This window comes from Halomonas sp. ATBC28 (assembly GCF_005937175.1).
Taxonomy (GTDB): domain Bacteria; phylum Pseudomonadota; class Gammaproteobacteria; order Pseudomonadales; family Halomonadaceae; genus Vreelandella; species Vreelandella titanicae.
The window spans coordinates 1-114,247 of the sequence record NZ_VCQL01000002.1 but is presented as its reverse complement, the minus strand read 5'-3'; the positions used below and the strand labels follow the sequence as shown (position 1 = coordinate 114,247).

At 55.7% G+C, this 114,247-nt stretch carries 109 protein-coding genes, 1 tRNA gene and 3 pseudogenes (1 of these 113 cut by a window edge); 63 read left to right on the top strand and 50 right to left on the bottom strand.

What is annotated here, in order from left to right; all coding sequences use genetic code 11:
* Together E0L35_RS02530 and glnK are read left to right on the top strand one after the other, a co-directional pair.
* Positions 1–53: the 3' end of an ammonium transporter gene (locus E0L35_RS02530; protein WP_009286189.1), read on the top strand. Its footprint begins 1,195 nt before the window's first position; 53 of the gene's 1,248 nt are visible here — the last part of the coding sequence; its start codon lies off the left edge, out of view; its stop codon occupies positions 51–53.
* Between the two features lie 210 nt (positions 54–263).
* Positions 264–602, top strand: coding sequence for a P-II family nitrogen regulator (gene glnK, locus E0L35_RS02525; RefSeq protein ID WP_027957942.1), 339 nt, complete (start codon positions 264–266; stop codon positions 600–602).
* Positions 603–756: 154 nt separating this feature from the next.
* Here the strand turns inward: glnK and E0L35_RS02520 are convergent, their stop codons facing one another.
* Positions 757–1,533 carry a ferredoxin--NADP reductase gene (locus tag E0L35_RS02520; RefSeq protein ID WP_007112363.1) on the bottom strand — a complete coding sequence of 259 codons (777 nt, stop codon included), beginning with the start codon at positions 1,531–1,533 and terminating at the stop codon, positions 757–759.
* A 180-nt stretch (positions 1,534–1,713) separates the two neighbouring features.
* On the opposite strand from E0L35_RS02520, the gene E0L35_RS02515 reads away from it, so the two are divergent.
* Positions 1,714–2,640, top strand: coding sequence for a LysR family transcriptional regulator (locus tag E0L35_RS02515; protein WP_009286188.1), 927 nt, complete (start codon positions 1,714–1,716; stop codon positions 2,638–2,640).
* A 4-nt stretch (positions 2,641–2,644) separates the two neighbouring features.
* Here E0L35_RS02515 and E0L35_RS02510 read toward each other — a convergent pair whose 3' ends face one another.
* From E0L35_RS02510 to phnD, 7 genes are all read right to left on the bottom strand, one after another.
* On the bottom strand, positions 2,645–4,753 hold the full coding sequence (locus tag E0L35_RS02510) for a methyl-accepting chemotaxis protein (protein WP_138799509.1): 2,109 nt from the start codon (positions 4,751–4,753) through the stop codon (positions 2,645–2,647).
* Positions 4,754–4,764: 11 nt separating this feature from the next.
* Positions 4,765–6,636 (bottom strand): methyl-accepting chemotaxis protein, encoded by a 1,872-nt coding sequence (locus E0L35_RS02505; RefSeq protein ID WP_089691181.1) that lies wholly within the window; start codon positions 6,634–6,636, stop codon positions 4,765–4,767.
* A gap of 125 nt (positions 6,637–6,761) precedes the next feature.
* A complete protein-coding gene (locus E0L35_RS02500) occupies positions 6,762–7,190 on the bottom strand; it encodes a host attachment protein (protein WP_022521305.1) in 429 nt (142 codons plus the stop codon).
* A gap of 92 nt (positions 7,191–7,282) precedes the next feature.
* Positions 7,283–8,092: a phosphonate ABC transporter, permease protein PhnE gene (phnE, locus tag E0L35_RS02495; RefSeq protein WP_022521306.1), complete on the bottom strand. Its 810-nt coding sequence runs from the start codon at positions 8,090–8,092 to the stop codon at positions 7,283–7,285.
* A complete protein-coding gene (gene phnE, locus E0L35_RS02490) occupies positions 8,086–8,898 on the bottom strand; it encodes a phosphonate ABC transporter, permease protein PhnE (RefSeq protein ID WP_022521307.1) in 813 nt (270 codons plus the stop codon). Before phnE (E0L35_RS02490) ends, phnE (E0L35_RS02495) begins: the two co-directional genes overlap by 7 nt.
* A complete protein-coding gene (gene phnC, locus E0L35_RS02485; RefSeq protein ID WP_022521308.1) occupies positions 8,885–9,682 on the bottom strand; it encodes a phosphonate ABC transporter ATP-binding protein in 798 nt (265 codons plus the stop codon). The genes phnE (E0L35_RS02490) and phnC overlap by 14 nt, the downstream gene beginning before the upstream one ends.
* A gap of 56 nt (positions 9,683–9,738) precedes the next feature.
* Positions 9,739–10,731 (bottom strand): phosphate/phosphite/phosphonate ABC transporter substrate-binding protein, encoded by a 993-nt coding sequence (gene phnD / locus E0L35_RS02480; RefSeq protein WP_022521309.1) that lies wholly within the window; start codon positions 10,729–10,731, stop codon positions 9,739–9,741.
* Positions 10,732–10,904: 173 nt separating this feature from the next.
* Here phnD and E0L35_RS02475 point away from each other — a divergent pair, with 173 nt between their 5' ends.
* Positions 10,905–11,504, top strand: coding sequence for a histidine phosphatase family protein (locus tag E0L35_RS02475; RefSeq protein ID WP_041157288.1), 600 nt, complete (start codon positions 10,905–10,907; stop codon positions 11,502–11,504).
* Between the two features lie 50 nt (positions 11,505–11,554).
* A complete protein-coding gene (locus E0L35_RS02470) occupies positions 11,555–13,018 on the top strand; it encodes a diguanylate cyclase (protein WP_138799508.1) in 1,464 nt (487 codons plus the stop codon).
* 19 nt (positions 13,019–13,037) lie between these two features.
* Here the strand turns inward: E0L35_RS02470 and E0L35_RS02465 are convergent, their stop codons facing one another.
* The 7 genes from E0L35_RS02465 to hemE form a co-directional block, all read right to left on the bottom strand.
* Positions 13,038–13,430: a Rid family detoxifying hydrolase gene (locus tag E0L35_RS02465; RefSeq protein WP_022521312.1), complete on the bottom strand. Its 393-nt coding sequence runs from the start codon at positions 13,428–13,430 to the stop codon at positions 13,038–13,040.
* 207 nt (positions 13,431–13,637) lie between these two features.
* On the bottom strand, positions 13,638–14,414 hold the full coding sequence (locus E0L35_RS02460; protein ID WP_022521313.1) for an amino acid ABC transporter ATP-binding protein: 777 nt from the start codon (positions 14,412–14,414) through the stop codon (positions 13,638–13,640).
* A gap of 54 nt (positions 14,415–14,468) precedes the next feature.
* Entirely contained in the window at positions 14,469–15,569 is a 1,101-nt protein-coding gene (locus E0L35_RS02455; RefSeq protein ID WP_009286182.1) for an amino acid ABC transporter permease, read from the bottom strand.
* A 15-nt stretch (positions 15,570–15,584) separates the two neighbouring features.
* Positions 15,585–16,775 (bottom strand): amino acid ABC transporter permease, encoded by a 1,191-nt coding sequence (locus E0L35_RS02450; protein WP_022521314.1) that lies wholly within the window; start codon positions 16,773–16,775, stop codon positions 15,585–15,587.
* Positions 16,776–16,889: 114 nt separating this feature from the next.
* Complete coding sequence (locus E0L35_RS02445) at positions 16,890–17,915, bottom strand: amino acid ABC transporter substrate-binding protein (RefSeq protein ID WP_009286180.1); 1,026 nt, start codon at positions 17,913–17,915, stop codon at positions 16,890–16,892.
* Between the two features lie 256 nt (positions 17,916–18,171).
* Positions 18,172–19,038: a polyamine aminopropyltransferase gene (speE, locus tag E0L35_RS02440; RefSeq protein WP_022521315.1), complete on the bottom strand. Its 867-nt coding sequence runs from the start codon at positions 19,036–19,038 to the stop codon at positions 18,172–18,174.
* Positions 19,038–20,150: a uroporphyrinogen decarboxylase gene (gene hemE, locus E0L35_RS02435; RefSeq protein WP_138799507.1), complete on the bottom strand. Its 1,113-nt coding sequence runs from the start codon at positions 20,148–20,150 to the stop codon at positions 19,038–19,040. Before hemE ends, speE begins: the two co-directional genes overlap by 1 nt.
* 276 nt (positions 20,151–20,426) lie before the next feature.
* Here hemE and ribA point away from each other — a divergent pair, with 276 nt between their 5' ends.
* The 3 genes from ribA to cheZ all read left to right on the top strand — a co-directional run bounded on the left by ribA (position 20,427) and on the right by cheZ (position 22,787).
* Positions 20,427–21,062, top strand: coding sequence for a GTP cyclohydrolase II (gene ribA, locus E0L35_RS02430; protein ID WP_009286177.1), 636 nt, complete (start codon positions 20,427–20,429; stop codon positions 21,060–21,062).
* Positions 21,063–21,098: 36 nt separating this feature from the next.
* On the top strand, positions 21,099–21,818 hold the full coding sequence (locus E0L35_RS02425) for a hemolysin III family protein (RefSeq protein ID WP_022521317.1): 720 nt from the start codon (positions 21,099–21,101) through the stop codon (positions 21,816–21,818).
* Positions 21,819–22,100: 282 nt separating this feature from the next.
* Positions 22,101–22,787 (top strand): protein phosphatase CheZ, encoded by a 687-nt coding sequence (gene cheZ / locus E0L35_RS02420; protein WP_022521318.1) that lies wholly within the window; start codon positions 22,101–22,103, stop codon positions 22,785–22,787.
* 72 nt (positions 22,788–22,859) lie between these two features.
* On the opposite strand, the gene E0L35_RS02415 is transcribed toward cheZ, so the two are convergent.
* The 7 genes from E0L35_RS02415 to E0L35_RS02385 all read right to left on the bottom strand — a co-directional run bounded on the left by E0L35_RS02415 (position 22,860) and on the right by E0L35_RS02385 (position 28,504).
* Positions 22,860–23,483, bottom strand: a complete 624-nt coding sequence (locus E0L35_RS02415; RefSeq protein WP_138799506.1) for a glutathione S-transferase family protein — start codon at positions 23,481–23,483, stop codon at positions 22,860–22,862.
* A gap of 106 nt (positions 23,484–23,589) precedes the next feature.
* The gene (locus E0L35_RS02410; protein WP_138799505.1) at positions 23,590–24,066 is read right to left on the bottom strand and encodes an RES family NAD+ phosphorylase; all 477 of its coding nucleotides are present in this window, start codon (positions 24,064–24,066) and stop codon (positions 23,590–23,592) included.
* On the bottom strand, positions 24,066–24,509 hold the full coding sequence (locus tag E0L35_RS02405; RefSeq protein ID WP_022521321.1) for an antitoxin Xre/MbcA/ParS toxin-binding domain-containing protein: 444 nt from the start codon (positions 24,507–24,509) through the stop codon (positions 24,066–24,068). Before E0L35_RS02405 ends, E0L35_RS02410 begins: the two co-directional genes overlap by 1 nt.
* Positions 24,510–24,604: 95 nt before the next feature.
* Positions 24,605–25,366, bottom strand: coding sequence for a co-chaperone DjlA (gene djlA, locus E0L35_RS02400; protein ID WP_138799504.1), 762 nt, complete (start codon positions 25,364–25,366; stop codon positions 24,605–24,607).
* A 32-nt stretch (positions 25,367–25,398) separates the two neighbouring features.
* Positions 25,399–27,324 (bottom strand): 1-deoxy-D-xylulose-5-phosphate synthase, encoded by a 1,926-nt coding sequence (gene dxs, locus E0L35_RS02395; protein ID WP_138799503.1) that lies wholly within the window; start codon positions 27,322–27,324, stop codon positions 25,399–25,401.
* A 2-nt stretch (positions 27,325–27,326) separates the two neighbouring features.
* Positions 27,327–28,220 (bottom strand): (2E,6E)-farnesyl diphosphate synthase, encoded by an 894-nt coding sequence (ispA, locus tag E0L35_RS02390; RefSeq protein ID WP_009286173.1) that lies wholly within the window; start codon positions 28,218–28,220, stop codon positions 27,327–27,329.
* Entirely contained in the window at positions 28,214–28,504 is a 291-nt protein-coding gene (locus E0L35_RS02385) for an exodeoxyribonuclease VII small subunit (RefSeq protein ID WP_022521324.1), read from the bottom strand. Before E0L35_RS02385 ends, ispA begins: the two co-directional genes overlap by 7 nt.
* 248 nt (positions 28,505–28,752) lie before the next feature.
* On the opposite strand from E0L35_RS02385, the gene serA reads away from it, so the two are divergent.
* Complete coding sequence (gene serA, locus E0L35_RS02380) at positions 28,753–29,997, top strand: phosphoglycerate dehydrogenase (RefSeq protein WP_039857612.1); 1,245 nt, start codon at positions 28,753–28,755, stop codon at positions 29,995–29,997.
* A gap of 85 nt (positions 29,998–30,082) precedes the next feature.
* On the opposite strand, the gene E0L35_RS02375 is transcribed toward serA, so the two are convergent.
* A complete protein-coding gene (locus tag E0L35_RS02375; protein ID WP_022521326.1) occupies positions 30,083–30,772 on the bottom strand; it encodes a pirin family protein in 690 nt (229 codons plus the stop codon).
* Between the two features lie 210 nt (positions 30,773–30,982).
* Here E0L35_RS02375 and E0L35_RS02370 point away from each other — a divergent pair, with 210 nt between their 5' ends.
* From E0L35_RS02370 to ybiO, 5 genes are all read left to right on the top strand, one after another.
* A complete protein-coding gene (locus E0L35_RS02370; RefSeq protein ID WP_138799502.1) occupies positions 30,983–31,933 on the top strand; it encodes a rhodanese-related sulfurtransferase in 951 nt (316 codons plus the stop codon).
* A gap of 98 nt (positions 31,934–32,031) precedes the next feature.
* Positions 32,032–32,838, top strand: a complete 807-nt coding sequence (locus E0L35_RS02365) for an enoyl-CoA hydratase (RefSeq protein ID WP_138799501.1) — start codon at positions 32,032–32,034, stop codon at positions 32,836–32,838.
* Positions 32,839–33,001: 163 nt separating this feature from the next.
* Positions 33,002–33,823, top strand: coding sequence for an IclR family transcriptional regulator C-terminal domain-containing protein (locus E0L35_RS02360; RefSeq protein WP_022521329.1), 822 nt, complete (start codon positions 33,002–33,004; stop codon positions 33,821–33,823).
* Positions 33,824–33,840: 17 nt separating this feature from the next.
* A complete protein-coding gene (locus E0L35_RS02355; protein ID WP_022521330.1) occupies positions 33,841–34,272 on the top strand; it encodes a YqaA family protein in 432 nt (143 codons plus the stop codon).
* Between the two features lie 158 nt (positions 34,273–34,430).
* Entirely contained in the window at positions 34,431–36,842 is a 2,412-nt protein-coding gene (ybiO, locus tag E0L35_RS02350) for a mechanosensitive channel protein (protein ID WP_009286170.1), read from the top strand.
* Positions 36,843–36,932: 90 nt separating this feature from the next.
* Here the strand turns inward: ybiO and E0L35_RS02345 are convergent, their stop codons facing one another.
* Positions 36,933–37,679 carry an SDR family NAD(P)-dependent oxidoreductase gene (locus E0L35_RS02345; protein ID WP_039857609.1) on the bottom strand — a complete coding sequence of 249 codons (747 nt, stop codon included), beginning with the start codon at positions 37,677–37,679 and terminating at the stop codon, positions 36,933–36,935.
* 167 nt (positions 37,680–37,846) lie between these two features.
* Between E0L35_RS02345 and folK the strand changes: the two genes are divergently transcribed.
* Positions 37,847–38,293 carry a 2-amino-4-hydroxy-6-hydroxymethyldihydropteridine diphosphokinase gene (folK, locus tag E0L35_RS02340; protein WP_052475467.1) on the top strand — a complete coding sequence of 149 codons (447 nt, stop codon included), beginning with the start codon at positions 37,847–37,849 and terminating at the stop codon, positions 38,291–38,293.
* Between the two features lie 75 nt (positions 38,294–38,368).
* Positions 38,369–39,190: a flagellin gene (locus E0L35_RS02335; protein WP_138799500.1), complete on the top strand. Its 822-nt coding sequence runs from the start codon at positions 38,369–38,371 to the stop codon at positions 39,188–39,190.
* A 24-nt stretch (positions 39,191–39,214) separates the two neighbouring features.
* Here E0L35_RS02335 and E0L35_RS02330 read toward each other — a convergent pair whose 3' ends face one another.
* The gene (locus E0L35_RS02330; protein WP_138799499.1) at positions 39,215–40,768 is read right to left on the bottom strand and encodes a BCCT family transporter; all 1,554 of its coding nucleotides are present in this window, start codon (positions 40,766–40,768) and stop codon (positions 39,215–39,217) included.
* 368 nt (positions 40,769–41,136) lie between these two features.
* On the opposite strand from E0L35_RS02330, the gene E0L35_RS02325 reads away from it, so the two are divergent.
* From E0L35_RS02325 to E0L35_RS02315, 3 genes are read left to right on the top strand one after another with little or no spacing between them, the layout of a single operon-like run.
* Positions 41,137–42,240, top strand: a complete 1,104-nt coding sequence (locus E0L35_RS02325; protein ID WP_249362077.1) for an ABC transporter substrate-binding protein — start codon at positions 41,137–41,139, stop codon at positions 42,238–42,240.
* A 2-nt stretch (positions 42,241–42,242) separates the two neighbouring features.
* Complete coding sequence (locus tag E0L35_RS02320; RefSeq protein WP_138799498.1) at positions 42,243–43,025, top strand: ABC transporter ATP-binding protein; 783 nt, start codon at positions 42,243–42,245, stop codon at positions 43,023–43,025.
* A 34-nt stretch (positions 43,026–43,059) separates the two neighbouring features.
* Positions 43,060–43,830, top strand: coding sequence for an ABC transporter permease (locus tag E0L35_RS02315; protein WP_138799497.1), 771 nt, complete (start codon positions 43,060–43,062; stop codon positions 43,828–43,830).
* A 14-nt stretch (positions 43,831–43,844) separates the two neighbouring features.
* Here the strand turns inward: E0L35_RS02315 and E0L35_RS02310 are convergent, their stop codons facing one another.
* Positions 43,845–44,591: a DUF481 domain-containing protein gene (locus E0L35_RS02310; protein ID WP_022521338.1), complete on the bottom strand. Its 747-nt coding sequence runs from the start codon at positions 44,589–44,591 to the stop codon at positions 43,845–43,847.
* A gap of 125 nt (positions 44,592–44,716) precedes the next feature.
* Here E0L35_RS02310 and E0L35_RS02305 point away from each other — a divergent pair, with 125 nt between their 5' ends.
* From E0L35_RS02305 to urtE, 10 genes are all read left to right on the top strand, one after another.
* Entirely contained in the window at positions 44,717–46,414 is a 1,698-nt protein-coding gene (locus E0L35_RS02305; protein WP_022521339.1) for a sensor histidine kinase, read from the top strand.
* A 57-nt stretch (positions 46,415–46,471) separates the two neighbouring features.
* Complete coding sequence (locus tag E0L35_RS02300) at positions 46,472–47,203, top strand: response regulator (protein WP_027957906.1); 732 nt, start codon at positions 46,472–46,474, stop codon at positions 47,201–47,203.
* Positions 47,204–47,394: 191 nt separating this feature from the next.
* Entirely contained in the window at positions 47,395–48,393 is a 999-nt protein-coding gene (locus tag E0L35_RS02295) for a tripartite tricarboxylate transporter substrate binding protein (RefSeq protein ID WP_022521341.1), read from the top strand.
* A gap of 107 nt (positions 48,394–48,500) precedes the next feature.
* Positions 48,501–48,983, top strand: coding sequence for a tripartite tricarboxylate transporter TctB family protein (locus E0L35_RS02290; protein ID WP_022521342.1), 483 nt, complete (start codon positions 48,501–48,503; stop codon positions 48,981–48,983).
* A 54-nt stretch (positions 48,984–49,037) separates the two neighbouring features.
* Positions 49,038–50,540, top strand: a complete 1,503-nt coding sequence (locus E0L35_RS02285) for a tripartite tricarboxylate transporter permease (protein WP_009286164.1) — start codon at positions 49,038–49,040, stop codon at positions 50,538–50,540.
* Positions 50,541–50,970: 430 nt separating this feature from the next.
* Positions 50,971–52,332 (top strand): urea ABC transporter substrate-binding protein, encoded by a 1,362-nt coding sequence (gene urtA / locus E0L35_RS02280; protein ID WP_009286163.1) that lies wholly within the window; start codon positions 50,971–50,973, stop codon positions 52,330–52,332.
* 244 nt (positions 52,333–52,576) lie between these two features.
* Positions 52,577–54,190 carry an urea ABC transporter permease subunit UrtB gene (urtB, locus tag E0L35_RS02275; protein WP_089691172.1) on the top strand — a complete coding sequence of 538 codons (1,614 nt, stop codon included), beginning with the start codon at positions 52,577–52,579 and terminating at the stop codon, positions 54,188–54,190.
* A 3-nt stretch (positions 54,191–54,193) separates the two neighbouring features.
* On the top strand, positions 54,194–55,363 hold the full coding sequence (gene urtC, locus E0L35_RS02270) for an urea ABC transporter permease subunit UrtC (protein ID WP_138799496.1): 1,170 nt from the start codon (positions 54,194–54,196) through the stop codon (positions 55,361–55,363).
* Complete coding sequence (urtD, locus tag E0L35_RS02265) at positions 55,360–56,196, top strand: urea ABC transporter ATP-binding protein UrtD (protein ID WP_022521345.1); 837 nt, start codon at positions 55,360–55,362, stop codon at positions 56,194–56,196. The genes urtC and urtD overlap by 4 nt, the downstream gene beginning before the upstream one ends.
* Positions 56,196–56,903 (top strand): urea ABC transporter ATP-binding subunit UrtE, encoded by a 708-nt coding sequence (gene urtE, locus E0L35_RS02260; protein WP_138799495.1) that lies wholly within the window; start codon positions 56,196–56,198, stop codon positions 56,901–56,903. Before urtD ends, urtE begins: the two co-directional genes overlap by 1 nt.
* 97 nt (positions 56,904–57,000) lie before the next feature.
* Here urtE and E0L35_RS02255 read toward each other — a convergent pair whose 3' ends face one another.
* Genes E0L35_RS02255 through E0L35_RS02240 form a run of 4 tightly spaced genes read right to left on the bottom strand, consistent with a single transcriptional unit; the run spans position 57,001 to position 60,801 of the window.
* Positions 57,001–57,921, bottom strand: a complete 921-nt coding sequence (locus E0L35_RS02255) for a metal ABC transporter permease (protein WP_009286158.1) — start codon at positions 57,919–57,921, stop codon at positions 57,001–57,003.
* Positions 57,918–59,024 carry an iron chelate uptake ABC transporter family permease subunit gene (locus E0L35_RS02250; RefSeq protein ID WP_138799494.1) on the bottom strand — a complete coding sequence of 369 codons (1,107 nt, stop codon included), beginning with the start codon at positions 59,022–59,024 and terminating at the stop codon, positions 57,918–57,920. The genes E0L35_RS02255 and E0L35_RS02250 overlap by 4 nt, the downstream gene beginning before the upstream one ends.
* A 3-nt stretch (positions 59,025–59,027) precedes the next feature.
* Positions 59,028–59,810 (bottom strand): ABC transporter ATP-binding protein, encoded by a 783-nt coding sequence (locus E0L35_RS02245; RefSeq protein WP_089691170.1) that lies wholly within the window; start codon positions 59,808–59,810, stop codon positions 59,028–59,030.
* Positions 59,811–59,832: 22 nt separating this feature from the next.
* Positions 59,833–60,801: a zinc ABC transporter substrate-binding protein gene (locus tag E0L35_RS02240; protein ID WP_035581816.1), complete on the bottom strand. Its 969-nt coding sequence runs from the start codon at positions 60,799–60,801 to the stop codon at positions 59,833–59,835.
* A gap of 502 nt (positions 60,802–61,303) precedes the next feature.
* Here E0L35_RS02240 and E0L35_RS02235 point away from each other — a divergent pair.
* The 3 genes from E0L35_RS02235 to E0L35_RS02225 are packed head-to-tail and all read left to right on the top strand — an operon-like array spanning position 61,304 to position 62,711.
* Complete coding sequence (locus E0L35_RS02235) at positions 61,304–61,642, top strand: hypothetical protein (RefSeq protein WP_138799493.1); 339 nt, start codon at positions 61,304–61,306, stop codon at positions 61,640–61,642.
* Between the two features lie 24 nt (positions 61,643–61,666).
* Positions 61,667–62,107, top strand: coding sequence for a copper chaperone PCu(A)C (locus E0L35_RS02230; RefSeq protein ID WP_171051096.1), 441 nt, complete (start codon positions 61,667–61,669; stop codon positions 62,105–62,107).
* The gene (locus E0L35_RS02225) at positions 62,097–62,711 is read left to right on the top strand and encodes an SCO family protein (protein ID WP_249362076.1); all 615 of its coding nucleotides are present in this window, start codon (positions 62,097–62,099) and stop codon (positions 62,709–62,711) included. The genes E0L35_RS02230 and E0L35_RS02225 overlap by 11 nt, the downstream gene beginning before the upstream one ends.
* Positions 62,712–62,778: 67 nt before the next feature.
* On the opposite strand, the gene E0L35_RS02220 is transcribed toward E0L35_RS02225, so the two are convergent.
* From E0L35_RS02220 to E0L35_RS02200, 5 genes are all read right to left on the bottom strand, one after another.
* Complete coding sequence (locus tag E0L35_RS02220; protein ID WP_138799491.1) at positions 62,779–64,149, bottom strand: PepSY domain-containing protein; 1,371 nt, start codon at positions 64,147–64,149, stop codon at positions 62,779–62,781.
* A gap of 83 nt (positions 64,150–64,232) precedes the next feature.
* Positions 64,233–66,332 carry a TonB-dependent copper receptor gene (locus E0L35_RS02215; RefSeq protein WP_138799490.1) on the bottom strand — a complete coding sequence of 700 codons (2,100 nt, stop codon included), beginning with the start codon at positions 66,330–66,332 and terminating at the stop codon, positions 64,233–64,235.
* 75 nt (positions 66,333–66,407) lie between these two features.
* Positions 66,408–66,785, bottom strand: coding sequence for a hypothetical protein (locus E0L35_RS02210; protein ID WP_171051095.1), 378 nt, complete (start codon positions 66,783–66,785; stop codon positions 66,408–66,410).
* Between the two features lie 206 nt (positions 66,786–66,991).
* Positions 66,992–67,468, bottom strand: coding sequence for an RES family NAD+ phosphorylase (locus E0L35_RS02205; RefSeq protein WP_138799488.1), 477 nt, complete (start codon positions 67,466–67,468; stop codon positions 66,992–66,994).
* Positions 67,465–67,914: an antitoxin Xre/MbcA/ParS toxin-binding domain-containing protein gene (locus E0L35_RS02200; RefSeq protein ID WP_138799487.1), complete on the bottom strand. Its 450-nt coding sequence runs from the start codon at positions 67,912–67,914 to the stop codon at positions 67,465–67,467. Before E0L35_RS02200 ends, E0L35_RS02205 begins: the two co-directional genes overlap by 4 nt.
* Positions 67,915–68,102: 188 nt before the next feature.
* On the opposite strand from E0L35_RS02200, the gene E0L35_RS02195 reads away from it, so the two are divergent.
* The 8 genes from E0L35_RS02195 (at position 68,103) to ureG (ending at position 75,224) form a co-directional block, all read left to right on the top strand.
* The gene (locus E0L35_RS02195; protein WP_138799486.1) at positions 68,103–69,464 is read left to right on the top strand and encodes a diguanylate cyclase; all 1,362 of its coding nucleotides are present in this window, start codon (positions 68,103–68,105) and stop codon (positions 69,462–69,464) included.
* Positions 69,465–69,691: 227 nt separating this feature from the next.
* Positions 69,692–70,576 (top strand): urease accessory protein UreD, encoded by an 885-nt coding sequence (locus E0L35_RS02190; RefSeq protein ID WP_009286154.1) that lies wholly within the window; start codon positions 69,692–69,694, stop codon positions 70,574–70,576.
* Positions 70,577–70,613: 37 nt separating this feature from the next.
* Entirely contained in the window at positions 70,614–70,916 is a 303-nt protein-coding gene (locus tag E0L35_RS02185) for an urease subunit gamma (protein ID WP_022521353.1), read from the top strand.
* A gap of 118 nt (positions 70,917–71,034) precedes the next feature.
* A complete protein-coding gene (locus E0L35_RS02180) occupies positions 71,035–71,355 on the top strand; it encodes an urease subunit beta (protein WP_027957896.1) in 321 nt (106 codons plus the stop codon).
* A complete protein-coding gene (ureC, locus tag E0L35_RS02175; protein WP_138799485.1) occupies positions 71,352–73,067 on the top strand; it encodes an urease subunit alpha in 1,716 nt (571 codons plus the stop codon). The genes E0L35_RS02180 and ureC overlap by 4 nt, the downstream gene beginning before the upstream one ends.
* A gap of 225 nt (positions 73,068–73,292) precedes the next feature.
* Positions 73,293–73,820, top strand: a complete 528-nt coding sequence (gene ureE / locus E0L35_RS02170; RefSeq protein ID WP_138799484.1) for an urease accessory protein UreE — start codon at positions 73,293–73,295, stop codon at positions 73,818–73,820.
* Positions 73,810–74,565 (top strand): urease accessory UreF family protein, encoded by a 756-nt coding sequence (locus E0L35_RS02165; protein ID WP_171051103.1) that lies wholly within the window; start codon positions 73,810–73,812, stop codon positions 74,563–74,565. Before ureE ends, E0L35_RS02165 begins: the two co-directional genes overlap by 11 nt.
* Positions 74,566–74,594: 29 nt before the next feature.
* Positions 74,595–75,224, top strand: coding sequence for an urease accessory protein UreG (ureG, locus tag E0L35_RS02160; protein WP_138799483.1), 630 nt, complete (start codon positions 74,595–74,597; stop codon positions 75,222–75,224).
* Between the two features lies 1 nt (position 75,225).
* Here the strand turns inward: ureG and E0L35_RS02155 are convergent, their stop codons facing one another.
* Complete coding sequence (locus tag E0L35_RS02155; protein ID WP_138799482.1) at positions 75,226–75,429, bottom strand: hypothetical protein; 204 nt, start codon at positions 75,427–75,429, stop codon at positions 75,226–75,228.
* Positions 75,430–75,700: 271 nt separating this feature from the next.
* Between E0L35_RS02155 and E0L35_RS02150 the strand changes: the two genes are divergently transcribed.
* The 5 genes and pseudogenes from E0L35_RS02150 to E0L35_RS26550 form a co-directional block, all read left to right on the top strand.
* Complete coding sequence (locus E0L35_RS02150; protein ID WP_138799481.1) at positions 75,701–76,693, top strand: LuxR C-terminal-related transcriptional regulator; 993 nt, start codon at positions 75,701–75,703, stop codon at positions 76,691–76,693.
* Between the two features lie 105 nt (positions 76,694–76,798).
* Positions 76,799–77,683, top strand: coding sequence for a transporter (locus E0L35_RS02145; protein ID WP_138799480.1), 885 nt, complete (start codon positions 76,799–76,801; stop codon positions 77,681–77,683).
* A gap of 25 nt (positions 77,684–77,708) precedes the next feature.
* Positions 77,709–77,969 (top strand): hypothetical protein, encoded by a 261-nt coding sequence (locus E0L35_RS02140; protein ID WP_138799479.1) that lies wholly within the window; start codon positions 77,709–77,711, stop codon positions 77,967–77,969.
* Positions 77,966–79,078 carry a class II histone deacetylase gene (locus E0L35_RS02135; protein ID WP_138799478.1) on the top strand — a complete coding sequence of 371 codons (1,113 nt, stop codon included), beginning with the start codon at positions 77,966–77,968 and terminating at the stop codon, positions 79,076–79,078. The genes E0L35_RS02140 and E0L35_RS02135 overlap by 4 nt, the downstream gene beginning before the upstream one ends.
* A gap of 42 nt (positions 79,079–79,120) precedes the next feature.
* A pseudogene (locus E0L35_RS26550) lies at positions 79,121–79,192 on the top strand (urease accessory protein UreG); the annotation flags it as partial.
* 17 nt (positions 79,193–79,209) lie between these two features.
* Here the strand turns inward: E0L35_RS26550 and E0L35_RS02125 are convergent.
* Positions 79,210–80,136, bottom strand: coding sequence for a YihY/virulence factor BrkB family protein (locus E0L35_RS02125; protein WP_022521358.1), 927 nt, complete (start codon positions 80,134–80,136; stop codon positions 79,210–79,212).
* 440 nt (positions 80,137–80,576) lie between these two features.
* On the opposite strand from E0L35_RS02125, the gene E0L35_RS02120 reads away from it, so the two are divergent.
* On the top strand, positions 80,577–82,367 hold the full coding sequence (locus E0L35_RS02120; protein ID WP_138799477.1) for a methyl-accepting chemotaxis protein: 1,791 nt from the start codon (positions 80,577–80,579) through the stop codon (positions 82,365–82,367).
* 101 nt (positions 82,368–82,468) lie between these two features.
* Here the strand turns inward: E0L35_RS02120 and E0L35_RS02115 are convergent, their stop codons facing one another.
* Genes E0L35_RS02115 through E0L35_RS02095 form a run of 5 tightly spaced genes read right to left on the bottom strand, consistent with a single transcriptional unit; the run spans position 82,469 to position 88,485 of the window.
* Positions 82,469–82,714 carry a formate dehydrogenase subunit delta gene (locus E0L35_RS02115; protein WP_022521360.1) on the bottom strand — a complete coding sequence of 82 codons (246 nt, stop codon included), beginning with the start codon at positions 82,712–82,714 and terminating at the stop codon, positions 82,469–82,471.
* An 11-nt stretch (positions 82,715–82,725) separates the two neighbouring features.
* A complete protein-coding gene (fdhD, locus tag E0L35_RS02110; protein ID WP_138799476.1) occupies positions 82,726–83,553 on the bottom strand; it encodes a formate dehydrogenase accessory sulfurtransferase FdhD in 828 nt (275 codons plus the stop codon).
* Positions 83,550–86,441: a formate dehydrogenase subunit alpha gene (gene fdhF, locus E0L35_RS02105; protein ID WP_138799475.1), complete on the bottom strand. Its 2,892-nt coding sequence runs from the start codon at positions 86,439–86,441 to the stop codon at positions 83,550–83,552. The genes fdhD and fdhF overlap by 4 nt, the downstream gene beginning before the upstream one ends.
* Positions 86,438–87,994 carry a formate dehydrogenase beta subunit gene (locus tag E0L35_RS02100; RefSeq protein WP_138799474.1) on the bottom strand — a complete coding sequence of 519 codons (1,557 nt, stop codon included), beginning with the start codon at positions 87,992–87,994 and terminating at the stop codon, positions 86,438–86,440. Before E0L35_RS02100 ends, fdhF begins: the two co-directional genes overlap by 4 nt.
* On the bottom strand, positions 87,991–88,485 hold the full coding sequence (locus E0L35_RS02095) for a formate dehydrogenase subunit gamma (protein WP_138799473.1): 495 nt from the start codon (positions 88,483–88,485) through the stop codon (positions 87,991–87,993). The genes E0L35_RS02100 and E0L35_RS02095 overlap by 4 nt, the downstream gene beginning before the upstream one ends.
* Positions 88,486–88,614: 129 nt before the next feature.
* Here E0L35_RS02095 and E0L35_RS02090 point away from each other — a divergent pair, with 129 nt between their 5' ends.
* On the top strand, positions 88,615–89,682 hold the full coding sequence (locus E0L35_RS02090) for a substrate-binding domain-containing protein (RefSeq protein ID WP_138799472.1): 1,068 nt from the start codon (positions 88,615–88,617) through the stop codon (positions 89,680–89,682).
* A 320-nt stretch (positions 89,683–90,002) separates the two neighbouring features.
* Here E0L35_RS02090 and E0L35_RS02085 read toward each other — a convergent pair whose 3' ends face one another.
* Entirely contained in the window at positions 90,003–90,986 is a 984-nt protein-coding gene (locus E0L35_RS02085; protein WP_138799471.1) for a LysR substrate-binding domain-containing protein, read from the bottom strand.
* Positions 90,987–91,484: 498 nt separating this feature from the next.
* Here E0L35_RS02085 and E0L35_RS02080 point away from each other — a divergent pair, with 498 nt between their 5' ends.
* The 8 genes from E0L35_RS02080 (at position 91,485) to E0L35_RS02045 (ending at position 100,138) form a co-directional block, all read left to right on the top strand.
* Positions 91,485–92,375 carry a dihydrodipicolinate synthase family protein gene (locus E0L35_RS02080; protein ID WP_138799470.1) on the top strand — a complete coding sequence of 297 codons (891 nt, stop codon included), beginning with the start codon at positions 91,485–91,487 and terminating at the stop codon, positions 92,373–92,375.
* A 23-nt stretch (positions 92,376–92,398) separates the two neighbouring features.
* On the top strand, positions 92,399–93,727 hold the full coding sequence (locus E0L35_RS02075; RefSeq protein WP_022521368.1) for an FAD-binding oxidoreductase: 1,329 nt from the start codon (positions 92,399–92,401) through the stop codon (positions 93,725–93,727).
* Between the two features lie 80 nt (positions 93,728–93,807).
* Complete coding sequence (locus E0L35_RS02070; protein ID WP_022521369.1) at positions 93,808–95,313, top strand: aldehyde dehydrogenase; 1,506 nt, start codon at positions 93,808–93,810, stop codon at positions 95,311–95,313.
* A gap of 326 nt (positions 95,314–95,639) precedes the next feature.
* Positions 95,640–96,590 (top strand): TRAP transporter substrate-binding protein DctP, encoded by a 951-nt coding sequence (gene dctP, locus E0L35_RS02065; RefSeq protein ID WP_171051094.1) that lies wholly within the window; start codon positions 95,640–95,642, stop codon positions 96,588–96,590.
* 73 nt (positions 96,591–96,663) lie between these two features.
* Entirely contained in the window at positions 96,664–97,182 is a 519-nt protein-coding gene (locus E0L35_RS02060) for a TRAP transporter small permease subunit (protein WP_022521371.1), read from the top strand.
* Positions 97,183–97,203: 21 nt separating this feature from the next.
* Complete coding sequence (locus tag E0L35_RS02055) at positions 97,204–98,502, top strand: TRAP transporter large permease (RefSeq protein WP_138799468.1); 1,299 nt, start codon at positions 97,204–97,206, stop codon at positions 98,500–98,502.
* 263 nt (positions 98,503–98,765) lie between these two features.
* The gene (locus tag E0L35_RS02050; RefSeq protein WP_022521374.1) at positions 98,766–99,812 is read left to right on the top strand and encodes a GlxA family transcriptional regulator; all 1,047 of its coding nucleotides are present in this window, start codon (positions 98,766–98,768) and stop codon (positions 99,810–99,812) included.
* Positions 99,813–99,916: 104 nt separating this feature from the next.
* Complete coding sequence (locus tag E0L35_RS02045) at positions 99,917–100,138, top strand: hypothetical protein (protein WP_022521375.1); 222 nt, start codon at positions 99,917–99,919, stop codon at positions 100,136–100,138.
* A 104-nt stretch (positions 100,139–100,242) separates the two neighbouring features.
* Here the strand turns inward: E0L35_RS02045 and E0L35_RS02040 are convergent, their stop codons facing one another.
* The 3 genes from E0L35_RS02040 to E0L35_RS02030 are packed head-to-tail and all read right to left on the bottom strand — an operon-like array spanning position 100,243 to position 103,064.
* Complete coding sequence (locus tag E0L35_RS02040; RefSeq protein ID WP_138799467.1) at positions 100,243–101,505, bottom strand: TRAP transporter large permease; 1,263 nt, start codon at positions 101,503–101,505, stop codon at positions 100,243–100,245.
* Complete coding sequence (locus E0L35_RS02035; RefSeq protein WP_138799619.1) at positions 101,502–101,999, bottom strand: TRAP transporter small permease; 498 nt, start codon at positions 101,997–101,999, stop codon at positions 101,502–101,504. Before E0L35_RS02035 ends, E0L35_RS02040 begins: the two co-directional genes overlap by 4 nt.
* 27 nt (positions 102,000–102,026) lie before the next feature.
* On the bottom strand, positions 102,027–103,064 hold the full coding sequence (locus E0L35_RS02030) for a TRAP transporter substrate-binding protein (protein ID WP_138799466.1): 1,038 nt from the start codon (positions 103,062–103,064) through the stop codon (positions 102,027–102,029).
* Positions 103,065–103,354: 290 nt separating this feature from the next.
* Between E0L35_RS02030 and E0L35_RS02025 the strand changes: the two genes are divergently transcribed.
* Positions 103,355–104,746: an FAD-binding oxidoreductase gene (locus E0L35_RS02025; protein WP_138799465.1), complete on the top strand. Its 1,392-nt coding sequence runs from the start codon at positions 103,355–103,357 to the stop codon at positions 104,744–104,746.
* Between the two features lie 14 nt (positions 104,747–104,760).
* On the opposite strand, the gene E0L35_RS02020 is transcribed toward E0L35_RS02025, so the two are convergent.
* Together E0L35_RS02020 and E0L35_RS02015 are read right to left on the bottom strand one after the other, a co-directional pair.
* Complete coding sequence (locus E0L35_RS02020) at positions 104,761–105,726, bottom strand: LysR family transcriptional regulator (RefSeq protein WP_138799464.1); 966 nt, start codon at positions 105,724–105,726, stop codon at positions 104,761–104,763.
* Positions 105,727–105,833: 107 nt separating this feature from the next.
* On the bottom strand, positions 105,834–106,829 hold the full coding sequence (locus E0L35_RS02015; protein ID WP_138799463.1) for a TRAP transporter substrate-binding protein: 996 nt from the start codon (positions 106,827–106,829) through the stop codon (positions 105,834–105,836).
* A 144-nt stretch (positions 106,830–106,973) separates the two neighbouring features.
* Between E0L35_RS02015 and E0L35_RS02010 the strand changes: the two genes are divergently transcribed.
* A tRNA-Arg gene (locus E0L35_RS02010) sits at positions 106,974–107,050 on the top strand.
* A 157-nt stretch (positions 107,051–107,207) separates the two neighbouring features.
* On the opposite strand, the gene E0L35_RS02005 is transcribed toward E0L35_RS02010, so the two are convergent.
* Both E0L35_RS02005 and E0L35_RS02000 read right to left on the bottom strand, forming a co-directional pair.
* Complete coding sequence (locus E0L35_RS02005) at positions 107,208–108,914, bottom strand: class I SAM-dependent methyltransferase (protein ID WP_138799462.1); 1,707 nt, start codon at positions 108,912–108,914, stop codon at positions 107,208–107,210.
* Between the two features lie 298 nt (positions 108,915–109,212).
* Positions 109,213–110,442: pseudogene (locus E0L35_RS02000) on the bottom strand (IS1182 family transposase); the annotation flags it as partial.
* Positions 110,443–110,585: 143 nt separating this feature from the next.
* On the opposite strand from E0L35_RS02000, the gene E0L35_RS01995 reads away from it, so the two are divergent.
* The 6 genes and pseudogenes from E0L35_RS01995 to E0L35_RS01970 all read left to right on the top strand — a co-directional run.
* Positions 110,586–111,854 (top strand): site-specific integrase, encoded by a 1,269-nt coding sequence (locus E0L35_RS01995; protein WP_208797097.1) that lies wholly within the window; start codon positions 110,586–110,588, stop codon positions 111,852–111,854.
* Entirely contained in the window at positions 111,841–112,461 is a 621-nt protein-coding gene (locus E0L35_RS01990; RefSeq protein ID WP_138799461.1) for a hypothetical protein, read from the top strand. The genes E0L35_RS01995 and E0L35_RS01990 overlap by 14 nt, the downstream gene beginning before the upstream one ends.
* A 14-nt stretch (positions 112,462–112,475) precedes the next feature.
* Positions 112,476–112,775, top strand: a pseudogene (locus E0L35_RS01985) (transposase); the annotation flags it as partial.
* Between the two features lie 84 nt (positions 112,776–112,859).
* On the top strand, positions 112,860–113,072 hold the full coding sequence (locus E0L35_RS01980) for a hypothetical protein (protein WP_138799460.1): 213 nt from the start codon (positions 112,860–112,862) through the stop codon (positions 113,070–113,072).
* Complete coding sequence (tnpB, locus tag E0L35_RS01975; RefSeq protein WP_138799459.1) at positions 113,069–113,425, top strand: IS66 family insertion sequence element accessory protein TnpB; 357 nt, start codon at positions 113,069–113,071, stop codon at positions 113,423–113,425. Before E0L35_RS01980 ends, tnpB begins: the two co-directional genes overlap by 4 nt.
* Positions 113,426–113,470: 45 nt before the next feature.
* Positions 113,471–114,247, top strand: a 777-nt coding sequence (locus E0L35_RS01970; RefSeq protein WP_138799458.1) for a transposase, incomplete at its 3' end; no start/stop codon positions are given.

The following is a 114,247-nucleotide window of genomic DNA, read 5'->3' as shown; positions in this document are numbered from 1 at the left end:
ATATCGCTGAGTGCGGTCTCGAAGCCTATCCCGAATTTGGCATTAAGAAATAAACAGCGGTATTAAGAAATAAACAGCGGCATTAAGAAATAACTTAATGCTGACCTAGTGAGCTGGCGTGCTCCTTCTGGCCTCCCCTTAGTGGGAGGCTTTTTTATTCTCTGCCGATAGCGGTGTATGCTGGTAGTTAGCGGTTAACGGCTGCAACATTCGCAGCCGTTCAACCCGACCCCATCATGGCCACCCAGTTAGAGGATATGGTAATGAAATTGATCACAGCGATTATCAAGCCGTTTAAGCTCGACGACGTACGCGAGTCGCTCTCCGATATCGGCGTGCAGGGTATTACGGTGACGGAAGTGAAGGGCTTTGGGCGCCAGAAAGGGCATACCGAGCTGTATCGTGGTGCTGAGTATGTGGTGGACTTCCTGCCCAAGGTGAAGCTGGAAGTCGCCGTGGACGACGACATGGTCGAGCAGGTGATTGATGCCATCACCCAGGTGGCGAACACAGGTAAAATCGGCGACGGCAAAATCTTTGTGATGCCGCTGGAGCAGGTGATTCGTATCCGTACTGGCGAAACGGGCAAAGACGCGGTTTAACGGTGAAGGGTAAGGTGTGAATGGTAAGTAGTGCCGAGTAGACAAAGCCCCTGTGGATGCTCTCCCCAGGGGCTTTGTATGAGTGATGCGATCATTCTGGCGGCTAAACTTTTTTCTATTCACCACTCACTCATTACGATTCACTATTTACGTCTCACTTCTCGACAAACGCACGCTCGATGACGTAGTCGCCCGGCTCGCCCATGCGCGGCGAGATATTCAGACCCAGCTCGTCAAGTAGCGCGCTGGTATCGTCCAGCATGGCGGGGCTGCCGCAGATCATCGCGCGATCCTGGCGCGGATCAATGGGCGGCAGGCCGGTGTCTTCAAACAGCTTGCCCGTACGGATATGGTCGGTTAGGCGCCCCATGGTGTGGAACTCCTCCCGAGTAACGGTGGGGTAGTAGACCAGCTTTTCAGCGATGTCTTCACCCAGGTATTCATGGGCTGGCAGCTCTTTGGTGATAAAGTCGGCGTAGGCCAATTCAGAAACTTCCCGCACACCGTGAACCAGCACTACCTTCTCGAAGCGCTCGTACACTTCAGGATCCTGGATCAGGCTCATAAACGGCGCCAAGCCGGTACCGGTGGAGAGCATGTAGAGGTTGCGGCCCGGCAGTAGGTCATCGCATACCAGCGTGCCGGTGGGCTTGCGGCTAACCATGATCTGATCGCCTACTTTCAGGTGCTGAAGGCGTGAAGTGAGCGGGCCGTCGGGTACTTTAATGCTGAAGAACTCAAGGTGGTCTTCGTAGTTGGGGCTGGCAATGGAGTAAGCGCGCATCAGCGGCTTGCCGTTCACTTCCAAACCAATCATCACGAACTGACCGGTTTTGAAACGCAGGCTGCGCTCGCGGGTGGTGCGGAAGCTGAACAGGGTATCGTTCCAGTGATGGACGCTAAGCACTTCTTCCAGAGCAAACTTACTCATGCCGTTTTCTCCATTAGTCGATGCTGGCGCTAGTCCGCATCGGTCATATTCTTAAAAAGAATAAAAATGATTAAATATGTTGCCAGCAAGTCTAAGCAAAGGGTGGTATATCTGTTAAGCGAATTATATTGATAACGGTTATCTGAAAAATAGATATAGATCAAATAAAGGTCAGACTCTATGCACTACACCCTGCGGCAGTTGGAAGTCTTTGTGGCGGTTGCTCAGCATGAGAGCGTCTCCCATGCGGCGCGGGCGCTGGCCATGTCTCAGTCGGCAACCAGCACGGCGCTTGCGGAGCTTGAGCGGCAGTTCGACTGCCAACTGCTGGATCGGATTGGTAAACGCTTAAAACTTAACGCACTGGGTTTTCAGCTGTTGCCCAAAGCGGTGGCGCTGCTGGATCGCGGCGAAGAGATTGAAGAGCTTCTACGTGGCCAGAAAGGGGTTGGGTCGCTGGATGTAGGGGCTACGCTGACCATTGGCAACTACCTGGCCACGCTGCTGATCAGCGATTTTATGCAGCGCCACCCCGGTAGCCGGGTGCGCTTGGCAGTGCGCAATACGCGCCATATTATCGAAGGCGTGCGCCAGCACTCGCTGGATTTAGGCTTGATCGAGGGGCAGTGCGACGATGACATGATCATCAGCCAACCCTGGGTGGAAGATGAGCTGTGCGTGTTTTGCTCGCCGCGACACCCACTGGCAGGCCGCGAGCACCTTGAACTTGAACAGCTGCTGCGTGAGGACTGGATTATGCGCGAAGAGGGCTCTGGCACCCGCATGACTCTGGAGCATGCCGCGCGCCACCGCCGCAGCCGGTTTAACACCCTGCTAGAGCTAGAGCATACGGAAGGTATTAAGCGTGCCGTGGAGTCAGGGCTGGGGATTGGCTGTGTCTCGCGCCTGGCACTGCGAGATGCCTTCCGGCGCGGCAGCTTGGTGCCGCTGCCTACGCCGGAGTTGGATCTAAAGCGTCAGTTTACGTTTATCTGGCATCGGCACAAATACCTCACCACCGGCGTGCGCGAATTCCTGCGCCTGTGCCGTGAAATGACCGCTGGGGCCAAGCGCAGCGACGATATTGCGCTGCCGCCGATTCCTTAAGCGTTTATCGCTCAGTCAATTCGGGAGCAGGCAACTGATGGTTGCTAGGGGCGTTTTTTGGCTCAAGTGTAAAGCCGCCTACCAGCGCAGCGAGCCTATCCGCCTGATCGTTTAGCTGTTCAGCGGCGGTCGTCGACTCCTCCACAAGCGCGGCGTTTTGCTGGGTCATTTGGTCTAGGTCGGTGACGGCAATGCTCACCTGGCTAATGCCCTCGCTTTGTTCTCGAGCGGCCGTACTGATATCTCCCAACATTTGCGTTACCCGCGTGACGCTTTCTGCTAATTCGTGCATTGCCGACTCCGCATCTCGAACCATTTGGGTACCGCTTTCAACCTTGCCAGCCGAAGTATTAATACGCTGGCGGATATCCTTGGCGGCTTCGCTACTGCGAGAGGCTAATTTGCGAACTTCGTCGGCGACCACGGCAAACCCACGACCGTGTTCGCCAGCCCGGACGGCTTCCACAGAAGCATTCAGGGCAAGCAGGTTAGTCTGAAAGGCGATGCCGTCGATGACGGTCACGATGGCCTGAATTTCATCGGAATTGGAGCGAATATCATCCATCGTTGCCACGACTTGCTCAAACGCGCTGTCGGTACGCGAGGCTAACTGCGAGGCGGTTTGTGAAAGCCCACTGGCTTCTTGCGAGGCGTGAGTGGTATGGCTAACGGTGCTGCTGATTTCTTCCATCGCAGATGAGGTTTGCTGCAGGCTGGCAGCGGCCTGTTCAGTGCGCCGTGAGAGGTCGTGGCCACCTTGAGTAATTTCATTAGCCGCGTGGTTGACGGCTTCACTGCTACGGCGCACATCCAGCAGAATAACCTGAATTTTTTCTGCAAAGGCATTGAACTGCTCAGCTACCGCGGCACTTTCATCTCTCCCATGCACCGGTAGACGTTGGGTAAGGTCACCATGGCCTGAAGCAATCTCTTCCATGCGGCTTGCAAGCCGCTTAAGAGGCCGTGCGATTCGCCCGCCAATCCACCATAGCGCTGCCACCCCCAATGCTGCCAGAAGTAGCCCTACTACCGTCATGCCCAGCGTATTTTGCTGGCGCTGCTCGCTGAGAACTGCTTGCAGCTCGCCTAACTCCGCAAGCGCTACGTCTTCAGGGAGCTGGAGTACCAACACCCAGGGGAGGCGAGTATCGCCAATGGTAATAGGCTGATAGCGCTGCAGTAGACCATCGTTAACGCTGCTTTGCAGGCTACCTTGCTCTGATGCCTCTCGGATGCCCGCGAGAATTGTACTGCTAAGGGAGTCACTGGCAGGCGAGCCCAGACTCTCTACGCCTGTCGTGTCGGCGACTAGCCCCCCACTTCCCGCGATGAGAGCCATGCGCCCAGCGCCTTCGTATAGCGCTTGGTTGGCATCGCTTAGCAGGGTTTGGATAAAGTTAAGGGAGAGGTCTACCCCCGCAACGCCACGAAACTCGCCATCCACCAAAATGGGGGCGTTAAACGAAGTGACCAGTTGCGTCTCGCCGCCATAGTCATAAGCCGCCGGATCGATAATGCAAGGAACTAGGGTTTCACGAGGGCAAAGATAGTATTCTCCTTCCCGAACGCCGCTGGGAAGGCGTTCTTCACTCTCCATGGTATCTCCCAGCGGCAGCACTTCTAGCGTTTCATCCTCGGTGCGGTACCACCAGGGCATAAAGCGACCGCTACCGTCATGGCCATAGCGCTCATCTCCTGCATATCGTGCGTCGTCACCAAACGCATTGGGCTCCCAGCCGATAAATGCATCCAGCAGTGTCGGGTTGTCGGCCACAGTTTGGCGCACTAAGTTAGATAGTTCGCGGCGGTTCAGGTAAAGCGAGCGGCGCCCCTCTTCATCCTCCATACCCATCAAAGCATTAGTAGTCGCCAATTGATTGGCGATAGTCATGGCATTGTTGAGTTCGCGCTGAATACGCCCGCCCTCTGCTTCGGCAATGGCATCTAAGCGCGCATTCAATGCACTTTCCATTAATGCGCCGGTATGCTCATTCACCGTTTGCTGGGTGCGGGCCGCGGCGACCAAGTTATAGATGACTAGCGCAGCCACAATCGCGAGCAAGCAAGGGCCCGCAAGTGCGACGACAAAAGAGCGTAACGAACGAAAATGCATAGCGTTACCCCTTAAGTAATGTGATGGCGGCGGTTGTCATGTGCTTGGTACTGCACTTGCAGGGCAGGTGCCGCGGCGTGAGACAGCTTAAAACTACTGATAGTGCCTGCCAGATGATCGGCCTGTTCTTTTAGTTGCTCGGCGGCGGTCGTGGACTCTTCCACCATGGCCGCGTTTTCCTGAGTCATGCGATCCAGTTCTGCGACGGCAATGTTGACCTGATTGATGCCATCGCTTTGCTCGCTGGTGGCCGCATTGATCTCCTCCAAAACATCGGTAACGCGGGTAATATGCGCGACGATGTCTTGCATGGTAGATCCCGCATTACGCACTAAAGTGGTGCCATTGTTAACCTTGGTTTGAGAGTCCTCAATCAGCTTTTGAATATCGTTGGCGGCATCACTGCTACGCCCAGCCAGCTTGCGTACTTCGTCGGCCACCACGGCAAAACCACGGCCATGCTCGCCAGCGCGGGCAGCTTCCACCGACGCGTTAAGCGCCAGCAGGTTGGTCTGGAAAGAGATGCTGTTCATTAACGTGACGATTTCACCGATTTTATCGGAGGCGTGGGTAATGTCTTCCATGGTGGTAACCACATTCGCCACCACCTTGCCGCCTTCGTTGGCTACTTCTGAGGCAGTTTGAGAGAGCTTGTTGGCTTCCTGAGCCGAGGCAGCAGTGTGCTGCACGGTGCTGGTGATTTCTTCAATCGAAGCGGACGTTTGTTGCAGGCTAGAGGCGGCGTTCTCGGTGCGGCGTGATAAGTCCTGGCCACCCATGGCGATCTCATTGGCCGCGTGGTGAACAGATTCACTGCTGGTGCGTACATCGATTAATACGGCCTCCATTTTACCTACGAAACGGTTGAAGGCCTTGGCAATTTGAGTGACTTCATCATTACCCTCTTCGGGCAAGCGTCGGGTTAAATCGCCCTCTCCCGATGCGATATCATCCATCGCATTACGAACTCCCAGCAAGCGGCGTAGCAGCAGAGAAAGCAGCAAACCGAAGACCACTGCCGTGATTGCGGCCACAATCAGCAGCGTGACTATCGATGTAGTGGCGATGGCGCGCAGGCCCGCTGTTGCCTCGTGTTCGTCCAGTGCCACAATCAACTGCCAGCCACTGCTACCTCCCACGTTATTGCCCATCAGCAACGTATCGCTGTTTTGCAGTGAAAGCGATTGGGGTTCATCGGCTTGGGCGATTTCGCTAAGCCGGGTGTTGGTCAGTTCATCGCTCAAACGTGTGGAAGGTTCGAGCGTCATGTCAGCGTCAGGATGCGCGATCAGGGTGCCGTCTTCAGTGGTTAAAAAGCCGAAACTGGACGGCGTAGGGGCAATGCCGGTAACAATTTCGATCACATCCTCAATAGTAATATCCGCACCAATGACTGCGGCCAGCTGCCCATTACGGTAGAAAGGGCGTGCAAAGGTAACGATTAAGCCCCCCGTTTGGGCATCAGTGTAAGGTGCCGTAATAATGGTCTCTTGCGCTTCGGCTGCGCCTTGGTACCAGGGCCGCTGACGCGGGTCGTAATCGCTGGGGGGCTGCCATCCATCGGAAAAAATAGCGTCTGGTGTGGAAGGATAAGCAATGTAGGCTGTCATAAAGCTGCCTGAGCCAGCCAGTTGTCGAAGTGCGGCAAGTGGCTCATCGCTATTGGCTGCATCATCCATGCTGGAAAGCATGGTATAGCGTGCGTTAAACCACTCGTTGATAGCTTGCGTATTACCGTTAACCACGGCGCTAAGATTGCGCGTTATTTGCTGGCTATTATGGTGCTTTACGGTGGTGTAACTGGCAATGCCGTTAACCACCAGGGCGAGGGTAATCGCCACTAATGCAGCCAATAGGATGCGTGCTCGGAGGGTAGATAGCATGGTCGCTCTCGACGTAGAAGTGCATGTCAGTACTCAGGGGGAGGTACCGTTTATAATGTCTTCTAGGCTATCGGCGAGAGCGACCCTTTCTTTAGTCTTACATGGTCTTTAAGTTTTGGATATTACTAGCGTAAATCACTAACTGCTTGTTGAATATCGGCCATTGAAGCTTTACTTAGATCTTTTGATAGGGAATGAATCACCAGCTTTTGGGTAGGGGCATCGAGTTTATCGCGTAAAAGCCCTAAAAATTTAGGTGGCGCCACCATAATGAGCTTCTTCATACTGTTGCCTACTCGAGCACTATAAAGTCGCTGAGCGACCTCTTTCGCAAACAACTCGTTTTCGTGCTTAGTAGCCGTTCCCTCTTCGCCAGCCGAGCGAGAGGTAGTGGACATCGACTCATGCACATCGCCTCGACCGTCGGTGACCAAGTCACCTTCGTGTAGACGTCCTTCAGCGTGAACCATGCTTTCTTGCTCTGCCAACGTTAAGGCATCTCGGGTAAAAATGCGTGCGCGAGCGGCGTCGGCTACCACGATATAGGTTGTCATCGCTGTGCATACTCCATGTCGTTGATGGTCATCTAACCATGGCAAGCGTTTGGCGTTAGGTCAAACGCTTGCCTCGGCTTAAGCAACGTGGGTTACAGCACCTTGCTACGCAGCAAGCTGGTGACGGCTTCACCAATCAGTACCAGCACAATAATGGCAATCAAAATGGTCGCCACGGTAGGCCAGGCAAAGGTGTCAATTGCGCCCTGGAGGATAACGCCGATACCCCCGGCGCCCACCAACCCAAGTACCGTCGATTCGCGGATATTGATATCCCAGCGGAGGATGACGATGGCAAAAAACGCGGGCATGACCTGAGGCACGATTGCATAGGCGACCACTTTGGCCTTGGAGGCCCCGGTGGCTTCCATGGCCTCTACGGGGCGCCGGTCAATCTCCTCTATTGCTTCGCCCATCAGCTTGCCGATAAAGCCAATCGAGCGAAACATGATGGCGAGTATGCCCGCTAATACCCCAGGGCCAAAAATGGCCACGAACAGCAGCGCCCAGATGATGGTGTTCACCGAACGGCTTGAGACCAGAATGAAGCGACCAAACCACAAACAGGCGCGGTTGGGGGTAGTATTCTGGGCGGCGATGTAGGCCACCGGGAGCGCCAGGAAAATCGTCAGAAAGGTAGCCAGCGTAGCGATATGCACGGTCTCGATCAGCGCTGCGATAATGCCATTGAGCCCCGCCGCACTGGGTGGCCACATGCGTGCGCCAAGCCCGGAGATTTGGTTGGGCGCATCCCACACCCAGGGCCAGAAAATATCAATATCGCGCACCGCCCAAACCACTAACATCAAGGTAGCTAGCAGAACGGCGTAACGAATCAGGCGCTGTTTGCGGTCATAGCGTTGCCAAATACGATCGGCAAGCTGCTGTGCGTGATCTACCATATTTTTTTCCTTACCCAGCCGCTGACACCTTCACTGAGCAAAATGACCGCGATGATAATGAGCAGAATCGCAAAGGCGAAATCGTAGTCGTAACGCCCAAAGGCATTCATCAGGGTGCCGCCAATGCCGCCTGCCCCAACGATTCCGACCACCGCTGATGCGCGCAAGTTACTATCCAATTGGTACATGGATAGCCCTACCTGGCGTGGCAGAATTTGCGGAAAGACCGCATAAAACAGAATGGCCACATAGCCAGCGCCGGCGGCTTTCATCGCCTCTACTTGGCCCCAATCAATCTCCTCGATCTCTTCGGCGAGCAACTTGCCCACAAAGCCGATGGAGTAGAGTGTCAGAGTCAGAATACCTGCGAGTGGGCCAAATCCAACGGCAGCGACAAACAGGATGGCAACAATTACCGGATGAAAGCTGCGCGATACGATAATCACCGACCGGCCAATCACATAGATAGGCATTGGGGCGATATTACGTGCCGCCATCACGGCAAAGGGAATAGAGAGTAAAACCCCCAATAGCGTCGCCAGAATGGCGATTTGAAAGCTCTCTTTAAAGCCTGTCAGCAGCAGCTCGTAGCGCTCTAGGCTGGGTGGGAAGCCGCCGCTAAATATGCGTGCCGCGCGGGGCAACCCTTCAGAGATCCGCGCCCAGTTGAACGGCAGCGAGCCGAACGCCCAGACCAGATAAACCACGGCAACCACGATTAACCCATAGCGTAGCAACGGGTTGGCAATGAACGGCGGCTTTCGCCAGGTGCGGGGCGCCGTTGAAGGGGCCTCAGGCGGAGTCATGTGAGGGTTCCTCCGCTGGCGTATCAGTAATCGCATCGTCCGGCGCTTCAATGCCACCGTAGATGGCGTCTAACGCGTCTTTGTTGAAATCGGCAGGCAACCCATCAAAGATCATCTTGCCGTGGCGTAGGCCCACAATCCGCTCGGTATAGGTTTTGGCCTGTGCGACGTTGTGGATATTGATGAGTACTGGCAGCGAGAGCTCACTGGCCAGGCTTTGCAGCAGTATCATGATTTGCTCGGAGGTGCGTGGATCCAGCGAGGCAGTTGGTTCGTCCGCCAGCAGAACATCAGGCTCCTGCATCAGGGCTCGCACGACGCCTACCCGCTGGCGCTCGCCACCGGATAGCTCATCAGCGCGCTTGTTGGCGTAATGAGCGATTCCCACCCGCTCCATTAGCACAAACGCACGCTCAATATCAGCCTGAGGGTAGCGGCGCGATATCGCTTGATAGAGATTCACATAACCCAACCGCCCGGCCAACACGTTCTCCATCACGGTCAAGCGATCCAGTAGGTTAAAACCTTGGAACACCATGCCGATCTTGCGGCGAGCACGGCGCAGCTCGGCGCCTTTCAGGTTCACCAGCTCATTGCCGTTGAGTTTGATCGAGCCGGAGGTTGGCTCGACCAGGCGATTGATACATCTCAGCATGGTGCTTTTGCCCGCACCCGAGGCGCCTACGATAGAAACAACGCTGTTTCCCTCTACCTTGAGGTCAAGCCCTTTCAGCACGGCTTCATCGTGGCCATAACGTTTGACCAGATTGGTAATTTCCAGCATGTGTCCGCTTCCATCGTCGAGACAATAACCGCACCGCCGGCGGCGGTGCGCTACGTTTACTCTTCCAGGTTTTCTGGCGTATAGCTCACGTTATTGGCCGCTTGGATGGTACGAATTACCTGCCAGTTGTCTTGGTAGTTGATGGGTATGAATTTCTCGACGCCCTCAAACTCTTCACCAAGTTCGGTGCCGACAAAATCAAAGCTAAAAAAGGCTTCCTCTATTTTCTCGACCAGGTCGGGATGCAAGTTGTGCGCGTAGTTATAGGAGGTAGTGGGGAAACGGTCGGATTCGTAGATCAGGCGCACGTCTTCTTCATCGTAAAGACCGCGTGCTGCCATCCGCTCGACGACTTCTGAGGCCACGGGGGCCGCGTCGTAATCCTTGGCCACCACGCCCAGCATGGATTGGTCGTGGCTACCCGAATAGACCACTTCGTAATCCTCATCGGGGGTGATGCCGAGTTCCGGCAGCAGCGCACGAGGGGCTAAATTGCCCGAGTTTGAGGTGGGTGAGGTATGGGCAACGCGTTTGCCTTTGAGATCCTCAACCTCATGGATATCAGAGTCGACATGAGTAAATAACTGCAGGGTGTAACCGAATTGGCCGTCATCAGAGCCCATCAAGGCAAACGGCACGGCACCGGCCAAATTCACCGCAAACGGCGTAGGGCCAGTGGAGAAGCCAGCGATATGCAGCCGACCGCTGCGCATGGCTTCAACTTGGGCAGCGTTTGACTGTACGGCGAAGAAACGCACATCCCGTTCGGTAACCTCGGCCAAGTGATCGATAAACGGCTGCCAGATATCCGAATAGATAGCCGGATCCTCCACGGGGGTATAAGCAAAAATCAGCGTGTCTGGATTGACCCACTCAGCCTCATCGGCAGGGCGATCCGCCACCATATCGCCATCTTCATCACAATAGATGGTATCCAGGGCGCCACGTTCGCACTCCGCGAAGGCATGGGTAGAGAGCAGGGTGAGCGGTAGTAGGGATGTAGCGATAAGTATCGCAAGCGGGCGCTGGCGGAAGAGCGAAGTTGTCATGGTGAGCCTCGTTTGTGCGTTATTGTTGTGTTCTTGCTATGGGTCAGGCTGTATTTCCTTGGCTGCGTTTTGCCACTATTGAAAGCGGAAACTGTTTCGTAAGTGGACATTCCGCGTCAAGGATGGTTATTTTCGAAAGTAGACACCTTCAATCTAGGGTTTGTGACAAACTTATGTCAAATACTTTACAGCCGCTCTCCGACCATTGGCGCAACCGCTATTTATTCATGCGCCACGGCCATAGTCAGGCTAATCAACAGAGGGTGATTGTCAGCTCGCCGGGGCGCGGGGTGGAAAACTTTGGTCTCTCCGAACATGGTGAGCAACAGCTTGCCCAGCTCGTTGCCGACTGGCAGTGGCCTGTGCCGACCCGCGTGGTGCATTCAGACTTTTTGCGTACCACCCAAACCGCTGCCCATGTGGCGGCCAGGTTCGAGTTGGTACCCAACGTGGATACGCGCTTGCGGGAACGAAATTTTGGCGAACTAGAGGGGTTGGGGGACGAGCACTATCCCAGTGTATGGGCGTTAGATGCCGAGGATGCTGAACACCAGCACCATGGAGTAGAAGCGTTGAGCCGGGTGGCGAGCCGTATGCAGGCGGTGATCGGTGATTGGGAACAACAGGTAAGCGGGGAAGTCATTCTGCTCGTCAGTCACGGTGATCCGCTGCAAATTCTGCTGACTGCCCTGGCCGGGAAACCGCTGACGTCCCACCGTGAGCAAACCCCGTTAGCACCCGCTAGCATTACTCTTTATGGGCATGGCGTGTAATCCACTAAAAGCTGTGTGGTAGTCTCTAAGAAAAGTAAAGAGAACCTGCTATGCCTGCTCCTTTTTCGCCGGATGCGCCGAGCCTGCTGAATGCCCTTGCTGTGGGCAGCCGCGCGCTCATCGACGCGCACTTTTGGAGTGAGGGCGTCGATCAGCTATTGGCGGCGCTAGGGGAAGCGTCGGGTGTCAATCGGGTGTGGATATTTCAAACCATAGAGCGCAACCCAAACGGTGTCTTGCAGGATTTTGTTTTTGAGTGGGCATCTTCATCGCACTATCGTGAGCGAACGCAAAAACGCTTTCGCTTTTTTACCACGCTGATCGACGATTCCGAGTATGAGGAAATGGTCAATCGTCGGGAGCGTGGTGACTCGCACACCTGTATTACCTCGCAGGTGGATTTGGGGTCGCTGCGCGACAATTTGGAAAGCCAGTCGATTTTATCGATGGTGACCGTTCCGATTATGGTGGATGGTCAGTGGTGGGGCACTTTGGGCTTCGATGACTGTGAGCGTGAAGTTGACTGGGAGGGAGCGGGGTTGCAGGCGCTAGTGATCGGCGCTGAACTGATCGCTTCGGCTATTTATCGTCAGCAGCTTACCCGCAGGCAGCGGCAGGTTGATCTGCTGCAGCAGGTCGCCGCCTGCGGCACCTGGGAGATTAATACTCGCAGTGGCGCAACCTGGTGCTCTTCGGCGTTGCTGCTTTCGCTGGGTTATCCTGGTGATTATGCAAGGCTCCCATTGCGCCGCTTACTGGCTCATGCCATGCCCACTGACCGCTTACGGGTGTTTGGTTTGATCCGCGAGTGCCAACAGCGGCTGCAAACCCAATGCCGCATTGATGTTCAGCTCAGGGTCGCATCCGGGCAATGGCGTTGGCATGAGCTGGTGATGGAAAGCTACTACTCCGATGATGGCTATTTAGCGCGTATCGGCGGCCTAGTCATCGATATTAGTCAACGTAAAAAAAGCGAAGAGCAGGCCTGGGCGGCGGCGGAGTTTGACGCCTTGACCGGCACACGCAATCGACGTGGCTTGGCTAATCACTTAGCACAACTCAATGAGCAAGCTGAAGCGGCAGCCTATTATTTGCTGATGATTGATATTGATTACTTCAAACATATTAATGATCGCTACGGTCACCCCGCGGGGGATACGCTGCTGGTGGAAATGGCAAAGCGAGTACACGAGGCCCTGCGGCCCGAGGATTGTCTGGCAAGGTTCGGCGGTGAAGAGTTTGCTGTTACGGCGGGTGATTTATCGCACCAACAGGTAGTCCAGCTGGGTGAGCGTATTCGCCAACGAGTAGCCCAGCAGCCGTTTTACCTGACGGTGGGTGATTCGCAAGTGCCGATGATGGTGACACTCACCGTCAGCGTGGGGATTGCACCTCTGGCGCTCACCAGTGATTTAGACCACAGTCAGGCAGTAGCCGTTGCCCAGGCCGACCAAGCGCTCTATGCCGCCAAAGAGGCGGGGCGAAATCGCGTTGTGGCTCACTGGCAGCCGTGATGACGACGACTGATGAGGTTTATTGCTGCGACGGTGGAATCCAGGCAATCATATCGACTTCCACATCAGCGCCGCCAGCCAAGCCGGTTACCCCGATACAGGTGCGGGTGGGTAGAGGCTGGGGAAAGTAACTGGCGTAGACCTTATTCACTTCGTCGAAGTGGCCCATATTGGTAATGAACACCCGAGACTGCACCACATATTCGAAGGCACTTCCGACTTCTTCCAGCACAATCGCCAGGTTCTGCATTACCCGATGAGTCTGTTCGGTGAAGGTGCCCAAAAGCATCTCGTTGGTCTCTGGCACCGTCGGCATCTGGCCAGTGATAAAGACCAGATCACCTACGCGGCAGGCGTGGGAAAAAGGCGCAATCGGTTGCGGGGCGCGGTCGATAAACAGCTTTTCAATCATGCTTTTATCCTTTTTTGAATGATGTCGTTGCGAGGAGCGGAGCGACGAAGCAATCTTGTTTGTAGTGGCAGGAGGATAACTTCAAGATCGCCGCGCTACGCTCGCGATGACATGCTGTTTTTTTAAAGTCTGTTAACTATCATGGGCCTCAAGTGAGGCCCATGATGACGAACTTATCCACAGCTGCTTTGTCGCTGGGGCTGTGTATTAGTGCCCCAGAATCTGGCTTAAGAACAGCTGGGTACGTTCAGACTGGGGGTTATTGAAGAACGGCTCAGGCGCGTTCTCTTCAATGATTTGCCCCTGATCCATAAAGATCACCCGGTCGGCGACGGTTTTGGCGAAGCCCATTTCGTGGGTCACGCAGATCATGGTCATGCCTTCTTCCGCCAGTTCCACCATAACGTCCAGCACCTCTTTGATCATCTCGGGGTCTAGGGCGGAGGTGGGCTCGTCAAACAGCATCACGTCGGGGTGCATGCACAGCGAGCGGGCAATCGCTACGCGCTGCTGCTGGCCGCCCGAGAGTTGCCCCGGGTACTTAGTTGCCTGCTCGGCAATGCGCACCCGTTCTAGGTACTCCATGGCTAGCGCTTCGGCCTCTTTGCGGGGCTTCTTTTGTACCCACATTGGCGCAATACAGCAGTTTTCCAGCACTGATAAATGCGGGAACAGATTGAAGTGCTGAAACACCATGCCGACGCTACGACGAATCTGCTCAATGCGTTTGACGTCTTGGGTCAGCGGTAGACCGCCCACCACAATTTCACCCTTTTGGTGCTCTTCAAGGTGGTTAATGCAGCGAATTAGCGTTGATTTACCCGAACCTGATGGGCCGCAAACCACGATACGTTCGCCGCGTTTTACCTCAAGGTAGATATCCCGCAGTACGTGAAAATCGCCGTACCACTTGTTAACGTTGTGCATCTCGACCATCAGGTCAGAAGCACTGGTGTCAGAGGTGTTGGTGGCTGCTTGTGTCATGTTGAAATCCTACTTAAAACGTAATGAGATGCGGCGCTCGTATTTAAACTCGAACTAGTGCTTATGGCCGGTGTTTAGCTTGCGCTCCAAGTACTGGCTGTAGCGCGACATGCTGAAACAGAATATCCAGAACACGAACGCGGCAAATACATAGCCCTCTACCGAGAAGCCCAGCCAGCGCGAGTCGGAAAGCGCCGCTTGCACAATGCCCAACAGGTCAAACAGCCCGATGATCATGACCAGGGTGGTGTCTTTAAACAGTGAGATAAACGTATTGACGATGCCAGGAATCATCATTTTCAGTGCCTGAGGCATCACGATTAGCCCCATGCGCTTCCAATACGTCATCCCCAGTGCCGCGGCGGCCTCATCTTGCCCTTTGGGAATCGCCTGCAAACCACCGCGAATAACCTCGGCCATATAGGCACTTTGGAACAGCGTCAGGCCGATTAGCGCACGTATAAGGCGATCCACGTTAAGTTCAGACGGCAGGAACAGCGGCAGCATCACCGAGGCCATAAACAGAATGGTGATTAGCGGCACACCGCGCCAAAACTCGATAAAAATCACGCAGAAGGTTTTGACGATGGGCATGTTCGAGCGTCGCCCAAGGGCTAATACAATGCCAATAGGCAGTGCGCCAATCATCCCCACGCTAGCCAGTAGCAGCGTCAGCATCAAACCGCCCCAGCGGTGGGTGGAGACACGCGGTAGATCAAAGTAGCCGCCGTGTAGCAGCACGTAGGCGATCACCGGGAAGATCAGCAGCGCAAACAGTGTCATCCAGCGCTTAAACGGCAGGCGCGGAATGACCATCCAGGCAATAATGCCCGCGAACATGGCAAACACGATATTGGCGCGCCAATACTCCTCACTCGGGTAGAGGCCGTACATAAACTGGGAAAAGCGTGCGTTAACGAATACCCAGCAGGCGCCCACCCGTGTGCAGTCTTCGCGGCTGTCGCCCACCCAGTTGGCATCAATAAATGCCCACTGAACTGTTGGCACCACGAGTAGATAGAGCACGTACAGGCCCAGTAGCGTGAAGATGCTATTGATAGGGCCGTTGAACAGATTGCCTCGTAGCCAGGCAACCGGCCCAATGGTGCCTTTAGGAGCCGGGCGCTGAGGTATGGTTTCTTTATTGTGAATCATGGGGTCGCCTCCGGCCTAGCGTTCGACCAGCGCAACGCGAGCGTTGAACCAGTTCATGAACATGGACACCAGCAAGCTGATGATCAGATAAACCGCCATGGTCATGGCAATGACTTCGATTGCCTGACCGGTCTGGTTGAGCGTGGTGCCGGCAAAAACCGATACCAGGTCGGGGTAGCCGATGGCGGTGGCCAGTGACGAGTTTTTAATCAGGTTGAGGTATTGGCTGGTGAGTGGCGGAATAATGACGCGCATAGCCTGGGGAATGATGATTAGGCGCAGCACTAGCTTGCGCGGCAAGCTCAATGCCTGGGCGGCTTCCGTTTGGCCATGGGGGATGGCTTGGATGCCCGAGCGCACAATCTCCGCAATGAAGGACGCGGTATAGATAGACAGCGCCAGCCACAGGGCCAAAAATTCAGGGATAATGGTAATACCACCGCCGAAGTTAAAGCCGCGCAGTACCGGCATCTCCCAGGTCACCGGTACACCTGTAGCGACCAGTACCAGCAGTGGTAGGCCAAAGATAATCACCAGCGACATCCAGAAAACCGGTAGGCGCTTGCCGGTGGCTTCGTGACGGCGCTTGTTCCACATGACCAGTGCGATGCTGGCAATAATAGCCACCACGAAGGTGGCTGGGATAAGACCAAATCCTGACTCGAACAGAGGCTGAGGCAGGTACAGCCCGCGTACGTTCAGGAAAATGGCTTCACCAAAGGCCATGCTCTCTCTAGCGCTGGGTAACGTCCGCAGTACAGCAAAGTACCAGAAGAAAATTTGCAGCAGCAGGGGGATATTACGAAACGTTTCGATATACGCATTGGCTAGCCGAGCGATCAACCAGTTGGGCGATAGCCGCGCGATACCGACGATAAAACCAATAATCGAGGCAGCTAACACCCCCAATCCACCGACTAGCAGCGTATTGAGCAAGCCAATCACAAAAGTGCGGCCGTAGGTACTTTGGGAGGAGTACTCGATTAAGCTTTGACCAATACCAAAGCCGGCTGTGTTGCCCAGGAAGCCAAAGCCAGTGGTAATGCCGCGAGCATTCAGGTTGGCTTGGGTATTGCCGATAATATAGATCAGGAAAGCCGCGACAACGGCGACCAATATAAGCTGAAAAATAAGTGCGCGCTTAGCGCGGTCTCGCCAAAACGGCGGCTTGTGGCCAGCGGGGCGAACGTTAGGTCTTACAGACATGGATGGCGTCTCCGCTACACGGAAGGTCAATCAAATGGCCCGCCACGACCTTGAAACAGGTCCTTTAAACAGATACCTGTGAAGAGGGTGGCGGGCCGGGGTCAAGCGAGACGCTTAGCGAATCGGGGGAGCGTACTGGAAGCCGCCGTCTGTCCATAGGGCGTTAACACCGCGCTCAATTTCCAGCGGCGAGCCCATGCCCACGTTGCGGTCGAAGCTTTCAGCGTAGTTACCCACTTGGCTAATAATGTTGTAGGCCCAATCTGCTTCTAGGTTCATGCCTTCACCGTAGTTGCCGTCTTGGCCTAGCAAGCGAGCGATGTTGGGGTCTTCAGAGTTAAGCATTTCTTCAGCGTTTTCACTGGTGACGCCGTACTCTTCGGCGTTAATCATGGCGAACAGCGACCATTTCACAATGTTGAACCAAAGATCGTCACCCTGACGAACCACAGGGCCTAGTGGCTCTTTGGAGATAACGTCAGACAGGATCATCGAGGCTGAAGGATCGTCTAGCTGAATACGTAGCGCCGCTAGCTGAGAGGTATCGGAGGTTAGCACGTCACAGCGGCCGGCCTGATAGCCACCCACGGTTTGCTCAGAGGTATCAAATACGATCGGGTTGAATTCCATGTCGTTAGCACGGAAGTAGTCAGCCAGGTTCAGCTCGGTAGTGGTGCCAGACTGAATGCAGATGGAGGCGCCGTCTAGCTCGTCTGCACCGGTAATACCCAGGTCACGGGATACCATGAAGCCCTGGCCGTCGTAAAAAGTAACCCCGGTGAAGTTCAGGCCCAGAGTAGTATCGCGGGTAGTGGTCCAAGTGGTATTACGTGATAGAACGTCGACTTCACCTGATTGCAGGGCGGTGAAGCGCTCCACGGCGTTGAGTGAAATATAGTTGACGGCTTCTGAGTCGCCGAGTACCGCTGCCGCTACAGCGCGGCATACATCAACGTCGATACCTTGCCAGTTACCGTCGTCGTCCGGAGCTGAGAAGCCCGGCAAACCATCGCTCACACCACACTGAACGGCACCACGCTCAATGGTATCTTCCAGGGTGTCGGCTTGAGCAGTTGCCATTCCCGCCAGGCTAAGTGAGCCAGCGGACGCCAGAAGCGCTAAGTGTTTTTTATTGAACATCTAGTTTCCCTCGAAGTTATTGGAATCAGCTACTGAAACCAGTAATTGAAATAGTTATGCATGCCGTAGCATGTCACTAAACCTAGCAAGGAAGATGCCAACAAGGGTACAGGCGTTAATTCAGCGCTTTTCAACGCTACTCAACGAATTCGAGACGAAGGTCTAGGTGCAAAAAAGGTTACCGCCCTCCTCGCATTGCACCGTAATAGGGCAAGCTGAGGTGGGCGGTAACACGAAGGCAGGTATTAGGCGTGGTTTACTCGGCTGCGAATGCCTTGCGCATAAATGGCGGAAGGGCGAGCGCACCGCGATGGGCGTCAACGCTATAGTATTCAAGCGGCAAGTCGTGGTTGGTGGCTGCCTGCTCGCGGAACGTATTCACGTCGGTGGCTTTACCCGCCAATGTTACGCTCCACCAGCCTGAAGGATATACCGGCTGCGGGAAGGGCAGCGTGGCAACGCTGTCAAAACCGGCTTTCAACATGTCGTTGCGCAGCTCTCGGATGATCGAGCCACTGTGGTAAAGCGGTGATTCGCTCTGCTGCACCATTACGCCGCCGCTTTTCAAAATACGGTGGCAGCGCTTGAGAAAATCGGTTTTAAACAGCCCTTCAGCGGGCCCAACCGGGTCGGTGGAGTCGATAATCAGCACATCGATGCTCTCATCAGGTGCATCGTCCACCCACTTGACGCCGTCGGCGAACAGCAGTTCAGCGCGGGGGTCGTTATTCGACGCTACCAACGACGGGAAGAAGCGCTCAGAGGCCTTGGTGACCTCTTCGTCGATGTCAATTTGGGTAACTTTCTCGACACTCGGGTGGCGCAGCACCTCTTTTAAGGTGCCGCAGTCGCCACCGCCGATGATCACCACACGTTTGGGATCTTGGTGGGTAAACAGCGCCGGATGCGCAATCATCTCATGGTAGAGGAAGTTATCGCGATCAGTCAGCATCACGCAGCCGTCCAGCACCATTAGGTTGCCGTAGGTCTCGGTGGCGTAGACCTCTAGATGCTGGTATTGGCTCTGTACATCCAGCAGTTTTTCAGAGATCTTCAGTGAGAAAGCGCTGCCGTGGCTATCAAAGACTTCGGTAAACCATTGGTCGTCGCGTAAATCGCTCATCAATTGGCTCCTGAGTGCTGTGCATTTGTGTGCGTTGGAATATCGCGGTGATACTGTGGGCTTAATTCGTGCAGCGCCTCCATAAAGGCAGTGACGTTGTCGGGGTTGGTAAACTGGCTGATTCCGTGGCCCAGGTTAAACACGTGGCCAGGGCCATGGCCGTAGCTTTCCAACACGCGGGCTACTTCAGCGCGGATAGCCGAGGGGCGGGCAAACAGAACGTTGGGATCAAGATTGCCCTGTAGCGCCACTTTGTGACCAACCCGGGCACGGGCATCGGAAAGCTCGGTAGACCAGTCGATACCCAATGCATCGGCACCGGCGCAGGCGATATGCTCAAGCCACTGGCCGCCGTTTTTGGTGAAGAGAATCACCGGTACGTGGCGGCCGTCGTGTTCGCGGATCAGTCCCGAAACGATCTGCTCCATGTAGCGCAGCGAGAACTCAAGGTACGCAGGGGTAGAGAGTGCGCCACCCCAGGTATCAAAAATCTGCACCGCCTGGGCTCCCGCGCGAATTTGGGCGTTCAGGTAGTCAGTTACCGCATGCGCCAGCGTATCCAGCAACTGGTGCATGGTATCCGGGGTATCGTAAAGCATGGTTTTCAGATGGCGGAAGTCCTTGCTGGAACCGCCCTCCACCATGTAAGTCGCCAGCGTCCAGGGGCTGCCTGAGAAGCCGATCAGCGGCATGCGGCCGTTCAGCTCACGACGAATGGTCGACACCGCACGCATCACGTAATCCAGGTCGCGCTCGGCGTCGGGCACGCTTAGCGCGGCGACTTCTTCCTGTGTACGCACGGTTTTGCGGAATTTTGGGCCTTCGCCGGTTTCAAAATAGAGCCCCAAGCCCATTGCATCGGGAATGGTTAAGATATCTGAAAACAGAATGGCCGCATCAAGCGGGTAACGCTCCAAGGGCTGCAGGGTGACTTCGCAGGCCAGGTCATGGTTGCGGCAAAGATCCATAAAACTGCCCGCATCGGCCCGGCTGGCGCGGTATTCCGGCAGGTAGCGGCCCGCTTGACGCATCATCCACACCGGGGTGCGGTCGACGGGCTGGCGCGCTAGTGCGCGAAGAAAGCGATCATTTTGCAAAGGTGTAGTGGTCATAGACACTTGCTCTTAGGAAATTTGCCCGCATCGTATTGGAAACCGTACTTGAGAGCGTACTAGAAACCGTTTTGGGGATCGTATGAGGGCAATTGTACTTGAAGATAGGTGTTAGGGCGGCGTACTCGATGGCAAAAATCGTCGCACCCGGCCAATTTTTCTCCATTATTTAGTCGCTTTGTCAGCGTGAGGCGGGCGCCGCTTCCTGTTAGAATACTGGCCCACTTTGCCAACACTGGTGTGGTTAACTGGTTTGGTCAATCAGCGAGGTAACCTGTGACCATTCGCTTCATTGCCGCTTCCCGGCTGCCCACGCCCTGGGCAACGTTTACTATGCATGGCTTCGAAGATGAGGCTACCGGCAAGGATCATATCGCCTTAACGTTGGGTGATGTGACCGGCGGCGAGCCGGTGTTGGGGCGGGTGCACTCCGAGTGTTTGACCGGTGACGCTCTCTTCTCCATGCGCTGCGACTGTGGCTATCAGCTCCAGGAAGCGCTAAAACGCATCGCTGAAGAGGGCCGCGGCGTGCTGTTTTACCTGCGCCAAGAGGGGCGGGGAATAGGCCTGTTAAACAAAATTCGTGCCTACCACCTGCAAGATCAAGGTGCTGATACGGTCGAGGCCAACGAGCAGCTCGGTTTTGGCGCCGACATGCGCCGCTATGATCTGTGCGTGCCGATGCTTAACCATTTGGGCATCACAGCGTTAAGGCTCATGACCAACAATCCGCGCAAGGTGGATGCCCTCACCCGCGACGGCGTGAATGTCGTCGAACGTTTGTCGATCACCACCGGCCTGAACCCTCATAACGAGCAGTATCTCTCAACCAAAGCGGGCAAGCTTGGTCATATGATGGCTTTGGATGACTTCACCCACGCCAGTGATGTGGATATTGAGCGCAAGGGGTGATACGAGTGGGGGATGGCATGCGAGGAGCGCTCCAGGATGAACGCCGTCAGTAAGGAGCAGTACAAGCAGTATAAACAGCAGCGTGAAAACCTTCCCGAAGAGCAGGGCGAATTCAGTGTATTCGAAGAGTGGCTGCACAGTATCACCCACGGTATCGGTGCTGTGCTCAGTTTGGTGGGAATGGTAGTACTGTTGGTTGCGGCGAGTTACGCCGCCCATGTCGACCCGTGGAAAATTGTCAGCCTGAGCCTGTACGGCACCACGCTAGTCCTGCTTTATACCGCCTCTACCCTTTACCACGGCATCCCTCATCGGCGCTGGAAGCAGCGCTTTCAGTTACTTGATCACTGCGCGATTTATTTACTCATCGCAGGTACTTACACGCCCTTTTTACTCGTCAATATGCGCGGCACTACAGGCTGGGTTTTGTTTGCCGCCGTGTGGTCGCTGGCGTTGGTGGGCATTGCCTGCATACTGCTATGGCCTCAACGTTTTTCGATATTACGTGTGGCGATTTATCTGCTCATGGGCTGGATGATCGTGCTGGCATCAGGAGAGATGGCGGCGAGTCTTTCAACGACCGGCATTGCCCTACTGGCCGCGGGAGGAATTACCTACACGCTAGGGGTGATTTTCTACGCCGTGCGTGCGATTCCCTACAACCATGCGATTTGGCATCTATTTGTAGTGGCTGGCAGCATCTGTCACTACTTTGCTGTTTATAGCGCCGTTCTACCGCACGTTTCAGCTGCTTAATGGTTAATCGCTCGACTTCGAATCATTGCCTGCTTGAACCCGCCTGTAAATTAGATGGTTTTTAAGGGGTTAAAAATACCTGTAACTCGCAGTTTCCCACTGTAGACTAAACGTTAAACTTAAGTTTTAGGATGTTGAGCCGACAGTAGTATCAGGTTTAGATGCAGACCTTGATGTATTTAACGCCGTGCATCCTGAAAAAAACACAGTGGGTTCGTATAGTGATGTCTATTGCCACACCCAAAACGACATTCAATAAGCTTTTCCAACAAGAGGATTGTCATGAGCACTGTTAACAACGCCCACGACACGACGATGCCGTCGGTACTGGGCAAAAAAGACAGTACTGATGAGATGGTGCATCGCATAGGCCACTTAACGCGCCTACTGCGGGACAGCATGAAAGAGCTGGGCCTAGATCAGCAGATTAGCCAGGCGGCGCAGGCAATACCGGATGCTAATGACCGGCTCAATTACGTTGCCTCAATGACGGAGCAGGCCGCAGAGCGGGCATTGAATGCCGTTGAGCGCGCTCAACCGGTGCAAGACAGCCTTGAAGAAGAAGGCGCTGCGCTTAATGAGCGCTGGCAGGCGGCGGCAGCTAAGCTCGCGGCAGTAGAAGGTGATGCTAAGCTCGTCGAGGATACACAGAACTTTTTGAGCAGTAAGCTTCCCACCGCAACCGGGGCTACTCAAAAAGAGCTGCTTGAAATCATGATGGCCCAAGACTTTCAGGATCTCACCGGTCAGGTGATTAAGAAAATGATGGAAGTCATCAAGCTCATCGAAGAGCAGCTTGTTCAGGTGCTGGTCGATAATGTTCCTCACGTCACCGACGGCGTTAAGATGGAAGATGACCGCGATGAACATGCCAAGCTTCGTAACGGGCCGCAGGTGAACCAAAATAAGACGGATGTGGTGGCAGGGCAGGATCAAGTAGACGATTTGCTTGATGACCTTGGCTTTTAAGCAACGCCCGACTAGTTTAAAAACCGTTGCCACATACTGCCAGCAACGGTTTTTAAAGCGTTTAGATGTTGATTAACTCTCTGCTGCTGCCTGCTCTTTTTCGATTGCTCTAGCCATCGCGGCGCGCTGAATATGGCGTTCGCGATAGGCAAATAGCGGTTCGGGTAAGCGGTGCTTCATGCTGACCGCCCACGATAAGGTATGGGTTAAAAACAGATCCGCAAGGGTAAAGGTGTTACCCACCAAGTTTTCTTGCCCGTTGTAGCGGCGCTCCAGCGCGCTTAGCGCACGCTGAAACTCCCATGCGCAGACCGGCAAAATAGCGGGAACGCGTTTATCTGTGGGCAGGGCAAACTTATGCTTGGCTTGATTCCACAGTGGCTGCTCCATTTCGGTGACGATAAAGCTGAGCCACTGGTCGACCTGAGCGCGAGCGGCAGGGCTGCTGGGTAGGAGGGTGCCGTCGCCATATTGCTCCGCTAGATAACGGCAAATCGGCACTGATTCAAATAGCGATACTTCTCCATCTTCAAGAACTGGCACCTTGCCATCCGGGTGACGCGCCAAATGCGCGGCTGTTTGCCCCTCGCCTTTATCCAGCGCCACATGCTGGCACTGATACTCTAGGCCTAACTCTTCAAGTGTCCACGCTGCTCGTAGCGAGCGGGAGTGGGGGAATGTGTATAGCGTGATCATTACGGCTCCTTAGTACCCTTAATCTTCTCGTTGTTGTCTTTGCGACGGTTTTTTTCTAAATGTAGTAGAGGCCTAACAGGCTGCACTGCAACCTATAGAATTAAGCTTAAATGCCCCTGAATAAGCGCTGGTTATAAATGTCTTGGCGAGTTTCTATTAAGTGAATATCGGTAATGGTGGGGTGGAGAGGGTTAATGACGGCAATATTCTCCATTGCCCCGGGTACAGCACAGCTGGGAACTAGCAGCATCAGCGTATCGCAACGCTGCAGCCATGCAGTACCTAGTGTTTGAGTGCTTTCAGGGTAGGGGTAGTGGTGCCAATCGTCGGGTAACTGGTGCTGGGGCCAGATGTCCCTACCGGTATCGTCGGGGAGCTCGAAAATACCTAACCGGTAGTTGGCGGGTAGCAAGCGGGGAGAGGGCAGATAATTACCGAGTTCCAGCATCGCTACGCTTGCAGAGGTGCCGAAATAGACGACAGGGTTGCCTGGAGCGTTCCATCTTGCGCCATCCCGGTAGCTGGCGCCAAGGCCGCTTAAATTATTCATATAGCGTTCGGGAGCGATGCGGTATAGCTTCATTAGCTAAATTCACCGAACTCAATTTTACGCAGCGCTTCCCTCACTAACTGGCGACCTTCGAAAGTATCAAAAAGATTCAAAGGCGTCTCGCCCGCCAGCGCAGGAATCGGCGTATTTAGCCACTCATGGGCTTTAGCGGTATCGCCAAAAACAGTTTGAGCATGGTAAAGCACGCGCAACACATCCAGCACCTCTTCGCTGTCGGTGCGGCTTAGAGCTTTGCGATGGTAGAAGCGATGCAAATTGCCTGGCGTGGTTTCCAGCAGTCTGACAAACAGTTCACGATTATTGCCCATTGCCTGAATCGCTTGTTTTACCACGCTGCCTGGGACACCGACGCGCACCGCGTGAATAAAGGCGATCTTATCCGTCAGCACATTAACCGATACGCTAACGCCACTAACAGCTTGCTGGCTATTGGAATAATGTTCGAGCGCTTCCATAAGTACCTCCTTCGCTGAACGCTATAGAAGTATGCATCATTTTGATGATGGCTTTCCATCAAAATGTTTTCAGCGCTTCTGAGTATCCTTTCTCTTTATCCCTCCCTCGCCTCGCGGATCCGCTCGTAGGCATTGCCGATTTCGCTGGTGCGCGCCTGTGCGATATCACGCATGCTCTCGGGCAGGCCTTTGCCGGCCAGTTTGTCCGGGTGGTTTTGGCTCATCAGACGGCGGTAGGCTTTTTTGATTTCAGCATCGCTGGCGTCATCAGAAACCCCCAATACGCGGTAAGCGTCCTTGAGAGCCTCTTCGCTGGCGCCTTGAGAGTTTGCGGCCGCGCCGTGCAACATCGCTTCGATCTGCTGAACTTCGGCGTCGCTGCAGCCTACTCCCCGGGCGACACGTAGAATCATCTCGTGCTCGGCGGGGTGAAGCACGCCATCTGCGGCGATAGCAGAAAGCTGAACCTGGATAAATACCTGGCGCAGTACCGGCTGGCGTTGGGTTAAGCGGTTAACGGTGGCCAGCTCGGCGTCTAGATCGAAGTCATCGGCGCGACCACGCTCAAAGGCGGCTCGGGCCTTGGCGCGCTGTTCGCCCTGGAGGTGCATCTGGTCAAACAATTTCTCGGCAACGTCCAGCTCGCCTTCGGTCACTTTACCGTCGGCTTGGCATAGGCAGCCCATCACCGAGAAGATCGACTCCAAAAAGCCTTCCTGGATGCGCATCCGGGCGATATTCAGGCGACGGCTAAGGCGCTTGCCTAGCCACCAGCCCAGGCCACCGCCAATCAGCAGCCCTACCGGGCCTCCAAACGCAAGGCCAATCAAGGCGAAAATAATAATTAGAAATAGCATATTAGTCTCAAAGTAATTTAAAAAATAATGGCTTATGGCAGTCGAGCGCGAATAGCCTGCTCAATGCCTTCGATATCCAGTTGACAGTCGGCAAGCAGCTGCGCGGGAGTGCCGTGCTCTACAAAGGCGTCCGGCAGGCCGAGATTGAGCACTTCCACCTGAACGCCTTCGGCGTGGAGCAGCTCATTCACGGCGCTACCTGCGCCACCGGCAACCACATTTTCTTCCAGTGTCACCAATAGTTCGTGCTCGTCGGCTGCGTGCAGCACCGCATCGCGATCCAGCGGTTTGATGGAGCGCATATTGATATGGGTTGCGTTGAGTCGTTCGGCGACTTCCGCTGCGGCGCTGTTGAGGCTGCCAAAGGCGAGCAGCGCAATACGCACACCATCGTTGTCGGCATGGCGGCGCACTTCCGCTTTGCCAATGGCGAGTGGCTCAAGATGCGCGGGAATTTCCGCACCTGGGCCGGTGCCACGGGGGTAGCGCACAGCAGCAGGACCAGGGTGGTGATAGGCGGCACTGAGCATGGCGCGGCACTCGGCTTCATCCGCCGGGGCCAGAACCACCATGCCGGGCACACAGCGCAGAAAGGAGAGATCCATGCTGCCGTGGTGCGTGGGGCCGTCTTCGCCCACCAGGCCCGCGCGATCAATGGCGAAAGTGACGTCCAGGTTCTGCACGGCAACGTCATGAATCAACTGGTCGTAGCCGCGCTGCAGAAAGGTGGAGTAAATCGCCACCACGGGTTTCATGCCTTCGCAGGCCATACCCGCCGCGAGCGTTACCGCATGCTGCTCAGCAATCGCCACATCGAAATAGCGCTGAGGGTACTCTTTTGAAAAGCGAATCAGGTCGGAGCCTTCGCGCATGGCGGGGGTAATGGCCATCAGGCGCTTGTCGCTTGCCGCCATATCGCACAGCCATTCGCCGAACACATTGCAGTATTTTTTCTTCGCGGGTGGCGGGGTAACCACCGGTTTCTTGACCGTAGTCGCGTTGGCTAGCGTTTCGGGTTTTTCCAGCTTAGTAATAGCGTGGTAGCCAATCTGATCCGCTTCGGCGGGCAGAAAGCCTTTGCCTTTCACCGTCTTGATATGCAGAAACTGCGGGCCGTCGAGGTCGCGCAGGTTTTCGATCGTATGGGTTAACGCGTCTAGGTCATGGCCATCAATGGGGCCTACGTAGTTAAAACCCATCTCTTCAAACAGCGTGGCGGGGCTGACCATGCCTTTCATGTGCCCTTCAGTGCGCCGGGCAAGTTCCAGGGCGCCGGGCAGGTGCGAAAGCACTTTTTTACTCTCTTCGCGTATTTTCAGGTAGGGCTTGCTGGAGAGCACCCGAGCTAGGTAGGTCGCCATGCCGCCGACGTTCTCGGAAATCGACATCTCGTTGTCGTTGAGCACTACCAATAGATTGGCATTCACGTGGCCAGCGTGGGCGAGGGCTTCAAAGGCCATGCCGGCGGTCAATGCGCCGTCGCCAATAATCGCGCACACGTGACGCTTATCGCCCTGTGCCTTCGCTGCCAGTGCCATACCCAATGCCGCCGAAATCGACGTGCTGGAGTGGCCGACGCCAAAGGTGTCGTACTCGGACTCGGCGCGGCGTGGAAATGCTGCCAGACCGCCGTGCTGGCGAATACTTAGCATGGCCTCGCGGCGGCCGGTGAGAATCTTGTGCGGGTAGGCCTGATGGCCCACGTCCCACACTAGTCGGTCGTGGGGCGTTTGGTAGACATGGTGCAGGGCAACGCTCAGCTCGACCACGCCGAGCCCAGCGCCAAAGTGACCGCCGGAAACACCCACGCTATAGAGCAGGTAGGCGCGTAGCTCGTCGGCCAGTTGGGCGAGCTGGGAGGCATTCATGGCCCGCAGCGCGGCGGGGTGGTCAAAGGAGTCGAGCAGCGGCGTCGTTGGGCGCTCGCGGGGGATTTCGTCGAACAGCTTCATGGGCATCTTTAGTGGTCGCGCTCGATCATGTAGTGGGCTAAGTCGGCCAGCGGTGCAGCACGCTCGCCTAATGGGGCGAGTGCGGCAATGGCCTCGTCAATCAGGCTGTGCGCTTTGCGTTGAGCACCCGCTAACCCCAGCAGGCTGGGGTAGGTGGGCTTGGCGCGTGCGGCATCGGCGCCTGACGTTTTGCCTAGGGTAACGGTATCGCCGGTCACATCTAGGATGTCGTCGTGAATCTGAAAGGCTAGACCAATGGCGCGGGCGTAGCGAGTAAGCGCGTCTAAGCGCGGGTCATCGTCGTCGACGGCTACCAGGCCGCCCAAACGCACTGCAGCGACGATCAGTGCGCCGGTTTTATGGGCGTGCATATGGGCCAGGGCATCGACATCTGGGTGATCGCCGACGGCGTCTAAATCCAGCGCCTGCCCCGCCACCATGCCATCACGGCCAGAGGCGGAGGCCAGGGTGTGCACCAAATGGCTCAGCCGGGGGTGCGCATTGCTGGCCAACACTTCGAAGGCCAGCGCCTGCAGGGCGTCTCCGGCCAGAATCGCACTCGCTTCATCAAAGGCTTTATGCACAGTGGGCTGACCACGACGCAGGTCGTCGTCATCCATGGCTGGAAGATCATCATGGATCAACGAGTAAGCGTGGATTAGCTCAATGGCCGCGGCGGGGGCATCCAGAGCATCGTCTTTAGCACCGAGTGCCTGACCAGCCATATACACCAGTAGCGGTCGCAGGCGTTTGCCGCCGGCCAGCAGGCCATGGCGCATTGCCGCCTCAAGGCGTGGCGCTACCGCTGGGCGGTTATCAAACAGCGCCGCTAGGGTGGCATCTACGCGGGCATTGCTGGTCTGACGCAGGGTGGCAAGCTGGCTAGGCTGCATGGCTACCATGGGGGCGTCTCCTTGCTCTCATCCTCGGCCGCATCCTTAGGGTCGTCGGGGCCAGTAAAGGGCGTTACGTTTAAACGTCCTTCGCTATCTTCACTCAGCGCCCGCACCTTGAGTTCGGCGCTATCCAGGCGCTGCTGGGCATCGCGGGTCAGCCGCACGCCCTGTTCAAACGCGGTCAGTGCATCTTCCAATGAGAGCTCGCCTGACTCGAGACGTTCAACGATGGTTTCGAGTTGCTCAACCGTCGCGGCAAAGTCCTGTGGGGGTGATGTCGTGTCACTCATTGGGGGTGCCTGTAAACCGGTATGTTTTTTAAATAAGCTTAAATAAGCCCACAGTATACACCGAGGCTGGGGGGCGGCGTCTGCCCTCTTCAATACAGCTTGTTGTGCGACTTGCGATCCATTCATTGTCACCACGCAGACTTTTCATCATTCACACCCGGCCTGAACGATGCGGGTTGTGCTACGATATGCGCCTCCCGTGAACCGATACACGGCGCATGCCGCCGACCATAGAGGTTGATTCAGCCATGGCCAAAACGTCCCTGGACAAGAGCAAGATCAAGATCCTGCTACTCGAGGGCGTCCACCAAAGTGCGGTGGACAATTTTCACACGTCAGGGTACGCCAATATTGAGCACCTGCCGACGTCCCTTGATGAGGATGCGCTGATCGAAAAGATCCGCGATGTTCACTTCATTGGTATTCGTTCCCGCACCCAGTTAACGGAGCGCGTGTTCGAGGCGGCAGAGAAGCTAGTCGGCGTTGGCTGTTTCTGTATCGGCACCAATCAGGTCGATTTAACCGCTGCCCTCACCCGCGGTATCGCGGTATTTAACGCGCCGTACTCCAATACCCGTTCGGTGGCCGAGCTGGTGCTGGCAGAAGCGATTATGCTACTGCGCGGTATCCCAGAGAAAAACGCCCGCGCTCACCAGGGTGGCTGGCTGAAGTCAGCGAAGAACTCCCACGAAGCGCGCGGTAAAACGCTGGGTATCGTTGGCTACGGCAGCATCGGTGCGCAACTTTCGGTGCTGGCCGAATCGCTGGGCTTTAACGTCATTTACTATGATGTCATCGCCAAGCTGGGTATGGGTAATGCAAACCAGGTAGCAAGCCTTGAAGAGCTGCTGGGTCGTTCCGATGTCATTAGCCTGCACGTGCCTGACCTTGCCTCTACCCGCTGGATGATCGGCGCAAAAGAGATCGCTGCCATGAAGCCCGGTGCGATCTTTATTAATGCCTCCCGCGGTAGCGTCGTTGAAATCGAACCGCTTGCCGAAGCGCTTAAAGCGGGCAATCTCAACGGCGCGGCGATTGACGTCTTCCCGGTAGAGCCGAAAGGCAACGAAGAAGAGTTTGAGAGCCCGCTGCGTGGCTTGGAGAATGTGATTCTGACCCCGCATATCGGTGGCTCTACCCTGGAAGCTCAGGAGAATATCGGTATTGAAGTGTCAGAAAAGCTGATTACTTACTCTGATAACGGCACCACCGTGACCTCGGTCAACTTCCCCGAGGTGGCGCTGCCCGCTCACCCGGACAAGCACCGTTTGCTGCATATTCACGATAACGTACCGGGCGTGCTGTCGCAGATTAACCGCGTGCTGTCTGAAAATGACATCAACATCTCCGGTCAATACCTGCAGACCAATGAAAAAGTCGGTTATGTGGTCATTGATGTAGATAAAGCCTACGGCCCCCAGGCGCTGGAAGCATTGAAGCAAGTGGATCACACGCTGAAAATTCGTGCGCTCTACTCGGCGCAAAATAGCTAACGCAATTGGTTAAATAAGTTGGCTGTAAAAACGGCGCCTCTTGCGAGGCGCCGTTTCGGTTTAGGCAGTTTAGTAGGTTCGGTCTTTAAGCAAGATCAAACAGCAGCACTTCGCCTGCTTCCTTGCCGGTAAGGTTTATCGCCTCATCCGGTTGGAACGCCGCGGCGTCGCCTGCGCTCAGCGTCTCACCGTTAATCTCCATTTCGCCGTTCACCACATGCAGCCAAGCGTAGCGCGAAGGCGGCGCTGTTGCCTGTTCGCCAGCGTTAAACAAACCCGCGTAAAGGTTCACATCCTGGTTGATGCTCACAGACCCGTCGCGGCCTTCTTCAGAAGCCACTAAACGCCATTGCCCTTGACGCTCAGCACTAGGAAAAGCCTTTTGCTCATAGCTGGGTTTAATGCCGAGCTGCTTGGGTTCAATCCAGATCTGCAGGAAGTGCAGCCCGTTCTCCTTGGAGTGATTAAACTCGCTGTGCAGCACGCCGGTGCCCGCCGACATGCGCTGCACATCGCCCGGGCGCATCACCTCGCCATTGCCCATATTGTCTTTGTGCTCCATCTCACCTTCAAGCACATAGGAGATAATCTCCATATCCCGGTGAGGATGGGCGCCAAAACCATGGCCACCCGCTACGCGGTCTTCATTGATCACGCGCAGAGCGCGGAACCCCATATGGTTGCGGTCAACGTAGTTGGCAAAGGAAAAGGTATGGAAAGAACGCAGCCAGCCGTGGTCGGCGTAGCCCCGCTCGTTTGAACGACGAATAATCATGGTGTGCTCCGCAGGTTGCGTGAGATTGAATAATGACAATATACGCCTTACTGACGCTCCGTGGGGTGAAGCTTTCTGCACGTTCCTGTCGAATAAATCGATGTATTAAATGTGATTGCCAGCGCTAAACTTTTGGTTAGCTTTCGAGTAAAATCCTGGCCTCTTCTAACCCGGTCCGCCCTTTGCGAGGGTGACTACCAGGAGTTTTGCATGTCAGTAACTGTTCAAACGCCGCCCATTGTGGTCGCTGCGCTGTACAAATTTGTCACCCTCAATGACTTTGAAGCGCTGCGCGAACCGCTGCGCCAAACCATGCTCGATAACGATGTAAAGGGCACGCTGCTGCTCGCCAAAGAGGGCATTAACGGCACGGTGGCGGGTAGCCGCGAAGGTATCGACGCACTGTTGACTTGGCTGACTGCTGACCCTCGCTTGGCTGATATTGATCACAAAGAGTCGTTTTGTGACGAAACGCCGTTCTACCGCACCAAGGTCAAACTCAAAAAAGAGATCGTCACCCTCGGCGTGCCGGATATCGACCCTAACGATACCGTGGGCACTTACGTCGAGCCGGAAAACTGGAACGACATCATTGCCGATCCGGAAGTACTGGTGATCGATACCCGCAATGATTACGAAGTGGCGATTGGCAGCTTCGAACGGGCGACCGATCCTAAAACCACCACTTTCCGAGAGTTTCCTGAGTACGTGCGCGAGCACTTCGACCCAGAAAAACATAAGAAAGTAGCCATGTTCTGCACCGGCGGCATCCGCTGTGAAAAAGCCTCCAGCTTTATGCTTAAAGAAGGCTTTGAAGAGGTCTACCACTTAAAAGGCGGCGTGCTGAACTACCTGGAAAAAGTCCCGGAAGAGCAGTCGCTGTGGCGCGGTGAGTGTTTTGTGTTCGACAACCGGGTGACGGTTCGCCACGACTTAAGCAAAGGCGAGTTCGAGCAGTGCCACGCTTGCCGCATGCCGATCTCCGCCGAGGATATGCAGTCTTCTGCTTACGAGCCGGGGATTAGCTGCCCCCACTGCATCGACTCGTTGCCGGAGAAGACCCGCGCGGCGGCCCGTGAGCGCCAACGCCAAATCGATTTAGCCAAACAGCGCGGCGAGCCGCACCCCTTAGGCCGTGACACCCGCCTAATGAAAAAATGAAGTAGCGCACTTGTAGGTAAGATTTTTAAACAAAAACGTACGTAAAGCTTGTGCGCTAGACTGATGGGCAAAGTGTTACTCAACCTCAGGAGTTCACCATGCCCATCACCACTGATGACCTTTCCACAACGGCCTCCCTCCTACAACGTTTTGACCAGCAAGGCGTCACAACGCTGACGATGAGCGCGCCAGAGCGCTTTAACGCGCTCTCGGAAGCCATGTTGCAAGCGCTTCACGACGCGTTAGCCGAAATTGCCGACGATAGCAGCGTGCGCTGTGTGGTACTTGCCGCCGAAGGCAAAGCCTTCTGCGCCGGGCATGATCTGAAGCAGATGCGTGCCAACCCCGATAAAGCCTACTATCAAGCGCTGTTTGCCCGCTGTAGCGAAGTGATGCAGGCCATTGTGCACTTGCCTGTGCCGGTCATCGCCAAAGTGCAGGGCATAGCCACCGCTGCGGGCTGCCAACTGGTGGCGAGCTGTGATCTGGCGGTGGCGGCACGCAGCGCACGCTTTGCCGTTTCCGGCATCAATGTTGGCCTGTTTTGTTCTACTCCAGCGGTAGCACTTTCCCGCAACGTTGCGCGTAAACACGCCATGGAGATGCTGCTTACCGGGGAGTTTATAAGCGCGGATCAAGCCGCTGAGAGGGGGTTGATTAACCGCGTGTCAGATGATGACGCGCTGGACGAAGCAACTGAAGCCCTGACCACCAGTATCTGCTCTAAAAGTGCCGTTGCGGTGCGTACCGGAAAAGCCATGTTTGCCCGTCAGTTGAGCATGCCACTCGACGAAGCCTACGCCTTTGCCGGGGAAACCATGGCCTGCAATATGTTGGCCGAGGATGTGGGTGAGGGGATCGATGCGTTTATAGCTAAGCGGCTACCGCGCTGGAACCATCGCTGAATGAATGGAATTCGTTTCCGTAAACGCGACAATTGCCATGTTGTCACGTTATCCTGACGCCCTTTGTATTTTAGGGAAGGCGCCGTCAGCAAGGGCGCTTTTAGTAAGTAGTAGGAGCGCTTTTGGGAGCGTCTTTTAGCAGTGCCTATTTGGAGAAAGCCAAGTGAGTGAAGCCAAACGCAGGACGGTCGGTCGTCCGGCGAGTACCGCCAAAGCTAGCGGAGGCCATAGCCAGTCGTTGGTGCGTGGCTTAACGCTGTTGGAGTACCTTGCGGCCAGCCCGCTTGGTTTAGCCCTTTCAGATGTGGCGGAGATGGCTGAGTTGGCGCCCTCTACCACCCACCGCTTGCTGCAAGCCTTGCAGAGTCAGGGGTTTGTGACCCAGGAGAACGAGCAAGGCCTATGGCGCATCGATGTCAAAACCTTCCGTATCGGCAATAGCTTTCTTGAAGCCCGCGACGTGGTGGCCACAAGTCGCCCTTTTCTACGCCGTTTAACCGCTGAGACCGGCGAGACCGCTAATTTGGGCATTCGCGATGGGGTCACGGCGGTATTTTTAGCGCAGCATGAATCACCGCAAATGATGCGTATGATCACCCGCCTAGGTTCCCGCGCGCCGCTGCATGCCTCCGGCGTAGGTAAAGCGCTGCTAGCGTGGATGCCCGATGATGAGCGCGCCAAACTGCTGGATGGCAGCGAGTTGGCAAGAGTGACCGCCAATACGCTCTATCAATCCGACACACTTCAAATGGAAACAGAGCAGATTCGCGCCCAAGGCTTTGCCTGTGACCGTGAAGAGCATGCCATTGGCCTGCACTGCGTGGCCGCCTGTGTGTTTGATGAGCATGGCACGCCGTTGGCGGCGATCTCGGTTTCTGGCCCGGTGGCGCGCATCCCGGAAGCTCGCTTACTCACCCTGGGAGCGCTGGTTCGCCAAACGGCCGATGAGATAACCCAACAGTTGGGTGGGCAGGTGCCACGTTAACGTCGCTCACTGAGTCTATGCTAAGCCTGTTTTTTGTCGCCCTGGTCAGCGCCACGCTGCTTCCCGGTGGGTCGGAAGTGTGGCTAGCGCGGCTGTGGTGTCTCGGCGAACCGCCTCTGGGGCTGTGGGCGGTGGCCACGGCGGGCAACACTCTCGGCAGCATGATCAACGTGGCGATGGGCCGCTATGCGCGTCAGTTTCAAGATCGCCGCTGGTTTCCGGCCTCGCCACGCAGCTTAGCCCGAGCGGAGCGCTGGTATCATCGCTTTGGCGAGCTAAGCCTGCTGGTTTCCTGGGCACCGATTATTGGTGACCCTCTCACTGTACTGGCCGGCGTTTTCCGGCTGCCCTGGTGGCGGGCGCTAGCGTGGATTGTGGTCGCTAAAGGTACGCGTTACGCGGTGGTGTTACTGCTGGCACAGCAGTGGCTATTACCGCTTTGCCAGTGAAACGCCTTATTAATCAAGTCATGTTAACCTGTACAACTTTTTCACAAGCGGCGCTGGCAGTGTAGAGTGTAAGCAACTTGGGCTGCCTATTATTGGCTTGCGTAAAACTAAGCAGCCGTTAGATTGAACAGAACACTCACCCAAAAGGAGGTTTAGGTGTGAAGCCACTTCGTTTATTACCCTGGCTAGGTGTCTGGCTATTGGCAATGATTGCCTTAATAGCCACGCCAGCAATGGCGCAGAGCGCGCCAAGTGAGTCGACCAGCGCCGATGGTGCTGCATCCTCTGAAGAAGCAGCGCCTACGTCCTATGAGGCGCTGGCGAACCTGCTAGAGGATGAGCAGTCGCGGCAAGAGCTGATTGAGATGTTGCGCAATCAAGCCTCAGTGCTGCCCAATGGCGTTGCTACCGAACTCTCCCCGGAAGCGGCCGCTCAAGGCAGTGAGATAGCGCCGGAGGATGTCTCGCTGCCACGCCAACTCGCTGAGCTCACCAGTCGTGTGGTAAGCGATGTGGGTGGCCAATTCGAGCAAGTGGTAGGCATTGTCGGCGGTCTGTTTTCTGGCCAAGAGGCCGACAGTGTCTTTGATATGGCCGCCTTCACCAGTGCGGCGATTAATCTGGGTATGGTGATTGTCGCCACCTTTGCACTGTTTATGATTGTTCGGCGGTTGGCTAAGCCGCTGTTTACCAAAATCAGCGGCTGGTCGCTGAATGGTAAAAATTTAACCCCCGTTTTACGTTTGGTTTTCTGCGTGGCGATTGCGGCAGTCATCGATGTGCTGCTTGTCGGCTTGGCCTATGTGGGTGGTAATCTGCTGGCCACCTTTGCGATTGGTGAAGCAGGGGAGCTCTCGACCCGTGCCTCGCTGTTTTTAAATGCGTTCTTGATTATTGAACTGCTCAAAGCCGGTGTGCGAATGCTGTTCTCTTCGCGCTACGAAGGGCTGCGGCTACTGCCTATCTCTGCCCAGGAAGCCTCCTACTGGAACCGCTGGTTAGCGCGGTTGATCGGCATGGTCGGTTACGGCCTGATGGTGGTAGTCCCGCTGGTTAACTTCTATGTAGCGGCCTCACTGGGTCAAGCGGTCGGTACGCTGATTATGCTGTTGGCGTTTATCTATGCGGTGGTTGTGGTGCTAAGAAACCGCGCCCGTCTGCGCGGTAATCTGAACGAGATGGCGGCAAAATCAACGCTGACTGCCAGCCGCGTCTCGCTGCAGCTATTTGCCCGTACTTGGCACCTGTTCGCGCTGCTCTATTTCTTGATCGTATTTGTGCTGACGTTAACGCGCCCCGGCGATGCGCTGCCGTTTGTGATGTTTGCCACCTTGAAGTCATTGGCCGCGATTGTCGTTGGGTTGTTGGTGTCGTCTTTTCTTACCCAGACCATTGGCCGTCGGATTACCCTGTCGGACGATCTGCGGCGCAAATTACCGCTGCTTGAAAAGCGCTTAAACAGCTACGTGCCCAATGCGCTTCGCGTGCTGCGTACGATCATTCTGATTGTGGTCATCATGATGGTGCTGAACGCTTGGGGCGCCTTTGACCTAGCTGCCTGGTATGCCTCTGAAGGTGGCGCCGTGCTGGTTGGCAACCTGACCAGTGTTGCGGTGATTTTGATTGTGGCGCTCGCCGTGTGGCTGGGCCTGGCAAGCCTGATCGAGCATAAGCTCAATCCGGAAACCGGCTACGGTGAACCCTCTGCGCGGGCAAAAACCCTGCTCAGCCTGTTTCGTAATGCCCTGGCAATCGCTATGGTCACGATTACCGGCATGATCGTACTGTCGGAAATTGGCATCAATATCGGCCCATTGATTGCCGGTGCCGGTGTACTTGGTTTGGCGATTGGTTTTGGTGCTCAGAAGCTGGTGCAGGACGTTATCACCGGGGTATTTATCCAGGTCGAGAACGCTATGAATACCGGCGATGTGGTCACGGTGGGTGGCGTGACAGGCACCGCCGAACGGCTCAGTATCCGCTCTGTCGGTATTCGTGATTTGTCCGGTACTTATCACATCGTGCCGTTCTCCAGCGTGGATACCGTGTCTAACTATATGCGCGAGTTTGGTAACCATGTGGGTGAGTACGGTATTGCCTATCGTGAGAGTATTGATGATGCCATTGCACAGCTTCAATTGGCTTTTGAAGACCTGAAAGCCAGCGAAGAGCATAGCCATAAATTGTTGGCGGATCTGACCGTGGCAGGTGTCATTGCGCTGGCAGACAGCTCCGTGAACATCCGTGTGGTGATCAAGACTACGCCGGGCGACCAGTGGGCCGTGGGCCGCGCCTACAATCGCCTCGTCAAGCTACGCTTCGATGAAGCGGGTATCGAGATACCTTTCCCGCATACCACGCTCTACTTCGGGCAAGATAAAACTGGTTCTGCGCCTCCCGCAAACCTGCGTGTTATGCAGCAAGCCTTTACGATCGATGGTAGCCCGGCTGGGCAGCCTAAGTCGGGTGATATTACATCGGATGACAGGTTTGATCCACGCGGTAGTAAAACTAGCTCTGATACTTTTGAACACGAAAAGCCTGACCATGACGACGTCGATGAAACTTAAACTGTTGTTATCGTGAAGCGATTGTTATCAATCGCTGCAACGAGGCCGCCTTCAGGCGGCCTCGTTGCGTTTTAAGGGCTGAATTTTTATTTAATTGGCATAGTTTTCTGAGTGCCGACCCTCCAGATTGATTGACTCCCCGCCATCGACAAACAGAATCTGCCCCGCTACAAAGGGGTTTTCCAACAAGTAGTGCAGAGCTTGTACAAGGTGGTCGGGGTGCCCCTGGCGCTTGAGCGGAATGCCTTCAATACGCCACTCAATATAGGCGCTAGTGCGCTGGGAAGCGGGCAGTACCACGCCAGGGGCGATGCCGTTAATGCGAATGCGCGGTGCGAACTCCAGTGCCGCCATACGAGTCATCTCCGCTAGGCTCTTTTTCGATAGCAAATAGGCTGCATAGGGATACTGGTGATAGGCCACCTTATTATCGATGATATTGATCACCTGGCCCTCTTGAACGGTTTCGGCAAAGTAACGGGTGAGCAGTAGCGGGGTAAACATATTGACCCTGAACTGTGTCTCCAGCATCGCCAGCTCGGTCGCCGAGATCGGCGCGGGTTCATAGGCAGAGGCGCTGTTCAGCAGCAAATTAAGCCCTGGGAAGCGCTGCTTGGCCGACTGGAGTAAGTCGTTTAAGTCTTCGTTTAAAAAATCGCAGGAAAATATTTCGCACTCCCGCCCTTTAGCGCGGATACCGCTGGCGACCTCTTCGGCCTCTTTGCGGGAGCGATTAACGTGTAGAGCAATATCAAAACCGGCATCAGCCAACGCTTCGGAGAAGAATCGGCCCAAGCGGGTAGCACCGCCGGTTACCAGAGCAGCCTGATGATGCATAAAGCGTTCCCTACTGTTTTATTGGTATAGGAAGACTTTCTGCGTGAGTGTAGCGTTTGTCAATAACTTATACACAGCTTGCACGTGGCACGTGCTTAGAGGTATTGATAGATGAGTCCTGCTTACAGGGCCATTCGAGAAGACGTCACTTTTAACAGGATGTCGCTATGCCACCAACGACGTTGTTTACCAAACAATCTGAAGCGCTCCATGAGTGCTTGATCTCTTTAGGTTCTAACATCGACCCAGACCACTATGTGGCTCAGGCGGTCGATATCATTAACCGTGAGTGCGATCTGTTGGCCCGTTCCAAAACGATTCGCACCCAGCCGGTGGGGTACCAGCAGCAACCCGACTTCCTAAACGCCGCGCTATTGGTGAGCACACCGCTTGAGCGTGAAGCGTTTCGTGCTTATCTCAAAGGGGTGGAAGATCGTTTGGGACGTGTTCGGGGAGCGATTAAATCGGGGCCACGTACCATGGATCTAGACATTGTGGCTTGGGATGGAGAGGTGGTCGATGACGGTTACTACCTGCACGACTACGTGAAAAAGCCCGTCGATGAAGTGCTGGCGAGTAGTGGCCGCAGCCTTGAGCCTCAAAAGTGTTCATGATTTTTGCGTTTAGGCCGATAGTAACGCCATAGCCTCCAGATTTTGGGGGGGCTACCCTTTTGCCCGAGGTGTGCGTTGTTCAGCCTAAATACCAATTTGATGTCGCTTATCGTGCAGAATAATCTGCGCGGCAGTCAGCAGGCCATGCAGACCGCAATGCAGCGCCTCTCTTCTGGGCTGCGCATCAATAGTGCCAAGGATGACCCTGCCGGCCAGGCGATTGCCAACCGTATGACGGCGCAAATCAAAGGCATGACCCAGGCGATCCGCAACACCAATGATGGCATATCAATGGTGCAGACGGCGGAAGGCTCGCTTAATCAGATTAACGACAACCTACAGCGCATCCGTGAGCTGAGTGTACAAGCAGCTAACGGTACCAACTCTTCCGACGATCTTGTTTCTATCCAAGACGAAATTGATCAACGTTTAGAAGAGATTGAGCGGATCGCCGGGAAAAGTAACTTCAATGGCATTGGGCTTTTGAACGACACTAAATCACTGAACATTCAAGTGGGTGCTAACGTTGGCGATACCATTGCCGTTCGTTTTGAAGCCATGAATTTACAGGGGTTGGGTCTTGATGGTTTGGACGTGACTGAGGATTTCAGTGGGACGGATAAACCGATAGATAGAGTGGATGAGGCGATCAAGCGGTTAGATCGCCAACGTAGCTATTTGGGGGCGGTGCAAAACCGTTTTGAAAGCGTAATTGATGGCCTCAATAACAGTATTGTTAACACCTCCGCTGCCCAGTCGCGTATTCAGGATGCCGATTATGCTAAGGAAGTCTCCAACCTTGTGCGCGCCCAGATCCTGCAGCAGGCAGGCATTGCTATGTTGGTTCAGGCCAACCAGCAGCCGCAGATGATTCTGCGCCTGCTGGAAGGGCTATAAGGTAAGCACTGTAGCGCAGCTCTCTTAATCAATAATGCCCTGTTCACGGGCCATGGCGTAGGCTGCCTGTGGGCCATTCCAGAGTGACGGCAGCAGTATCAACGAGACCGGAATCGCGGTGATAACAATGAACTGCTGCAGCGCGCCAATCTGGCCTGCGCCCATATACAGCAGTACCGCTGCCATCAACGCCATGGCGATCCCCCAAAACGCCCGCATGACCGGGCTGGGGTTATCGTGCCCCGCCCCCACTACCGCAATGGCGTAGCTCATTGAGTCGCCGGTGGTCGCAACGAAAATGGTGGTCAGAAGCAGGATCGCTAGTGCCATCCAGGTACCGCCGGGCAGTGCTTGGGCAATGGTTAAGGAGGCTACATCAAACTGGAAGTTGTTCAGCGCCTCGGTTAAATCAATCACCCCGGTGAGTTGATAATAAATGCCTGAGCCGCCCAGCAGGGTAAACCACACGGTGGTGGCAATCGGTGCCAGGATTGCTACCGCGATGATCATTTCGCGGATGCTGCGACCGCGGGAAATACGCGCCACAAAAATCGCCATCAGCGGCGCATAGCCAATAAACCAGGCAAAGAAGAATACTGTCCACCACTGCATCCACCACGCCGGAGCGGTCTCTGCGGTCATGGTCGCCATGGTAAAGAATTCGCTGACATACGCGCCCATGCCTGAAACGTAGCTATTGACCAAAAACAGTGTGGGGCCAAAAACAATAATGACCGCGCCAATGGCTAGCGCCAGTAGCACGTTAAAGCGGCTAAGTAGTTGAATGCCTTTGTGTACGCCGCTCATGGAAGAGAGCACGTAGATGCTGCCGAGTACGGCTAGAATGATCAACTGGCCGGGATAACCTTCCGGTAAGCCAAACAGCTCGTGCAGGCCGAAGCTGACCTGGGTGGCCAAAAAACCAATTGGGCCCACAGTGCCCGCAACCAAAGCAATTACGCAGCAGGCATCGACGATGCTGCCCAGCGGGCCGCGCATTAGTCGCTCACCCAGTACGGGGTAGAGCAGGGTGCGGGGCTGAAGCGGCTGGCCTTTCACGTAGTGCGCATGGGCAAGCACCACGGCGGTTAGCGACCCCAGTACCGCCCAAGCCATAAAGCCCCAGTGCATGAAGGACTGCCCCAAGGCGCCGGAAACGGCTTCCGCCGTACCTGCTTCGCTATCAAACGCGGGAGGCGTTACCACAAAGTGGTATACCGGCTCACCGGCGGCAAAGAATACGCCACCGCCTGCCAGCAGCGTACACAGAATGATCGAGAGCCACTTAAACGTGCTCATTTCTGGTGCATCTAAATTGCCGATTTTAGCTTTAGCGGCTGGGGTTATGGCCAAACCGATGGCGATAAAGAACGTCAGCAGGAGCAGCAGTTGAAAGTAACTGCCCAGCACTAGCGCGGTCCAGGCGAAGCCAGCGCTGATGCTGTCAGCTACCAGAGTTACGTCGTAAAGCGACAGTGCGAGAAAGGCAACGATAAAGCCGATACTTAATATCAATACAATAGGGTCGCCGAGCGAAAACCGCTGAGAGCCCTCAGAATTGGGGCTGGGGTGGGTCATGTTAAATACCTTATGTGGAGCGAGAAACTGAAATAGCAGCCTATTAAAGCGTGCCGTTAAGCGGTGTAACGCCACATGAGCGTTCAGAAGTTGGTGATTGAAGCAGGCGAAATTACAGGTAAAAAAAAGCGCCATTCAAGGAATGGCGCAAGACAGGAAACTGAGCTTAGTATATCGCCAATTTAGACCAACGTCTAATATGTTTTAACTTGGTGCGTTGCTCAGGGGCAAATGCACCGTTTTGGCCATATGGCGGAGGGCGGCGGCACTTAACTGTCTACCTAATAGCATGAAAATTAAATAAAAAATCAATAATGGCAGTATTGCTGCAATGCTAAAGCATATTTTGTATACAAGGTATGCTCACGATGATGACCTCCACTTCTAAACGCCGTTTTTCTACTTCAACACTAGGCTTTCCCACTGCAACACCAGGTTTTTCTACGGCGCGCCTGCTCACCGGCTGCGCGGCAGCGCTGATGTTAATACCGGCTATCAGTTACGCCGACGATACCCAAATACGTTTTCAGCTGGATTGGCGCTTTGAAGGCCCCTCCGCGCCGTTTTTGATGGCTGAAGAGAAAGGCTACTTCGCCGACGAAGGGTTGGACGTTCAGATTGATTCCGGCAGCGGCTCGGCGGGTGCGATTAATCGCGTGGCGTCCGGGGCCTATGAAATGGGCTTTGGCGATCTTAATGCGCTGGTCGAGTTTCTCGCCGAAAACCCCGATGGCCCCGGTATCCAAGGCGTCTATATCGTCTACGACGGCACCCCCGCGGCGGTGTTTGCCCGCAAAGACCGCGGCATCGAGAGCCCGGCTGATTTAGCCGGTAAAACCATCGCCGCCCCCACCTTCGATACCGGCTACCGCGCCTGGGGCGTGTTTGCCGCGGCTAATAATCTGGACGCCGACGCGGTGGAGTGGCAAAACGTTGACCCTACGCTGCGCGAAACGCTGCTAGCCCGGGGCGATGTGGATGCAATCACTGGCTTCTACTTCACCAGCCTGCTCAATCTTGAAGAGCGGGGAATGAGCGAAGACGAGCTGACTATTATGCCGTTCCCAGACTACGGCGTGCCCCTGTACGGCAACGCCATTATCGCTAGTGAATCCTTCGCCGAAGAAAATCCGGAAGCCGTGCAGGGCTTTCTGCGCGCCTTCAACCGCGCCCTGGGCGACACTATTGCCGATCCCGAGGCTGCCATTGAGTATGTTAAAAACCGCGATGGCCTGATCGATGTGGAAATGGAGACTAGGCGCTTAAAACTCGCTCTGGATGGCGTCGTCGACACTCCTGAAGTGCGCGAAAATGGCGTGGGCGGAGTGGATGACGAGCGCCTGGCTCAGGCGATTCAACTGGTTGCCGATGCTTACGACCTCACGTCAATTCCTTCGCCCGATCAGGTGTTTAGTTCAAACTACTTACCTGCCCAGGAAGAACGCATGCTGTTTCCGGCCGAGGGCGAATAAGCATGTCGGCAGCGTTCGTCACCTTTGATGATGTTAGCCTGGCCTATGATACGTCGGGTAATGCCATTGAAGACATCAACCTGAGTATTCACGAAGGCGAGTTCGTCGCTTTCGTGGGCCCCTCCGGCTGCGGTAAATCGACCTTTATGAAGCTCTGCACCGGTCTGCATGCGCCTACCACCGGTGCCGTACGAGTGGATGGAGAACCGGTCACCGGGCCGCTGAAGATCTCCGGCATGGCATTTCAGAACGCCAACCTGCTGCCCTGGCGCACCACACTGGATAACGTCCTACTGCCGTTGGAGATCGTTAAACCCTACCGCCATCAGTTTCGTAAACGGCGCGAAGAGTTTGTCGGCTGGGCGCGCAAGCTGCTCAAGACCGTTGGGCTTGAAGGCTACGAAGAGCAGTATCCGTGGCAGCTTTCCGGTGGTATGCAGCAGCGGGCATCAATCTGCCGGGCGCTGATTCACCAGCCGCGCCTGCTAATGCTGGATGAACCCTTCGGTGCACTGGATGCGTTTACCCGCGAGGAGCTGTGGTGCGTGCTGCGCGACCTGTGGGAAGCGCAGCGCTTTACGGTAGTGCTGGTGACCCACGATCTGCGCGAGGCGGCGTTTCTGGCCGATACCGTCTACATCATGAGCCGCCGCCCTGGCCGGGTGATCGAACGTCGTCAAATCGAGCTGCCGCGCCCTCGCGCACTGGAAACCACTTACCAAAAACCCTTTATTGATCTGGTTCAGGAGCTGCGGGCTCAAATTGGCGAAGTGCGCAGCACTTAATAAAAGCCCCCAGCACCTGATGAAAGGCGCACTTATGACGAAAAATAATCAGTTAATTGAACGACTGGCGCCGTGGATAGCGGTGGTCGCGTTGGTTGTTATCTGGGAAGTAACGGTGCGGGTGTTTGATGTGCCCAGCTTTATCTTCCCCAGTGCCTTGGAGACGGCCCAGGCGCTGGTAACTTATTCCGGGCCTATCGCCATGCACTCCTGGCAAACCTTCTGGACAACGCTGATTGGCTTTGGATTGGGTGTGGCCGTGGGGCTGGTGTTGGGCTTTATTATCGGCTCGTCACGCTTTCTATATAACGCTTGCTACCCACTGTTAGTCGGCTTTAATGCCATTCCCAAAGTGGCTTTCGTGCCCATCCTGGTCGTCTGGTTTGGGATCGGCTCGGTGCCGGCGATACTCACCGCCTTTTTAATCTGCTTCTTCCCCATCGTGGTGAACGTGGCTACCGGTTTAGCCACGCTGGAGCCTGAAATGGAAGACGTACTGCGAGTGCTGGGCGCGCGGCGTATGGATGTGCTGCTGAAAGTGGGCCTGCCACGCTCGCTGCCGTACTTCTTCGCCTCGCTGAAAGTCGCCATTACTCTGGCGTTTGTAGGTACAGTAGTGTCAGAAACGGTCGCCTCCAATCAGGGCATTGGCTATCTGATGATGAGCGCCGGTTCGCAAATGCGCATGGGGCTGGTCTTTGCCGGGCTGCTGGTGATCAGCGCCATGGCCATGGTGATGTACGAGCTATTTGCCCAACTGGAAAAACGCATGACCGGCTGGGCGCACCGTGGTCAGAATCGCTAGGGCCAGTGCGCAACTCACCAGCGGTAAAGCAGTGAAGCGCTGGTGGTGTTGTCGGTGCGCTCGCTGGTGTCGTCAGGCGGTTGGGAGTTGTGCTTGATTTCATGAGATAAGCGCAGCGACAGCTTTGAATTGAGCCTTGCCGTGAGCGCTGTAAGCGACCGCGACGTGGTATTTTGGTCGGTGTACTCAAACGACATTTCCTGCTGAATATCGGCGTAGTCAGAAAAAAACCATTGATAATCCAACGCTGTATAAGCCACTGCTAACCGATAATCGCCATGTTCGCGTAGTCGGTCATGACGATAGCCTGGCCCTGCCTCCAGCGAAAAAACATGGGTATCGTTCTCTAAAATCTGACGCCCATAGCCACCGATGGCAGAAAGCTGCTGGTCGTAACCGGCAAAGCGATCCTTCTCCCAGCGGGCAAACCCAAACAGATAGTGGGGGCCATCCAGTTCATAGCGTTCGCGTCCTGCGACTAAGTACTGCTCGGCGCTGGTTTTGTCATCCTTGGTGACGTTACGCACTTCACCACGCAGCGAGTAGGTGAAGTTACCGGTAAGCCACGTCAGCAGCGTTTTACCGATCAGCGTCTGGCTATCGGTATTGCCCGAGAGGCGGGTAAAGCCCAGTTCAGCATCGCCACTGAACACGGGCGCATCTTCCTGGGGAGGCGGTGGAGCGTAGAACGGGTTGGCATATGCCACGGTTAGCCATAGCGGCCAGCAGGCCAGCAAGAGTATCCATCTAACGATCGCCACTACATCCCTCCTTGATTTCGGCATTGGGCCATTATATCAGCGAACGATGACTCTGGGGTGACGGCGATTAACGCCGTTGGCTGGCGCGTGCCATAATGGCGCGGTCACGCATTTCGAGTCTACCTATGAGCGCTTCCCGCCCCCGAACGTTAGCCGACCTGCAGCGCTGGCGCCGCACTCGCGCAAGGCGCAGCTGGTATAAACGCAGTTTTCGCCTTCAGGTAATGCTGTTAGTCGGACTACTGTTGGCAGGCATGCTACTGGCGCAGGGCACCTACCTCAATCACCGCAAGGCAGAAATTATTAGCCAGCAGATGGGCGAGCGAGCGCTGGCGGTGGCCAAAACGGTGGCGTCGATGCCGCAAATTATCAACGCCTTTTCAATTCCCGACCCCTCTTTCATTATTCAGCCCCTCGCAGAGCGCGTTCGCCATGAAACGGGCGCGCGCTATGTCGTTGTAGGCAACGCCCAAAGTATTCGCTATTCCCACCCCGTGCCGGAGCGGATTGGGAAGCCAATGGTGGGGGGCGATAATGACCAGGCGCTGATTCATGGCCAATACTATGTATCCGAGGCAACCGGGTCATTGGGCACTGCCATTCGTGGCAAAGCGCCCATTTGGGATGAAGAGGGCAATATCATTGGCCTGGTGTCCGTCGGCTTTATGATGGATCGCGTGGCCATGGACGTAGCCCGCTACAACAGCTTTGGCTGGGCGCTGGTGGCGCTGATGATTTGTCTCGGCTTTGCCGGTGCTTACTGGCTATCGCAGCATCTTAAAAAGGTCATTTTAGGCCTGGAACCCTACGAGATTGCCCGCTTGGCTATGGAGAAAGAGGCCATTTTGCAGTCGATCCACGAGGGTATTCTGGCGGTTAATCGTGAAGGTCATATTACCTTGGTCAACCAGCAGGCGCGGCGCTTTCTCAACCTGGACGATGAGCATGTGCTGCTGGGGCAGCCCATCCGCGAGGTCGTGCCCAATTCGCGGCTATTGGAGGTGCTCCGACGCGGAGAGCAGGAGTTCGACCAGGAGATGTGGCTGGGCGATCACCCGGTAGTGGTCAACCGCGTGCCGATTCTGCACGAAGGCGAGATTGAGGGGGCGGTGGCCACTTTCCGCAGCCGTCGCGAAATTGTCGATCTTTCCCATGCGCTTACCCAAGCCAGCCGTGATGTGGATATGCTGCGTGCCCAGGCCCACGAGTTTTCCAATAAGCTCTATACCATCTCAGGATTACTGCAGTTAGAACGCATCGAGGAAGCCCTCGCGCTGATCCATCAAGAAACCGAACGCGCCCAGGCGCAGATGAGCTTTTTAATGCGCAACGTGGCCGACGCCGTGCTTAGCGGTACGCTACTGGGTAAACTTACCCGGGCGCGGGAGCTGGGCGTAGCGTTGGAAGTCGATGAGCAAAGCTCGCTCTCCTGCCCGCTAACGCCCACCGGCCAGGAAGTGATGATGAGCGTGGTGGGTAACTTGCTGGACAACGCCTGCCATGCAGCGCTGAATGGGCCGAGTAAAGCGCCCAAAGTACGCCTGTTTTTCACCGATTTGGGGGAGCAGCTGTTGATCGAAGTGGAGGACAACGGGCCCGGAGTACCTGCCCAGCTCGCCGAATCGATTTTCCAGGAAGGCTTTTCGACCAAAACGGGCAAACACCAGGGCATTGGCCTGGCGCTGGTAGCCAGGCTCTGCCGCCAGCACGGCGGCGCCGTGACCCTGGAGGAGAGCGAGCTGGGGGGCGCATGCTTTATCGCGGTGCTCGACCGCTCGCTGTGTGCGCAGCAAGACCAACAGCAGTCTCAACAACAATTTTAAAAACAATTTCATCAACAATTTCAAAAACAGTGACCACGACGGCTAGGGGGGAACGCAATGTCTGATGGGCAGTACGGCATTTTGGTCATTGAAGACGATTTTCGCATTGCCGATATCCACCGGGCCTTTATTGAACAGAGCGACGGCTTTTATGTGGTGGGCATGGCGCGCAACGGTAGCGAAGCCAAGGCGATCATGGCGGAACAGGCCACCAACATCCAGTTGATCTTGCTCGACGCCTACCTACCCGATGTTGAAGGCCTGGAGCTGCTATGGGCGATTCGCCGCGACTACGTGCATGTGGATATCGTCATGGTTACCGCTGCCCGGGAAGTAGAAACCATCAGCGAGGCGCTGCGTGGTGGGGTATTCGACTACCTGATCAAGCCCATTGAAGCCGCGCGAATGACGCAAATGCTGACTCGCTTCCGTCGCGAGCGTGAAGCCTTGGCCAACCGTGCCGAGATGAATCAGGATGAACTGGACTCCGTGCTGGCGCGCCTGAAGCCCGGCGAGCCGTTGCGTGCTAAAAGCCAAACCCTGCCTAAAGGTATTGATCGGCTGACGCTGCGCCGGGTGATTGATGCCCTGGCCGACGCACCCGACTCGCTCACCGCCATGCAGATGGCACGCATCATGGGTGCCAGTCGCTCAACCGCCCGCCGTTATTTAGAGTTTTTAGTTGCCGAGCAGGCGGTGAGTGCTGAGCTGGGCTATGGTGATGTAGGGCGGCCTGAGCGCCGCTATCGGCTGTTGGAGGCAGCACACGAGTGGCTGGCTTCTCTATAAGCGCATGCTATAAGTAAGTCGGCGTGAACAAAATGAACAAAATAGCCATAAAGAACTTTTTGTCTTTTATGCGCACAAGCTTGTCGGTCAGGGTAGTGGTCTTCTAACGTTCGCGGCGTGCAGTCTCACAATAAGAAGCTCTACACAGCAAACTCATCACACAACAAAACTGATACGTGGAGAACGCCATCATGACGTCGCTTACCCTCAAGCGTTTATCTGTATTTGCTCTTCCCATTGCTGCCTTTGCAGGCATGAGCACCGCCGCACAGGCGCAAGAGTGGACACCTGAACGCTCCATCGAATTCGTCGCACCGGCTAACCCAGGCGGCGGTTGGGATACTCTCGTTCGCACCATGTCGCGGGTGATTCAGCAAGAAGAGCTGGCCGATGAAAGCTTCGCTGCTATCAACGTACCTGGCGGCGGCGGTGCCGTAGCCTGGGCCCAAGTGGCCCGCGATAGCGGCAACCCGCACAAGCTGTTTGCCACCAGCCCGCCGATGATTCTGGTGCCGCTGGCAGGTGCTTCGCGCTACGACCACACCGACTTTACCCCGGTCGCGCGGATCAACACCGACTACTCAATCATCCTGGTCGCGGCAGACTCCGAGTATCAGAACCTCGAAGACCTGCTCAATGCGCTGAAAGAAGATCCCAGCTTGAGCGTTGGCGGTGGTAGTGCGCCTGGCTCCATGGATCATATTGCCATTGCAGGCTTAGCCTCTGCGGCCGGAATGGAAGCCTCGGCAGTCAACTACATCCCGTTTTCGGGTGGCGGCGACGCCATGACTAACCTAATGGGAGGCCATATTGAAGCCGTGGTCGGCGGCGCTGGTGAAGCGGTTGGCCAACTGGGTGAAGGCAGCCAACTGCGTGCGCTGGGCGTCTCTTCTGAAGAGCGTTTGGGCGGTGGCTTGAGCGAAGTGCCTACCTACCAGGAGCAGGGCTTCGACTACACCTTCGATATCTGGCGCGGCGTGATGGGCGCTCCTGATATGCCTGAAGAGGCAGTGGCCTACTACGAAGACCTGTTCGCCGAAATGCTTGAAACCGATGCATGGCGCGAAGCGAGCGACCAACTGGGTTGGATCGACGCCTACCAAAACAGCGAAGAGTTTGGCGCCTTCCTGGATCAGCAGCAAGAGCAGTTCAGCGACGTGCTGAGCGAGCTTGGCCTACTGCGCCAGTAATCCTACTCCTTGTATCGCCCAGTCGCCCAAGCGTGGCTGGGCGTTTCCCGCGGTTAACAATATGCGTTAACCGCGGGAGACGTGTTGGCTCCTTCGGAGAGATTCCTATGACTCGTTTAAATACCAATCAGTGGTTAGCACTGGTGTTTGCGGTATTGGCTGTTGGCTATATCGCGATGGCGTGGCAGATCCCTACCTTTCCTCTGCCGCGCCCGGTCGATTCTGACCTGTTTCCTAAAGTATTAGGCTTCTCGTTACTGATCCTGTCGGTGTTTCTATTTTTTGAGAAACCCACCCCGATAGCCGGTGCCGATGAAGTCGACGAAGAGGCGCAGCACGGGCCGCTGCTACTGACGCCCTGGGCGCGGGTCATCGTGACTTCGTTGGCGATTGCCGCCTACGCGCTATTGCTGGTGCCGCTGGGTTTTGTACTCGCTTCTACGCTGCTCTGCGTTGGATTGACGGCCTACTACGGCTATCGCCGCCATGGGGTCAACCTCGCTACGTCGCTGGGGGTAGTGCTGGCGCTCTACCTGACCATGACGAAGGTGATGGATGTTTACCTGCCCACTGGCTTGCTGCCTTTCTAAACAAAGCCTTGTTAGCAGGTCTTTCCGCTAGCAGTTCTTAAGAGAGTAATTCCCATGGATGCCTTCAATAATTTGATGTACGGCTTTGGCATCGCGCTTGAGCCAATCAATATTGCCTACGTATTTGCCGGTGTATTTGCTGGCACCATTATCGGCATGCTGCCGGGCCTTGGCCCTATCAGTGCACTTGCCCTGATGATTCCTATCACCTTTGCCATGGAACCCTCGTCGGGTTTGATCCTGATGGCAGGGGTTTACTACGGCGCCATCTTCGGTGGCTCTACTTCCTCGATTCTGCTCAACGCCCCCGGCGTTGCGGGTACCGTAGCAACCTCCTTTGACGGCTACCCGATGGCCAAAAAAGGTCTGGCGGGTAAAGCGCTGGCGATTGCCGCCTACTCGTCATTTGTGGGCGGTACGGTATCGGTTATTTTCTTGATGCTGGTGGCTCCGCTGCTTTCCAAAGTGGCCGTAAGCTTTGGCCCTTCCGAGTACTTTGCACTGATGGTGCTGGGCTTAACCGCCGTGGTCTCGCTGTCGGATAAATCGCTGATCAAGGGGCTGATTGCCGCCGTGGTGGGGGTAATTATCTCGATTGTGGGTATCGATATGCAGACCGGTACCGAGCGTTTTACCTTCGGCTCCGTTCAGCTTCTCGACGGTATCGACTTCCTGGTGGTGGCGCTGGGGATTTTTGCGCTTGCCGAGGTGTTCTACATGCTGCTGCGCGGCGGTGGTGGCAAAGAGGCGCCGCGTAATGCGATTGGCTCGCTGAAACTGACTCGTAGCGAAGTCAAAGAGATCGCTGGCCCCGTTGGCCGCAGCTCGGTGTTGGGCTTCTTCACCGGCGTTCTGCCGGGGGCTGGCGCGACCATTGGTTCGTTCCTGGGTTACAGCATGGAAAAACGCATTGCCAAAGATGGCGACACCTTTGGGCAGGGCAATATCAAAGGCGTGGCCGCGCCGGAAGCGGCCAACAACGCCGCCTGTACCGGCTCCTTTGTGCCGCTGTTGACGCTGGGTGTACCGGGTTCGGGTACCACCGCAGTACTGCTGGGTGCCCTGCTGGTCATGGGGGTCAATCCCGGCCCAATGATGCTGACAGAGCGTCCGGACGTGTTCTGGGGCGTGGTTGCCAGTATGTATATCGGTAATATCTTCCTGCTGGTGCTTAACCTGCCGTTGATACCGCTGATCGCCAAGATTCTTGATCTGCCCAAGCCGCTACTGCTGTCGCTGATTTTGATCTTCTGCATGATCGGCGTCTACGGCATGAGCTTCAGTGTGTTTGATCTGTTGCTGCTGCTCGGTTTTGGCCTGGTGGGCCTGGGTATGCGCCTGTTTGGTTTCCCCGCGGCGCCGCTGATTTTAGCGCTGATTCTGGGCAACATTATGGAAGAGTCCTTGCGTCGCGCGCTGCAGATCTCCGGTGGCGACTGGATGACCTTTATCGACAAGCCTATCTCGCTTGGCCTACTGGTCGTCGCCTTGCTGTCGCTTGGTCTGCCGTTACTGAAAAAACGCCGTAAGAAAATTCCACCCGACGTGGCTGTTTAACGCCACTACTTAAAGGGTGAATAGCAAGGAGCCTTGGTGATGCCAAGGCTCCTTTTTTTATCTGCGCTTTCTTATCTACTTTTTTAACTAATAATAAAGAGTGGTTTTGTAACAAATAAGTAACTAATGCGTTAATGCTTTGTGTTTAAAAAGTTCAAGTACTTAGTTGGTGCACTGTCTTTTATTGGTGCATTGAGAGGGTGCTTCAGCAGCGTTAATGCGCTTTATTTTGGTGCATGTGGTGGATTTTGAGATTTTCCGATGATTATTAAGTGGCTGATTAAATAGCTATAAGGCAACTTTGTGCCAATCTGGCGCATCCCTTGCAGGTGTTAATGGCTAGTGGACGTATTGGGGGAGCTAACACAACAACCCCAAGTGCGAAGCCAATCATCAAGCCCCAATCATAAGGGGTGCAAGGAGATTAACAATGAACACTCTCAAACGCTCGACACACCCTCGCCCCTTCCTTTCAAGTGGCCGTTTCGCGACCGCTTTACTCACCGCTGCCATCATGGGGGCCAGCACCCAAGCCATCGCCCAAGACGATGACCCGATCAAAGTCGGTATCCTGCACTCGCTTTCCGGCACCATGGCGATTAGTGAGACCGTCCTCAAAGACACCGTCGAAATGCTTATCGAGCAGCAGAACGAAGCCGGTGGTTTGCTCGGCCGTCAGTTAGAAGCCGTGGTGGTTGATCCCGCGTCTAACTGGCCGCTGTTTGCCGAACGCGCCCGGGAGCTACTAGACCAGGAAGAAGTGGACGTGATTTTTGGCAACTGGACGTCGGTTTCGCGTAAATCCGTACTGCCCGTTGTAGAGGAGCTCAACGGGCTGCTGTTCTACCCGGTGCAGTATGAAGGCGAAGAGTCCTCTGAAAACGTCTTCTACACCGGCGCAGCGCCTAACCAGCAGGCGATTCCTGCGGTTGAATACCTTATCAACGAAGTCGGTATCGAGCGCTTTGCGCTAGTGGGTACCGACTATGTCTACCCGCGCACTACCAATCGTATCCTCGAGGCCTTCCTCAAGGATGAACACGGCATCGCGGATGAGGACATCATGGTCAACTACACGCCGTTCGGTCACTCCGATTGGCAGAACATCGTGGCAGAAATTCGCCGCTTCGGTGAAGAGGGTAAACCGACCGCCGTAATCTCGACGGTTAACGGCGACGCCAACGTGCCGTTCTATACCGAGCTTTCCAACCAGGGTATCGACGCTGCCGATATTCCGGTCATCGCCTTCTCTGTGGGCGAGCAGGAGCTTACTGGTATTGATACCGGCCCGCTGGTGGGCCACCTGGCGGCATGGAACTACTTCATGAGCGTCGATAACGATGACAACTACGACTTTATCGATGCCTGGATTGAGTACACCGGCGACGATATGGCAGTGACCAACGACCCAATGGAAGCGCATTACATCGGCTTCAATATGTGGGCCGAAGCGGTTCGCAAAGCGGGCACGACAGACGTCGATACGGTGAAAGACGCCATTATCGGTGTGACCGTACCTAACCTCTCCGGCGGTTATGCGGCGATGATGCCCAACCACCACATCACCAAGCCGGTGCTGATCGGTGAGATTCAGGACAACGGTCAGTTCGATATCGTTTGGCAGACGCCGTCTACCGTGGCGGGCGACGCCTGGTCTGACTACCTGCCTGGCTCCCGTGACCTGATTGCCGATTGGCGCAAGCCGATGGAGTGCGGCAACTTCAACGTCGTGAACGGCTCGTGCGGTGGCAGCACCGCAGCAGAAGAAGCCGAAGCGGCGCTCGCTGAGTAAGCACGTCTATCGCAGTGGAAATAACTTCTTTTAAAACTGCCCGCTCGCTGGTGCTAGGGCAGGCTGAAGCGAGGGTCTTTTGCCATGGCCGGAAAGTGTTCCTTACTATTCCGGCATTTCCGCCATCCATGGCGGTCAGATGGCAAAAGTAGCGCCCAAGGATGGGTTTACAGCGCCCTCGCGGAAGCCTGCGCTGGCACCGATATATTCAGTTACCCTCTTAGATAACCAAAGGAAGAACCCCATGAGGCGTTTCCTTTCCTTAGGGCTGCTGTGCCTACTGTTGTTAAGCATCACAGTGACCGCCCAAGCACAAACGAGCTCCACGAATACTGCCGACGATGCGGCCGCGCTCGAACTGTTGGAGGCGCTGGACGTTGAGTCTTACGCCGCCAAAGGCGAAGCGATCACCGCGATTTTGCAAAGCGACGACGAACGCGCCCGAGACTGGTTGCAGGCCTTGCTGGATGGCCGCTTGCAGCGCACCGAAGACGGCCGGTTCGTGCTGGTGCTAGAGAACCGCGGCCGCGACTGGCCGGTGGCCGATGTCCTAACCGGCGAAGCGCTGGGCGAGATGTCCCGTCGTGATCTGGAGCGTATCGGCATCAACAACAACCTGCGTAATCAGTTGCGCAGTGCCATCGCGGTAGTTGACCTTTACTCGCCTAATGTGGAGCGCCGCCGCACCTCGGCCGAGCGCCTGTTAGGGGAAGTAGATGGTGAGCTGGTGCCCACTCTCGACGACTTGATCGAACAGGAAGAGGACGAGCAGGTGCGTTACCGGCTGACCCAGGCCGTGGCGATCTACCGCGCCGAAGCGGGCGAAATGGCTGGGGTCGAAGCGCTGGACGGCAGCCTACACCCCCGTTCCCGCGTGGCATTGAGCCGGGCAGCCAATAGCGATGATCCCGTCGTCGCCAATGCCGCTGCCGCTTCTCTGGCGGGCATTGAGCAGCAGCTCAAAATCAATCGTGGTCTGGAAACGCTCTATTTCGGCTTGAGCCTCGGCTCAGTGCTGGTGCTAGCTGCTATTGGCCTGGCGATCACCTTCGGGGTCATGGGCGTGATCAACATGGCCCACGGCGAGCTGATGATGCTGGGCGCCTACACCACCTGGGCGATGCAGCAACTGCTGCCCGGCCAACCGGGGTTGGCGTTGATCCTGTCGATTCCCGCAGGCTTTATGGTCGCCGCTCTGGCGGGTGTGGCGATCGAGCGCGGTGTTATCCAGTTCCTCAAAGGCCGCCCGCTGGAAACGCTGCTGGCGACCTTTGGTATCAGTTTGATTCTGCAGCAGTTGGTGCGCACGGTGATTTCACCGCTTAACCGTACCGTCATCACCCCCGAGTGGATGAGTGGTTCGCTAGTGGTGAATGATGCGTTGTCATTAACGCTTAACCGCATGTACGTGCTCGGCTTTGCGCTGGTGGTGTTTGCCGGGCTGATGCTGATTATGCGTCGCACGCGGCTAGGGCTTGAGGTGCGTGCCGTAACCCAGAACCGCGCCATGGCCCGCTCCATGGGCATTCGTGCCACTCGTGTGGATATCATGACTTTTGCGCTGGGCTCCGGCGTAGCCGGGCTTGCCGGTGTCGCGCTCTCTCAGCTCACCAACGTCGGCCCTAACCTGGGCCAGAACTACATCATCGACTCCTTCATGGTGGTGGTGTTCGGCGGTGTGGGTAATCTATGGGGCACGCTGGTTGCTGGCTTATCGCTGGGGGTGATCAACCAGGTGCTGGAACCCTGGGCAGGCGCGGTACTGGCCAAAATTATCGTGCTGGTCTTTATCATCCTATTCATTCAAAAACGCCCGCGTGGACTCTTCCCGCAGAAGGGCCGGGCTGCGGAGGGCTAAACGATGTCTTTAACGACCGAATCATCGACGAATTTTTGGCTAACACGCCCATTCAGCGAACGCTCTACGCAGATTTTTCTCGGCGTGCTACTGGCCGCGCTGGCGCTGGTCACCCTCCTGCACGTGGCAGTGCCGCCGGATAACCCGCTGCATGTGGGCGCCTATACGGTCAACCTGTTTGGCAAGTACCTGAGTTACGCACTGCTGGCCGTGGCGGTGGACTTGGTGTGGGGCTATCTGGGCATTTTGAGCCTCGGCCATGGCGCCTTTTTCGCCATTGGCGGTTACGCCATGGGCATGTACCTGATGCGCCAGATTGGCGATCGCGGTACCTACGGCCATCCGGTGCTGCCGGACTTTATGGTGTTCCTCAACTGGGACAGCCTGCCGTGGTTCTGGCACGGTTTCGATATGGCTTGGTTCGCCTTTGCCATGGTTCTGCTGGCGCCGGGGCTGCTGGCGTTAGTGTTCGGCTTCTTGGCGTTTCGCTCACGGGTCACCGGGGTATATCTGTCGATTATCACCCAGGCACTGACCTTTGCCTTGATGCTGGCTTTCTTCCGCAACGAGATGGGCTTCGGCGGTAATAACGGCCTGACTGACTTCCGCGAAATCGTCGGTTTTGACCTGCGCAGCGATGCCACGCGCCTAGGGTTGTTCCTGGCCACCGGCGTTGCGCTGGCGCTGGGGTATATCCTGTGCCGTGCGATTGTGACCAGCAAGCTGGGGCGGGTCAGCGTGGCCACTCGGGATGCCGAAGCGCGTACGCGCTTTCTCGGTTATCGGGTCGAGCGCTTTCAGCTGTTTGTGTTTGTGGTCTCGGCGATGCTCGCAGGCCTGGCGGGGGCGCTCTACGTGCCGCAAGTGGGGATTATCAACCCCAGCGAGTTCTCGCCGATTTTCTCCATCGAGATTGTGCTGTGGGTCGCACTGGGCAGTCGCGCCACACTCTATGGCGCAGTGATTGGTGCCATTTTGGTTAACTATGCCAAAACCATCTTTACCGGCGTCATGCCTGATGCCTGGCTGTTTGCGTTAGGTGCGATGTTTGTACTGGTCACAGTGTTTCTGCCCAAGGGGGTAGCGGGGCTGTTTCGCTACCTCAAGCGTCGCAAGCGCGACGATTCGGCTAACCCTGATCATCAACAGACATCCAAGGAGGCCTCCGCATGAGTTTGCTGCAATCGCTGTCCCAGCGTGACCGGGTGTTCGATTTTATGGCGCCCCAAGCCTCGCCGGTGGACGTTCGCCACGGGCCGATCCTTTACATGGAAGATGTCACCGTGAGCTTCGATGGCTTTAAAGCCATCAATAACCTCAACCTAACCATCAACGACGGTGAGCTGCGCTGCATTATCGGCCCCAACGGGGCGGGCAAAACCACCATGATGGATATCATCACCGGCAAAACCCGCCCCACCAGCGGCAGCGTATGGTTCGGGAGCCGCCATAACCTGCTGCACATGAACGAGCCCGATATTGCCAGCCTGGGCATTGGCCGCAAGTTTCAAAAACCCACCGTGTTTGAAGCGCTCTCGGTGTTTGAAAATCTGGAGCTGGCCATGGCGGCGGACAAGCGGATTTTTCCTACCCTGACCGCCCGCATGACCGGCGAGATCAAAGACCGCATTGATGAAGTACTGGAAACCATCGGCCTGACGGAGCTGCGTCACCAGCCCGCGGGTATTCTTTCCCACGGCCAGAAACAGTGGCTGGAGATCGGCATGCTGCTGATGCAGCGCCCGCGTCTACTGCTTGTGGATGAACCGGTGGCGGGCATGACCGAGCAGGAGATGGAGCGCACTGCCGAGTTGCTCACCGGGCTGGCCGGTAAACAGTCCGTGGTGGTGGTGGAGCATGATATGGGCTTTGTGCGTTCGATTGCCCGCCAGGTGACGGTCTTGCATCAGGGCAGCGTGCTGGCGGAAGGCACCATGGATCAAGTCTCCAGCGACCCCAAAGTAATTGAGGTCTACCTGGGTGCCGATGACGAGGAGGCCGCCTGATGCTAGCGATCGAAAAGCTCAACCAGTTTTACGGCGAAAGCCACACCCTCTGGGATCTTGACCTTGAGGTGCCTGCTGGCCAGTGTACCTGCGTGATGGGACGCAACGGCGTGGGTAAAACCACGCTGCTGAAAGCCGTGATGGGTGAAGTGGCCGTCAAAAGTGGCGAGCTGCGCTATACCGCCGAGGCAGGCGAGATCGAGCTGACTAAAAAAGCCGTTGAGGCGCGCTCGCGGTTGGGAATTGGCTACGTGCCCCAAGGGCGGCAGATATTTCCGCTGCTGACCGTAGAGGAGAACCTGCGCACCGGCCTTGCCGCCCGCAGTGACGGGCTGAAGAAAATCCCAGAGCGGGTCTATGAACTGTTCCCAGTGCTAAAAGAGATGAAACACCGCCGTGGCGGCGATCTCTCCGGCGGGCAACAGCAGCAGCTGGCGATTGGCCGCGCACTGGTCATCGAACCCAAACTACTGATTTTGGACGAGCCAGGGGAGGGCATTCAGCCCAATATCGTCGCCCAGATTGGCCAGGTGATTCGCCAGTTGATCAACGAAGATGGCCTAACGGTGCTACTGGTAGAGCAGAAGCTGCCCTTTGCCCGTAAATACGCCGACCGCTTTGTGATCATGGATCGCGGCCGACCGGTGGCCAAAGGTGAGATCAGCGAGCTCTCCAATGAGCTGATCAAGCAGCATCTGACGGTTTAAGTTATCCACACCCGGTTACCGTCTGCCCGGCCAAGCGGTTGTCGAAAGGCGGTCGCTTTTTTGCGCGCGGATGAGCCGTGTTTCCAAAAGCTGGGCTTCAAACGCTGGGCGGCGGCTCCACCGGCGCCTGGCGTGCCCGTTGGCGTTTGACCAGTTGGGTAATCACGCCGTAGCGTGGCCCTGCTAGAAAGGCGAGCATCAGGAATACGCCAGTCATGACGGCCATCATGCCGCCAATGGAGACGTTGAGATACACTGCGAGGTAGTAGCCAGAAATACTCGAGGCGATAGAAATTAGCGCACCGATGATAAACATCATCCACAGCCGGTCGGTCAGCAAATAGGCGGCGGAGGCGGGAACAATGGCAAAGGCGATAAACAGCACCGCGCCTACCGCATCAAAGGCCGCTACGGCAGTGGAACTAGTTAGCATTAGCAGTACATAGAAAAGAATCGAGGGCATAAAGCCGAACGTTTTGGCCAGCGCCGGATCGAAGGTGGCCAGCTTCAGCTCCTTATAAAAGAGTCCGATAAACGCGTAGTTGAGCACCGTCATCACGCTCATCGATACCAGCGCCTGAGGGATGGGCAGGCCGAAGATGTCGAGTGTATCCAGCCAGACAAAACCGATCTCCCCGAGCAGCACGGTATGCGTGTCGATATGCACATCATTGGCATAAATATTCAACAGCAGCACGCCGATAGAGAACAGAGCCGGGAAGACCAGGCCGATAGCGGTATCCTGCTTGACCCGTTTGGTGCTCGCTAAGGCTTCGGTGAGCAGGACGGTTAACAGCCCAGTGAGGGCGGCCCCGATCAGTTGTACCGGCCCGCTCTGTTGCTTGGTCAGCAGCCAGACGATGACGATGCCAAACACAATCGAATGGCTGATTGCGTCGGATAACATGCTGTTGCCGCGCAGCACTAAAAAGGTGCCCACCGCCGAGGAGGCGATGCCTACCATCGCGCCCACTAGCATAATGGGCAGGGCAGTTGTGGTCAGTAGCTCTGCCATCATGATGCTAATTCCTCAAAGGCCGCGACCACTCTTCTAGCCTCCGCCTGGCCCTGTGCCGTTAGCCCCCAGCCGTCGTCGCTTGGGGTGGCACCGCGTGGAGAGCGGATTAGGTAGCCTTGCTGCTTAAGCTTGTTGAGCATCCTGCGTGAACCGAGTGTTGAGGGGGCGCATGAGGGATCGGCCGAGTGTTTATATAGCGCATAAAGTAGCTGCTGTTTCTGCAGCGCTGACTTCTGGCGATAGTGCTTTATCACACCCCACAGCAGGCCACGGCCGGGCGCCAATGCCAACGATATAAGCACGATGGCGGTTGCGGTAAGGACAATCAGCGGGCCGGTTGCCAGGCCACGCGATAGGGTGCTGATGGTTGCCCCTGAAACACCACTGACAATACCGACGCCTGCGGCGATGGTGAGCATGCCGCCTAGGTGGCGGCTCCACTGTCGGGCGGCGGCCGCGGGTGCCACGATCATGGCGGCCATCAAAATCACACCGACCATCTGCAGGCCGACGACGACTGCTAGCGCAACCATAGCGGTGAGCGATGCTTCAATCACGGTGATAGGCATGCCGAGCGTGCGGGCGTACTCCGCATCAAAGGTGACCAGCTTGGCCTGTTTCCAGAAGACGGCAAGCAGCAGCAGCGTAACCAGCGTAATGCTGCCCATCACCCATAAATCGGAGCGCAGCGTCGCGGCGGCCTGACCGAACAGAAAGGCCTCAAGACCGCCCTGGGAGGCGTTATTGGTACTCTGTATATAGGTGAGCAGAACGATACCCACGGCAAAAAAGATACTCAGGCAGGCGCCCAGGGCTGCGTCAGTTTTCAGGCGGCTTAAGCGCGTTAGCATCAGCATAATCAGCGCGGCGGCGGAGCCGGTGATCAGTGAACCAATAATAATCCCGCCAATATCCCGGCTGCCGGTGATGATAAAGCTTAAACAGATGCCGGGAAGGGCTGCGTGGGAAATTGCGTCTCCCAGCAGGCTTTGGCGACGCAGCACCGCAAAACAGCCCAGCGGGCCGCTGATCAGCCCCAGCAGCGAGGCGCCAATGACTACATTCTGAAAGGTGTAGTCAGATAAAAGCTCAAGCCACACCATGGGTTACTTCACCTTTGAGGCGGAAAACATTAACGATTCATTGTCGTTAAGTAGCGCGATTTGGCCGCCGTAAGCCTGGCGCAGGTGATCGATCTTGAACACCTCCTCGGCCTTGCCGCTGGCGATGACTCGCACGTTGAGTAGCAGTAGCCAGTCAAAGTAGGTGCGAACCGTTTGCAGATCGTGGTGTACCACAATCAGCGTTTTGCCCGCGTCGCGCAGGCGGCGCAGGATATCGATAATGGCCCGCTCGGTGGTGGCATCGACGCCCGCCATGGGTTCATCAAGAAAATACACATCGGCTTGCTGCACCAGCGCACGGGCCAAAAATACGCGCTGCTGCTGGCCACCTGAGAGCTGGCTAATCTGGCGCTCAGCCAAGGCACTCATACCGACCATCTCAAGTGCTTCCTGAGCCTCGTGGCGCTCTTTTCGCCCCGGTCTTTTGAGCCAACCTAAACGCCCGTAAAGCCCCATGGTGACCACATCCAGTGCAGTGGTGGGAAAATCCCAGTCAACGCTTGAGCGCTGGGGCACGTAGCCCACCCGTTTACGCTGCGTGGCGTAAGGCCGCCCATGCACCATCACCTCGCCTGACAGCGACGGCACCAGCCCCAGGAGGCTTTTGATCAACGTGCTCTTGCCCGCCCCGTTAGGGCCGACAATGCCCGCCATGACACCGGCGGGGATATCCAGATCGATATCCCAAAGCACGGGCTGGTTATGGTAGCTCACCGTCAGGTTTTTAATACTCAGTGCGGTGTCTGTAAGGTCGGATGTCGCCATGGATCACTGCCTTATCGAATGCTTATTGAGCGAGTTGCCACTCGCTGGCCCAGTCATCCAGTGCCTTTGGCAGCGGGGCCAAGGAACCGCCTAGCGCCTCGACAATGTGCTGGGTGTTACGGTAGATCATGCCCATATAGGTACCATCTACCGTGCCTTCATCGCCCATGGCGTCGGAATAAAGCTGGCCGCCGATGGTCACATCATGGCCGCGCTGCCTTGCTGCATCGATCACTGCCTGAATGGTGCGTGGATTGATGGTGCTCTCGACAAATATGGCGGGCACGTTACGGGCAACAACGCTATCCGCCATGCTGCGAATATCGGCGATCCCGGTTTCGGTTTCGGTACTGATCCCCTGAATCCCTTCCACCTCAATGTCATAGGCACGGCCAAAATAGCTGAATGCATCGTGGGCGGTGACGAGAATACGTTGCTCTTCGGGGATGCTGGCAATGCTCTCTTTAACCCACTCATGCAGGGCTAGCAATTGAGCCTGATAACGCTCGGTATTGGTTTCAATCGTCGTGGCGCACTCAGGGCGTGCTTCGCTCAATGCATCGCTTAGGGTGGGCAGTGTTTGGGCCCATAAAGAGACATCCATCCACAGGTGAGGGTCGACTCCGTAGACATCCTGAGCGGTGATCAACGACGCCGGATCAATGGAAGCGGGCGCCACGGCAAGCGTGGGTGTTCGTGCCGAGAAATTCTCCAGCACACTCCCCAGCTGCCCTTCCAATGAGTAGCCTGAATAGAGAATGTGTTCGGCGCCCCGCAGCAAGGCCACGTCGCTAGCGCTTGCCTGATACAGGTGGGGGTCTACGCCGGGGCCCATCATGGCTTCCACATTAACGCATTCGCCGCCTACTTCCTGCGCTACATCGGCAATCATCCCAATCGTTGCCACCACGTTTAAGGGCGTTTCATCGGCAGTTGCCAACGCACTAAAAGGCAGCGTTCCCAATAGAATCACGGCATATTTTGTTGCCATTATTTAGCTCCAGACTCGTCATGAGGTAGATGGGGTGAAATTGCTTTGTGTAAACTGATTTTCCCGAGGAAAGAAGTATAGCCTTGGCTAAGTTTGTGGCGTGATTAATACGTTGTCAAGCGGATAAAAGCGTGGAGCGAAGCAGAAAGGTGAGTCAGCTGGCTAGCAAAAGCACCGTTGAAAACGGGATGGGTGTTTTGCGCATTGTCGTGCCAGGCATCGGGGTGCCCAGAAGGTATAGCGGCTGTTACCACAGTCAGGTGTTCCTCATTGGCCGCACTGCGGCAAGGTGCGTCACTCTTTCCAGCTCAAATTCAGTCCATTTATCGGCCAATCTCTATAAGGCAAAAGTAGTTCGCGCCCATCCGCTTGGCTGTTTGACAAGCCAAAGGGTGCGGCAGATTGGCGCAAAAGCTTCTCTCATTCGCTAAACAGAATGATACTCGGTAGAGTAATTTGCTTGCTTAAATATTATTGCGGGACATTGCCGAGAAGCATCGTTATGCGCCAGAAACGCTCCTTTATACTGTTAGTTGTATTACCCATTGCTGCAATGCTGGTGTTGGGTGGGCTACTGTTTGGTAGTCAGGCCATGTCGGGTCAGCAGGAAAATGAGGATGTCCAGCGCGCGCTGGTGGCAGCGCTGCAAACGTCAAGTACGATAGAGCTACAACATCTTCAAAGCGTTAACTATGGCTATGGGGTGTGTGGCTTATACAGCGTAGCGTCCTCGGAAAAAGGCTTCGCGCCTTTTTTTTATGACACGGTGAATGGTCATCTCATTCTCGATATTAACTCTCGCCAGTATCAGTCAAACTGTGGACTGTCATCTATCTGTTAATAATCAATGATGTGGAGTTCTCACATGTTAAAAATCGTGGCAAATGCAACGCTAAGTATATGTATTATGGCTCTTTGTGCAGGAAGTGTTTACGCCGCTGAAGTTGAAGTAACCGACGCTAAGTTAAGTCTGTTACCGGGTGATCTACCTGGAGCTGGTTATTTCAATCTTACGAATACCGGTGATACGCCGTTAACATTAGTGGGGGCAGAGAGCGCTGCGTTTCATATGACCCACATGCATGTCAGTACGCAAGAAGACGATGTTGCGCAGATGCATGTGGTGGAGGAAATCGACGTCGCTCCAGGTGAAAGCTTTGCCTTTGCGCCCAAGGGGTATCATCTTATGTTCATGCACCGTACTCAGGCGTTAGAGGAAGGTGATAGCGTGGAGGTTGTGCTGCACTTTGAGGATCAGCAAGAGCAGCCCGTCTCCTTTACGGTGGTGGCGCCTGGTGCAAACTAAAGAACAGTGCTGCAACTCTTTGTCCATGTGTAACAAGTTGCTTGTTGTTCTGGCGCTGGTGTTGCTGGTGGGATGTAGCGATCAGCGGTGGCGTACGACCGATATCTCCGAAATGATGCCAGCACTTGACTTTGACTTGGTCAATGAAGACGGTGTTGAGGTCGATGAAACGCTATATGAAGGCAAAGCAACGCTGCTTTACTTTGGTTACACACACTGCCCCGATGTTTGCCCCATTACACTCGCTAAAATGGCCACTGCATTAAGGCGCCTTGATGCCGATGTACGCGATCAAATACAGGTGCTATTTATTTCTGTTGATCCAAGCCGTGATACGCCAGAGGTCATGCAGCTATACACGGAGGCGTTTGGGCCTGAGTTTATAGGTTTAACAGGTGAGCGTGCTGACATAGATGCGGTCGCAAACCGCTACCGTGTCACCTACGATTACGATGAGCCAGATGCCCATGGCAACTATACCGTTACCCACACCAGTGCCGTGTTCGCGTTTGATCCGCAGGGGGATGCACACTTCATGATTCGCGATAGCGATACCCTGGAGTCCATCGTTGCTGACCTTAAACAATTGGTATCGAGCGGCTAACTATTATCATCGCATCCATCAACGCTGACGCAGTGTCAGCGTTGATGGCAAAGGTGACTGCGTAGCGCTATGCGGTTTGTTTAGAGAGGCGGCGCTCCTGACGCGGGCGAACCACCAGCCAGTCGATGATCAGCATCACGATCAAAGATGCCCCCACGAGTGGGAATATCACGCCACCGATCACCAGCATCGCTATCAAACCACGGAAAACACGCTTATCGGACGGTAAAGGCGGCACTCCCATAGCGCCTGAGGGGCGTCGCTTCCACCACATCACCGCCGCTGACACGGCCAGCAGAACGATGGCTAGGCAGACGGCCAGGAACAGTAGCTGATTGAATAATCCAAACTGCTGACCCATATGCACGTTGATGCCAAACTCCAGCCAGCGGCCCAAGGGGCCGTAGTCGGCGTAGGTCATGTCGATCAGGCTCTCGCCACTGTACTGATCCAGATGCACGACGCGCTGTTGGCTAAGGTCATGGGGATAGACCGAGCCGGTATACACCCCGGTTGCCGTGGTCGGCAGGCTTACTGCATAGCCGTGATGTAAGCCCAGTTCATTGAAGATAGCGACAGCGCCGTCAAGGCCAATGCTCGTTGTCTCGCTTGCCCCCTGCGTAGATGCTGGAACTTGTGCCTGTTCGAGAGACCAGTTGGTCGGGCTTTGCTCGTTTAAGCGCACTTCCGACATCGGCACTTCAACGCGAACGCCTGCTGGGTAACCGAAATTGTGACCGTTCGCCCACTGATTAACTTGTGCGCCCCATACGCCAGACCAGGGCATGCCGGTGATCGCCAGAAAGACGATAAACCCGCCCACAAATATACCCAGCACGGCATGCAGGTCGCGCCAGAACACGCGCGTTTTGGGCTTGCCGCGTACGCTAACCACGCCACCCGCGCCCTTGCGGCGTGGCCACCACAGATAAATGCCGGTAAGCACTAGTAGAATGGACCAGCCGCCGACTATTTCAATCAGTTTGCGCGCCGTGGGGCCAAAATATTTCAAACTGTGCAGATAGCGAACGGTCCACATCACCGTACCACGGTCATCCAGCGCTCCCAGCACATTGGCGGTATAGGGGTTGACGTAAACGGCTAACCGCTCGCCCTCTACTGTGTTGACCGTAATCTCCGCCGAGCTATCCGGCGTTGCGGGGTCGGTGAATTTTACGGCGGTACCGGGGTGCGCCTGTAGGGCCGCACTTACCAGCGAAGAGGGGGGGAGCGTGACTTCTTGCACGGCCACGCGCTTAACATCAGCGTGTATTAGCGCATCCAGTTCGTCTTTGAAAAGATACAGCCCGCCGGTGATCGCCAGGGTAATCATAAACGGCAGCACCAACAGGCCAGCGTAAAAATGCCAGCGCCAAACGGCGCGATACAGATCGAAGGTCTTGCGCTTACCTTCTTGTGGGGGTGATGCAGTCGACATGCGGTCTCTCCAAGCCACCAGGCATCTAGCCTGGCGGCTAATCAATAAGGGCAAATAGGTGCTCTATTGAGCACCTGAGTGAATTAGAAGCTGAAATCGGCTCGCGCCCACACCATTCGGCCAGGCTCGTTAATACCGCGATCCAAATCAGCGGGATAGCCAAAGGCTGCATTACCTGCCAGGTTTAAGTGCTCGGTGTACGTGGTGTCGAAAACGTTATCCACACCCACGCTTAGCGTTAGGTGGTTGCTCGCTTGATACGTGCCATTGAGCGAGAACACTCCGAAACTTGAGGACGATTCTAGGTCTTGGCCGACGACATTGCCTTTTTCTAGGGCTGTGCGGTTCTGTGCCGCTACGCCACGCCATAGGCCACCCACGGAGTAGGCATCACGTGCATAGGTCAGACCTATATTCGCTTCCAGCGGCGGGATTTGAGGTAATGCCTCATCATCGTCGGCATTACGTCCCCAGGCATAGGCCAGCGAGGCATTGCTTACCCAGTTGTCGGTCAGTTGATAACTGGCGCCTACTTCGGCACCCGCAATCTGGGCATCGATGTTATCGACTTGAGTACGGCTTATGCTCGCGGTGTTGTAATCAAACAAGATGAAATCGTTCACATACCCTGCATATCCGGACACCCATGCGCTTAAGCGCTGGTCGTTGTACTGCGCGCCGATGTCCAGCTGAGTGGTTTTTTCGGCTTGAACACCGTCGAAGGCATTCACGCTACCGGCCGGGCCTGCTTGGCTGGAACTCAGTTCCCAGTAGTCGGGGAAGCGCTCCACATGCCCAATACCGGCATACCAGGTGATCGGTGCTGAGGCTAAATCTTGCTCGTAGCGGACAAAGGCGCTGGGCAGGGTGTCACGGCGAGTAAGGCCTGCGGTCGCCGTATCCAGATTCTCGTCACTGACGCGATAGCGGTCTACGCGGGCACCGCCAATAAGACGGTCACGTTCACCGATATAACGGGTGACCTCGCTGAAGGCACCGAACTGGGTCTGCTCGTAATCGGGCTGCCAGCGCTCGCTATCCAGGTTGCGGTGTACTTGATGTTCAACGTCGACACCGGCGATCCACGTGGTATTTTCCCATTCCCACGTTGACGCGACACGGGCGCTCCGAGTACGACGGTCTAGCCGCATGGCCATGCCGTCACTCATATCCATGCCGCCACCCATGTCCATGCCGCCGCCCATGTCCATGCTGCCCGGTGAACGTAGCGTGAAGTTATCCATAATATGGTCGGCATAGGCATAGTTGGCCTGCATTTCCAGACGTTTCCAGTGTTCACCTAAATTCTCGCGCCGGAAACGGATGCCCACGGTTTCGCGGAGAAACTTACTGCCATCCATGCCACGCCCTGCATAGCGGGCTTCACCGTCTCCACGGCCAGCGGTGACCTCAAGCCAAGTATCGTCGTCGGGTGTCCAGCCAAGCGCTACATCGCCGTTCCACTTATCCCATAACGAGGGCACGACGTTTCCGTCGCCATCCTTATAGTCATTGGCTTCGGATTGGTTGCCGGTAATGCGTAGATAGCCGTCTTGATTGCCCACCGCGGCATCAATGCGGCGATCAAATCGCCCATAGGTACCCAGCATGACGCTGCCATCCACTCGTACGCCGGCTTCATCGAACTCCTCAGGGCCGCGGTCGAAGCGCACCGTTGCCGCTGAAGCGCCAGGCCCCCACAGAACCGACTGCGGCCCTTTGGTGACAGTGAGGCTGTCGTAATTTTCAGGTGAGATATAAGACGTCGGCGCATCCATTCGCGCCGGGCAAGCGCCTAGCATTTGGCTACCATTTGTCAGTATGCGTAGACGTGAGCCAAACATGCCACGGAAAACCGGGTCACCGTTAGTGCCGCCGTTCCGAATGGCAGAGAACCCTGGAATGGTCTGAAGATAGTAGGCACCGTCGCTGGCAGGGGCCGGTTGTCGCGGTATGCGCGGGTCGGTTTCCACCGTTAGCGGTGAACTTAGCGGTACAGCCGTCACGACCATCGTATTTAGCGCCTGATGATGGTTGTGGTGAGTGGTGGATGATTGTGCCCATGTGCTTTGGGCAGCCAGGCTTGATACCGCGGCGATGCTTAACGTCAGTGCGTGTCGTTGAAAACGGTTTTTTAACCGGGCAGGCGTAACGGCGCCATGCACAACCGTTGAGTGTGACATGATGATCCCTTTTTTTGATGTAGACAGCCGCCAGCCGGAAGCGAGCTTCAGGCTGAAAGGACTGACGATGTGGCGTTATACAGATCGCAAAAAGGGCGGGGCTCGCGTTAGCGCGTGAGGGTAGTTATCACAGGACTGCATCGCCTGTGTCGGTTGCGTCAGCAGTTGATCGTGGGTGATAAACGCTTGCAGGCTGATCGCAGGAAGAAAAGTGTGTGCCGTTGGAAACTGTTGCCAGACAGTGCAGTAGCCACACTGGTGAAACCAGTTGAAGACCGGCTCTACCGCTTCAGCATGGCCTGAATGATGATGGTGTTTACTTGCTGGTGGCGCCGTGTGCTGATGATGGCCCCCGCCCTGGTGACTAGAGGCATGGTCAGTGCGGTGGTTAGCATGATGCTGACCACCGGATTGATACTGGGAAATCAGCGGCCCGCCCAATAGGAGATGCATCGCCACAAACGCCATAAAAAGCGCTATGCGATACCAAAGAGTCCCTACTGAACGTGATAAATACATTTACTCGATACGCTTTGTGGGCCGTGTTGTATTTTTTATATAGATGCCAGGATTTTAGCGGATGAGAGAGTGACAGTTGTGCGGTCAATTGCCACGCTGCTGAAAGCTGTAATGGGTGAGGCGGTGGTGAAAAGCGTGAGCTACGCTATGCCACCGAGGCAGATGAGAGGTTGAAATGGCAGCACCTCGGCCGCTGCGACGATTTGATCGAATAAGGGGTGTGCCGGGTTGAGCATGTAGTTGAGCTCTCTCGGCACGACCACGCTTGGCACTGCCAGTGCCAGACTTTGGCCTGATGCTAGCCAGCCATCGCCAAGTTCAGCGGTCTCTGCGGGCGCGGGTGCTTCCCGCCAGTTTGCAGGTAAATCTTCGGCGCCAACGCTGAGAATGCTTTTGGCGGGCAGCGTCAGGCGCAGCAGCGCATAGGCATTAAGCAGCCGATAGCTTTCCAGATTCACCATACTTTCCAGTAGTGCCAGCGACTCGGAGCTTGCCACATACACACAGGCATTGCCTGGGCTGTTCCAGCGCCCACCGTAAAGCCGTGCGCCCTCGCCATCAAACGCTGTCTCCTGAAACTTACGCTTAACCAGCCGATAGGCGGTGACCTCGCTCATACCGAGACCCCGTGCTCCAGCCGCCCGATCAGGTTCAGCACCGTTTGATACTCCGCCGAGGTCGCGCTCATTTCCACGGGACGGCGCCCGCCTAGCCCTGCATTAGGCTTGAGCAGCCAAGCGCGGGCGCCATCGGCGTCGCCTTCAAACAGATCCAGCGCCGCTTTAAAGAGCTCAGCAAAGCGATACAACCGGTCACTCTCTGCCATTTTGAAACGGCCCGATTTGGCGCGACGGCTAAGCGTAGCAGAGGGAATATCCACGTAGCGCGCCAGTGCCTTCTGCTCAATACCTGATACCTTGGCAATCTGGGGATAAACACGATACTCCACCCCTTCATGCAACAGCTCATGCAACTTGCGGCCTCTGGCTGGCAAGCCAATTTGTTGCCAGAAACCGGACGCCAAAGCTTTGGGTGGCTGGTATTGAGTGAAGTGGATATCCATAATGTTATCCTCATTTGATACTTAAAAAGTCTATCATTTGATATACATGATGCTTTTACCGCCGTCAAGTGATGCACATGACAGAAGATATCTGGCGGGCTTATTCGCTAAAACCCTGCTCTGTGTTCGGTTGACGAAAATGCTTGGCGTGTAATATTGGCTGTTGATCAATAAGAAGCAGGTGGGGTATGCGCTATAAAGATAAACATCAGCTCGCCGCCGAGTGGCAAGCGCTTCTGGAGCGTACGCCCAAACCGTTGCGGCAAGCAGTCGAGACGTTGGTAGAGCACCACGGGCAAAGCTTTGCTGACCACTTTTACCGGGTGATGTTGGAAGACCCGCATGCTTCGCTGTTTCTCTCCAACGATCAAGTGGAGCAGCGTTTACACCCCTCAATGCAGCGCTGGCTGAAGGCCATGTTTGCCGTTGAGCACGCCGATTTTGAGTCCCTGGTTGAGCAGCAGGAAAAAGTGGGGCAGGTGCATGCCCGCATCGATATTCCGGTCAACCTGGTGCTAAGTGGAGCGCGGCAACTGAAGCAGGTGTTTTATCAGCAGATCAACGCCACGTTCAAAAGCCCGCTATCGCCGGGGGATGCCTCGGTGTACGTTTCCGACCATATCGATATGGCCATGGAGATCATGAGCCACGCCTACTCGGTGGCCAGTGACCGTAATGCGCGCACTGAAGAGGCGTACAAGCTGTTTTCACTCACCCAGAGCATTGGCGACGAGCGTGAACGCCAGCGTTCGGCGCTGTTGAATTGGGAGAATGCGCTGATGTTTGCCATAGCCGCCCAGCAGGATATCGCCACGCTGCCGCGGTTATCCAATTCCGATTTTGGTCTGTGGTACTTCCATAAAGCGTGCCATGCGTTCGAGGGTGTGCCAGAGATTGCTACTATTTCACACCATATTCAGCGAGTGGATCGTGAGTGGCTGGAAGCCCTGCAGCATGAGGATATTAACCAACGGCTCAAGGCACTGGGCGAGATTCGTGACGCTGCCCGCACGGTATTGATGCTGCTCGACAATGTGTTAGAGCGCGCCTCCGGTTTGGATGCAGGGCGCGACAGCTTAACCCGGTTGCTCAACCGCAAGTTTTTGTCAGTGGTGCTTAGTCGCGAAATAGACATTGCCCGCCACTCGGAGCACTGCTTTGCGCTGTTGATGGTAGATATCGATCACTTCAAATCGATCAACGATACCCATGGGCACGACGCCGGCGACAACGTGCTGCAGCAGGTGGCGAGCATCCTTGATCGCTCCACCCGTGGAGGTGATTACGTGTTTCGCATGGGCGGCGAGGAGTTTTTGATTGTGCTGGTCAATACTGACCATGACGGCAGCCGGTTATTTGCTGAGCGTTTACGCCAATCGGTGGCTAAGGAGCCGATGCTCGCCGGTGCCGATACGCTGCTTAACGTGACGATTAGCGTGGGTGTAACGCTTCACGATGGTCACCCAGACTATCACCACTCCCTGCAGCGTGCTGATCAGGCCCTTTATGAAGCGAAGCGCGGTGGGCGTGACCGGGTCGTTGTGCAGTAATGGTGTGAAGAGTGAGTGCAGGCTGAGCACTAAGCAAGTAGTGAGTGCATTTATTTGGTGCATTTGAGGTCTGATGTGGTGCTGTTTTGGTGCGCCTAGATGCGTAGCACTGCCAGTCACCGCCGTTCATCCCTACCATTGACCGCACAGCAGGGCTTTTCACCATTTTGGCGCATTAATTGCTTACCTATGTCAAAGGCTTAGTGAAAAGGAAGCGGTAGCAACCCATGATCCTGTGCGAACTCGCCAAACCACACATTGCCTCTGGCCACCGCTTCGATGCAGGCCGCCATTGGGCAGCTTCGTTAGCACTCACCTTCGCTCATCGGGGCAGTGCTACTCGCATGGTGCAGGCGCGTCATCAGGGACCACTGCGGGTGCAGCGCCCTTTCTATCCCGAAGGGCGTAGTGAGGCTTGTCATGTTTATGTGCTTCACCCGCCGGGCGGGTTAGTCAGCGGCGATGCGCTTACCATTAGTGCCCATGTAGAGAGCGGTGCCCATGCGCTGCTGACGACTCCGGCTGCCAATAAACTCTATAAAGCCGACAGCCAGGGCGTGGCATGGACGCAGCATACCCGGTTGAGCGTTGAAGATGGCGCGACTCTGGAGTGGCTGCCCCAGGAGACCATCGCCTTTGATGGTTCCAAGGGTGAACAGCGCACCCAAATTGACCTTCACGGCAGCGCCCGTTGTCTGGGCTGGGAAGTGATGGCACTGGGCCGCCCGGCCAGCGACTTACCCTATGTTTCCGGGCGTATTGAGCAGCACTTCCGCTTAACCCTGGATGGCAAACCGCTGTGGCTAGAGCGCCAACCGCTAGACCCACTACACCCACGCTTTGCCGGGCGCTGGGGGCAGGGCGGTGCCACGGTGCAGGCCACGCTCTGGGCAGTGGGGATTGCCGACGCGCCTGCTGCCATTGAAGCCTTGCGTGAAGCGCTGCCGGATAACCCGCGCTGGGCGGTCACCGTCCGCCACGGTGTTCTGCTGCTGCGCTATTTAGGCAACTCGCGTAACGAAGCCTGGGCGTTATGCGAACAGGCTTGGCAACTGCTGCGCCCCCGCTGGATCGAGCGTGAAGCACATACACCACGAATTTGGCTAACCTAATTAGCATCACTGCGATGCACTGCTGGAGACACATTCCATGGAATTAACCCCAAGAGACAAAGACAAGCTGCTGCTGTTCTCAGCCGCCCAATTGGCGGAGCGCCGCAAGGCGCGTGGTTTAAAACTCAATTACCCGGAAGCGGTGGCGCTGATCAGCTTCGAGATTATGGAAGGCGCCCGGGATGGCCGCAGCGTAGCGGACTTAATGAGCTATGGTCGCGAAATCCTTAGCCGTGAGGATGTGATGGACGGTGTCGCCGAGATGGTCGACGAAGTGCAGGTGGAAGCCACTTTCCCCGACGGCACCAAGCTGGTCACTGTCCATACGCCTATTGTGTGAGGGGTTAATTGTGAGGGGTGAGGAGTGAATAGTTAGGGGTGAGTAGTAGTGGGTTACGCACCCCTCATACCTCTCTCTTTACACCTCACACCTCACAAAAAAACAAAGGAGCAACCAAATGATTCCCGGTGAGTACAAGTTAAAAGAAGGCGATATCGAGCTATGCGCGGGGCGTGAGCGGATTAGCGTCGAGGTGGCCAATACCGGCGACCGCCCGATCCAGATCGGCTCCCACTACCACTTCGCCGAAGCCAACCCGGCGCTGGTGTTTGATCGCGATAAAACCCGAGGCTTTCGTCTGGACGTGGCCGCAGGCACGGCGATTCGCTTTGAGCCCGGCCAGACCCGCGAAGTCACGTTGATTCCCTTTGTGGGCAAGCGCGAAATTTACGGTTTTCGCGGCGATGTCATGGGCGCGCTCGACGGAGGTAAACAATGAAACCGGTTAACAAGATCAGTCGGCAAGCCTATGCCGATATGTATGGCCCCACGGTGGGTGACCGCGTGCGTCTGGGCGATACCGAGCTGTGGATTGAAGTCGAACAGGATGCTACCCACTACGGCGATGAAGTGAAATTCGGCGGCGGCAAAGTTATCCGGGACGGGATGGGCCAAAGCCAGCGCGCCGACGACACGGTGATGGATACCGTGATTACTAACGCGCTGATTCTGGATTGGTGGGGTATCGTCAAAGCCGACGTGGGCATTCAAAATGGCCGCATCGCCGCGATTGGAAAAGCGGGCAACCCTGACGTACAGCCTGATGTTGAAATCGTCATTGGCCCCGGCACCGAAATCATCTCCGGCGAAGGGAAGATCCTGACCGCGGGCGGTATCGATTCCCATATCCACTTTATCTGCCCTCAGCAGGTCGAAGAAGCGCTGATGAGTGGCGTGACCACCATGCTGGGCGGCGGCACCGGCCCGGCGACTGGCACCAACGCTACCACCTGTACTCCCGGCGCATGGCACATCGGCAAAATGCTCCAGGCGGTGGACGATATGCCCATGAACATTGGCTTTCTGGGCAAAGGTAACGCCAGCCTGCCTGAGTCCCTGGAGCTCCAGCTCCAAGCGGGCGCCATGGGGCTCAAATTGCACGAAGATTGGGGCACCACGCCCGCCTCAATCAACAACTGCCTCAACGTGGCGGATGCCTACGATGTGCAAGTGGCGATCCACACCGACACCCTAAACGAATCGGGCTTTGTGGAAGACACCCTGGCCGCGTTCAAAGAGCGCTGTATTCACACCTACCACACCGAAGGCGCGGGCGGCGGCCACGCCCCGGATATCCTCACCGCCTGCTCGAAAGCCTATGTACTGCCGTCATCCACTAACCCAACGCGGCCCTACACCGTCAACACCATCGACGAACACCTCGATATGCTGATGGTGTGCCACCACCTGGATCCCAATATCCCCGAAGACGTGGCCTTCGCCGACTCACGCATTCGCCGGGAAACCATCGCCGCCGAGGATATCCTCCACGACTTGGGCGTGATCTCGATGATCGCCTCTGACTCCCAGGCCATGGGGCGGGTCGGTGAGGTGGTCTGCCGCACCTGGCAAACCGCCCACAAAATGAAGGTGCAGCGCGGCCTGCTGCCGGAAGATGAGGCCCTGGGGGCCGATAACCTGCGCGCCAAGCGCTATATCGCCAAGTACACAATTAACCCTGCGATCACCCACGGTATCGCCCATGAAGTCGGCTCCATCGAAGTCGGTAAGCTGGCGGATCTGGTGCTGTGGAAACCGGCCTTCTTTGGCGTGAAGCCGGCGATGATGATCAAAGGCGGCATGATTGCAGCGGCGCCCATGGGCGATCCTAATGCCTCGATTCCCACCCCGCAGCCGGTGCATTACCGCTATATGTTTGGTGCTTTCGGCCGTGCGGCCAGCCAAACCCGGCTCAGCTTTGTCAGCCAGGCCGCGCTGGATGCGGGCATCAAAGAGAAACTGGGGCTAAATAGCGAACTCGCGGCGTGCAAAAACGTGCGCCAAGTGCGCAAGCAGGATATGAAGCTGAACGATGCCTGCCCCGATTTGACCGTCGACCCGCAGACTTATGAAGTGCGCTGCGATGGCGAAATTTTAACCTGCGAGCCTGCCACCGAACTGCCGCTGGCTCAGCGTTATCATTTGTTTTGAATAGCGCACTATGACCGCCAGCAAGTGCAGTGCCGGGGGTAGGTCTACGTGAGGGCGCTGTAAATACATCCCTGTACACTACTTTTGCCATCTGCCCTCCATGGATGGAGGAAATGCCGGAAATGTATGGAACATTTTCCGGCCATGGCAAAAGACCCTCACTACGACCTACCCCCGGCTCGGCTTCTGGGTGCTTAACTGCAGGTTCTGAACAGGATGATACCAATGCTTAAACTCATAGAACGCTTAGGGCCGATAGAGGAAAGCGCGGCGAGCGATACGCTCACGCTACCCTTTGAGCTACGTATTCGCGGGCGCTTAAAAGCCCAAAGCGATAGCGGCCGCGAACTGGGTCTGTTTCTTGATCGCGGCCCGGTGCTGCGCAGCGGCGAAGGTCTAAAAGCCGAAAGCGGCGAAGTGGTGCGTGTCTGCGCCGCGGTAGAACCGGTGGTTACCGCGCGAGTGAGTGCTGGCTTACCGCTGGCACGGCTGGCCTACCATCTTGGCAATCGCCACGTACAGCTGGCGCTGGGTGAAGATGAAGAGGGCGGCTGGGTGCGCTTTCCGCCGGATCACGTGTTGGAAGAGCTCGCCGAGCTGTTAGGTGCCGAACTAGAGCACCACAACGCAACGTTCGACCCGGAGCCGGGTGCTTATAACCAAGTAGGTGGCGGACATTCACATGGTCATTCGCACGGTCATTCACACGACCACGATCATGACCACTCGCATGAGCACCACCATGCCCACTGAACTCACTGCGCTAGAAAGCCAAAGTGATGAGCTAGCGCTGCTAGGGCTGATGCAGTTGGTGAGCCCAGCGTTACCCATCGGCGCCTTTGCCTTTTCCCAAGGTCTGGAAAGCGCCTTTGAGCTGGACTGGGTGCGCGATGAAGCCAGCCTCGCCGAGTGGCTAAACGGTGTGCTGGAAGATGGCTTAACCCGCTGCGAACTGCCAGTGCTGGCGCGGTTGCATGATGCGTTTGGTCAGGCGTTTGGCCAGGCGGACATGGCAGAAGGTCGTAAATCAATTGCCGCGTGGGATGAGTGGCTGGCTGCTACCCGGGAAACCGCCGAGCTCGCCGCCGAAGATAGCAGGCTGGGCGCCTCGCTAAAACGCCTACTGGGCAGCTTGAACTTGTTGCCTAGAGAGCAGCAGTTGCAAAGTGAGGGATTACTCCCACCCTTGCTTCCGCCCCAAGCAGGTTATGTAACGCTGTTTGCCTACACGGCCCACGTCCGTGGCGTGTCTGTTCGCCAAACGCTGCTGGGGTTTGCCTGGGCGTGGATGGAGAACCAGCTAGCGGTGGCCTGTAAAGCCTTGCCGCTTGGCCACACCGCTGCCCAGCGAGTAATTGAACAACTGCGCCCCGCGCTAGTGAATGCCGTTAATCAGGCACTTACGCTGGATGATGAAGAGCTGGGCCCGGTGCTGCCCGGCCTGGCACTGGCTAGCGCCTTGCACGAAACCCAATATTCGCGCCTGTTTCGAAGTTAGATGACCTAGAAGTTAACGAGGAGAGAACAATGACTCACTGTTTACGCGTTGGTGTGGGTGGCCCGGTTGGTTCTGGTAAAACCGCGCTGCTCAAGCAACTCTGTTTAGCGCTGCGTGATTACTACGATATCGCCGTAGTCACTAACGATATCTACACCCGCGAAGACGCCGACTTTTTGCTCAAGCACGATGCCCTACCGGCGGATCGTATTCTAGGGGTTGAGACCGGGGGGTGCCCGCATACCGCGATTCGTGAAGACGCCTCGATGAACTTGGCGGCCATTGATGAGCTCCAGGCGCGTCACCCGAAGCTGGAACTGGTCATGGTCGAGTCGGGCGGCGACAACCTCTCGGCGACCTTCAGCCCCGAGCTTTCCGACCTAACGCTCTACGTCATCGACGTCTCGGCAGGCGACAAAATACCTCGCAAAGGCGGGCCGGGCATTACCAAATCGGATCTACTGATTATCAATAAAATCGATATCGCCGAGCAGGTGCACGCTTCACTAGAGGTCATGGAGCGCGATTCCAAGAAAATGCGCGGCGAGCGGCCCTTTGTGTTTACCAACCTCTATGACGGCGTAGGGCTTGAGGAGATTATCCGCTTTATTCTCGATAAAGGAATGTTGGACGAGCGCCGAACGGCCATCGCGGGCTAACCTAAGGCGGCCACTGTTCGCCTTTCCCGATCTGGTAGACAACGTCGCCCTGACCCTGCGCGGGGCTCAGGGTGCCTATACCCTCAACCTCTACCGAGGGCGGGAAGTGAGCCCGTTCGACGATGACGACCTGGTCTCTCTCAACGTCCTGGTGCCGTTGCTGGCCAACCTGATCGACATTACCGCCAGGCTTGCCCCCTATCACAACGCTCCGAGGAGGCAGTGAGTTTACTGCCTCCCAGCGAGTCGAGGCGACAAGGGCTTCTCGCCGCAAGCCTCAGCGGGCTTCGGACTAATGTTATTTCCCGGGGTGCTCAACGCAGCGAGGCGTCGTATAGATCTGTTCGGCTTCAAGGGTAGAAAGCGACTCGACTCCACATCGTTCATCTGCACGATGTCAGGCCCTTCCAGCTGGGGCTAAGATGGTGTCATGGCTCTGGTTCCCGGCCACCTTCTAACAACAATGGTACCCGACGATGACCAAGCTCGATGCCGCGGCGTCTGACGACTTACTGGGCTCCTTCAGCCAACTGCTCTGGGACATTAACCAACTTGCCCAGAGGCTTCCTCTGCCCGACTTCCACCCCGCTGCCCTAGCTCGGCTACAGAGACTGCTGGCCTTCGACTGCGCCTGGTGGGGGCGCTCGGTACTGATCGATGGGCGGATCGAGGAGCACAGCCGTTTCTTCTACGAACTCCCCGAGACGTATCTGGCCGACTGGCGCTCCATCGAACATCAGGACGTCACCGTGGAGCGTAGCCACCGCGAGCCGGGCCAGGCGGTGATCGTCGACATGCGTGCCACCACACCGGGGCTCGCCTGGCTGGGAGAGCGCCATGACCTCAGCGAGCTGCTCTGCGTGATTCACACCAGCCCTCGCACCCGGCTCAGTGACCATCTCTCGCTCTATCGCCGCCCCGGCTCGGCCCGCCCCGGCTCGGCCCGCTTCGGCGAGCGGGAGCGCCAGCTACTGACCCACCTGATCAGCCACCTTTCGATAGCAGTGGATGCCAGCCAGATCCGGACTCTGGTGGCGCGTCGCGAGTGCCTGGAAAGCCAGCCGCACCTGGCCCTGGCGGTTTGCGACCGCCAGGGCGTGCTGCATAGCGCCGAACGAGGCTTCAGCGACCTGCTCGGCGATGAGTGGCCCGACTGGCAGGGGCCGACGCTTCCGGTGCACCTGGACGAGGCTGGCTATGAAGGTGCCAGGATCAGCATCCAGTGCCTTCCGGTTCTCGATCTCTGGCTACTCACCGTCTGCCGCCTGGGCCCTCTCGCCTGTCTCAGCGAACGGGAACTGGTGGTCGCCCAGCACTTCGGCAGCGGGCTTACCTACAAGGAAATCGCCCGAGAGATAGCGATCGCCCCCAGCACCGTGCGCCACCATATACGCAGCATTTACCAGAAACTCGACCTCCACGATAAGGCCAGCGTGGCCACTCTGCTCAACCGCTCGCCACCTGGCTGATGCCCGTCGGGCCCCGCGCCCCACTTTATTCCCACTATGCCGACCATCGCCCGAGCGGGTGACGGTGTCGCATACCTGCGTCTTGACCAAACCAGAGGTTATACAATGACAACATCTCTCATGCTACAGCGCTTCATCACCGGTCTGTCTGCGGCTCTGGCACTGAGCGCCACTGCCTCTCAGGCCGCTGATCTCAATGCCAGAGACTTCCTCTCTGCCCCGGCCGGCACCTCGATAGGCGTGCTCTACCTGGGCAACGAGCAGGCCAATCGCTTTCACGGCGCAGCCGACCTCGAGGGCAACGCCCGCCTCGACGTCAATGCCCTGGCCTATCGCCAGATTTGGTTCAGTGATATCTGCGGGCGCCTGTGCACGCCCCAGTTCGTCATGCCTCTGGTGGAGGTGGATGCCCGCCTGCCCGGTGCCGCCGAGCGTGAACGCCAGAGTGGTCTGGGGGATCCCCAGGTGGGCGGCACGCTGTTCTTCGTCGACCGCCCCGAGGATCGCGTTGCCAGCGGCTTGTTGACGATGCTGACCGTTCCCGTGGGCGAGTACGATAGCCAGCGCCCTGGCACCTCTCCCGGCGCCAACCGCTGGGGGGCCACCTTCGTGTTCAATTACACCCGCGGCGTAGGCGAGAAGTGGGTTCTGGAGGCCAACCTCGAAGCTCAACTCTACGGTGACAACGACGACTACCTGGGCATGACCCTTGAGCAGGATCCGCTCTATCGCCTCCAGGCGTTCGCCTCCTACGACCTCACGGACAATACCTATGGCGCCCTGCGCTTGATCCATGCCGAAGGCGGTGCGCTGCAGCTGGATGGTCGAGTGCTGGAAGACACCCGCCAGCGCTATACCCAACTGGGCGTAGAGCTAGGCCATCAACTCTCTCCCCGCCATCAGGTAATGCTGGCCCTCTCGCATAACATCGACACCGACAACGCCTTCCACGGTAGTCAGGCCCTGCTGCGCCTGGCCCGTGTGTGGTGAACCGTAAGACAACCGGAGATTCCCCATGACTCTCGAAACATCGGCTACTGAAGGCGCCTCGTCGCGCTGGATGATCGCCGCCCTCGCCGCCCTGGCCCCGGCTGCTTTAATGGTGGCTCCCGCCATCGCCGGACAACTGATCGAGGCCCAGGGCCACTACACCGGCATGCTGCTGATCACTGCCCTGTTTGGCCTGCTCTCCCTGATCCTTATCTTGATTTCCAGCGGCATCTCGACAACAGTGCGGGGCGCTCGAACCGCCCCTTCCCAAGGAGTGAACTCATGACCCGCCGTACCGCCTTCTTCTTCGATGAACACTGCCTGTGGCACAGCGCTGGCCAGCACGCCCTGGTCATGCCGGTAGGCGGTTGGGTGCAACCCCCTGCCGCTGGGGGGCTGGCCGAGTCGCCAGAGTCCAAGCGACGCTTCAAATCCCTGATGGATGTCTCGGGGCTGAGCCGGGCCCTGGATCTTCGCACGGCTCCCATGGCCAGCGAGGAGGACCTGCTGCGTATTCATCCCGCTGAGTACCTGGCACGCTTCAAGACGCTGAGCGATACCGGCGGCGGCGAACTGGGCGACCACGCACCTATCGGGCCGGGCAGCTACGAGATGGCACGGGTTTCCGCGGGACTGGCGATTGAGGCCGTGGCCGCGGTGCTGCGCGACGAGGCGGACAACGCCTATGCACTGTCTCGCCCCCCCGGCCATCACTGCCTGCCGGATCACGCCATGGGCTTCTGCATGCTGGCCAATATCCCCATCGCCATTGAGGCCGCCAGAGCCCGCTCGGGCCTTACCCGTGTCGCAGTCGTCGATTGGGACGTCCACCATGGCAACGGCACCCAGCACGTCTACTACGAGCGTGATGACGTGCTGACGATCTCGCTGCACCAGGAGGGCTGCTTCCCGCCGGGCTACAGCGGAGCCGAGGATCGCGGCAGCGGCAAAGGTCTCGGCTACAACCTCAATATCCCGCTGCTACCCGGTGGCGGCGAGGACGCCTACCAGCATGCTCTGCAACGACTCGTGATACCGGCACTGGAGCGTTTCGCCCCGGAGCTGATCATCGTCGCTTGTGGCTTTGACGCCAATGGCTTCGATCCCCTGGCGCGGATGCTAATGACCAGCGAGTCCTATCGCAAGATGACCCGCACGCTGCGCCAGGCCGCTGAGCGACTCTGTGGCGGGCGCTTGGTGATGATCCACGAGGGCGGCTACTCCGAGGCCTACGTTCCCTTCTGCGGCCATGCGGTGGTGGAGGAACTCAGCGACGTGTCTACCGATGTGGCGGATCCGATGCTCGAGTTCTTGCGCCTGCAACAACCCAATGCAGACCTGCAGGCCTTCCAGCGTGAGCGCTTGGACGCCCTGGCGGCCAGTTGGAGGCAATAGCGCGACCGGACTCAGATGCGAGGCGAGCCTTGCGCTCGCTTGGTAGGGCTAGAGGAGATTATCCGCTTTATTCTCGATAAAGGGATGCTTGATGAGCGGCGTCCGCAGGCCGAAGTGACCGCTAGCGAACGTCAATCGACCCGCGTAATTGGTTGGCGATTGGGGTCGACGTGCCATGGCAAGCCAAGGCGGGTATTGCGCTCTAATTCGGCAATCACCTGGGCGCCCAGCAGTAAAATGATGGCGCCCACTTCCAGGCTAATCAGTACGACCACCAGCGCTGCCAGCGAACCGTAGACGGCGTTAACGAACGAGAGGTTGGCGAAATAGTAAACCAGCAACAGCCGAACCCCCTCCCACAGCAGTGCTGCCACAAAGCCTCCTACGATTGCCCTACGTAAGGCAATGCGCACCACCGGCAACACTTTGTAAATAGCGCTGAACAGTAAGAACACCCCAGTGAAACTGGCCAGGTTAAGCACCGGCTCGGAAAATCCCGCCAGTGGCAGTTCCCGTTCAAATAGCAGCATCACCAGCGTATTAAGCGAACTGGCCAGGGTGACTACCAGCGTGAGAACCATAAGCGCCGCCCCCAGTACCACCATAAAGGCGTAGGGCAACATTACCGAAACCCAAACGCTGCGTTTGATATGCGGGCTATCCGGCGCATGGAAAATGATCGCCAGGGCGTCTTCCAGCATACGAAAGGCGAATGAGCTGAACAGGAGCAGAATGGGAAAGCTCAGAATGCCAATCACATCTCGCGATTCCAGCAGGCTGCGAACGGCCTCCAGCAACACCTCCGCGTGGGCAGGCGCCATATGGCGTGCCTGTACGGCCAGCACATTGAGTAAGTGCTGCTGATCGACGACTTGGGTTAACAGCACAACGAGCACGGCAAAAAGCGGCACGATAGAGAGCAGAATGTTGTAGCCTACTCCGCCGGCTAGCAGGACACCGTGATTTTTCAGGAAATTGCGTAATACGCGCCAAGCAAAGTGAACCAACCTAGGGAGCAGGAGCAAGACAGCGCTAACAAATGGGTGGTTTCGAACCATGCTTGTTATTCTCCTTGGACATGAGGCCCTATCGCCATGATACGCTGATGGCAATGGAAAATAACAAGGGCAAATATCAAGGAAGTCCCGAATTGCCTGATCTGGCTTCAGGAGAGAGTAGTAAGAGGCAGAAGCTAACTCGCCGCCCTACAAACAAAAAGGTCGCCCTGACCAGGCGGTAGAGAGACCAGGGCAACCGAAGATTGTGGTTAAGCGACTTGCTTAAAACGGGCCATCCCTGGCCACCACAACCTCACAATGAACCTTTACTCTATGAATAACCTTAACTTAGGTTATGAAGCTAATCATTAAATGCTAATTAATTGAATATTAAGTAAAAAAACTAAAAAATGGTTAAAGTTCGTGCACTTTAGGTCGATAAGGCTCCTATAACTACTAAAAACTCTTCACTCAAGACTGACTCTGGAGCTTGCCCACATATGTCCACTCCTTCTGCTCCCAAACGAGCCCTTGGTTTACAAACCAAGGTGCTGATGCTGGTACTGCTCCCTCTTCTGTTAGTGACGGTTGTGCTGGTCGGGTTTAAAGCCTACAGCAGCGCCCAAGACACCCGCGATACGTTGGCAAACCAGCGTGAAATGCTGATTGAAGAGCGCCGCCATGCGGTACGCGATATCGTCCAGATGGCGACTTCTGCCATCGAGCCCATTTACGAACAAGCCGGTGCCAACGATGAGGCAGCCAAGCAGCAGGTAGCCGAGCTGGTGCGTTCCATGCGCTTTGAAGATAACAACTACATTTTTATCTACGACTATGACGGTAACAATATCGTCACGGCGCCTGCACCGGAGCGTGAAGGTACCAACATGATCGACGCGCAAACCCCCGATGGCACTTATCTGATTCGCGAGATCATTCAGCTTGCTCAGAGTGGCGGGGGCTTCTACAGCTATATGTGGGATTACCCAGGTACCGACAGAATTGAACCCAAGCACTCCTTCGTTGACCGCCTTGAAAAATGGGATTGGCTCATTGGTGCAGGCGTTTACGTCACCGATGCTGACGATGCTATTGCCGAACTTGAAGCCGCGGCTGCCGCCGATTTGCGCCAGGGCATTATATTTGCCTCCTTGTTGGGTCTGGGTCTATTTATTGTGATTGCACTGATAGCGTATGGCTTGGTGCGTCGCACGCTGGGGCCGATCAAGCGCACTACTGCGGCTATGCACGATATTGCCCAGGGGCGCGGTGATTTAACCCGTCGCTTAGCAGTTGAAAGCGGTGACGAAATTGGCGAGCTTAGCGTTCAATTCAACGCCTTTGTAGCGCGGATGCAGAACACGCTTCGTGATGTACGCAGCAGTACGCTCAGCGTGCACCAAGCGGCGGGGGAGATCTCACAAAGCTCCGATGAGCTCGCCACCCGTACCGAGCAGGCGGCCGCGAACCTGCAACAAACCTCCGCTTCCATGGAAGAGATCACCTCGACGGTTAATCACAGCGCCGACAATGCCCAGCAGGCCAATACGCTGGTACAGTCTACTGCCGATGTAGCCCGTGAAGGCGAGAACTCAATGGGGCAAGTTGAGAGCACTATGCGCGATATTAACGACTCCGCTTCGCGCATCAGTGACATCATCAGCATGATCGATGCGATTGCCTTCCAGACCAATATTCTGGCGCTTAATGCCTCGGTGGAAGCCGCAAGGGCAGGTGAGCATGGCCGCGGCTTTGCCGTGGTGGCGCAAGAGGTACGGGTGCTGGCCAGCCGTTCGAGCGATGCTTCCAAAGAGATTCGTGCGCTTATCGATACGTCCGTTCAGCACACTGAATCGGGCGCGAAGCTGGTGCGTAGCGCGGGCGACACCATGCGCGAGATTGTCTCCAGCGTGGCGAAAGTCACCGATGTGATCGGTGAGATCACCGCGGGCGCTAAAGAGCAGAGTAGCGGTATCGGCCAGATCAACACCGCCGTGGCCGAAATGGACACCATGACCCAGCAGAACGCTGCCATGGTGCAAGAATCGACCACCGCCGCTGCCAATATGCGCCGCCATGCGGAGCATCTTAATCAGCTAATCAACTCCTTTGTACTCGGCGAAGATGAGCCCACGCAGCAGCAGGCGCTGGCCTCTCCGGCGCCTCAGCAACGTGGCGGTGATAAAGGCCTGAAACGCCCCGCGCTTTCATCGCAAGCCTCGTCACAGCCATCATCCAAGCCTTCACCGGCAACGGCAAAGCACGCTGCAGATGAGTGGGAAGAGTTCTAACGTCCACTAACAGTGCTTGTGGTATCAGCGCTTTTAAACGATGGGTATAAAAAACGGGGCTTGCCAGATGGCAAGCCCCGTTGCGTTAACACCTGTGATGTTTATCCGCTATGGCGCCTGGCCAATCTTTCCGCCAGCAAGTTGACGGCTCGCTTTGCCAGTGGTGAAAGCGCGGCATCCTCGCGTTCCAGCGTGGCTATTAGGCGCTGCTTCATTGATCGTGCCCAAAAGGTTTCCAGGTGGCGACAGGTGGCCGCGGCTGCCATTTCTTCATCACGACCGCCGCCCAGGTTAGCTGCGATCTGGTTGGTCATGTGAATCAGGTGAGTATCTTGGTTCGACGACATTGCGTGCCTCCTCAGCCGTGTGCCATCGCCGCCGACGTGGGACGATGGTAAATCAGATGGCGGCCGGGCCGCGCAAAGCCTGCCAGTAGCAGCCCCGATGCCTGGGCCTGCTCCACGGCCAGGGCGGTGGCCGCCGATACCGCCACCAGAGCACCAATGCCGACACTGGCACACTTGTGAACCATCTCGTAGCTGGCGCGGCTGGTGACCAGCGCGAACCCTTCGCCGAGGGGGCTGGCCTCGCGGGCGAGGGCTCCAATCAGTTTGTCCAGGGCGTTATGGCGACCCACATCCTCGCGCAGTTGTTTAATGTTCCCCCAAGCATCGCACCAGGCGGCACCGTGGCTGGCGCCAGTGGCCCCCTGCAGCGGCTGGTGGATGGACAGCTCCCGTAGGGAACGCTGGATGGCGGCGTCACTCAACTGCGGCGCCATAACATGGGGAATTGGCCGGATGGCCTGCTCCAGGGCTTCGGTGCCGCATAGCCCGCAGCCGGTGCGTCCTGTCAGGTTGCGCCGCCGTTGTTTGAGCTCGGCCATTCGCTGGCTGGCAATAGTGAGGTGAACGGTGAGGCCTTGGGGTGCTTCGTGGATATCGAGGTCGTAGCACTCGTCGACGTTGGCCAGGATGCCTTCTGACAGGCTGAAGCCCAGGGCAAACTCCTCAATATCCGTCGGGCTGGCCATCATCACCGCGTGGGAGATGCCGTTGTAGACCAGGGCCACCGGCCTTTCCAGGGCCAGTAGATCCTCCTGGGTATCGGTGTACCAGCCGTTAGCGCCACGGCGCACCTCCACCGGCTGGCGCGCTACCGCGTCGCGAGTATGGTGGATGCTCATGGAACCTCCTGCTGGGCCTTGGCCAGGTAATCACGCTGGGCCAGGTCAAAGGCGCTAAAGCGTTGCTGCCAGGCCGACGGTTGGCTGACTTTTTCCACCTGCACCGCCGTGACCTTGTACTCCGGGCAGTTGGTGGCCCAGTCCGAGTTGTCCGTGGTGATGACGTTGGCGCCACTGCCGGGGTGGTGGAAGGTGGTATACACCACGCCGGGCTGCATGCGCTCACTGAGCCGGGCACGCAGTACCGTCTGGCCGGCACGGCTGGTGATGCCCAGCCAGTCGCCGTCGCGGATGCCGCGCAGCTCGGCGTCAGAAGGGTGCAGCTCCAGTACGTCCTCATCGTGCCAGCGCTGGTTGTCGGTGCGCCGGGTCTGGGCGCCCACGTTGTACTGGCTAAGGATCCGGCCGGTGGTGAGCAGTAGCGGGAAGCGGCGGTTGGCCCGCTCCTCGGTGGCCACGTACTCGGTAATTGCAAAGCGTCCCAGCCCGATGGGGAACTCAACCTCGTGCATAGTCGGCATGCCCAGCGGGTACTCGGCGTTACAGGGCCACTGAAGACTGCCGCGCTCCTCCAGCTTGGCGTAACTGACGCCCGCGAAACTTGGCGTCAACTGGGCGATTTCGTCCATGATTTCGGAGGGATGGGTATAGTGCATCGGGTAGCCCAGCGCATTGGCCAGATCCTGGGTGACTTCCCAGTCTTCCTTGCCGGCCACCGGGGCTGCCACCTTGCGTACCCGGTTGATACGTCGCTCGGCGTTGGTGAAGGTGCCATTCTTCTCCAGGAAGCTTGAACCCGGCAGCAGTACGTGGGCGAACTTGGCCGTTTCATTGAGGAAAATATCCTGCACGATCAGGCAGTCCAGCGACGTGAGCGCCGCCTCGACGTGCTGGGTGTTGGGGTCGGACTGAGCGATATCTTCGCCCTGCACGTAAAGCGCTTTAAAGGTGCCTTCGATGGCAGCGTCGAACATATTGGGAATGCGCAGCCCCGGTTCGTCGTCCAGTTTCACACCCCACACGGCCTCAAAGCGGCCGCGGGCGATGGGGTCGGCCACGTGTTGGTAGCCCGGCAACTCATGGGGGAAGGAGCCCATGTCACACGAACCCTGGACGTTGTTCTGGCCGCGCAGCGGGTTCACACCCACGCCCTCGCGGCCAATATTGCCTGTGGCCAAGGCCAGGTTGGCAATCCCCATCACCATGGTGGAACCCTGACTGTGCTCGGTCACTCCCAGCCCGTAGTAGATCGCGCCGTTGCCCGCCGTGGCGTAAGTGCGTGCCGCCTGGCGCACGGCCTCGGCGGGCACGCCGGTAATGGCTTCGGTGGCCTCCGGGGAGTGGCGCGGTTCAGCAATAAACTCACGCCAGCTGTTATAGGCATCGGTGTCGCAGCGCTTGGCCACGAACGCCTTGTCTTCCAGACCTTCCGTCACCACCACGTGACCCAGCGCGTTGACCAGCGCCACGTTGGTGCCTGGGCGCAGCGGCAGATGTTGGGCCTCGCTCATGTGCGGGGTCTTTAAAAGGTCGATACGGCGAGGGTCGGCGACGATCAGCTTCGCCCCCTGGCGCAGGCGTTTGCGCATCAGCGAGCCAAACACCGGGTGGGCATCGGTGGGGTTGGCGCCGATCACGATAATCGCGTCCGACTTCATCACCGAGTCAAACGTCTGGGTGCCCGCCGATTCACCCAGCGTGGTCTTCAGGCCGTAGCCGGTGGGCGAGTGGCACACCCGCGCGCAGGTGTCGGTGTTGTTGTTGCCGAATGCAGCGCGAATCAGCTTCTGCACCAGATAGGTCTCTTCGTTGGTGCAGCGCGAGGAGGTGATACCGCCGATGCTCTCGCGGCCGTGCTCGGCCTGAATCGACTTGAGACGGTTCGCGGCAAAGCTGATCGCCTCTTCCCAACTGGCTTCGCGCCAGGGCTGATCGATTGAGTCACGAATCATCGGCGTGGTCAGGCGATCCGGGTGGGTGGTGTAGCCGAAGGCAAAACGCCCCTTCACGCAGGAGTGGCCGTGATTGGCGTCGCCGCCCTTGTAGGGCACCATGCGCACCAGCTGGTCGCCCTTCATCTGGGCCTCGAACGAGCAGCCCACGCCGCAGTAGGCGCAGGTGGTGACCACGCTGTGATCCGGCACGCCGTGGTCGATCACGCTTTTTTCCATTAGCGTGGCCGTGGGGCAGGCCTGCACGCAGGCGCCGCAGGAGACGCAGTCCGAGTCCATGAAGGCGTCGCTCTGGCCTGCTGATACTTTGGATTCGAACCCGCGGCCATCGATGGTTAGCGCGAAAGTACCCTGGACTTCGTCGCAGGCGCGCACGCAGCGTGAACAGAGGATGCACTTGCTGGGATCGAAGGTGAAGTAGGGGTTGGATTCGTCCTTGGCGGCGTCCAGATGGTTCTCGCCCGTAAAGCCGTAGCGCACCTCGCGAAGCCCCACGCTACCGGCCATGTCCTGCAGTTCGCAGTCGCCGTTGGCCGGGCAGGTCAGGCAGTCCAGCGGGTGGTCGGAGATGTAGAGCTCCATCACGTTGCGACGCAGCTTGGCCAGCCGCTCGTTCTGGGTGGTCACCTTCATACCTTCAGCAACGGGCGTGGTGCAGGCGGCGGGCAGGCCGCGGCGTCCCTCCACCTGCACGGCGCACAGCCGGCAGGAACCGAAGGGCTCCAGGCTGTCGGTGGCGCACAGTTTGGGAATGTTGATATCCGCCAGAGCCGCCGCGCGCAGTACCGAGGTGCCTTCCGGCACATTGATTGTCACGCCGTCGATATCAAGGCTCACCGAGGCAGTGCCGACGGCCTGAGCAGGGAAGGGCGTGCCGAGGTCTTTGCTATGCCCGGCGTTGCTGGCATGCTGACTGGGGTCGAAGTGCTGAATCATGATCTGTCTCCGTTCGCCGCCCGCTGGAAATCCTCAGCAAAGTGTTTCAGGGCGCTCTGCACCGGGAAGGGGGTCATGCCGCCCATGGCGCAGAGCGAGCCGTCTACCATCGTTTCGCAAAGATCACTCAGCAGGGCGAGGTTGGCCTCGCGATTGTTGTTGGCGCGAATACGATCGATTACCTCCACGCCACGGGTCGAGCCGATACGACAGGGCGTGCACTTGCCGCAGGACTCCACCTTGCAGAACTCCATCGAGAAACGCGCCTGTTCGGCCATATCGACGCTGTCGTCGAACATCACCACGCCGCCGTGACCGACGCCTGCACCGACCTCGGCGAAGGTTTCGTAATCCAGCGGCATATCCCACTGGCTTTCGGGCAGGTAGGCGCACAGCGGCCCGCCTACCTGAACGGCGCGCAAGGGCTTTCCGGTGAGCGTACCGCCGCCAAAATCCTCCATCAGCGTGCGCAGAGTGGTGCCAAAGGCCAGCTCCACCAGACCGCCACGCTTGACGTTGCCCGCCAGTTGGAGGGCCAGGGTGCCTCGCGAGCGGCCCATGCCGTGATTAGCGTAGGCCTCGGCGCCTTCGGCGAGAATAAATGGCACTGCAGCTAATGAGAGCACGTTGTTGACCACGGTAGGGCGGCCGAACAGGCCCTCAATGGCGGGCAGCGGTGGCTTGAAGCGCACCAGCCCTCGCTTGCCCTCCAGGCTTTCGAGCAGTGAGGTTTCCTCTCCGCAGATATAGGCCCCGGCGCCGAGACGCACTTCCAGGTGGAAGGTTTTGCCGCTGCCCTGGAGGTCGTCGCCCAGGTAACCGGCCTGCTCGGCGCGGGCAATGGCCTCGTCGAGGATCTGTTTCGCCAGCGGGTACTCGGAGCGCAGGTAGATATATCCCTGGGTGGCGCCCACCGCGAGCCCGGCGATGGTCATGCCTTCGATCAGCATGTAGGGGTCGCACTCCATGGCCAGCCGGTCGGCGAAAGTGCCAGAGTCGCCCTCATCGGCATTGCAGACGATGTATTTCTGGTCGGCGGGCGTATCGAGCACCGTCTGCCACTTGATACCGGTGGGGAAGGCCGCCCCGCCACGTCCGCGCAGGCCCGAGGCTTTGACTTCCTCGACGATGTCCTGGGGCTCGCGTTGCAGCGCAGCCTGCAGGCCGCAAAAACCGTTATGGGCGCGATAGTCCTCGATCGATAGCGGGTCAGTAATACCAATACGCGCGAAGGTTAAACGCTGCTGGCGGGCGAGGTAGTCGATCTCTTCCGTTGGGCCCAGTGCCAGTGGGTGGCTGACGCTACCTTCCAGCAGGCCACTGTCGAGCAGCGCCGCTACATCCCCCGGCGTTACCGGGCCATAGGCGAACCGGCCGATGGGGGTGTCGACTTCCACCAGCGGCTCAAGCCAGGCAAGGCCACGGGAGCCGTTACGTACCAACGTGATTGACTGGCCGCGTGCGGCGGCCTCTCTCTCCAGCCGGCTGGCGATCGTATCGGCGCCCAGCGAAAGTGCGGTGGTATCGCGAGGTACATAAACGCGGACGCTCATCCCATCACCTCCAGCGGCCGGGTTTGTAGCTCATCCATCAATTCATCGAAGGCTTCCGGCGTGACGCGGCCGCGTATGCTGTCGTCCACGCGAATCGACGGGCCGCAGGCGCAGTTGCCCAGGCAGTAAACGGATTCGAGGGTGATTTCGCGATCCGACGTGGTCTGGTGGTAGTCGACCCCCAAACGCGCCTTGGCGTGGGCTTCGAGCTGGCGCGCCCCTACCGACTGACAGGCCTCGGCGCGGCAGATGTGCACGACGTGGCGCCCCGGTGGTGTGGTGCGAAAGTGGTGGTAAAAGCTGATGACGCCGTGCACTTCGGCACGTGTCTGGTGGAGGGCATCGGCGATGATGGGCACCGCTGCCTCGGGAATGAAGCCGATGCGATCCTGAAGGGCGTGGAGGATCGGCAGTAGGGCGCCGGGCTTGTGCTTCAGAGCGTCGACCTCGGCCTGAATTGCCTGCGGCGCCCACTCCTGGGAATGGTTCATGATGCCTTCCTCACGACTGCTTATTATGTTTTAAATATGCACTGCTTTTCATATTTAAAAAGACGTGCATCACGGTTAATACAAAGCTAGCATCAAGTTATCGACTTAAAAATATGAAATAGTGTGCCTATGAAACGGATCAAGGTAACGCCCACCTGGTGCTTTAGTGATGAAGAGGGGCACCGTCTCGATACCAACCTTCTGCGCTTGCTGGGGGCGGTGCATCGTCATGGCAAGTTGACCCATGCTGCCGAAGAGGCGGGTATTTCCTATCGTCACGCGTGGAATTTACTGCGCCAGGGCGGGGAGTTTTTTGGTGTCACCTTGGTAGAAATGGCGCGTGGGCGAGGGGCGCAATTATCACCGCTGGGTGAAAAGCTGCTATGGGCCGAACAACGCGCCACCGCTCGGTTAAGCCCGCAGCTTGATAGCCTGAGCTCCGAGCTGAATCTTGCCATTCAGCAGCACCAGGAAGGCGTGCACCCCGTACTTCGCCTCCACGCCAGCCACGGGTTTGCGATAGAGCTGCTGCCGCAGCATCTGGGAGAGTTGCAGCTTGATCTGCAGTACTGCAGCCCGCTGGAAGCACTGGCGACCCTTAACCGCAATGGCTGCGACCTGGCGGGCTGCCATCTGCCCAGGGGGGCAGTGGGTGAAAAGGCACGGCGCAAATACCGCCGCCTGCTCAAACCCCGCTATCATCGGCTAATAGGATTTATCGCCCGCCAGCAGGGGCTAATGGTGGCGCCGGGTAACCCGCTGGGCATTGATGGCGTTGCCGCACTGGCCGATAGGCCGGTCACGTTTATCAACCGGCAGGCATCATCGGGAACCCGGGAACTGCTGGATAGCTTGCTGGCCGAGGCAGGCATTGCTACATCCAAAGTGAATGGTTACGAGATTGAGGAGTACACCCACTCGGCGGTAGCGGCCTATGTGGCGGCGGGAATGGCGGATGCAGGGTTTGGTGTCGAGGCGGCCGCGCAGCGGTTTGGGCTTGAATTTGTGCCGCTGGCCACGGAAGACTACTTGCTGGCCTGTCATCACCGCTCCCTGAAAGAGCCTAAATTTGACGAATTCTTGCAGGTATTGCGCGGCGCTTCCTTTCAAGAGGCGGTGCAGGGTCTGCCGGGTTATAGCCCGAGCCAGTGTGGCAATGTGATACAGGTAGAGGAGATATTCTCACCAACACCCTAAGCAGCTAGTGGAGAGATTCAAGGCATAACTGTGCTGAGTGGCATCAGAAACGCATGGAGCCTGGAATGGTTTTACCTCAAGACGACGATGGATGCTGACTATAGCGGCTACACCCGTAGACCAATCAAGTGGTAGCTAAACGGGCGAACCTCATACAGCAATCCTAAAAGACATAACCCCATAAAGTGCGACGTTCTTTAGGAACCTGCGCACTTCCAAGTGCTTTGAGTCGACGAAAGCCGCGAGCAGTAGAGGAGTAAAATAGAGGTATAGAGCGAAGTCGACCGATACTATGAAACGCTGGTGCGCGTAACATGTTCTCAATTCTCAGGGCTTACGTTCATGCCGCATTCGGCGGTAAACCAATCACGAAAGCGCTGTATCTCTTCGTCAGCGGCCCGGTTTTCACGATAACAAAGATAGTGGCGCGTTTCCTCCAGCACTACTTGCTCAGCAACTGGTCTAACCAGTCTTCCCTCTGCTATCAACGGCATCACTAGATGATCCCACCCTAGCGCAACACCTTGATGGTTTAATGTCATCTGAATCAACATGTTATAGTCATTTGCATTGAAGAAATGAGAGCTATCCTTAGCATTCCTAGCGATCTCGATCTGGTGAATAGCCATCCACACCCCCCAGTCCACATGCTCGGCCACCTGAGCGCGCCCGTAGGGGCTAAGGTTGAGCAGTACAGCGCCATGTCGCAACCCATCCAGAGTGCCGATCTCTGGATGTTTCTCCAAGTAGCGAGGCGAACACACCGGGTAGATTACATCACAGAACAGCGGAATGCTGATATAGCCTTCCATAACACGCGATAGCTTGGTGATAAAGATATCTGGAGAAACGCCTGGTTCCATGGCAAGGAAGTTCTGCGTCGTCACCAAGTTGAGGTCGATGTTCGGATTGTTACTAAAGAAGCTAGGCAGGCGGTGCGACATCCACAGCGCTGAGAAGGCAGGCGAGCAACATAGCGTTAGCGATTGTCGAGCAACGTTACCAAAATCATCTCGGATGCGATCAGCGGCTTGAGCGATATTGATGAACGAAAGCTGAGCGGCATCGAAGAAGATAGCGCCTGCTGCCGTCAGTTCCACAGCACTTCCCACTCGCTTGAACAGAGGCGTCTTCAGGAAGCTCTCCAGTTCGCGCACTTGACGGCTGATAGCAGCCTGGGTCACGCATAGGGCCTCTGCTGCGCGGGTGAAGTTCTGATAGCGCGCCGCCGCGACAAACGACCTTACTGCCCGCAGCGAAGGCATCTTCAACAGTGTTTGATCTGGAGCAGTATGTCGGCTCATTACGTGAAATCCTCAACGCTCGGGTAAAAGGCACTTCTACTCAGCCAGTTGGCTGCCTAGACCCACAGTAATCCGGAACTCGATATCGCGGCATCGTTGGAAGACTACCCCAAAGCAACGGTTATCAACAGACCCTTAAGCTGTCAGGAAAGGCAGAGCGTGGAAGGAAGTAAAAAGACTAGCAATCAGGCGGCTTACTGCACCGATATCTTCATCGCCAGCAGGTGAAGAGTTGTTATTTTCTAGCTGCCAGGGTTGCTAACGTACTTTCTGGTAATACCTCATTCTGAACCTTTGGCTCTGATAAAAGATACCGGTCTCCCCATAACATCTGCTCATGATTTGACGATAGAAAAGGTTTCTTCCGTCGCTATGGCATCACTGCTTATCCTGACAGTTCGGCTCGCTTGAGAATATTTGAACAAACTCAGCCGCAAAACCGTTCGTAAATATTTAACGGGCGACGCTCTCACATCGTCATTTCCAAAAGGTAATAATATGAACTTCGACGGTATCTGGACTCCTGTCGTCACGCCCTTCAACAGTGATGGCTCTCTAAAGCTCGAAGCTCTGGATGAACTGCTCAATACACTAATTGAACAGGGAGTGCATGGTTTAATCATCGGTGGCACTACAGGCGAGTACTACGCCCAGAGCATGGATGAGCGTAAGAGACTCTTTGACCGAGTAATAGAGCATGTACAGGGAAGGATTCCGTTGATGGCAGGGATCAATGCCACTGCCACAGCAGACAGCTTAGAACTGGGCCAACATGCTAAGAATAGTGGCTTCGATGCTCTGCTGGTGGCCGCGCCCTACTACTGCCAACCGGCTCAAGACGAGTTACTGGCACATATCCGTGCTATTGATGATGCCTTCGATATGCCGGTTATGCTCTACAACTTTCCTGATCGCACCGGTGTGCCGATGACCATGGCGCTAATAGAAGCCCTGCGCGACCGCCCTAATATACAGGCAATCAAGGAAAGTACAGGTTCTATTGAGCGCCTCCATACGCTAGCCACCGATCACGCCGATCAGCTACAGCTAAGCTGTGGCATGGATGACCAAGTGCTGGAATTCTTCGTGTGGGGCGCCCGGAGCTGGGTGGCCGGTGCTTCCAACTTCCTAGCCCCCGAGCACGTCGCTTTGCATAAGGCCTGTGTAATAGATAAAGACTTCGTCACCGGGCGTGAGCTGGCCGCGCGGCTGCTACCGATGCTCAATCTACTGGAGCAGGGTGGCAAGTTCTGTCAGTACATCAAATACGGCTGCGAGCTGGCTGGCCTGCCAGTCGGCCCGGCGCGACGCCCGCTGCTGCCCTTGAATGAGCAAGAGAAGGCTGTCTTCAAGCAGGTCTATGATGCATTGGTTGCCTGCCGCAGTTGAAACCTTGCCGTGGAGCACGCCCCATGAAGCTGCAATGCAAGTTTCTTCCCCAGGACGATGGATGCTGCGGCTGGTACGAAACCTTGCCCCCACCCCCGCCAAGCATGCCGCTGCGTGGCAACGTACGGGCCGACTGGGTGGTATTGGGGGCTGGTCTGGCTGGATTGGCTGCGGCCCGTCGCTTGGCCGAGCTGAAACCAAACGACGATATCGCCCTGATTGATGCTCGGCGCGTTGGCTTCAGTACCGCTGGGCGCAATTCGGGGTTCATGATCGATCTACCGCATGACCTTAACTCCAGCGACTACACTGGCGACCGCACTCACGATCTAGAACAGATTCGCCTTAACCGCGGCGCAATCGACTACATGCGCGAGATAGTGCAGCGCCATGGTATTGACTGCGATTGGCGCGAGCAGGGCAAACTGCATGGCGCGGCTAGAGACCAAGGCATCCGTGTGTTGGAAACGTTTGCCAATGGGCTTTCTGCGCTTGGCGAGCCCTACCGCGCATTAAACGCTGATGATATGCAGACAATTACCGGCACGCGCTTCTACAAAGCTGGCTTGCATACTCCCGGCTGCGTGCTGGTTCAGCCGGCGGCGTTAGTACGAGGCCTGAGCCAGGCTCTGCCCGAAAACGTGCAGTTGTTCGAGGACAGCCCGGTACGCCATATAAACGTGGGCAAACCCCATGTGCTGGTGACCGACCAGGGCCGCATTGAGGCGCCCCGGCTAGTGCTAGCCAACAATGCCTATGCTGCTCAGTTCGAACAACTGGGACTCAAGGGGCGTCTGCTGCCGATTTACACCTACAGTAGCCTGACTCGCCAACTGAGCGATGCCGAGTGCGCCAGGCTAGGCGGCGACAATAGCTGGGCGCTGATACCAGCAGACCCAATGGGCACAACGGTTAGACGCATGGGAGACGGGCGTATTTGCATCCGAAACTCCTTCACCTATAACCCTAACGTCAGTACCAATGATCGCCAGCTGGCAAGAGCGCGAGCCGCCCATCAGAGTTCCTTTAAACGACGCTTTCCAATGCTATCGAAGGTGAGCTTCGAATACACATGGGGAGGGGCTTTATGCCTAACCCGCAACAATGGCAGACCGTTTGGTGAACTCGCCCCTGGCGTGTTCAGCGCCCTATGCCAAAACGCCTTGGGTCTGACTGGCGGCACTATCTCCGGAAAACTGATCGCCGAATACGCACTCGGTATGGAGAGTGAGCTGCTCGATATCATGTTGAAGCAGCCCAAGCCAGCCGCCAACCCGCCCTATCCGCTGCTTGGCATGGGGGTGCGCAAGGCCCTCGCCTGGAAGGAGTGGCGAGCTGGAATTGAACGCTAAGTGACCGAATCGATATAGAAAACCATGCTTCGTGCAGAGAGAAGTACGTAACCGAGAGATCAATAAGGGAGTAAAAAATAATGGCCAACACCCTCACCCAGGAAAATATTGCGCAGCAAATTGAACGGCTCGAATATCGCAATCTAGCCTTCATCGATGGTCAGTTCGTACCAGCAAGGTCGGGCAAAACCTTCGCCACCCTTAATCCGGCCACCGGAGAGGTTATTACTCAGCTGGCCGCGTGTGATGCCGAGGACGTTGATATCGCCGCCAAAGCCGCACGCCGCGCTTTCGAAGCGGGTGTTTGGTCGAAGATGGCGCCCGCCGAACGCAAAGCGATCATGCAACGCTTCGCCGATCTGATTGAGGAAAACTGCCTGGAGTTAGCGGTGCTCGAAGCCATTGAGGCTGGCAAGCCGATCAGTGAGTGCTTCAATGTCGATATCCCCGATACCGCTAATACCATCCGCTGGCATGCCGAAGCCATCGACAAGCTCAACGATGCCGTAACACCCACTGAGAGCAGTGTGCTTTCCATCGTCACTCGCGAGCCGATCGGTGTGGTTGGCGCAGTGCTACCGTGGAATTTCCCAGCCATGATGGTTGGCTGGAAGCTGGGTCCGGCGTTAGCCACTGGGAACAGCGTGATCCTCAAGCCTGCCAAGCTAACTTCGCTGAGCACCACGCGCCTTGCTGAGTTAGCCTTCGAAGCAGGCGTGCCAGCAGGGGTGCTCAATGTACTACCCGGCATGGGATCAACGGCTGGTAAGGCAATTGGTATGCACCCTGATATCGACCTAGTGGGCTTTACTGGCTCCACAGAAGTTGGGCGCATGTTCCTTGAATACTCGGCGGCCAGTAATCTCAAGGAAGTCTTGCTGGAATGTGGTGGCAAAAACCCTCAGGTGGTAATGCCCGATATCCACGATATCAAGACGGTCGCCAGTAACGTTCTCGCTGCCGCTTTTTGGAATATGGGTGAGAACTGCTCAGCGGGTTCGCGACTTATTGTACACCGTTCCATCAAGGACGCCCTGCTCAAGGAGGTGCTGGCCCAGTTGGAAAGTGATTGGAAGCTGGGCGACCCATTGGATCCTGAGGTCAATCTTGGCGCCTTGGTGGAGGAAGCTCACATGGAGAAAGTACTTTCGTATATTGCAACAGCCAAAAAGGAAGGACTTACATTACTTACCGGTGGTGAGCGGGTTCGCAAAGAGAGCGGCGGTTACTTCGTGCAGCCGACGATCTTCGATGACGCCACCCCTGAATCAACCATTGTCCGTGAAGAAATCTTCGGCCCAGTGCTGGCGGTGATGGCATTTGATACCGAAGAAGAAGCCATCGCTTTAGCCAACGACACCTGCTACGGCCTCGCGGCATCGCTTTGGAGCAACGACCTTAACACCGTTCATCGCATGTCGTCGGCGATTCGTGCTGGCACTGTGACTGTAAATTGTTTCGGCGAAGGCGACATTACCACTCCGTTTGGCGGATTCAAGCAATCCGGTTTTGGTGGGCGCGATAAATCTATCTACGCTCATGACCAGTACTGCGAACTCAAAACAACCTGGATAAAACTCACCTAAATAGAGTAAGGGAAAGCTACTCAAGTCGCCTGCTGCGCCCCTGTCTCTCCTGTTTTGTACTTGGAAGGCAGGCCTGAAAAATCCGTTAAATCTTTTTATCCATAACAAAAGGTTGTGGTTTGCTGGTCAAAAATGTCGTTTCCACTACTTAACTCACCAAAGTAGTTTAAACGGATAACTGCAATACAACAGATAAAGAAAAACGCCAGATTACAATATCTCCACTAAAAAAAGGCAGCTAATAAATGAAAACTTCAACAAAGCTCAACCACTGTATTATTTTGAATACCCTCATTGCTTCTGTCTTGATAATTCCAGGCGTTGCTATGGCGAGCGATGATACCTACCGCTTCCGTATGGTAAATGCGGAGGATACGGCAGATTCTCCGGCAGGGCGGGGCATGCAGAGGTGGGCTGATTTGATCGAAGAACGCTCAGATGGTCGCATGACAGCCCAGGTGTTTCACCAAGGAGCGCTTGGCAATGTCAGCGAGGTTTTCGACCATATGCTAATGGGCGGTGTCGACATGGTCATCGCCGCTACTCCGACCTCCTACGACAACCGGGTTGGAGTGATGTCGCTACCTTATCTATTCTTGGATTGGGAGGAAGCACAGACAGCTTGGGAGCGCGGCGGTTGGATGAACGGTATCGTTGAGCCGATCTTCACTGATATGGGGCTCAAGATGTTTGGGTCTTTTCCGTGGGGGTTCACTGGCGTCGCTACGCGTGGTGATTATGCGGTAAGCCTCGGCGAAGCCAAGGAGAAAGCATTGAAGGTACGTGCCATTCCTGCTTTTCCCGTACCTCAAACCGTACAGGCGATGGGCTACCACTCGGTGCCGCTTGACTGGAACGAAGTATATACTGCCATCCAGACAGGCGTGGTGGATGGCGACGCCGGCAATATCATTTACTGGGACTATGAGTTCTTCGGCGAAATCCTCGACTACTTTGTGCATACCAAGCACTTTTTCGGTCAAGCTGCGCTGATGATGAACCAGGATACCTGGGCAGCCTTAGACGAAGAGGATCAGCAAATTGTCGCGTCTGCAGCCTATGAGGTCGTTGACAAGCAGTTCTCGGATGCCCAATCCGAGGATGAGTACTGGATCGCCACCGCTCAAGAAGGCGGTATGGAGTACATCGAGCTTTCCGATCAAGAGTTAGCAGAGATGGCGCAGCACGTGCGCGACGTGGTATGGCAGCAAGCAGAGGAAGAATTTGGTACCGAGCTGATCCAGGAAATTCTCAGTCACACTCAACTGGAAAATTGATTCTAAGGGCAGAGTCATCGCTGACTCTGCCCTTGCTTTATATATCCAGAGAATTAAGGAGCTGAGAGATACCATGATCATTTTCAAGTGCATCGACTGGCTGCTCGACAGAATTATTGCACCAATCGTGGCAATAATAGGATTGTTTGTCGCGCTATCTTTTGTCGTCGGTATTACCGCGCGTTCGTTTCTAGGGATTCCTCTCTTCGGGGTGGAAGAGTTGGTTCTAATAGCGGTTATCTGGTTCTACATGCTCGGCGCTATTCTGGCCTCTAAGAACAGCGCTCATCTTCGGGCAGACTTTATTCCTGTCGTCATTAAAAATGAGAAGGTCATTTTGGCGTTTCGTATCATAGCCACCGTAATTTCTATCCTCATGGCAGGGCTCTTTGTCTTATGGAGTAATGAGCTGTTCCAGTGGGCCCTTCAGAGGAGCCAAACAACACCTGTGTTCTCGATCCCTATGTATGTTTCGCAGGTCAGCCTCCTGACCGCCGCTTTGTTCATGACCCTATACCTTGTCAGGGATCTCATTAACGATATCCAGGCACTTTGCCACAAAAAAGATAGTAGTACGCCGATTCAGCGGTAGTACTATTTAAGGGAGTTAATTATGGGCGCTTTAATAGCCATTGGCATGGTAGTTCTGTTGATGCTGATTGGTGTACCAGTGGTGTTTTCTTTCGCCGCGATGGTCGCAACGCTAGCCTTCTTCTACGATGTCGACGTAACTTTTCTTGCCACTACCGGCTTTTCCTCTATCAACTCGATTATTCTTATTGCCTTGCCTTTATTCATCATGACCGGCTATCTGATGCAGTCGGGCGGCCTAGCCGCTAGGTTGGTGGCTTTTGTCGAAGCGCTGACCGGTCGCTCCCGCTCCGGCATGGGGTCATCTATGGTCGTGGCTTGCGGTATCTTTGGGGCGATCTCAGGCACTGCCTCTGCTGCAGTGGCTTCCATAGGTACCATCATGGTTGGCCCCATGCAAAAACATGGTTATGAGAAACCGTACATTGCTGGGCTGCTGGGTATCTCATCATTACTAGGGCTATTGATACCACCTAGCATCACCATGATTCTTTACGCCATTGTGACCCGTCAATCGGTTGCTGCAAGCTTCCTCGCTACTATCGGCCCTGCCTTATTATTAATACTTTTCCTATGCGTTTATAACGCGATTAAAATACGGCTTACACCTGGGGTCGTCAGCGCAAAGATGCCGCTTAATGAAAGAGCCAAGGCGATTGGTGATACCGGTTGGAAGGCCATTCCTGCCTTGATGCTGCCAGTGATCATTCTCGGTGGTATTTATGGCGGTATCTTTACGCCCACCGAAGCGGCAGCTGTCGCCGTAGCCTATGCTATCCCGGTGGGTATGTTCGTTTACAAGGGGCTTAATATCAAAAAAGTCCTAGAGTGTATGGTGGCTGCTGCCACGACATCTGGGATCATCATCATCATTCTATTTTTCTCGTTTATTGTCAGCCGTATCCTCACTCTAGAAGGTGTACCCCAGCAGTTGACCACTTTCCTGCTGGACACATTTGAGAACAGGATTGTCATTCTACTGATGGTGAATGTGTTCCTAATCATGATCGGCATGATTATGGACGATGTGAGCGTGATCGCGATTGCCAGCCCTTTGTTAGTGCCAGTAGTAGCACAGCTCGGGATTGATCCAATCCACTTCGCAGCGATAATTGGCACTAGTGTGGTGATTGGCTGCAACAGCCCGCCCATGGCACCGATTCTTTTCATGTCGTGCCAAGTCACCGAGGTTGGTGTATCTCAAGCGATCCGCCCCGCACTGAGCTTGATGCTATTTACCGCTCTCCCGGTGATGCTGATCACCACCTATTGGCCGCCACTAGCGCTTTATTTGCCACGATTACTTGGCTACGTGAACTGATGCTTGCTTGAGAAAATTTCTGCAGATGTGAAAATACCTCTAATGTCTCTCGCCGAAAGTTTAAACTATTTAAATAGGGTAGCCATGAATATGATGAAAGTTATTGAATAGTACTTGATTTTATTTTTTCCTTCTTGGTTAGAGAGGTTTTGATATTCTATCAAGAGAAAGGATGCTATTCGTGATCTAGCTTCATAACTGCCCTTATTTTATTGTTTTTTATATTGATGTGCTTGGTGGTGGCTATTACGAGAGGTCTTGATGTGAATGATAAATTTCCAAGTTTATTTAAGAATAAAAATATGGCTTATCTCGAGCCAAAAAACTCATCGGTTGCTAATGCGGAAATTAGAAGAGTTGCTTTTTTGCTGCTTGAAAATTTCTCTTTGATGGCATTTACAGGAGCCGTTGATGCATTGATAACAACTAATTTAATGAGGTCTAAAAAGATTTATGAAGTGCTAGTGGTGGGCTGTGAAGAGGGAGCTACTGTTTCTGACCTGGGTATAGAAGTAAAGAATGAAACCTCTCTATCGGCGCTTGACATAAATGCCTCACAAATAGACATGTTAATTGTGTGTGGCGGTCTTCGTGTGAGGCCCATATCTACAGCGCTTATAAGAAATAAACTGAGAACTGCCAGTAGCAAGGGAGTAGCGCTTGGCGGGTTGTGGAACGGTGCTTATTTTCTTGCTGAGGCCGGTTTATTAAATGGCTATCAGTGCGCCTATCACCCCGATGGGCGAGCAATGATGCTAGAAGCATTCAGGGAAGTATCTGTATCGACCCGAAGCTTTATTGTAGACCGTAATCGGCTGAGCTGTGCAGGCGCCAGTAGCTCTTTAAGTATGATGCTAGAGGTAGTAAGAGCGGATTGCGGTAATGAGGTTGCGAGCGCCGTGGAAGAGATGCTTAGCTGCGATAAAGGGTTGGATTCGCCTGATATATCTACTATTTCGGTTGATCAAAATCACGCGCTACCAGAAAAGCTAAAGACGTCCTTACAGCTAATGAAAAATAATATTGAAGAGCCTTTGTCTATATCGGAAATTGCTAGATGGGTTGATATTTCGAGACGCCAGTTAGAGCGCTTGTTTTGTCACTACGTGAGCGCGAGCCCGTCTCGCTATTATATGGAGCTACGTTTAACACGCGCCCGGCAGTTACTTCAACAGACCAATAAAACTGTCGTTGAAATAGCCTTAGCGACGGGGTTTGTGAGCATTTCTCATTTTCATAGCTGTTTTAGCCAGCTTTTCAACATTACTCCCGGCCAGTTTAGAAAATATTGCCAATCTCAAAGCTATTAAATTAGCGCGCTTCGTCACAAAGCAGTAAGGGATCAAATAATCCCAGCTACTCAAGCTAATCATCGGCGAATACACTGACGATATCCTTGGTTTTAGAGATCATTATGCACTGCAAACTCAATGCCACTCGTTTGCGCTGGTACTACAATCTGATCAACAAAGCTGAAATAGCAGTTGACGAGGAAGGCGCCAATACCGGCGCAGCGGAAAACGATGAGACTGACTCCCCTAAGCCAACAAAACGCTGCCCTTGGGGAGCTCAGGTGGTGTTGCTCCCTGAACTCCCTGAAGAGACTGGCCACTGCCAGGATATGGCGCCGCGCTAATGTTATGGGCGCAAAGGTGAGCGAGGAGCTACACGCGTTGCCCGCTAAGTGGCTACCAGCACACTGGCTAAAGTGCTGGGTCTTTGTTGAACGCTTATTTGCGGTTAACTGCCCGACCAACCCAACATAATCGGCACGTAAACCACTAACAGCAGCACCCCGATCAGCCCCAGCAGGTAAGGGATGATCGCGCGGGTAATACGCTCCAGCGGTAGCTGGGTGATCGATGAGGCCACATAGAGGTTGATCGCCACCGGCGGGGTAATCATACCGATGGAGAGCCCCACCACGATAATCAAACCAAAGTGGATCGGATCAATCCCCAGCTGCAGCACCAACGGCAACAGCACCGGGGTGAGGATAATCAGCGCACTGGCGGTTTCGATAAACACCCCGGTGAGCAGAATAATCCCCACGATCAGCAGCATAATCACGTAAGGGTTGGTAGACAGTGACAGCACGGCCTGGGCAATCGCCCCAGGCACTTGCCAGCTTGAGAGCGTCCAGCTCAGCACCGCCGACATGGCAATCACCAGCATAATCACCGCGGTGGTCATCGCCGAACGGATCAGCAGCTTATAAATCTGGGGCAGGTTAAGGTCACGATACACAAACAGCGACACCAGCATGGCGTAGTTCACCGCCACTACCGCCGCCTCTGAAGGGGTGAAGATGCCCGAGAAGATACCACCCAGGATAATCACCGGCGTCATCAAGCCCCAGCTGGCGTCTTTAAAGGTCGTCCAGATGGTTGCCAGCGAGAGCAGCGTGCCTTTGGGGTACTGGCGCTTATAGGCCTGAGCAATGGCAATGGCCATTAATCCTAACCCCATCGCCAAACCCGGTAAAAAGCCGTTTAAAAACAGCTTGGAAACGGACTGCTGGGCGATCACCGCGTAGATGATCATCGGCACCGAGGGCGGAATCACCACCCCGATGGTGCCGCTGGCGGCGATCAAGCTGGCTGCTGAGGCCGGGTCATAGCCTTTGCGTTTTAGTTCCGGCACCAGACTGGAACCCACCGCGGCGGTGGTCGCGGCGCCAGAACCGGAGATTGCCGCAAAGAACATGCCCGCCATCACCGAGACCACTGAGAGCCCGCCGCGCATAAAACCGACCAGCGAATCGGCAAAGCTGACCAGCTTCTCGCTCACCTTACCCTGGGCCATTAAATCCCCAGCGAGGATAAACATCGGGATCGCCACCAGGGCAAAGGAGTTGATGCCCTGGAACATCTGCTGGGTGACCACCATCAGCGGCACGCCGGATTGATAGAGCGCATAGAGCGTGCTGGCGCCAATCGCAAAGGCAATTGGCACGCCCAGCAGCATAAACAGGAAGAACAGCCCAAACAGCAGCAGCGTCATAGCGACTCCTCCTGGGGTTGGGAGGTTTCACCGTTAATCAGCAGCTCGATGATATCGACCAGCGCATACCACGCCATCATTGCCGCACAGATTGGCATCACCGCGTAGACATAGGTCATCGAAAGCCGCAGCGAGGCGGATTTCTGAAAGCTCTGCACTTGCATGTAGCGGTAGCCGATCACGATCAGCGTGATCATAAACGCCAAAACAATCAGCAGGGCGGCAAGCCGGGCGATTTGGCGCAGGCGGCCAGGCAGGGCATCCACCACAAAGGTCACGGCAATGTGTCGCCCGCGCTGAAACGCCAAGGTGCCAGCTAAGAAGGTGATCCATACCAACAGAAAGCGGGCGACCTCCTCAGTCCAGCCCACCGCGGTGAATAGCACACGAGAGACGATCTGCAGGGTAATCACCCCAATCAGCGCCGCCATGCCCGCAAAGACCACGGGCTGTAGAATGGCGTCCAGAAAGCGTTCAGTACGCTGTAGCAACATTACCAATGGGTGCGTGTGAGTGGGCACTTACTTCACTTCCTCCTGGATGCGTTGCAGATAGTTACCGAACTGATCACCGTACTTCTCATACACCGGGGCAACGGCTTCCTGAAATGCGGCGATATCGGGCGACTCATTAATTTCCATACCTGCCTCAGCTAATTCGGCTAACTGCTCGGCTTCCATGATGGCATTTTGTTCTCTGGCATAGCTAGAAGCTTCGCTGGCGGCATCAAGTACGATCTCCTGAACCTCCTCTTGAAGGCCGTTCCAGGTGGGTAAGCTCATAATGAAGATCGCTGGCGCATAGATATGCCGCGTCATGGTGAGGTAGTCCTGGGTTTCCGCCAGGTTAAAAGCATGGATGGCGTTAACCGGGTTCTCCTGGCCATCAATCGTGCCTTGTTGCAGGGCAGTCAGCGCTTCTGTCCACGCCATGGGCACGGCATTGGCGCCGAGTTCCCGGAACGTATCCACATAAACCTCGTTCTCGATGACGCGCAGTGTCAGGCCTTCGAGATCTTGAGGCGCATTAATCGCGTGCTGACTATTGGTGATATTGCGAAAGCCGCGCTCAGCAAATGCCAGCCCTTTAAGGTTCACATCCTCTAATTTGCCCAGTATTTCCTGGCCGATCTCACCATCCAGCACGGAGTAGGCAGATTCGGCGGTAGGGAAGAGGAAAGGCAGCTCAAACACCGAGAACTCATCAACGAAGTTAGCCACGGGCCCGTTAGTGATCACGCCCATATCGACAGTGCCGATCTGCATCCCTTCCAGAATGGTGCGCTCGTCTCCCAGAGAAGCATTGGGGAAGATCTCTACGGAGACCGCGCCGTCGGTCTGTTCGCTGACTAACTGCTGAAAGCGTTCGGCGGCGATATGGTAAGTATCTTCTGTATTTACCACGGTCGCTAAGCGCAGGTTGGTAGGGGTTATTTCCTCGGCGTGGGCCATCAGCGGTAAACCAAGCAGGCCAGCGCATAGCAATGTTAAGTTTAACTGTTTGAATTTACTTGTATTACAGGATGCAACAGATGGGATGAAGCGGGCGCGGTTATTCACATTATCTCCTAGTGGTGGCTGTTCTTATTATCTTGTTGGGCTTCATCTATATCACATCGAACTAACAGGGCAAATTACTTATTTTTATTCCACTATTCGCGATAATAATCCAAAAAATCTTTATAGATCTTAGGCTTGAGTGATTTAAGGGTTAGCGATAGCCTGCAAGCATTGACGATTGATTAACTGCCTTGGAAAGCGATGGTAAGGCTTGGCCGGTGGTGAGTCTTGCTAACCATGTTCTTACTAACCAATAGCCATGGCGACGCCAGCTAAAACAGGAATAACCAATGGATAAGTTGCTTAACGACCTAGTAGCGGTAGTCGGCCCAGAAGGCGTGCTGCTCGGTGAAGATGTCTCCCAGCGTAGCGTCGATTGGTTTACTGGGGCGCCCTGTCGTGCCAAAGCCATTGTAAGGCCCCGCAACACCGAACAGCTTAGCAAGGTCATGGCCCTGTGCTACCAGGCCGACCAACTGGTGGTGACCCATGGCGGCATGACCGGCATTGTGCACGGTGGGGAAGCCAGCCCTGAGGAACTGGTGGTTTCTCTTGAACTGATGAACCAGATCGAAGAGGTCGACCTGGTTGGCTCTACGATTCAGGTTCAGGCCGGGGTGACGCTCCAGCGTGTGCAGGAAGCCGCGGCGGAGATCGATATGCAGTTTCCGCTCGACCTTGGCGCTCGGGGCTCGTGCACCATTGGCGGCAATATCGCCACTAATGCGGGGGGAATACGGGTTATTCGCTACGGCATGATGCGCCAGCAAGTGCTGGGTCTGGAAGCCGTACTTAGCGATGGCACCGTGGTCAGCTCGCTGAATAAAATGCTCAAGAACAACGCAGGCTACGATCTAAAACAGCTATTTATCGGTAGCGAAGGCACTCTGGGTATCGTCACCCGCGCCGTGCTCCGGCTACAGCCGCATATGCCCAGCGAACAAACCGCACTGGTCGCGGTGCCCTCTTTCGATGCCCTGACGCAGCTGTTACGCAGGGTCTCCCAAGAGCTCGCCAATAGCCTTAGCGCCTTCGAGGCATTATGGAATAGCCACTACAAGCTGGTGACCACCGAGAGCGGCAAGCACGCGCCCCCGTTGGCCGACGACTCGCCTTTTTACGCGATTATCGAAACGCTGGGCTTGGATGACGCCCAGGATGCGGAGCATTTCTCTGAGATTCTGCAAAAGGCGATGGAAGACGGCTTGATCACCGATGCCGTGCTGGCCAGTTCCGGTGCCCAGCGCCAGGGCATCTGGGCGATCCGAGAGGATATCGAAGTGCTGGTGCACGAGCTGAAGCCGATGTTCTCCTATGATATCAGCCTGCCGATTCCTCATATGGACGCGTACGTCGATACCCTGGAGCAAAACCTCAAGGCGCAGTTTCCGCAAACAGGTAAAATGATCGTGTTCGGCCATCTTGGCGATGGCAACCTGCACATCATGATCACGGTGCGCGACGACAGCCCGCAAAGCCGCCGCCAAGTTGAGCAGTTGGTTTACTCGCCCCTGAAAGAGTACGGCGGCTCAATCTCTGCCGAACATGGCATTGGTCTCGAAAAACGCGACTACCTAAGTATTTCCCGCTCCAGCGAGGAGATCGCTTTAATGAAGCGCATGAAAGTCGCTCTGGATCCCAAGCTACTGTTGAACCGCGGCAAAGTCGTGGCGGTGGAGTGAGTTTGGCGGTTTGATTAAGTGTCGCCCAGGGTGGAGGGGGCTGGTGTCATCAGCTCCCGGGTTAATTGCCGCAACCAGTGTATGCCTGGATCGTGATCCTTCCTTTCATCCCAGCACAGGCAGACTTTGAACGCCGGTACGTCCAGGGGCAGAGCGTAGAACTTCAAGCTATTGTTGCGGCAAATGACCCTTGCCGCGCTCTCTGTCACCACGCAGAGCAGTGCTGTGGACACCAATATTTCCTGCAGCGGATTGATGTAGGGCGTCTTGGCGACGATTTTCCGCTCTAACCCCAACTCCCTCAGTTTTTCATTGATTAACAGCGGGCTGTCTTCACGATGCGACAAAGCGACCTGGGGGGAGTTTAAAAACGCCTCAAGGGTGATGGCGCTGCCCTCGCCATGAAAGGTGGCATCGCCCACACAGCCAATCACATCGTCAAACAGGTACTCATGATGAGAGGTGAGCGGCAAGGTTTCGAACTGCACCACCGCCAGGTCGATATCGTGCTCTTGAAGGACTTGCTGGGCACCTTCTGCGCTTGCGATGCGCGTGGAGAGCATGTTGAAACACAAATCGGGCGCGTGTTCCAAACAGTGCTGGATAAGCTTGGGTTGCAGCTGTTGGCTGACATAGTCCACCAAGCTGACCCGAAACTCCCGCTTTGAGGTGGCAGGCGAAAACTCGTTACTACTGTGAACTGCCTGATCGAGGTAGAACAGCCCTTTGGCTACGGCGGCATCCATCTGCCGGGCAAGCGGGGTCGGTTGCATGCCCTCCAATGTTTTGACGAAAAGCGGGTCGTCCATTAATAGGCGGAGCTTTTTCAATGAGTGGCTAACGGCAGGTTGCGTCAGGCAGAGCGCTTGTGCGGTGAGCGTCAAACTCCTTTTCCAATACAGCGTGTGAAAAACCAATAGTAAATTGAGATTTATCTTATTGAGCCTGTTCGCCAGCTTCGTATGGGTGGTGTCAGCCATCAGGCGTGTCTCTTGGTTGGAAGGGCCGTTCCTGCGCGGGAACAGCCCTCAGCCACTGCTGTAAAAGCACTGTATCTAATGTCGGGCTTGCCTCGATGGGAAGCGAATTACTTGAGCGCTTCCTGAATGCGCGGCAGGTAATCACCGAACTGCTCGCCGTACTTCTCATACACCGGCGCAACGGCGGCTTGGAAGGCTTCCATATCCGGCGTGTCGTTGATCTCCATGCCCGCATCGCGCAGCGCCTGTAGCTGCTCGCTTTCCATCTCAGCGTTCACCTGGCGCTCATGCTCCGCGGCTTCCTGTGCCGCTGCTAGCAGTACCTCTTGGGCATTTTCAGGCAGTTGGTTCCAGGCGGGCATACCCATCACAAAAATCGCCGGCGCATAGGTGTGGCGGGAGAGGGTCATGTAGTTCTGGGTTTCATCCAAGTTGAACGAGTGAATCACGTTCACCGGGTTCTCCTGGCCGTCGATGGTGCCTTGCTGCATGGCGGTGAGCGCTTCAGTCCACGCCATGGGAATCGCGTTGGCGCCCAGCTCGCGGAAGGTGTCGGTATAAACCGGGTTTTCCATCACGCGGATACGCAGGCCGTCCAGGTCTTCCGGCGAGTTTACGGCACGCTCGCTGTTGGTCAGGTTGCGGAAACCGCGTTCGGCGTAGGCCATGCCTTTTAGGTTCACCTCAGAAAGCTTATCGAGCAGCTCCTGGCCAATCGGGCCATCGAGCACCTCATAAGCGGCTTCCGGGGAGGGGAACAGGAAAGGCAGTTCGAATACCGCCATCTCTTCGACAAAGTTGGCCACCGGCCCGTTGGTGATCACGCCCATATCCACGGTGCCGATCTGCATGCCTTCCAGCAGCGTGCGTTCATCACCCAGGGTGGCGTTGGGGTAAATTTCGATATCTACCTTGCCGTCGGTGCGCTCTTCTACCAGCTCTTCAAATTTGGTGGCGGCGATGTGGAAACCATCCTGCTCATTGACCACGTGGGCCAGGCGCAGGGTGACGGGATCCATATCAGCAAAATCAGCGGCGTTCGCGGCGCTCACCAGCGCCAGTGAGATGCCCAGTGCCAGCGTGCTACGTGCAAATGTTTTCATATTATTGTGTTCCCAATGGACTAAGGTGCAGAAGTGCTCCCAAAGCATGCACCACACCAGGGAAAACGGTCAATTGACTAAAGGTACTCAAGCGCCATACGGCTGGACACAGCGCCCCTGCACAGTTACGATACGCACCCACAAGCGCCCGTAGCTCAGTTGGATAGAGTATCGGCCTCCGAAGCCGAGGGTCGCAGGTTCAAATCCTGCCGGGCGCGCCATATTTTCAAGGGCTTACGTTAACGCGTAGGCCCTTTTGTTTTGCGTGTGTCAAATCTGTGTCATCAGTGTGCCAAGCTCGTCAACATTTGATCTAATAACTGTCATCAAGCTAATGACCTTTAGCTCTTACCTGACACAAGGTGTGTCACAGGCTTATCAGTGCACTCCCATCCATTCCGCAAGTTGCTGATTCGCCTTCAATCGTTGGCGTTGTAGTAATGCGCTGTTAAAAATTCCATCCAGAGAAGACGTTGGCGTGGCAAGCGGCAGTGCTACGGCAGCTTCATCACGAAATTGCTGACAGACTGTACTGGCATCGAGATATTGCCACCAGTGCATAATGTCCTGTTTAGCCTTTTGCATCACTTGAGCTGCAGGCAGTCGATCAGATTTGGATTGATTGGCTTTTGCTGTCGCTGGCAGCAAATTCCATAGATCATTGTTGTTCCAGCGTGACCAGGGAAAGCAGTGGTCGATAGCGTAATTTTGCCTGTGCAGTTCATTTTGTGACCAGACGCAAGACAGTGGAGCCGGTTCATGTAAACGTTGAGTGACCAGTTGCCGCGCCTGCTGTGTGTCACGGCGACTTTCTTGCCACTGCAAGGCGAGATGCAATGTGCCGATATCGTAGGTGGTGTCATACCGCTGCATTAAGTGAGCCCACTCATGAACAATGGCGGGCTCGATCCAGCAGGCGTAGCGGCTCATAGAATCCCATAGTGAGGTAGGAATACGAAATGTTCCGAAAGAAGCCAGCGTGGCGCTATCAAGTCGAACGGCCTGTTCGCGTATGCGTAGCCCTTGATAACTTCCATCAAACACAGGCCGCTGGCTGCCGGGCCAGGTGGTGAAGTGAGCAGGCATCTTTAGAACTGTTTGGCAGGCATCGCGGATTGCTCGCATGACGGTGGCAGCACATTGAGGATCATAAAAGGCTGAGCCAATGCGCAGATCATGTGGCGATAGTTGCTTTAAGCGATAGAAATCATCCTTAGCGAAACCATACCCCTTCTCGCCGGGAGATTGGCGCAAATCACGCTCTATCAATAAGGGACGATACAGTTTTATCCAGAAGAGACCTACTGCTCCCAGAGGTACTGTCACCCATTCTTCTGTTCGTGAAATCACTATGCCAGGTGCGCTATCGGCAAGGCGTGTCAGTGTGCGTAGCAAACCGAGCTTGTAAGAAGATGCCTTGTCATCATTAACGATAATATGCCGAAGGGAAGGCAGTGCCCCAGTGCCATCATCAGGTAGCCTGAAAACACGTAGATGCCAAGCAACACCCTGGCGGCCAAGTTGGTCGTCGCTATGACTTGCCTGCACGGGGAGTAGCGCCAGATCACGAGCCCAGCTATCCAATATGCTCATGTTGACCGAATGAAGCTGGCGCTCATTGCTATCCGGGCCTTCACGGCAGGTGATTACCATAAGCCCACCCGGCGCAAGCAGGGAGCTAAGAACCCTCAAAGCACGTTGCTGTTCATTAGGTGGTAAATGCATCCACACCGCTGATACCAGAATCAGTTGAAAGCGCTGTGAAAGCTGACGGATGCAATTTAAAGCAGGCAAAGTATCGTCAATCCAACTGACATCCCTTTCGTGCGTATACATTTGCCCTAACGTTCTCAGCTTTTCTGCTGGCTCTACTGCCATTACCTGCCAACCACGCTCTGCAAGCGCTTTAGCATCGCGCCCGCTTCCAGCGCCAACGTCTAGTGCTAAGCCGACTTGCTCAGGGAGTTGATGCAGCCACTCGCCATGGACATTTTCAAAGCCTAGCGACTGGTACTGGTCAAACAATTGATGGGCGTGGTCGTCGTAGAAACGCATCGACGTAATGAATGGTTGGGAATTCGCCATGCCAAATCCTTGGTAAGCAGTCACGTAAATGCACTTAACCTTACCAGTTTTGTGCACCTCTGGTGGTGAGTGAGATGCTGGGTAATTCAGCTATCGGCCGAGGCTGTGTGAAAACACAAAACTCAGTTAACGATGACAGTTTTCAGCCGCATTGGCACAACTCTCGGCTAGCAGCTCGCTTCAGCACCGCTTCATTTATAATTTTCACATTCTTAAGCTGTTCGAAATAACGCCTAAGAAGCCCAGCTAAAGAGCGTTATCGGCTTCTATGGGCTTGGTCGCTTAGGCTCGGGTCGCCCTATGCTCGCATCGCCTGGCTCAACCCCTGCGGACCGAGGATATTCATGACGCGTTTCATGTTGTAAGCAAGCACATGGAGGCTCATTTCCGTACTGACGTTCTTAAGGCCCTTCGTCAGGAAGTGTGTCGCCCCCATCCAAGCTTTCAACGTGCCAAAGGGATGCTCGACCGTCTGACGACGGATCCGCATTATATCAGGCCTCTGGTCCAGTCGAGCTTTTACCGCCTCCAGTACCTCTTCATGTTCCCAGCGTTTGATGCGCCGATAAATACCCGTGGTGCATTGCGACTTCATTGAGCAATTCGGACAGGCCGAACTCCAATAACAATGGAGCGTCTGGCCCTTTTCAACGTTCTTGAAGCGCCAAATCAGGCGTTCCCTTGCAGGGCAGCGATATTCATTACGTTCCGGCAAGTACTGGAATGCTTCCCTGGGAAACATTCCTTTGGCCTGGCTCGGCGAGGTTTTGGGCTTGGGGAGATACGTCGTGATACTGGCTTCGTGACACGCAAGAATTTCATTCCCTGTAAAATAACCGCGATCAGCTACGACGTGGAGGTCACTAACGCCGCTAGCATTACGTGCTTGCTTGGCCATCCGGTAAAGCTGACGCCGGTCACTGCCGACATTAGTGACTTCATGAGCGACAATCAGATGATGCTGGCTATCGACAGCCGTCTGAACGTTGTAGCCCACGATTCCCGTTCCTCTCGCGGTCATGGAGCGAGCGTCAGGGTCTGTCAAAGAGACTTGTTGGTCTGAGGACTCGATTCTTTGAATTTCAATGGATTGCAGTTGCTGAACTTCTTCTGTCAGGGAGGCGATCTTTTCCTTTAACCCTGCCGTCTGCACTTCTGTGACAACGGAAACGGAGGAGCCTTGATCCATAGCGTCGAGCTGACGTAAATATCGCTCAATACTTTTATCGATTTCTTCTGCTCGCCGCTTCATCTTGGCCAAGGTGAAGTTACGGTCTCGATTGTTGACTGCCTTAAATTTGCTGCCATCAATCGCCATCACCGAATTTGAAAAGAGCCCCAGACGCCGACATATCATGACAAAATCTCGGCAAGTAGCTTGAATCGCTTTGCCGTTGTTTTTACGGAAATCTGCGATTGTTTTGAAATCCGGTGCTAGGCGTTCCGTTAGCCACATGAGTTCAACATTACGCTGCGCTTCACGTTCCAGACGGCGGCTAGACTGGATGCGATTGAGGTAACCGTAGATTATAGGCCATATATTTTTTGTAAAGTTATTTCCTGCCTCTTCATCTCCCAAAAGCCCGTTTTTCGGCCTATCTGAAGAGTTTTAATTGACAAAGACTTGTCAGAGTAATAGATTTTTGTAATCTGTTTATAGGATTACATATTTTGTCAAGGATTAGACTTAAAAAATATCTTTATGGTGGCATCCAATTCGTATCAATTGTAGACGAGAACGATTGTCCTTTAGACGTCTATGCGGCAGCTTACATAAATAGCGTATTATCTCGAAAGGCGTTTAATACAACGGTGAGATACTCAAACGAACTATTGTTTGCGCTTTGTTATTTCACTAACCGCTCGATAGATCTGACCGCCCGAGTAGCAAACGGCAGGTTAATTTCATACCCAGAGTATTTAAGTTTTTTTGATTTTTGCCACCATCAAAAAAGCGCACCACTTGAGCCTCACGTAATACCTTTTCTTGGTGTCGAGGATAAGCATCTGCGAAATGCTATGACAGCGAACCTCCGGGCTTTCTCAAAGGTAGCTCCAGAAACTATTCAGGGTCGAGTACGTCGGCTTAGGCAATATCTAGAGTGGCTATTTGATGAATTTCACGGAGGAAAGGTAGTTACTGACGAAGTCGAGGATCGCTTTCATAAATTGATCTCAAAATTAAAGCTTGATGAGCAATCGTTTGGCCGAAATTCGGATTTCAATCCTGTCTCAACTACCGATTCGGTAATACCTGACAGCGTATTCGAAAGCCTACAAGAAATGATCCTTCCTGAGTCTAAGCACAATCCCTTTAAGTCTTCCAAAGTAAGAAACTATCTGATTGTTTCACTGCTTGAGCAGACGGGCATCCGGCGCGGGGCGCTCGCAAAAATTAAGATATCAGATTGCCGGTTTCATGGTAGCTATGACCGAATATCTATCTATCGTTCGCGTGGCGCGGATGTTAGCGATCCCCGACTAGAAAAGCCAAATCAAAAGACTCGTTCCCATGAAGCTATTGTTAACCGCAGCCTAATGGAGCAGATTAAATTCTACATAGATCATATCAGACCACAGTTTAACCAATGCAATACTCATGACTTTATTTTTGTAAGTGAAAAAAATTCAAAAGGTACAGCCGGGCTACCTATTTCTCTGAAAACGATCAATAATATTTTTAATAAACTATCAAATTCTCTTAATTTTAAGGTGCATCCACATTTACTACGCCATAAGTGGAATGAAAAATTCGACGCTGCAGGTGAAGAACAGAATGTTGAGCGTCCTCTTTTAGAGGATATGCGGAGGAACGCCATGGGATGGTCGCCCAGCTCAACTATGGGGCAAACTTACAATGACAAGGCAATTCAGCGGCACACTGTAGAAATGATGCGGAAGCACCAAGAGCAGTTGGAGCAGAAAAATGAGGAAAAATAAGGATGCAACGATAAAGATAAATAAGTCATTTCCCTTTTTTGACGAGGACAATACTGCTGGCAATGAGATTCCAGAATACATTATTGTGAAATCAGGTTTAAAAGTAAGAGTCTCCGATGCTGAATGGGTGCTTTTGCAAAATAAAGGTAAAGGTAATTTAATTAAACTAGCCTGGTTAAGGTCCGGCGAGTTGTCAAATAAGGAGATCGAGCTAGCATTGCTTGTTTTTATTCACTATGTGATTAATAAGTCAGCATCAACTGCATGCACAGTGGCAATAGGTGTCAGACCGGTTATACAATCAGGATTTCCCTCAATTGAAGATTTAATGATTGCGTGGAGTAGTCTAGGCTTAAGTAAAAAGAAAGCTACTAATCAATTTTTTGGTACCTTGGTAAGGCTTGGTTACCGTGAGTTTGCGAAATTTCACCAGTTTACTTCAAGCAATCTTGATTCAGAGATGATTGATCCTTTGAATCCTTTTAAAGGGAGGTTGAGCGAATTAGAATTTGATTCAGTGATTCAGAATTTAAACCAAGAAATTGCTAGGGAAGCTCTGAAAAAGTCACTGCCATCAGTGATAATACGGCTATCGTCAACTGCATAGGATTCAGTGCTGCCATGGATCAAATCACCTTCTCCGAAGCCGAGTACCAGAACAAGAAGAGAAAGACTCGCCGCGAACTCTTTCTGGAGCGGATGGACAAGCTGATCCCCTGGACGCAGCTGGAGAAGAAGATAGCCCGTTATTACCCCAAGGGCGAGAGCGGGCGGCCTCCGTATCCGTTGTCTGCCATGCTCCGCGTCCATTGCATGCAGTTGTTTTACAACCTGAGCGATCCGGCCATGGAAGACGCCCTCTACGAGATCGAGTCCATGCGCCAATTCGCCGGTTTGAAACTAGACCGATTGCCGGACGAAACGTAAGCGAGCCACCAAACCCATCTACTCAAGCTAATTACGCCTCTTCACACTAATGATCTCTTGTTGGTTTTGGAGATCACCATGACCTGTGAACTCAACCCTACCCGCGCCTTTTGGCTGGGTCATCTTTACTGTGCCTCAGCGCAGAACATGCCGTTAAGTGACTACGCCGCTTCCCAGGCGTTAAGCCTCGCTGACCTGCTGGCATGGGAGAGGCGGCTAAGTGTACAAGGGGTGCCGGTACCACCGCGTTGTCGTCCCGCGCGGTTTGTGACAGTGGAGGTGGCGACATGATCCGCCCGAGTGCTGACCTGAAGGTGTACTTATGCCGCGAACCCGTGGATATGCGTAAGCAAATCGATGGATTGGCCTTGCTGGTTCAAGAAGCCATGGCGCTAAATCCGTTCGATAAGGCGCTGTTTGTGTTCGGTAACCGTCAACGCGACAAGGTGAAGTTACTGTTCTGGGAACGTAACGGCTTTGTGGTGTGGTACAAGCGTCTGGAGCGCGAGCGATTTAAGTGGCCAACCCACCTGGAAGGCGACACCGTCACGTTAACTGGCCAGGAACTTAACTGGCTGCTGGATGGCGTTAACTTAAAGGCCATGCAGCCCCACAAAGCGTTGGACTTTCAGCAGGTTGGTTAACTTTCTTACTCCTATTCTGTCGGCGTTTTTGGTAAAATAGGCGGCATGAAAAACGCTGCTGCTTCCTCAAATGCCGTCTCTCAACTGCAACGCCAAGTACAGGCGCAGCAGGAAGAGATCGCGCAGCTTCACCGCCTGATGGAGAAAAAGGAAGCCCAGTGGGCAGCCACCAAACAATCACTGTATGAGCAGTTCCGGCTGGCCCTGGAGCGCACGTTCGGCCCCTCCACCGAGAAGTACCGCGTCGATCAGCGCGACCTACTGATCAATGAAGCCGAAGTGGCGGTTGACGAAGAAGACGGCGATACAGGCACAGCAGGCAATGATGAAGCTGAATCCGCTGCACCGCCGAAACGCAGTAAACGGGGTGGCCGGGTCGCATTGCCCCCTGAACTCCCACGGGTTGAGGTGGTGCATGAACTACCTGAAGAGGCCCGCCACTGCCAGGACGATGGCACCGCACTCACGATGATCGGCGAAGAGGTCAGCGAAGAACTTCACGTGGTACCCGCCCGGGTCGAGGTGATCCGTCATGTGCGACGCAAGTATGCGTGCCGAACCTGCGAAGACGGCGTCAAGATCGCCCCGGCACCCGCCAAGTTACTGCCTAAAAGCAATGCCAGCGCCACGCTGCTGGCCTATGTCGCCACCGCCAAGTACCAAGATGCCTTGCCACTGTATCGGCAGAGCCAGATTTTTGCCCGCCATGGCGCGGCGATTCCCCGCAACACCTTGGCCCGCTGGATGGTGCAAGCAGGCGAGCGTGTCGCTCCGCTGATCGATACATTACGCAGGCACCTGCTCAGCGCCCCCTTGGTTCAC

Excerpts from the sequence above, each read along its gene's own strand:
- glnK (WP_027957942.1), top strand. The coding sequence starts at position 264 with ATGAAATTGATCACAGCGATTATCAAGCCGTTTAAGCTCGACGACGTA.
- E0L35_RS02520 (WP_007112363.1), bottom strand. The coding sequence starts at position 1,533 with ATGAGTAAGTTTGCTCTGGAAGAAGTGCTTAGCGTCCATCACTGGAAC.
- E0L35_RS02515 (WP_009286188.1), top strand. The coding sequence starts at position 1,714 with ATGCACTACACCCTGCGGCAGTTGGAAGTCTTTGTGGCGGTTGCTCAG.
- E0L35_RS02510 (WP_138799509.1), bottom strand. The coding sequence starts at position 4,753 with ATGCATTTTCGTTCGTTACGCTCTTTTGTCGTCGCACTTGCGGGCCCT.
- E0L35_RS02505 (WP_089691181.1), bottom strand. The coding sequence starts at position 6,636 with ATGCTATCTACCCTCCGAGCACGCATCCTATTGGCTGCATTAGTGGCG.
- E0L35_RS02500 (WP_022521305.1), bottom strand. The coding sequence starts at position 7,190 with ATGACAACCTATATCGTGGTAGCCGACGCCGCTCGCGCACGCATTTTT.
- phnE (WP_022521306.1), bottom strand. The coding sequence starts at position 8,092 with ATGGTAGATCACGCACAGCAGCTTGCCGATCGTATTTGGCAACGCTAT.
- phnE (WP_022521307.1), bottom strand. The coding sequence starts at position 8,898 with ATGACTCCGCCTGAGGCCCCTTCAACGGCGCCCCGCACCTGGCGAAAG.
- phnC (WP_022521308.1), bottom strand. The coding sequence starts at position 9,682 with ATGCTGGAAATTACCAATCTGGTCAAACGTTATGGCCACGATGAAGCC.
- phnD (WP_022521309.1), bottom strand. The coding sequence starts at position 10,731 with ATGACAACTTCGCTCTTCCGCCAGCGCCCGCTTGCGATACTTATCGCT.
- E0L35_RS02475 (WP_041157288.1), top strand. The coding sequence starts at position 10,905 with ATGTCAAATACTTTACAGCCGCTCTCCGACCATTGGCGCAACCGCTAT.
- E0L35_RS02470 (WP_138799508.1), top strand. The coding sequence starts at position 11,555 with ATGCCTGCTCCTTTTTCGCCGGATGCGCCGAGCCTGCTGAATGCCCTT.
- E0L35_RS02465 (WP_022521312.1), bottom strand. The coding sequence starts at position 13,430 with ATGATTGAAAAGCTGTTTATCGACCGCGCCCCGCAACCGATTGCGCCT.
- E0L35_RS02460 (WP_022521313.1), bottom strand. The coding sequence starts at position 14,414 with ATGACACAAGCAGCCACCAACACCTCTGACACCAGTGCTTCTGACCTG.
- E0L35_RS02455 (WP_009286182.1), bottom strand. The coding sequence starts at position 15,569 with ATGATTCACAATAAAGAAACCATACCTCAGCGCCCGGCTCCTAAAGGC.
- E0L35_RS02450 (WP_022521314.1), bottom strand. The coding sequence starts at position 16,775 with ATGTCTGTAAGACCTAACGTTCGCCCCGCTGGCCACAAGCCGCCGTTT.
- E0L35_RS02445 (WP_009286180.1), bottom strand. The coding sequence starts at position 17,915 with ATGTTCAATAAAAAACACTTAGCGCTTCTGGCGTCCGCTGGCTCACTT.
- speE (WP_022521315.1), bottom strand. The coding sequence starts at position 19,038 with ATGAGCGATTTACGCGACGACCAATGGTTTACCGAAGTCTTTGATAGC.
- hemE (WP_138799507.1), bottom strand. The coding sequence starts at position 20,150 with ATGACCACTACACCTTTGCAAAATGATCGCTTTCTTCGCGCACTAGCG.
- E0L35_RS02425 (WP_022521317.1), top strand. The coding sequence starts at position 21,099 with ATGAACGCCGTCAGTAAGGAGCAGTACAAGCAGTATAAACAGCAGCGT.
- cheZ (WP_022521318.1), top strand. The coding sequence starts at position 22,101 with ATGAGCACTGTTAACAACGCCCACGACACGACGATGCCGTCGGTACTG.
- E0L35_RS02415 (WP_138799506.1), bottom strand. The coding sequence starts at position 23,483 with ATGATCACGCTATACACATTCCCCCACTCCCGCTCGCTACGAGCAGCG.
- E0L35_RS02410 (WP_138799505.1), bottom strand. The coding sequence starts at position 24,066 with ATGAAGCTATACCGCATCGCTCCCGAACGCTATATGAATAATTTAAGC.
- E0L35_RS02405 (WP_022521321.1), bottom strand. The coding sequence starts at position 24,509 with ATGGAAGCGCTCGAACATTATTCCAATAGCCAGCAAGCTGTTAGTGGC.
- djlA (WP_138799504.1), bottom strand. The coding sequence starts at position 25,366 with ATGCTATTTCTAATTATTATTTTCGCCTTGATTGGCCTTGCGTTTGGA.
- dxs (WP_138799503.1), bottom strand. The coding sequence starts at position 27,324 with ATGCCCATGAAGCTGTTCGACGAAATCCCCCGCGAGCGCCCAACGACG.
- ispA (WP_009286173.1), bottom strand. The coding sequence starts at position 28,220 with ATGGTAGCCATGCAGCCTAGCCAGCTTGCCACCCTGCGTCAGACCAGC.
- E0L35_RS02385 (WP_022521324.1), bottom strand. The coding sequence starts at position 28,504 with ATGAGTGACACGACATCACCCCCACAGGACTTTGCCGCGACGGTTGAG.
- serA (WP_039857612.1), top strand. The coding sequence starts at position 28,753 with ATGGCCAAAACGTCCCTGGACAAGAGCAAGATCAAGATCCTGCTACTC.
- E0L35_RS02375 (WP_022521326.1), bottom strand. The coding sequence starts at position 30,772 with ATGATTATTCGTCGTTCAAACGAGCGGGGCTACGCCGACCACGGCTGG.
- E0L35_RS02370 (WP_138799502.1), top strand. The coding sequence starts at position 30,983 with ATGTCAGTAACTGTTCAAACGCCGCCCATTGTGGTCGCTGCGCTGTAC.
- E0L35_RS02365 (WP_138799501.1), top strand. The coding sequence starts at position 32,032 with ATGCCCATCACCACTGATGACCTTTCCACAACGGCCTCCCTCCTACAA.
- E0L35_RS02355 (WP_022521330.1), top strand. The coding sequence starts at position 33,841 with ATGCTAAGCCTGTTTTTTGTCGCCCTGGTCAGCGCCACGCTGCTTCCC.
- E0L35_RS02345 (WP_039857609.1), bottom strand. The coding sequence starts at position 37,679 with ATGCATCATCAGGCTGCTCTGGTAACCGGCGGTGCTACCCGCTTGGGC.
- folK (WP_052475467.1), top strand. The coding sequence starts at position 37,847 with ATGCCACCAACGACGTTGTTTACCAAACAATCTGAAGCGCTCCATGAG.
- E0L35_RS02330 (WP_138799499.1), bottom strand. The coding sequence starts at position 40,768 with ATGACCCACCCCAGCCCCAATTCTGAGGGCTCTCAGCGGTTTTCGCTC.
- E0L35_RS02325 (WP_249362077.1), top strand. The coding sequence starts at position 41,137 with ATGATGACCTCCACTTCTAAACGCCGTTTTTCTACTTCAACACTAGGC.
- E0L35_RS02320 (WP_138799498.1), top strand. The coding sequence starts at position 42,243 with ATGTCGGCAGCGTTCGTCACCTTTGATGATGTTAGCCTGGCCTATGAT.
- E0L35_RS02315 (WP_138799497.1), top strand. The coding sequence starts at position 43,060 with ATGACGAAAAATAATCAGTTAATTGAACGACTGGCGCCGTGGATAGCG.
- E0L35_RS02305 (WP_022521339.1), top strand. The coding sequence starts at position 44,717 with ATGAGCGCTTCCCGCCCCCGAACGTTAGCCGACCTGCAGCGCTGGCGC.
- E0L35_RS02300 (WP_027957906.1), top strand. The coding sequence starts at position 46,472 with ATGTCTGATGGGCAGTACGGCATTTTGGTCATTGAAGACGATTTTCGC.
- E0L35_RS02295 (WP_022521341.1), top strand. The coding sequence starts at position 47,395 with ATGACGTCGCTTACCCTCAAGCGTTTATCTGTATTTGCTCTTCCCATT.
- E0L35_RS02290 (WP_022521342.1), top strand. The coding sequence starts at position 48,501 with ATGACTCGTTTAAATACCAATCAGTGGTTAGCACTGGTGTTTGCGGTA.
- E0L35_RS02285 (WP_009286164.1), top strand. The coding sequence starts at position 49,038 with ATGGATGCCTTCAATAATTTGATGTACGGCTTTGGCATCGCGCTTGAG.
- urtA (WP_009286163.1), top strand. The coding sequence starts at position 50,971 with ATGAACACTCTCAAACGCTCGACACACCCTCGCCCCTTCCTTTCAAGT.
- urtB (WP_089691172.1), top strand. The coding sequence starts at position 52,577 with ATGAGGCGTTTCCTTTCCTTAGGGCTGCTGTGCCTACTGTTGTTAAGC.
- urtC (WP_138799496.1), top strand. The coding sequence starts at position 54,194 with ATGTCTTTAACGACCGAATCATCGACGAATTTTTGGCTAACACGCCCA.
- urtD (WP_022521345.1), top strand. The coding sequence starts at position 55,360 with ATGAGTTTGCTGCAATCGCTGTCCCAGCGTGACCGGGTGTTCGATTTT.
- urtE (WP_138799495.1), top strand. The coding sequence starts at position 56,196 with ATGCTAGCGATCGAAAAGCTCAACCAGTTTTACGGCGAAAGCCACACC.
- E0L35_RS02255 (WP_009286158.1), bottom strand. The coding sequence starts at position 57,921 with ATGATGGCAGAGCTACTGACCACAACTGCCCTGCCCATTATGCTAGTG.
- E0L35_RS02250 (WP_138799494.1), bottom strand. The coding sequence starts at position 59,024 with ATGGTGTGGCTTGAGCTTTTATCTGACTACACCTTTCAGAATGTAGTC.
- E0L35_RS02245 (WP_089691170.1), bottom strand. The coding sequence starts at position 59,810 with ATGGCGACATCCGACCTTACAGACACCGCACTGAGTATTAAAAACCTG.
- E0L35_RS02240 (WP_035581816.1), bottom strand. The coding sequence starts at position 60,801 with ATGGCAACAAAATATGCCGTGATTCTATTGGGAACGCTGCCTTTTAGT.
- E0L35_RS02235 (WP_138799493.1), top strand. The coding sequence starts at position 61,304 with ATGCGCCAGAAACGCTCCTTTATACTGTTAGTTGTATTACCCATTGCT.
- E0L35_RS02230 (WP_171051096.1), top strand. The coding sequence starts at position 61,667 with ATGTTAAAAATCGTGGCAAATGCAACGCTAAGTATATGTATTATGGCT.
- E0L35_RS02220 (WP_138799491.1), bottom strand. The coding sequence starts at position 64,149 with ATGTCGACTGCATCACCCCCACAAGAAGGTAAGCGCAAGACCTTCGAT.
- E0L35_RS02215 (WP_138799490.1), bottom strand. The coding sequence starts at position 66,332 with ATGTCACACTCAACGGTTGTGCATGGCGCCGTTACGCCTGCCCGGTTA.
- E0L35_RS02210 (WP_171051095.1), bottom strand. The coding sequence starts at position 66,785 with ATGCATCTCCTATTGGGCGGGCCGCTGATTTCCCAGTATCAATCCGGT.
- E0L35_RS02205 (WP_138799488.1), bottom strand. The coding sequence starts at position 67,468 with ATGAGCGAGGTCACCGCCTATCGGCTGGTTAAGCGTAAGTTTCAGGAG.
- E0L35_RS02200 (WP_138799487.1), bottom strand. The coding sequence starts at position 67,914 with ATGGATATCCACTTCACTCAATACCAGCCACCCAAAGCTTTGGCGTCC.
- E0L35_RS02195 (WP_138799486.1), top strand. The coding sequence starts at position 68,103 with ATGCGCTATAAAGATAAACATCAGCTCGCCGCCGAGTGGCAAGCGCTT.
- E0L35_RS02190 (WP_009286154.1), top strand. The coding sequence starts at position 69,692 with ATGATCCTGTGCGAACTCGCCAAACCACACATTGCCTCTGGCCACCGC.
- E0L35_RS02185 (WP_022521353.1), top strand. The coding sequence starts at position 70,614 with ATGGAATTAACCCCAAGAGACAAAGACAAGCTGCTGCTGTTCTCAGCC.
- E0L35_RS02180 (WP_027957896.1), top strand. The coding sequence starts at position 71,035 with ATGATTCCCGGTGAGTACAAGTTAAAAGAAGGCGATATCGAGCTATGC.
- ureC (WP_138799485.1), top strand. The coding sequence starts at position 71,352 with ATGAAACCGGTTAACAAGATCAGTCGGCAAGCCTATGCCGATATGTAT.
- ureE (WP_138799484.1), top strand. The coding sequence starts at position 73,293 with ATGCTTAAACTCATAGAACGCTTAGGGCCGATAGAGGAAAGCGCGGCG.
- E0L35_RS02165 (WP_171051103.1), top strand. The coding sequence starts at position 73,810 with ATGCCCACTGAACTCACTGCGCTAGAAAGCCAAAGTGATGAGCTAGCG.
- ureG (WP_138799483.1), top strand. The coding sequence starts at position 74,595 with ATGACTCACTGTTTACGCGTTGGTGTGGGTGGCCCGGTTGGTTCTGGT.
- E0L35_RS02150 (WP_138799481.1), top strand. The coding sequence starts at position 75,701 with ATGACCAAGCTCGATGCCGCGGCGTCTGACGACTTACTGGGCTCCTTC.
- E0L35_RS02145 (WP_138799480.1), top strand. The coding sequence starts at position 76,799 with ATGACAACATCTCTCATGCTACAGCGCTTCATCACCGGTCTGTCTGCG.
- E0L35_RS02140 (WP_138799479.1), top strand. The coding sequence starts at position 77,709 with ATGACTCTCGAAACATCGGCTACTGAAGGCGCCTCGTCGCGCTGGATG.
- E0L35_RS02135 (WP_138799478.1), top strand. The coding sequence starts at position 77,966 with ATGACCCGCCGTACCGCCTTCTTCTTCGATGAACACTGCCTGTGGCAC.
- E0L35_RS02125 (WP_022521358.1), bottom strand. The coding sequence starts at position 80,136 with ATGGTTCGAAACCACCCATTTGTTAGCGCTGTCTTGCTCCTGCTCCCT.
- E0L35_RS02120 (WP_138799477.1), top strand. The coding sequence starts at position 80,577 with ATGTCCACTCCTTCTGCTCCCAAACGAGCCCTTGGTTTACAAACCAAG.
- E0L35_RS02115 (WP_022521360.1), bottom strand. The coding sequence starts at position 82,714 with ATGTCGTCGAACCAAGATACTCACCTGATTCACATGACCAACCAGATC.
- fdhD (WP_138799476.1), bottom strand. The coding sequence starts at position 83,553 with ATGAGCATCCACCATACTCGCGACGCGGTAGCGCGCCAGCCGGTGGAG.
- fdhF (WP_138799475.1), bottom strand. The coding sequence starts at position 86,441 with ATGATTCAGCACTTCGACCCCAGTCAGCATGCCAGCAACGCCGGGCAT.
- E0L35_RS02100 (WP_138799474.1), bottom strand. The coding sequence starts at position 87,994 with ATGAGCGTCCGCGTTTATGTACCTCGCGATACCACCGCACTTTCGCTG.
- E0L35_RS02095 (WP_138799473.1), bottom strand. The coding sequence starts at position 88,485 with ATGAACCATTCCCAGGAGTGGGCGCCGCAGGCAATTCAGGCCGAGGTC.
- E0L35_RS02090 (WP_138799472.1), top strand. The coding sequence starts at position 88,615 with ATGAAACGGATCAAGGTAACGCCCACCTGGTGCTTTAGTGATGAAGAG.
- E0L35_RS02085 (WP_138799471.1), bottom strand. The coding sequence starts at position 90,986 with ATGAGCCGACATACTGCTCCAGATCAAACACTGTTGAAGATGCCTTCG.
- E0L35_RS02080 (WP_138799470.1), top strand. The coding sequence starts at position 91,485 with ATGAACTTCGACGGTATCTGGACTCCTGTCGTCACGCCCTTCAACAGT.
- E0L35_RS02075 (WP_022521368.1), top strand. The coding sequence starts at position 92,399 with ATGAAGCTGCAATGCAAGTTTCTTCCCCAGGACGATGGATGCTGCGGC.
- E0L35_RS02070 (WP_022521369.1), top strand. The coding sequence starts at position 93,808 with ATGGCCAACACCCTCACCCAGGAAAATATTGCGCAGCAAATTGAACGG.
- dctP (WP_171051094.1), top strand. The coding sequence starts at position 95,640 with ATGGCGAGCGATGATACCTACCGCTTCCGTATGGTAAATGCGGAGGAT.
- E0L35_RS02060 (WP_022521371.1), top strand. The coding sequence starts at position 96,664 with ATGATCATTTTCAAGTGCATCGACTGGCTGCTCGACAGAATTATTGCA.
- E0L35_RS02055 (WP_138799468.1), top strand. The coding sequence starts at position 97,204 with ATGGGCGCTTTAATAGCCATTGGCATGGTAGTTCTGTTGATGCTGATT.
- E0L35_RS02045 (WP_022521375.1), top strand. The coding sequence starts at position 99,917 with ATGCACTGCAAACTCAATGCCACTCGTTTGCGCTGGTACTACAATCTG.
- E0L35_RS02040 (WP_138799467.1), bottom strand. The coding sequence starts at position 101,505 with ATGACGCTGCTGCTGTTTGGGCTGTTCTTCCTGTTTATGCTGCTGGGC.
- E0L35_RS02035 (WP_138799619.1), bottom strand. The coding sequence starts at position 101,999 with ATGTTGCTACAGCGTACTGAACGCTTTCTGGACGCCATTCTACAGCCC.
- E0L35_RS02025 (WP_138799465.1), top strand. The coding sequence starts at position 103,355 with ATGGATAAGTTGCTTAACGACCTAGTAGCGGTAGTCGGCCCAGAAGGC.
- E0L35_RS02020 (WP_138799464.1), bottom strand. The coding sequence starts at position 105,726 with ATGGCTGACACCACCCATACGAAGCTGGCGAACAGGCTCAATAAGATA.
- E0L35_RS02015 (WP_138799463.1), bottom strand. The coding sequence starts at position 106,829 with ATGAAAACATTTGCACGTAGCACGCTGGCACTGGGCATCTCACTGGCG.
- E0L35_RS02005 (WP_138799462.1), bottom strand. The coding sequence starts at position 108,914 with ATGGCGAATTCCCAACCATTCATTACGTCGATGCGTTTCTACGACGAC.
- E0L35_RS01990 (WP_138799461.1), top strand. The coding sequence starts at position 111,841 with ATGAGGAAAAATAAGGATGCAACGATAAAGATAAATAAGTCATTTCCC.
- E0L35_RS01980 (WP_138799460.1), top strand. The coding sequence starts at position 112,860 with ATGACCTGTGAACTCAACCCTACCCGCGCCTTTTGGCTGGGTCATCTT.
- tnpB (WP_138799459.1), top strand. The coding sequence starts at position 113,069 with ATGATCCGCCCGAGTGCTGACCTGAAGGTGTACTTATGCCGCGAACCC.